This window comes from Ancylobacter oerskovii, assembly GCF_018390555.1.
GTDB lineage: Bacteria > Pseudomonadota > Alphaproteobacteria > Rhizobiales > Xanthobacteraceae > Ancylobacter > Ancylobacter oerskovii.
The window spans coordinates 107,416-219,409 of sequence record NZ_JAHBGB010000044.1 but is presented as its reverse complement, the minus strand read 5'-3'; the positions used below and the strand labels follow the sequence as shown (position 1 = coordinate 219,409).

The following is a 111,994-nucleotide window of genomic DNA, read 5'->3' as shown; positions in this document are numbered from 1 at the left end:
GCGCATGGAGGAACTCGGCGCCCGCCGCGAGCGCATCGTCGCCGCCATCGGCCCGCTGATCCGCCAGCCGAGCTACGAGGTGGGCCCGGACTTCGTCGCCAACGTCACCGCGCTCGACGCCGGCAATGATCGTTTCCTGGCGCCGTCCGAACGGCCGGGCCACGCGATGTTCGACCTGCCCGGCTACATCGCCGCCCGCCTGGCCCGCCTCGGGGTCGGCACCGTCGAGGACCTCGGCCTCGACACCTATGCCGACGAGGCCCGCTTCTATTCCTATCGTCGCGCCACCCATCGCGGCGAGCCCGATTACGGCCGGCTGATCGCCGCCATCACCCTGGTGCCTTGAGCCATGAGCCTGCATTTCACCACCCGGGAATTCGAGCGCCGCAAGAACCGCCTGCTGGCGGAGATGGCGGAGCGCCAACTCGACGGCCTGCTGATGTTCCAGCAGGAATCGATGTACTGGCTCACCGGCTACGACACGTTCGGCTTCTGCTTCTTCCAGTCGCTGTGGCTGGGCGCCGATGGCCGTTTCGCCCTGCTCACCCGTTCGGCGGACCTCAGGCAGGCGCAGCACACCTCGCTGATCGAGGACATCCGCATCTGGCGCGATTCCGCGCATTCCACGCCGCAGCAGCAATTGCGCGACATGGTGGCCGATCTCGGCGGCACCCATGCCCGCATCGGCGTCGAATATGACAGCTACGGCCTCACCGCCGCCAATGGCCGCAAGCTCGACGCCGCTTTCGAGGGCTTCGCCGCCCTCTCCGATGCCTCCGGCCTCGTCGATTATCTCCGGGCGGTGAAGTCGGAGGAGGAAATCTTCTACGTCCGCAAGGCCGGCCAGCTGGCGCTCGACGCCCGGCAGGCGGCCATCGACCTCATCGCCCCCGGCGTCGACGAGGGCGAGGTGCTCGCCGCCATGCAGGGCGCCATCTTCAAGGGCGGCGGCGACTACCCCGGCAACGAGTTCATCATCGGCTCCGCCCGCGACGCCCTGCTCTGCCGCTACAAGTCCGGCCGCCGCCGCCTCGGCGCGCGCGACCAGATCACGCTGGAATGGGCCGGCGCCTATCGCCACTACCATGCGGCGATGATGGAGACCGTCGTCATCGGCGAGCCCTATGATCGCCATACCGACCTGTTCGACGCCGCGAAGCGGGCGCTCGAGGCCTGCGCCCGCCACATCGTCCCCGGCCGCACCGCCGGCGAGGTGTTCGCCGCCCATAGCGAGGTGATGGACGGCCACGGCCTGGCCGATCACCGGCTCGCCGCCTGCGGCTATTCGCTCGGCGCCAAGTTCACCCCGTCCTGGATGGACCCGCCGATGTTCTACGAGGCCAATCCCTGGGTGCTGGAGCCGGGGATGGTGATGTTCGCCCACATGATCCTGATGGACAGCGAGACCGAAACCGCCATGTGCCTCGGCCGGACCTATCTCGTCACCGTTAACGGTAACGAGCCGTTAACGGGTGCCCCTCTGGATTTCATCGTTAATTCCCGTTAACGATTTGCCCCGGATGTGCCGGCGACGGCGCGGCCGCGCCGAATCGCTCCGGCACGGACACGCGCAGCGACCGGCCCGCAAGGGGACGGCGCTTGATGATGGAACAGCTCGACCGGCGACTTCGCCGGTTCGCACCCGCCGCGGCAGCCACCGTCATCGCCCTCGGGCTGGCGGCCTGCCAGACCGGCGGCGCCAACAAGCCGGTGGCCAGTGCCGCGGGGTCGGCCGTGCAGGCTTCCTCCTCTCCCTCGTCCTCCTCCCGCACGCTCGCCTCGCGCTCCGCCGCGCCCCGCGCCCTTGCCTTTGAATCCATCGACGGCCCGCCGGAGCCGGTGTTCGACAAGCTCGTCACCAGCCTGTCCGCCGAGGCCGGCACCCAGCGCATCCCGGTCGCCTCCCGCGACAGCAACGCGCCCTATCGCGTGCGCGGCTATCTCGTCGCCGTCGTCGAGAACGGCAAGGGCAGCGTCGACTGGGCATGGGACGTCTACGACCAGGATCGCGAGCGGGTGCTGCGCGTCTCCGGCGCCGAGCCGGCCGGCACCGGGGCCGATGTCTGGGCCAATGTCGATCAGGCCATGCTCGACCGCATCGCCGCCCAGAGCCTCACGGAAATCTCCACCCGCCTCGCGCAGAACCCGACGGCGCCGCGCAAGCCGGCCAGCACGGACGATCCGGCGCCCGAGCCCGCCGTGGCCGAGGATCCCTACGAGCCGGTGCGCACCGATGACGGCCCGCCGGTCGCCGATGCCGGCGGCGAGGCGCCGGTGGACGGGACCACCTCGACGCTTGCCCTCACCGCAAGTCACTGACCGCAAGTCACTGGCCGCAAGTCACTGGCCGCAAGTCACTGGCCGCAAGTCACTGGCCGCAAGTCACTGGCCACCCGCCCGATCGCGCCGCCTGCCCCGCATCCGCGGCGTTGCCGCCCCGACACCCGGTGTCCGGCTCGCGCAAATCCTGCGTTGGTGTGGCTTTACAGGGCTGGCCGGCCCGCCTATCAGGACCTCGCGACGGTCGTGCGACGGCCGCGAGGAAGGCGCGATGACCTCGCGCAGTGAATCTACGGCTTGGAGCGCGTGCCGGAATGTCCAGCAATAACGGGTCGATCAAACTGGTCGCGGGCAACAGCAACCGCCCCCTCGCCGAGGCGATCGGCGCCTATCTCGCCACGCCGCTGAGCAAGGCGGTGGTGCGGCGCTTCGCCGATATGGAGATCTTCGTCGAGATCCAGGAGAATGTCCGCGGCAAGGATGTCTTCGTCCTGCAGTCGACCTCCTTCCCGACCAACGACCATCTGATGGAGCTGCTCATCATCATCGATGCGCTGCGCCGCTCCTCCGCCCGCCGCATCACCGCCGTGCTGCCCTATTTCGGCTATGCGCGGCAGGACCGCCGCTCCTCCGGCCGCACGCCGATCTCCGCCAAGCTGGTGGCCAACCTGATCACCCATGCCGGCGCCGACCGCGTGCTCACCGTCGACCTGCACGCCGGGCAGATCCAGGGCTTCTTCGACATACCGACCGACAACCTGTTCGCCGCCCCGGTGATGGTGCAGGACGTGAAGTCGCGCTTCGACCTCAACGACATCACCGTGGTGTCGCCGGACGTCGGCGGCGTGGTGCGCGCCCGCGCGCTCGCCAAGCGCATCGACGCCCAGCTCGCCATCGTCGACAAGCGCCGCGAGCGCCCCGGCGAGAGCGAGGTGATGAACGTCATCGGCGACGTGCGCGGCAAGCGCTGCATCCTGGTCGACGACATCATCGATTCCGGCGGCACGCTGGTGAACGCCGCCGACGCGCTGCTGGAGCGCGGCGCCACCGAGGTGCACGCCTATATCAGCCATGGCGTGCTCTCCGGCGGCGCGGTGGCCCGCGTCACCGCCTCCAATCTCAAGGAACTGGTGATCACCGATTCGATCCAGCCCACCGAGGCGGTGCGGGTGGCGCGCAACATCCGCGTCATTTCCATCGCCAGCCTGCTGGCCGAGGCGATCGGGCGCACTGCGCACGAGGAAAGCGTCTCCAGCCTGTTCAACTGAGGCGCTGTTTCGCCGGAACGGCCTTCCCTCACCGCAGCGCACGCGTTTGTGTGCGCTGCGCCATGCTCATTCCACTTTTCGGCCGCATAGACTCGGGCTCGTCGAATCCAACGGGACGACCCGATGCAACGCACCCACTTGCGTGGCCACAGGCCGGTTCGCCTGTCCCTCCTGCTCTGTGCGGCCGGCACGGCGCTGACGCCGGCCATGGCCCTCGCCCAGTCCATGGGCGGGCCGCTGCCCTATGACCCGGTCGATCCATGGGCCGGCGTCACCGTCATCGTCACGCCCGCCGACCCGCGGGAGGCCCCGGAAGCGGCCGCCGCGCCGGCGCTCCCCCCGCCGCGCCCGGCCGACATACCCGAGCCCGCCCCGCCGCGGATCGCCGACACCCCGGTCGAGGAATGGACGCCGCCTTCGCTCTATGAGAGCCTCGATCTCGGCCTCGGCGGCACGCCGGAGCTGGCGAGCGAGAAGCCGGCGCCCAACGCGCAGCTGCCGGAACGCAAGTCCGTCGCGGCGCCGAAGGGGTCCCGGCTGCCCACCAGCGTCCAGTTCGTCGAGCGCGGTCCGGTCAGCGTCGGCGTCTCCACCAGCATGTCGGCCACCGCCCCGGTCTCCTCGCTGCTCAACCGGCAGGCCGGCAGCGGCAATGGCGAGGTGAAGGGCCGCGTCGGCTATTCCATGGACAATCTCTCGCTCTACGGCACCAGCCAGCTGGGCGCCTCGGCCTCCACCGGCACGCCCTCCGTCTATGACGGCTATACCGTCGGCAGCAGCTACAGCGTGCCGCTGGACAGCCTCGGCACGGGCGACAAGCTCGGCGCCACCGTCGAGATGGACAGTTCCTCCACCGTCAACACCGGCGTGGAATGGCGCGCGCCGATGGGCACCTATGAGCGCTTCATCTCGGTCCAGCGTTCGGCGCCGGTGGATTCGAACGCCAGCGGCGTGGTGAAGGCCGGCGTGCTGGGCAAGTTCTAGCCGCCCGGCGGCGCGCGATGGCGGCGGGCGTTGAGGCAAGCATTGCCGCAGAAGGCTTTTGCTGCTATTGAGCCGCTCGCTGCAGCCATTCCGCACCCCTGGAGGCCCGCTGCGGCACCACCAGACCCAGCCTGAAGGGACCGGGCCGCGCGAGCGGCCCTCTCCTTTTGCAAACAAGGAATTCAAGCATGTCCGCCATCAAGGAACTGAAGGCGCAGGCCCGCGCGAAGAGCGGCAAGGGGGCCGCCCGTGCCGAGCGTCGCGCCGGCCGCGTGCCCGCCGTGATCTATGGCGACGGGAAGGCCCCCGTCGGCATCACCCTCGACCATGTCGAGATCAACAAGATCATCTATGCCGGCCACTTCCTGACCACCCTGTTCAACATCGACGTCGACGGCGAGACGCACCGCGTCATCCCGCGCGACTACCAGCTCGATGTGGTGAAGGATTTCCCGCTGCACATCGACTTCCTGCGGGTCGCCATCGGCGCCACCCTGACCGTCGACGTGCCGGTGCATTTCCTCGGTGCCGACACCGGCGCCGCCTTCAAGCAGGGCGCGACGCTCAACATCGTCGCCCATAGCGTGTCGCTGAACGCTCCGGCCGACGCCATTCCCGACGCGATCGAGGTTGACGTCTCCGGCGCCGCCTTCGGCGACTCGGTCCACCTGTCGAAGGTGAAGCTGCCGGCGGGCGTCACCTGGGCCGGCCATGGCGACGATACGCTGGCCACCATCGTGGCGCCGTCGGGCCTCAAGGAAGCCGAGGCCGACGAAGCCGCCGCGGCGGCTGCCGAGGCCGCCAAGGCCTGATCGGCCGACGCGACCCGCTACGTTCCCGCGCGATCAGGGCGCGGCGGATGAAATCTGGAGCCGGAAGCCCGCTTCCGGCTCCTTCTCGTTTCAGGGACCGCTGCGGTCAGCGCCACGGGGCCAGGGATGTTCCTCTTCGCCGGGCTCGGAAATCCCGGGCCGAAATATGCCGGCAACCGGCACAATATCGGCTTCATGGTGGTGGACGCCATCGCCCGCCGCCATCGTTTCTCGCCCTGGCGCCGCCGCTTCCAGGGCGCCGCCTGCGAGGGCGAGATCGCCGGCGAGAAGGTGCTGGCGCTGCTGCCCGAGACCTTCATGAACGAGAGCGGCCGCGCCGTCGCCGAGGCGCAGCGCTTCTACAAGATCGAGCTGAAGCACATCTTCGTCTTCCATGACGAGCTCGATTTGCCGCCCGCCAAGGTGCGGGCCAAGTTCGGCGGCGGCAATGCCGGCCATAACGGCCTGCGCTCCGTCACCGCCCATTGCGGCAATGATTACGGCCGGGTACGGCTCGGCATCGGCCATCCCGGCGACAGGAACCTCGTCATGCCCTTCGTGCTGGGCGATTTCGCCAAGGCCGAGCGCAACTGGGTGGAAGCGGTGGAGGATGGCTGCGCCGATTGTGCCGGGCTGCTGGTCGCCGGCCGGGTCGACGAGTTCCAGAGCCGGCTGCATCTCTTCCTGGAGGCACAGGGCTTCGGCACGGTCAAGCTGGCCGGCGAGGCCGCGAAATAGCCCCGGCGGGGGCCACGGCGCTTGCGCTCCCGCGCGCGCTTGCCTAACCACGTCGGCGACACATCGGACATTTCAAGAGCATCGCACCATGGGCTTCAAATGCGGCATCGTCGGCCTGCCGAACGTCGGCAAGTCGACCCTCTTCAACGCGCTGACGCAGACGGCGGCGGCGCAGGCGGCCAACTATCCGTTCTGCACCATCGAGCCGAATGTCGGCGACGTGGCGGTGCCGGACCCGCGGCTCGACACGCTGGCGGAAATCGCCGGCTCGGGGCAGATCATCCCCACCCGCCTCACCTTCGTCGATATTGCCGGCCTGGTGCGCGGCGCGTCGAAGGGCGAGGGCCTCGGCAACCAGTTCCTCGCCAATATCCGCGAATGCGACGCCATCGCCCATGTGGTGCGCTGCTTCGAGGATGGCGACATCACCCATGTCGACGGCAAGATCGCGCCGCTCAACGACATCGACACCATCGAGACCGAGCTGATGCTGGCCGATCTCGAGAGTCTCGAGAAGCGCGCCCCGGCGCTGGAGAAGAAGGCCAAGGGCGGCGACAAGGAATCCAAGGAACTGTTCGACCTGATCAGCCGCGCCCTCGTCCTGCTGCGCGAGGGCAAGCCGGCCCGCCTGGTCGACGTCAAGCCGGAGGAGCAGAAGGCCTTCCGCATGCTCGGCCTGCTGTCCTCGAAGCCCGTGCTCTATGTCTGCAATGTCGAGGAAGCCTCGGCGAAGGAGGGCAACGCGCTCTCCGCGCAGGTGTTCGAGCAGGCGGCGAAGGAAGGCGCCAAGGCGGTCGTCGTCTCCGCCAAGATCGAGAGCGAGATCGCCGTGCTGCCGCCCGAGGAGCAGAAGGAATATCTCGAGGCCATCGACCTCGACGAGCCCGGCCTCAACCGCGTCATCCGCGCCGGCTACGAGCTGCTGCAGCTCGTCACCTATTTCACCGTCGGTCCGAAGGAAGCGCGCGCCTGGACCATCACCGCCGGCACCAAGGCGCCGGGGGCGGCGGGCGTCATCCATACCGATTTCGAGAAGGGCTTCATCCGCGCCGAGACCATCGCCTATGACGACTACGTCAAGGGCAAGGGCGAGGCCGGCGCCCGCGACGCCGGCCGGCTGCGGCTCGAAGGCAAGGAATATGTCGTCGCCGATGGCGACGTGCTGCATTTCCGCTTCGCCAACTGACCCGGCCAAGGCCGGAACAACGAGCGGCCGTGGCGCCCCGCGCCCGGCCTCCCCGCCTCCAGCGGGGACGCCCAGGGGGCAAGGCCGCTCCCGTCGAGCGCCCCCGTTCCGCCCACTGCTGGTGTGGCCGATGACAACACCGCTCCCTCGGGGCGTCCCGCTCGCCGGCCGCGCCTGTCGCCACCGGGCCCAGCGAGCTGGCGAGGTGCCCCCGGGACCCGCCGGCCACGGAATCGCCGAGACGTGCGCCTCGGCCCTTTCCCCGGCCACCTCGAGTTCAAAACCCCACGCCCGGGCGGCCGAACGCGCCTGCCCGCCTCGTGCCCGCGGTCGACAACCGCCTCGCGAAAGGCCGGAAGCCTGAGGCGGATCGCCGTCGTCGCGGCGAATGGCTTGACCTCGACGCGCCCCTCGCCTGTCATAAAGGCTGGAGTCGGGGACGGAGCGGGGGCGCCTATGCTCTTCTGGGAGGACTTCCACGAGGGCCATGTCGCGGTGAGCGGGCGCTATGTGGTCGGCCGCGAGGAAATCGTCGCCTTCGCGCGCAAATACGATCCCAACCCGCTGCATCTCGATGACGCCGCCGCCGGCGCCAGCGCGGTGGGCGGGCTCTGCGCCTCCGGCTGGCACATCTGCGCCATCGCCATGCGGCTGCTGGTGGACGGGGTGCTCGCCAATGCCGATTGCCTCGGCTCGCCGGGCGTCGACGAGGCGCGCTTCCTGGCCCCGGTGCGGCCCGGCACGGTGCTGAGCCTGCGCCGCCACATATTGGAGACCCGCTCCTCGAAGAGCCGGCCGGACATGGGCATCGTCAAGATGCGGCTCGAATTGCTGGACGCCGGGAACCGGCCGGTGTGCGAGCTCACCGGCGCCTTCATGCTCGGCCGGCGCAATCCCGGCTTCCGGCCGGCCTGAGGAGGGCGTCATGGACTTCTTCGAGGATGTCGTGGTCGGCACCGTCACCCCGCTCGGCTCGCACAGCTTCTTCGCCGAGGAGATCACCGCCTTCGCCCGCAGCTTCGATCCGCAGCCCTTCCATCTCGACGCCGCGGTCGGCGCGCGCATGCATTTCGGCGGGCTCGCCGCCTCCGGCTGGCACACCGCGGCGGTCGCCGCCCGCCTGCGGGCGCAGGCCATCGCCCGCCATCATGCCGAGTTGCACCGGCAGGGCCGCCCGGTGCCGCGCATCGGCCCCTCCCCGGGCTTCAAGAACCTCAAATGGCTGCGCCCGGTGCTGGCCGGCGATACCGTCACCTTCGCCAGCGAGGTGATCGCGAAGAAGCCGAGCGCCAGCCGCCCGGAATGGGGCCTCGTCTTCACCCACGAGACCGGCACCGATCAGTTCGGCCGCCCGGTCTTCGCGCTCGACGACTGCGTCTTCGTCGAGCGGGAGGAAAGCTGAGCGGCGGCGAAAGCCGTCTAGGCGACCTGCGTGGGGATGCCGGCTCTCAGCCGCGCCCGCTCGGCCAGCCGGCGGGCCAGCGCCGGCGGCAGCTGGCGAGACGACTTCACGCGCGGCAGATCGATTTCCCGCATCGCGCCATTCGGTTCCCTCGCCGGCGCCTCCTGCCAATTGTCGAAGCGGCGACGGCTGACATTGTCGACGAAGCTCTCCGCCGGCACGCCCTCGGCGAGGATGAGGGCGTGGTCGTCCAGCTCCACATGGTAGTAGACGAAGCTTTCCGGCACGTCCGCGCGACGGGTGATGGTGACGTCGTTCACCAGCGCCCCGGCCTGCACCAGCAGGCCGTCCAGCCACAGCGCATGGTCGGCGGAAAGATGAAGGTCGCGCGCCGGCACCCCCTCGCCCAGCGCGCCCGCCTCTATGCGCACCGGCAGCACCCGCAGGGGATCGGTGAAGCGCGTGGAGACGGTCTGCCGCCCGAGCCAGCGCACCGGCCGCGCCGCGCCGCCGACGGTCCGCACGAGGTCACCCGCCTTCAGCCTCTCCACCGGCACCGCGCCTTCCGGCGTGGCGATCAGGGTGCCGGCGAGGAAGCAGGCCGGCGAATCCACGGCGCTGAAGGGCGTCTCGTCGCTCGGCTCGTAGGTGCGGTTGGTCACCCAGTAATAGGAACCGTTGCCGTCCTGCACCGCGATGCCGCCGTCGATCGTGCCGAGATAGGTAACGGGCGGGATCATCCCGGCCGGCGCGGGCTCGATGACGAGGGTTTCCGAGACCGAGAAGACACCGTCATCGGTCCCCTCCGTCACCGTGACGTTGCTGCCCAGCTGCGGCAGTCCATCGCCGGGGACGGTGCCGCCGGCGCCACCCGCCTGATAGAGGTAGCTGTAGGTCGCCGTCGCCATGCCCCATCCCCCGCTCGCCCGGCCAGCCGCGATCGTATGGCCATCTCGCGGAACAAGCTACCTGCCGACATGTGACGCCCCGTTGAAGCCCGGCCACCTCCGAAGAGGGCGCCGGAGCGAGGGCTGCCGGCCGGATCGTGGCGGGCATGGCGAAAGCCGGCGGACACCGCTGGCACCAAAAGCAAAGGGCCCCGCGAGGGGCCCTTGCCATAGCCGTCGCGACACCGCCCGGCAGGGCGGCGGCGTCAGTGGTCGTGGACCGCCTTCCACACCTTCTTCTTGGTGAAGTAGAGCAGGCCGGCGAAGACGATCAGGAAGATCATCACCTGGAAGCCCAGCCGCTTGCGGGCCTCCAGATGCGGCTCGGCCACCCACATCATGAAGGCGGTCACGTCGCGCGAATACTGGTCCACCGTCTGCGGCGTGCCGTCGGTATAGGTCACCTGGTCGGCGGAGATCGGCGGCGGCATCTTGATGAAGTGGCCAGGGAAATAGGTGTTGTAATGCCCGCCTTCCGGCACCTGCACGCCTTCCGGCGGATCGACATAGCCGTTCAGCAGCGCGTGGATGTAGTCGGGACCCTGCTCCTGATACTGGGTGAAGATGTCGATCAGGAAGCCGGGGAAGCCCACCTCATAGGTGCGCGCCTTGGCCAGCGTCGAGAAGTCCGGCGGGAAAGCGCCGCCGTTCGAAGCGCGGGCCGCCTGCTCGTTCGGGAAGGGCGAGGGCCAGCGGTCGGACAGCCGTGCCGGGCGCTCGAACATGTCGCCGGCGTCGTTGGGGCCGTCCTGCACCTTGTACTCTTCCGCCACCACCTTGGCCTGCTCTTCGCTGAAGTGCGGGCCGCCCGGCTGGGCGAGGTTGCGGAAGGCGAGCAGATGCGCCGAGTGGCAGGAGGAGCAGACTTCCTTGAACACCTGGAAGCCGCGCTGCAACTGCGCCTGGTCGAACTTGCCGAACGGGCCGGCGAAGCTCCAGTGTTCGCGGTGCGGCTTGGTGCCGCCATGTTCCTGGGCCGTCGCCGGGGCGAGGCCGCCGGCGAGCAGGAGGGCACCGGCCAGGGCGCCGCCGATCAGGCCGCGCCGCAGCGGGAGGGTGGAGAGCGAGGACATCAGCTTGTTCATCGTTCGATTCCCCGCTCAGCCCTTGGTCTGCGGCGCGTTGACGCCGACGGATGCGGGGGCGCCCCCCTTCTTGCCCAGCACCGCCTCGGTGATCGAGGCCGGCACCGCCTTCGGCTTCTCGAACAGGCCGAGCAGCGGCAGGATGATCAGGAAGTGGGCGAAGTACCAGAAGGTCAGGATGCGGCCGGCGACGATGTAGCCGCCCTCGGCCGGCTTGGAGCCCAGCCAGCCGAGCCCGATGCACACCGCCACCCAGATCCAGAAGAACTGCTTGAACAGCGGGCGGTAGACGCCCGAGCGCACCTTCGAGGTGTCCAGCCACGGCACGAAGAACAGCACGATGATGGCGCTGAACATGGTCAGCACGCCGCCGAGCTTCGAGGGGATGGCGCGCAGCATCGCGTAGAACGGCAGGTAGTACCATTCCGGCACGATGTGGGCGGGCGTCACCAGCGGGTTGGCCGGGATGTAGTTGTCGGCGTGGCCGAGATAGTTCGGGATGTAGAACAGGAACCAGGCGAAGAAGATCAGGAAGCACACCATGCCGAACGCGTCCTTGATGGTCGCGTAGGGGGTGAAGGGCACGGTGTCCTTCGGGGTCTTCGGCTCGACGCCGGTCGGGTTGTTCTGGCCGACGACATGCAGCGCCCAGATGTGCAGCACGACGACGCCGGCGATCATGAAGGGCAGCAGGTAGTGCAGCGAGAAGAAGCGGTTGAGCGTCGGGTTGTCGACCGCGAAGCCGCCCCACAGCCACTCGACGATGGTCGGGCCGACCACCGGGAAGGCCGAGAACAGGTTGGTGATGACGGTGGCGCCCCAGAAGCTCATCTGGCCCCACGGCAGCACGTAGCCCATGAAGGCGGTGGCCATCATCAGGAGGTAGATGATGCAGCCGAGGATCCACAGCACCTCGCGCGGCGCCTTGTAGGACCCGTAATACAGGCCGCGGAACATGTGGATGTACACCGCGATGAAGAACATCGAGGCGCCGTTCGCATGGATGTAGCGCAGCAGCCAGCCATAGGAGACGTCGCGCATGATGTGCTCGACCGAATCGAAGGCCAGCGTCACATGCGGCGTGTAGTGCATCACCAGCACCACGCCCGACAGGATCTGGCAGGCCAGCATCAGCGACAGGATGCCGCCGAAGGTCCACCAGTAGTTCAGGTTGCGCGGCGTGGGGTAGGCGACGAAGGAGGAATGGATCAGCCCGACCAGGGGCAGCCGACTCTCGAACCACTTCAGGGCCGGGTTCTTCGGCTCGAACGTTGCGTGTCCGCTCATCTGTCTCTTTCCCGGATGCTCGGCTCAGCCGATGGAGATCTTCGTGTCGGACACGAAATTGTAAGGCGGGATCCAGAGGTTCTCCGGCGCCGGACCGCGGCGGACGCGGCCCGCGCTGTCATATTCCGAGCCGTGGCAGGGGCAGAACCAGCCGTCATACTCGCCCATATGACCGATCGGGACACAGCCGAGATGGGTGCAGATGCCGATGACCACGAGCCACTTCTCGCGCCCCTCGCCCACCGCCGCGCGGTTGGCGTCGGTGGCGGGGGAATCGGGCGTCGCGAGGTTCGGATTGCGGGCGATCGGGTCCAGCAGCGCGGAGACCGGCACCGCCTTGGCTTCCTCGATGTCCTTCGCGGAGCGGTTCCACACGAAGACCGGCTTGCCCCGCCACTTCACGGTGACGATCTGGCCTTCCTGGATCTGGCCGAGGTCGACCTCGGTCGAGGAAAGCGCCAGCACCGAGGCGTCCGGCTGCAATTGCGAGATGAAGGGCCACACCAGGGCGGCGGCCCCGACCGCGCCCATGGCGCCGGTCGCGATATAGAGGAAGTCGCGGCGCGTGGTTTCCGCCGTTCCGGTTGATGCCACGAGTGTTTCCTTTCCCCTCACGCCCATCGAACGATGCACGAGGCGGCTCGCTACCCGAGCGGCGCGCCGCCGAAATGCCTGGCTGCCGACATGTCAACCGGCCACCCGCCCCTCGGCATGACGCAACGCCGATGCGGCCGGCCGCGCGGTCGGCTTACCTTCGACTGCCTCTAATTGCACCCTCCCGGCGCCTTGTCCAGATGACGGCAGTGCGGCAGTCCGCCCCGCCCCCCTGGCTTGCAAGACGCGCCGCCGCCATGATGTCGCCGCAATCCCGCCGTTTCCGGCGACCTTCGGTCAGCCCGACGCCCGGAACCGCCGCCATGCCGATCCGCCTCGCCCTCTACCAGCCGGATATCGCGCCGAATGCCGGCACGCTGGCGCGGCTCTGCGCCTGCCTGGCGCTCGAGCTGCACATCGTCGAGCCGGCCGGCTTTCCGGTGGGCGATGCCGGGTTCCGCCGCGCCGGCATGGATTATCTCGACCGTGCCGCGATCCGCCGGCATGCGAGCTTCGCGGCATTCGAGGCCTGGCGGGCGCAGGAGGGCGCGCGCCTCATCCTCGCCACCACGCGCGCGGCGGCCTCCTATGTCGATTTCCGATTCGCGGCGGGCGACGTGCTGCTGCTGGGGCGCGAGAGCGCCGGCGTGCCGGAGGCGGCGCATGCGGCGGCCGACGCCCGCCTGCTCATCCCGTTGGCCGCGGGCGCGCGCTCGCTCAATGTGGCGCTGGCGGGGGCGATGATCGCCGGCGAAGCGCTGCGCCAGCTCGGGGCGTTCCCGGCGGCCGGCACGGCGGCGTGAGGCTCACTCCGCCGCGATGTCCTTCTGCGGGGCATTTTTCGGCGCCGCGTCTTCCTCGACATCGATGAAGCCGCCGGACTGGCGCTGCCACAGCCGCGCATAGAGCCCGCCGCGCTCGATCAGCTCGGCATGGGTGCCCATCTCGACGATGCGGCCATGGTCCATCACCACCAGCCGGTCCATCCGCGCGATGGTGGAGAGCCGATGGGCGATGGCGATCACCGTCTTGCCCTGCATCAGCGCGTCGAGATTGGTCTGGATCGCCGCCTCGATCTCCGAATCGAGCGCCGAGGTCGCCTCGTCCAGCACCAGGATCGGCGCGTCCTTCAGCAGCACCCGCGCAATGGCGATGCGCTGGCGCTGGCCGCCCGACAGCTTCACCCCGCGCTCGCCGACATGCGCGTCGAGCCCCCGGCGCCCCTGCGGGTCGACGAGGTCCTGGACGAACTCCGCCGCATGCGCCCGCCGCGCCGCCAGCCAGATCGCCTCCTCGTCCGCCTCGGGATGGCCGTAGCGGATGTTGTCGCGCACCGAGCGGTGCATCAGCGAGGTGTCCTGCGTGACCACGCCGACACGGCCGCGCAGGCTCTCCTGCGTCACGCCGGCAATGTCCTGCCCGTCGATCAGGATGCGCCCGCCCTCGAGGTCGTAGAAGCGCAGCAGCAGGTTCATCAGCGTCGACTTGCCCGCCCCCGAGGGGCCGACGAGGCCGATGCGCTCGCCCGGCTTCACCGCCAGGTCAAGCTTCTCGATCACCCCGGAGCCCTTGCCGTAGTGGAAGCTGATGTCGTCGAAGCGGATCTCGCCGCGCGGCACCGCCAGCGCCGGCGCCGCCGGCCTGTCGATCACCGTGTGCGGCCGGGCGATGGTGAGGATCGCCTCCTGCACCGTGCCGACATTCTCGAACACGCCCGTCACCACCCACATGATCCAGCCGGACATGTTGGTGATGCGGATGGCGAGGCCGGTGGAGAGCGCGATGGCGCCGAGATTGATCGCCCCCGTCGACCACAGCCACACGCCGAGCGCGCCGACCGAGCCGAGCATCACGCTGTTCAGCCAGCTGACGCTCATCGCCATGCCGGTGATCTGCCGCTGCTGGGCGAGGAAGGCGTCGTTGTGGAGCTGCGTCGCCTCGCGGACATAGGCGTCCTCGCGGTCGGCATGAGCGAACAGCTTCACCGTCATGATGTTGGTGTAGCTGTCGACGATGCGTCCGGTCAGCGCGGAGTTGGTCTCCGACATCGCCTTGGACAGCGCCCGCACCCGCGGGATAAAGTAGGACAGCGCGAGGACATACAGCGCGATCCAGCCGACGATCGGCACCGCCAGCCGCCAGTCGGCCTCGGCGAACAGGATCACCGCGCTGATGGCGTAGACCGAGACGTACCAGAGCGCATCGATCACCTCGACCACCGAGCCGCGCACCGCCGGCCCGGCCTGCAGCACGCGGGTGGCGATACGGCCGGCGAAGTCGCTCTGGAAATAGGCGAGGCTCTGGCGCACTACCCAGCGATAGGATTGCCAGCGGATCAGGCTGGAGAAATTGGCGTTGATCGACTGCCGCACCAGGAAATCGTGCAGCGCCTGCGTCGCCGGCCGGGCGATCACCACCACGAAGGCCATCCACAGCAGCAGCCCGCCATGGTCGGCGAAGATCGCCCCCGGCGAGGAGGATTGCAGCAGGTCGACGATCTGCCCGACATAGCGGAACAGCGACACCTCGACGATGGCGACGAGGAAGGCCGCCGCCAGCGCGGCGACGAAGATCGGCCCGCCCTGCTGCACGAAATGCCAGTAGAACGCCCACAGCCCCTCGGGAGGGCGGGCCGGCGGCATGGGGCGGAAGGGGTCGAGGCGGTTCTCGAACCAGACAAGCAGACGCGTCAGCATGAGCAGCCTTTTCCGCCTTTCCTGCGGCGGGAGTATGTCGGGGCGGAACGGATGTGAACCAATAGGGAACAGACACGAGTCGCGCCCCCGATGCCAGCATGGATTTCCGCCGGCCCCGGTCTGCGGCCCGGCGACGCGGCCCTCGCCCTTTCGCGCGGGGGCGGAAAGGTTCTAGAAGCGTCGGTGCAGAAAGGAAGCCCGCCGATGTCCGACCAGAATATCGCCGACGCCGCCCGCAACGCGCCCGGCACGCCGCTCGATCCGGCAGGCGTCGAGCCGCTCAAGGCCGCCGCCCGCTCATGGTTCGAGGAACTGCGCGACCGCATCTGCGCCGCCTTCGAGGCCCTGGAGGACGAGGCGCCGGCCGCGCTCTATCCCGGCGCCCCCGGCCGATTCGAGCGCACGCCCTGGAACCGGGCCGACCACACCGGCGCGCCGGGCAGCGGCGGGGTGATGTCGGTGATGCGCGGCCGCCTGTTCGAGAAGGTCGGCGTGCACTGCTCCACCGTGTTCGGCGAGTTCGCCCCGGAATTCCGCAAGCAGATCCCCGGCGCCGAGGCCGATCCGCGCTTCCACGCCACCGGCATCTCGCTGATCGCCCACATGGCAAACCCGCATGTGCCGGCGGTGCACATGAACACCCGCCTCGTCGTCACCTCGCGGGCATGGTTCGGCGGCGGCGCCGACCTCACCCCGGTGCTGGAACGGCGGCGCTCGCAGGAGGATCCCGATGCGATCGCCTTCCACGCGGCGATGCAGGCCGCCTGCGACGCCCATGCGGTGGCCGACCATGGCCGGCTGAAGGCGTGGTGCGACGAGTATTTCTGGCTGCCGCACCGCAAGGAGCCGCGCGGCATCGGCGGCATCTTCTACGACTGGCTGGATACGGGCGATCGCGACGCCGACTTCGCCTTCACCCGCGATGTCGGGCTGGCCTTCCTCGACATCTATCCGAAGCTGGTACGCGCCAACTTCGCCACGCCGTGGAACGAGGCCGAGCGCGAGGAGCAGCTCATCCGCCGCGGCCGCTATGTCGAGTTCAACCTGCTGTATGACCGCGGCACGGTGTTCGGCCTGAAGACCGGCGGCAATGTGGAATCGATCCTCTCCTCCATGCCGCCCGTGGTGAAATGGCCCTAGGGGGCCGGCCGACGGGGGGCGACGCGGCCGGCCGGCGGCGCGCCTTCCTTCGGGCTTGTCAGGGGGTGGCGCCCTCGAATGCCGGCCGCGACGGGCCGATCCTGAACCGGGGTGCCACGGGCGGGTGTACCGCGTCGGCGGCAGCGGGCGGCGCCTCGACCTGAGCCACCGCCTCGGCAGGCGTGACGGCCTCGGCGGGCGCCGCGGCTTCGACAGATGCGACAGCTTCGGCGGGCACAGCGGCTTCGGCCGGGGGCACCGCCTCGGCGGCCGCGGCGGCGGGCGCCACCTGCCGGTACAGTACCCGCATCGAGGCGAGGTTGATGAAGGGGAAATCCTTCTTCAGCTCGATCGACGCCTCCAGCATCGGCAGGTCCACCGGCGGCGGGCCGCGGCGGCGCTTGATGGTGTCGTTGGAGCCGTGGCGCGTCCGCAGCCAGAGCGGCCGCTCGGACGAGATGAGGTGCACCGGGAAGCGCTTGTCCACCGTCATGTGGTTGCCGAGCTGGAAGGCGCTCAGATAGCGCTCCGCCGACGACACCACGCCGAGCCCCAGCGCGAGGAAGGGCAGCTCGCTCTTCTGCAGCTGCACCACCTCCTCCGCCGCCGGCGCAATCGTCCAGCCATTGACCGGGGAGATCACCGTGCCGTCGGGCAGGTTGTCGGCATGGGCGCCGATCATCTCGATATAGGAGGGCGGTAGGGCATCGTCGTCGTCGAAGCGGTAGGAGAACAGCCGCCCCCCGGCCGCCAGCTCGACCGATACCCGCTTGGGTGCCATCTTGAAGCTGTGCCCCTCCTTTATCTGCACGATGCGGATATTGGGATAGGGCGCGATCATCTCCCGCAGCCGCTTCTGGCAGAAGCTCGGCAGGTCGGCATTGATGATGACGAGGGCATGGGAACGGGGATGCCGGGTGAGCGCCGCATAGGTCGGCAACGCATAGCGGCGGAAGATCTCCAGCCGCAGCATCAGCCGGTCCTTGTCGAACACCCGCAGCTTGGCTTCCTCGAGGGTGAGGTGCCGCGTTGATTCGAACCAGGTCAGCGAATCCGGCGTGACCAGGCTGAATCGCGTCAGTCCGACGAATGTGATCGACATTCCCTAGCGACCGCTCCTCGTGCCCGAGGGGAAGCTAGGTCGGGCATCTCCCAAGGTCAAGGAAAGATGCCCATGCGGAAGAGTTCGGCGCGCATCGCCGCCGCCCGGCGGCGCCCGGCGGCGCCCGGATCGGGCGCGGAAGGCCGCCCGCGCGCCCTTCCCCCGGCGGCGCGGGCGCTAGCGGATCTCGAAGCTCACCAGCCGCCCGCCGCCCTCGCGCAGCCCGTCGAACAGCAGTACCGCCCGCAGCGCGCCGCCCTCGTGCTTCAGCGGCAGCAGCGCCTCCGGCTTGGCCTCGCCGCCGAAGGCCGGCAGGTTGGCCACCAGCGCAGCGCCGTCGCCGGGCAGCGTGCGGTAGACCGCATAGTCGCCATAGACCACGCCCCGGCCGGCCGGCGGATCGAGCTGCGGACCGGCGAGAATGAGCAGGCCGGACCCGAAGGCGACGAGATCGCGCACGCCGCGCGGCGCCCCCAGCGTGTCCTTGCCGAGATCGTAGGTGATCAGCTCCGGCTTGCCCGGCGCGCCGCCGAACAGCGAGCCGAGCGGCACCGCCACCACCGCCGCGCGCCCTTCCACCGTCGGGGCCCTGAGCCCGGCCAGCAGCCGGCCCTCGCGCACCGCCACGCCCTCTATGTTCAGCCCGTGCTCGGCCAGCTTGCCGTCGAAGGCGCCGGCCAGCTGCGACACGGCGCGCAGGAAGGCCGGCAGGTCGGTGGAGACCTCGATCGCCGGCCGCGGCCCCCTTATGTCGCCGCTGCGGCTCACCGAGCCCGGCACGAAGCGGATGCGGAACACCCGCCACGTCGCCTTCGCCCGGGCATTGGCCACCGCCGGGTCGCTTTCGCGGCGCGGCCGGCCATGCGAGCCGATCACGTAGAAGGCGCCGTCCGCATAGGCGACGCCCTCGGCGTCGAGCGACAGCGGCTCGCCGGCATGGCGGTCGGAGATCAGCGGGATGAAGGCACCGGCGACGCCCTCATTGCGCCGGGCCATGACGATCTGCACGCCCTGCGCCTCGTCGTCGGCGATCACGCATAATCGCGGCAGGGCGTTGCCGTCCTCGCAGGCGATGCCGCTGATGTCGCGCGCGGTCTTGAAATCGAGCTTCTTGCTGCCGCCGGATTCGAGCTTGCCGAACAGCCGCCCCTCGATGGGCCAGTCCGCCTCGTCGGCCGCCGAGGGTGCGATGCCGGCCACCAGGAGCGGCACCGCCAGCAGACCGAACCGCAAAGCCCGCACCCAAGCGGCAACCATGGCATCACCCGAAACGACGCAAGGGTGTCATTGAACCACCCTTCCCGCGTCGCGGCCAGAGGCGCGCGGGCTCAGGCCGGCGGCATCTCGCTCATGTGAAACACCTCCCAGATGTGACCGTCGGGGTCCTCGAAGCCGTGCGAGTACATGAAGCCCAGATCCTGCGGCGGACGCGGCACCGCGCCGCCGGCGGCGCGCGCCTTGGCCACCAGCGCATCCACCGCCTCCCGGTCGTCCACCGCCAACGCCACCAGCGCCTCGTTGGCCTTGCTGGTGTCGGCGATCTCCTTGTGGGTGAAACTCTTGAAATACGGCTCGACCAGCAGCATGGCGTAGAAATTCTCGCCGATGATCATGCAGGTGGCGTTCTCGTCGGTGAACTGCAGGTTGAAGCTGAAACCGAGCGCGGTGAAGAAATCCACCGAGCGTTTCAGGTCCTTCACCGGCAGGTTGACGAAGATCTGCCGGGCGACATGCAGGCCCTCATCGGCCATGAGCGCTCTCCTTCCCCTGGGTAGGATCGCACTATGGCATGGCCCGTCCTTCAGCGGTCGTCGGCGAGTACCGTCGCGACGAGTTCGTCCAGCACGCCGGGGTCCTGCGGGAAGCCGGCCTCGATCCACGCCTCCTCCGCCCGCTTCATCGCCGCGCCCAGCGCCGGGCCGGGCGTCAGCCCGCGGGCGAGGAAGTCCGCCGCCTTCAGCGGAAAGGCCGGGATCGGCCAGTCCCGCGCAATGTCGATCAGCGCCCGCCAGCCCTCGTCGTCCACCGCGGCGCCGGAACGGGCGAAGGCGATCAGCGCCCGGTCGGTGAAGCGCTCGCGCCCCATGCGGTAGAGAAACGCCTTCTGCCCCTTCTCGCATAGGCCCGGCGTCGGCGCCGGGCCGGCCAGCGCCACGAGCCGCGCCGCCTCGGCACGCGACAGCCGCAGCCGCTCGGCCAGCGCTTCCGCCTCCGCCTCCTCGCGCACGGCGAGCGCGCCGAGCCGGCGCAGCGCGTCCGGGGCGAGCCCGAGCGCCGCCTCGATCGCGGCCAGCCGCGCAAAGGCCGCGACATCGCCCGGCCGCCCGAGCACCGGCTCCAGCAGCCCGGCGGCGTCCATCTCGACGAGGGTGTCCGCCGCGCGGGGCGCCACCAGCAGCTTCAGCACCTCCGCCCGCACCCGCTCGCGCGACAGCCGGGCGAGGCCCTCCCGGCCCCGCACCGCCGCCGCCAGCGCCTCGGCATCGACCGGGCCGTGGCCATAGCCGGCATGGAAGCGGAACAGCCGGAGTATGCGCAGGTAATCCTCGGCGATGCGGGTGTCGGCGTCGCCGATGAAGCGCACCCGCCCGGCGCGGGCATCGGCCTCGCCGCCGGTGAGGTCCACCAGCTCGCCGCCGCGCGTCAGGTAGAGCGCGTTCATGGTGAAGTCGCGCCGCGCGGCGTCGCGCCGCCAGTCGCGGCCGAACGCCACCTGCGCCCGCCGCCCGTCGGTCGCCACGTCCTCGCGCAGCGTCGTCACCTCATAGGGCCGGCCCTCGGCGATCACCGTCACCGTGCCGTGTTCGATGCCGGTCGGCACCGGCTTGAAGCCGGCCGCCTTCGCCCGCCGCGTCACTTCCTGCGGCGGGGCGGTGGTGGCGATGTCGACGTCGCCGCGCGTGCCGCGTCCCACCAGCCAGTCGCGCACCGCGCCGCCGACGATGCGCGCCTCCTCGCCCTCGCCGTCGAGCACGTCGAGCAGGCGGGAAAGGCCGGGATGCCCGGCGATGAGCGGGTGTTCCGCGCGGGTCATTCGATATGGCCGGGCGTCAGCCTGCCGCCGTCCCAGGTCGGGGGCACGTAGCGCCCGGTGGTCGGCCCGCGCGTCCCGGCCTCGAAGACGAACAGGCTCGCCGCCACCAGCGCCACCCCGATGAACAGGCAGGCGGCGAGCGCGCGCGTCGACCAGCCGGACAGCGCCGCATCCACCCGCCGGCCGAAGCGCAGATACAGCGCGAACAGCACGAAGGGCGTGAGGAACAGCAGGATATTGGTGATCGCGATCCGCAGCATCAGCCATACACCCGTTCATAGAGGCTGCGCAGTATGCCCGCCGTGATGCCCCAGATGCGCCGCTTGTCATAGGTCATGGCGTGGAAGGTGCGCATGAACCCCAGCCATTCGCGGCTTTCCTGCTGGTGGTTTCCCGGGCTCATCAGGAAGTCGAGCGGCACCTCGAAGGCCTCGTCGACCTCGCCGGGATTGAGCGTCAGGCCGAAATCCGGCGCCACCAGCGCGACCACCGGCACGATCCGGTAGCCGGTGCGGGCGAGATAGCTGTCGAGATAGCCGAGCGGCGATACCAGCCTGCGGTCGAGCCCCACCTCCTCCTCCGCCTCGCGCAGCGCGGCGTGCAGCGGGTCGGGGTCGGTCGGGTCGACCTTGCCGCCGGGAAAGGCGATCTGGCCGGCATGGCTCGGCAGATGCGAGGAGCGCAGGGTCAGCAGGACCGTCGGGTCGGGGCGCGCCACCACGGGAATCAGCACCGCCGCCGCCCGCACATTCTCCACCAGCTCGCGGAATTCCGGCGTCAGTTCGTGGTCGCCGCGCACCGGCACCCCGTCGAGGTCGGGGGCGCGCAGCAGCCGCGCATTGGCGCGGGCGACGAAGTCCTCCACCCGCGGCGAGGCGGCCAGCAAGGCATCGGAAACGGCAGGCAGCGGCACGGCGGCGGTCATTCTCTCTCTTCCGTCTCTTCGGCGGCGGCGATCGGGAAGAACGCCCCGGAGGAAGCGACGCCGAACAGCCGTCGCCCTTCGGCCTCGCGCACCTCGCCGCGCTCGACGAGCTCGAGGAACACCGGCCGCGTCAGCCGCGCCCACAGGCCGCGTCGCACATATATATAGGGGCGCACCGCGCCGTCCGCCTGTGCGTCGAAGCGCAGCGGATGCGCCGCGTCGCAGATCACCCAGTCGTCGAGATTGGTGCGGAAGGCAAGGCCGGGCTCGCCGCGCGCCGGCCCGTCCGGCATGGCTTCCTCCGCCCGCATCTCCACCGCCAGGAACGGCGCGTCCTCCACCGTGATGCCGAGCTTCTCCACCGGCGTCACCAGCACATGGCGCTCGCCCTCGCGCCGCATCACCGAGGCGAACAGCCTCACCAGCGCCGGCCGGCCGATCGGCCGGCCCTCATGATGCCAGCCGCCCTCGCGGTCGATGCGGATGTCGATGTCGCCACAATCCGGCGGGTCCCAGCGCTCCAGCGGCGGCCCGCCCGCGCCCTTCGCCGCGGCGATCGACCTCATGAAATCGTCAAATCGCCCGGAAGTGTCTGAAGACATTTTTCTTTCTCTGTCACATGGACTTAATCGCGCAGTCGTGATCCCCCGCCCGATAGTCGACGCGATCAGAAGATAGCGTAAGCTTCACCGACAGGAAGCCCGCTCGCCCCCTCGCGCCGGCGCCGGATTATGTGCGTTGCAATATGAAATCTTGCATCGCAACATAGCCGGCAAGGCGTCGCGGGGCCGGCTGCCGGCCCGGGCCGGCAGCACCGGGCGTCCGCCGCAAAGCGGCTCGCGGGCTGGTGTGGTCTCGAGCTTGCAGAGTGTTCGGGGAAGTGCCGATGGAGCCCGGCATGCCGCAAGGCCTGCCGGTCGGAAGCAAGGTTGAAGGAGCACGACATGACGTCCGCGACCGGCGAGAACTTCGAATCCCTCGACGCCATGATCGTCCGCTCGGCGGAGACGACGGCGGCGAATGTGCGTGCCGCCAAGGCCGGCATCGGCCAGGTCATCTTCGGCCAGGAGGCGGTGGTGGAGCGCACGCTCATCACCATCCTGTCCGGCGGCCACGGCCTGCTCGTCGGCGTACCCGGCCTCGCCAAGACCAAGCTGGTGGAGACGCTCGGCACCGTGCTCGGCCTCGACGCGCGGCGCGTGCAGTTCACCCCGGACCTGATGCCCTCCGACATCCTCGGCGCCGAGGTACTGGAGGAAGGCGCCGGCGGCCGGCGTTCCTTCCGCTTCATTCCCGGCCCGGTCTTCGCCCAGCTTTTGATGGCGGACGAGATCAACCGCGCCTCGCCGCGCACCCAGTCGGCGCTGCTGCAGTCGATGCAGGAAGGCCATGTCACCGTCGCCGGCGCCCGGCACGACCTGCCCAAGCCCTTCCACGTATTGGCGACGCAGAACCCGCTGGAGCAGGAAGGCACCTACCCGCTCCCCGAGGCCCAGCTCGACCGCTTCCTGATGGAGATCGACGTCGACTATCCCGACCGCGACGCCGAGCGGAAGATCCTGTTCGACACCACCAGCGCCGAGGAGACCCGGCCGAAGGCGGTGATGACCGCCGACGAGCTCGCCGCCGCCCAGCGCCTCGTCCGCCGGCTGCCGGTCGGCGAATCGGTGGTGGAGGCGATCCTCACCCTCGTGCGCTCCGCCCGTCCGGGCCCGGATGCCGGGGCGTTGTCGAAGTTCATCGCCTGGGGCCCCGGCCCCCGCGCCTCGCAGTCGCTGATGCTGGCGGTGCGGGCCCGCGCCCTTCTGGACGGCCGCTACGCCCCTTCCGTCGACGACGTGGTGGCGCTGGCCGAACCCGTGCTGAAGCACCGCATGGCGCTCACCTTCGCCGCGCGGGCGGATGGCGAGACCGTGCCGGGCCTCGTCGCCAAGCTGGCGGCGAAGATCGGCTGATGCAGGGTGGCGTGGCGTAGGATGGGTTGATGGAATTCGACGCGGACAATGCCGTCAGAAGCGCGGCGCAGGACGCCGCCGGCCTGGTCGCCGCCATGCCGCGTCTGGTGCTGGAGGCGCGCCGGATCGCCGCGAGCGTCTATCACGGCCTGCACGGGCGCCGCCGCGCCGGCTCCGGCGAGAATTTCTGGCAGTACCGCCGCTTCGTCGACGGCGAGCCTTCCGCGCGCGTCGACTGGCGCCGCTCGGCGCGCGACGACCATCTCTATGTGCGTGAGCGCGAATGGGAGGCCGCCCACACGGTGTGGATCTGGCCGGACCTGTCGCAATCCATGGTGTTCGCCTCGCCGCTGGTCTGGGAGACCAAGCGCGACCGCGCCCTCGTCGTCGCCTTCGCCCTCGGCGAGCTGCTGGTGAAGGGCGGCGAGCGGGTCGGCATTCCCGGCGTCATGCGCCCCTCCGCCTCGCGCCGCATCGTCGAGAAGATGGCGGAGTCGCTCATCCACGCCCATACGCTGCCGCAGAGCCTGCCGCCGGCCTTCGCCCCCTCGCCGCTCGCCGAGGTGGTGCTGCTCGGCGATCTGTGGAGCCCGACGCCCGAGGTGGTTGCCAGCCTCGCCGGCCTCGCCGCGTCCGGCGCCCACGGCCATGTGGTGCAGGTCTGCGACCCCGCCGAGGAGACCTTCCCCTATTCCGGCCGCGTCGAGTTCCGCGAGCCGGAAAGCGGCACGCTGCTCACCATCGGCCGCGCCGAGACGGTGCGCGAGGACTATGTCGAGCGCGTCGCCCGCCACCGCGCCATCATCCGCCGCGAGGCCGAGCGCCGCCTGTGGAGCTTCCTCGTCCACCGCACCGACCGGCCGGCGAGCGAGCTGCTGCTCGCCCTGCATGCCCGCATGGCCGGCGGCGCCGGCGCGGTGCCGCCCATGCCGTCCGGCGTGCCGGAATATGAGGGCGAATCCGACGAGCGCGGCGCCCATGCCGGGGAGATCCACGAACCGGCGGGCGCCGCAGGAGGCCATGGCTCATGAACCTGCTCGGCCTTCCCCTCGCCTTCACCACCCCGCTGCTGCTCACCGCGCTCGCCGCGCTGCCGCTGCTGTGGTTCCTGCTGCGCCTGGTGCCGCCGCGCCCGCGCCGCGTCGCCTTCGCGCCGACGCGGCTGCTGCTGGACATTCCGCCCAAGGAGGAGACCCCGGCCCGCACGCCGTGGTGGCTCACCGTGCTGCGGCTGCTGCTGGCCGCCCTCGTCATCTTCGCCGCCGCCGGGCCGATCTGGAATCCGCCGGTGGCCGGCCCCTCGGCATCCGGCCCGGTGGTGCTGTTGATCGATTCCGGCTGGACCGCCGCCTCCACCTGGGAGGCCCGCCGGGTCTCCGCCGAGGGCATCGTGGCGGATGCCGATCTCGCCGGCCGCGGCCTCCTGCTCATCCCCACCGGCGAGCCGCCGCTCGAACCGCGCCTCATGACGCCGAGCGAGGCGCGCGAGCGCCTGCGCACCCTTGAGCCGCAGCCCTTCCTGCCGGACCGCGCCGCCGCCCTCGCCAGCCTGCGCAAGGCGCTCGACGCCGCCCCCGAGGCGGGCATCGTCTATCTCTCCGACGGCGTGCGGCTCGACGGGGCGGACGGCTTCGCCGCCGAGCTGGCGGCCATCGCCGGCCCGCACCCGCTCACCACGCTGGCCGATGGCGTCGAGGAGCCGCTGGCGCTCGCCGCCGCCGACAACGCCGCCGGCGCGCTCACCGTCAAGGTGCTGCGCGCCGACCGCCAGACGCTGCCCCGCGCCGGCACTGTCCGCGCGCTCGACATGCGCGGCCTCACCCTCGGCGAGGCGCCGTTCAGCTTCGAGCCCGGCGCCCGCGAGAGCGAGGCGCGCTTCGACATGCCGGTCGAGATCCGCAACGAAGTGGCCCGGCTCGACATTGCCGGCGTGGAATCCGCCGGCGCCGTCCAGTTGCTCGACAAGCGCTGGCGCCGCCGCACCGTCGGCCTGGTCTCCGGCGTCACCGCCGACCAACGCCAGCCGCTGCTGTCGCCCTCCTATTATCTCACCCGCGCGCTCGGCCCCTTCGCCGATCTGCGCACCGCCGACGGCGCCGCCACGCCGGAAGCCATCGAGCGCTTCATCGACCAGCGCCTGCCGGTCATCGTGCTCTCCGATGTCGGCACCATCCCGCCGGAGGTGCATGCCCGGCTGACGCGCTGGATCGAGGGCGGCGGCGTGCTGATCCGCTTCGCCGGCCCGCGTCTCGCCAACGGCTCGGACGACCTGGTGCCGGTGACGCTGCGCCGCGGCGGCCGCGTGCTCGGCGGCTCGCTGTCCTGGGAGCAGCCGCAATCGCTCGGCGGCTTCAACCCGGAAGGCCCGTTCCGCGACGTGCCGGTGCCGAACGACGTCACCGTCGGCCGGCAGGTGCTGGCCGAGCCGGACGGCCTGCTCGCCACCCGCACCTGGGCGACGCTCTCCGACGGCACGCCGCTGGTCACCGGCGAGAAGCGCGGCGCCGGCATGGTGGTGCTGTTCCACGTCACCGCCGATACCGCCTGGTCGAACCTGCCGCTGTCCGGCGCCTTCGTCGACATGCTCAGGCGGGTGGTGGCGCTCGGCGGCTCCAGCGCCGCCGAGGCCTCGGCCGGCGAAGGCGCCGCCATCGGCGACGCGGCGACCGCCGGCGAGACGGTGCCGCCGAGCCGGCTGCTGGACGGCTTCGGCGCCTTCCGGCCGGTCACGCCCACCGCCCGGGCAATCCCGGTCGGCTATAATGGCCGCGCCAGCGCCGAGCATCCGCCCGGCTTCTACGGCCCGCCCGAGGGCCTCGTGGCAGTCAACGCGCTGCTGCCGGCCGACCGGCTGGCGCCGCTCGACCTCTCGCCGCTCGGCCGTGTCGAGCCCTATCGCGACGCCGCCCCGCGCGACCTGCGCGCGCCGCTGCTGCTCGCCCTGCTCGCCCTCCTGCTGGTGGATGCCATGATCGTGTTCCTGCTCGCCGGCGGGCTGTCCCGCCTCGCGCCGCGTCGCACCTCCACCGCCGCGAGCCTCGTGCTGGCGGTCGCCCTCGCGGGCCTGCTCGGCGCCCTCCTCGCCGCCCCCGCCGTCGCCCAGACCGCACCGGCGGCCCAGCCCCAGCCTCAGGCGCAGGCTCAAGCCCGGCCTCCCGCTGCCCGCACCGACACGCCGATGACGCCGGCGGAGATCGACTTCGCGGTGAAGGCCACCAGCGCCACCCGCCTCGCCTATGTCGTCACCGGCGACGCCGAGACCGACGAGGTGAGCGCTTCCGGCCTCAAGGCGCTCACCGACTTCCTCGGCGAGCGCACGGCGCTGGAGGCCGGCGAGCCGATGGGCGTCGACCTCTCCCGCGACGAGCTGTCCTTCTTCCCGCTGCTCTACTGGCCGGTGCTGTCCAACGCCCAGCGGCCCTCGCCGGAAACGCTCGCCCGCGTCGACGCCTTCATGAAGCAGGGCGGCACCGTGGTCTTCGATACCCGCGACGCCGAGACCACCATCCCCGGCGTCGGCGGCGCCACGCCGACCAATGCCGCGCTGCGCCAGATCCTCGACGGGCTCGACATTCCCGAGCTGGAGCCGGTGCCGCGCGACCACGTTCTCACCAAGGCGTTCTACCTGCTGCGCGATTTCCCCGGCCGCTTCACCGGCGGCGCCACCTGGGTGGAGGCGCTGCCGCCGGCGGAGGAAGGCGAGGAGCGCCCCGCCCGCGCCGGTGACGGCGTCTCGCCGGTGGTGATCACCTCCAACGACCTCGCCGGCGCCTGGGCCACCGCCCCGGATGGCGGCCCGCTGCTGCCGCTGTCGGACGGCGGCGCCCGCCAGCGCGAGCTCGCCTTCCGCGCCGGCGCCAACCTCGTGATGTACGTGCTCACCGGCAACTACAAGGCCGACCAGGTGCATGTCCCGGCGCTGCTGGAAAGGCTGGGACAATGACGATCCCGCATGGTGGCCGCGCCCTTCCCCGGACAAGCCGCACGCAGCGCGGTGCCGCTCAGTGGCTCGATCGTGACCTGCGCTGGCTCCCTCTCCCCACGAGGCTGAAGGATGCGGTTCCACGCGGTGCCGCGGACGGGATGCTCCCCTTGCTCCCTCTCCCCGTCCAGAACTCGGCTGTTGCCGAGTTCTGGATCCGACGAACCCAAGATCGGATCCATCCGATCTTGGGGGAGAGGGGTGGGGTGAGGGGGCGTGCCGACACGGTCGTCCGCCCCGCCCCCTCACCCGCCGCTGCGCGGCGACCTCCCCCCCTCGGGGAGAGGTGGAAGACCGCCGTCCCACGCACCATCATTCCGCGCGCCGTCATCCCGAGCATCGCCATCCCATACGCCGCCGTCCCGTGCCCCGTCATCCCGCGCAGCGCCATCCCGCGCAGCGTCATGGCCGGGCTTGACCCGGCCATCCACGTCTTTGGCCGCGAGACGAGGGGACTGGGCGCAGGCGAAGCGCCGGCGTGGATACCCGGAGCACGTCCGGGGCACGAGGTTCCGCCAGGCACAGGCCTGCTTCCTCTCCCCGATGGGGTGAGGGCGCGCGCCGATATGCCCACCCGCCCCGCCCGCTCTCCCGCCCCTGCGGGCCGACCTCTCCCCCTCGGGGAGAAGGGGAAAGCCGCCCACCCCATGCCTGACGGAGGCCCCGCCAGATGAATCTCGGCCTCGCCTTCGATCCCTTGATCCCGCTGCCCTTCCTGATCGCCTGCGCCGTGGTCGCCGGCGCGGTGGCGCTGCTGCTCATCGTCGCCCGCTCGCGCGGCGCCCTGCTGCGCGGCCTCGCGCTGGCGCTGGCGGTGCTGGCGCTGGCCAACCCCTCGCTGACCCGCGAGGAGCGCGAGCCGCTCTCCACCGTGGTCGCCGTCGTCGTCGACAAGAGCGCCAGCCAGGATTTCGGCGACCGCAACGCCATGACCGAGGCCGCCCGCGCCGAGCTCGACACCCGCCTCGCCCGGCTGAAGGAGCAGGGCGCCGAGATCCGCTTCGTCGATGCCGGCGCCGGCAGCGGCGAGGTCGACGGCACCCGCCTGTTTACCGCGCTTTCCGCCGCGCTGGCCGACGTGCCGCCCGAGCGGGTGGCCGGCGCCATCTTCCTCACCGACGGCCGCGTGCACGACATCCCCGCCAACATGGCGGCGCTCGGCTTCCGCGCCCCGGTGCACGCCATCATCTCCGGCCAGCCGAACGAGCGCGACCGTCGCGTCGCCCTCACCTCGACGCCGCGCTTCGGCATCGTCGGCCAGAACCAGACCATCGGCTACCGCGTGGTGGATGAGGGAGCGCCCGCGGGCGCCCGCGTCGGCGTCACCGTGCGCCGCGACGGCGAGGTGGTGGCCCGGCCCATCGTCACCGCCGGCCAGGAGGCCAGGGTCGATGTCGAGATCACCCATGCCGGCGCCAACATCGTCGAGATCGAGGCCGCCGGCCTCGAGGGCGAGCTCACCCCGGTGAACAACCGCGCCGCCCTCTCCATCGACGGCGTGCGCGACAAGTTGCGGGTGCTGCTCGTCTCCGGCGAGCCGCATGTCGGCGAGCGCACCTGGCGCAACCTCCTGAAGTCCGACGCCAATATCGATCTCGTCCACTTCACCATCCTGCGGCCGCCGGAGAAGCAGGACGGCACGCCGATCAACGAACTCTCGCTGATCGCCTTCCCGACCCGCGAGCTGTTCCAGCAGAAGATCAAGGATTTCGACCTGATCATCTTCGATCGCTACGCCCAGCAGGGCGTGCTGCCGATGATCTATTTCGACAACATCGTGCGCTATGTGGAGGAAGGCGGCGCGCTGCTGGTCGCCGCCGGCACCGACTACATCTCGGACGGCTCGGTGTTCAACACCCCGCTCGAAGCCGTGCTGCCCGCCGCCCCCGCCGGCCACATGACCGAGACGCCGTTCCGCGCCGCGCTCACCGAGCTCGGGCGCCGGCATCCCGTCACCCGCGCCCTGCCGGGCTCGGAAAGCGATCCGCCGGCCTGGGCGCGCTTCTTTCGCATCGTCGACACCCAGGGCGCGCGCGGCACCAGCGTGATGGACGGGCCGGACGGCAAGCCGATCCTCTTGCTCGACCGCGTCGGCGAGGGCCGCGTCGCGCTGCTGCTGTCGGATCATTTCTGGCTGTGGGCGCGCGGCTTCGAGGGCGGCGGCCCCTATATCGACCTGCTCCGCCGCCTCTCCCACTGGCTGATGAAGGAGCCGGACCTCGAGGAGGAGCGCTTGCGCCTTCTCGCCCACGGCCCCGATCTCGTGGTGGAGCGCCAGACCATGGGCGACGCCGCGCCCACCGTCGTCGTCACCAACCCCACCGGGGCGACCCGCACCCTCACTTTGGCGTCCGTCGAGCCCGGCCTGTTCCGCGCCACCTTCCCGGCCGACATGCTCGGCCTGTGGCGGGCGAGCGACGGCACCCACACGGCGCTGGTCAATGTCGGCCCGCTCAACCCGCGCGAATTCGCCGAGGTGACCTCGACCACCGAGACGCTGCGCGCCCCGCTCGCCGCCACCGGCGGTGGCGTCTGGCGCATGGCCGACCTGTCGGGCGGCGTGCCGCGCGTCGTTGCGGTGCGCTCGGGCGAGCGCTTCGCCGGCGAGGACTGGATGGGCCTCGCGCTGCGCGACGTCTCGGTGGTGCGCGGACTTGGCCTGTTCCCGCTCTTCGCCGGCCTGTCCGGCCTGATGATCCTGATGGCCGGCATCGCCGCCGCCTGGGCGCGCGAGGGGCGCTAAGCCCCTCGCCACTCGCGGGAATCTGGGGCGCTAAGCCCCTCGCCACTCGCGGGAATCTGGGGCGCTAAGCCCCTCGCCACCCACGGGGATCTGGGCGCTGCCCCCTCGCCAGCCGGTCTCCCTCGCTCATTGTTGAAGGGCGCCGGGGCTCCCTCGCCGCCTCGTGACTATCTGCCGTAGCGACACCGCTCTAGCCTCCCGCGCGTCCGTGACGGCACGGTGCCGTCGCGGACGACCCATTGCGTGGAGGCTCGACCCGGTGATTTTCGCCCGCTCCAATATTCCCGCCCGCCCTTATGTTCTCGCCCGTTTCTGTCTGTCGATTGCCGCTCTCGCCTGCCCGGCCTTCGCCCCGGCCCTCGCCCAGACGGCCGCACCGCCGGCCGCCGAGGCTCCCGGCGCCAAAACCTATGGCGCCCAGCTCGAAGGCTTCGCCTATCCCCACCCGCTGAAGCGCTTCGACTTCACCTCGCAGGGCCAGCCGGTGTCGATGGCCTATATGGATGTCGGCCCGGTGGCCGATCCCAATGGCCGCACGGTAGTGCTGCTGCACGGCAAGAATTTCTGCGGCGCCACCTGGGAGGACAGCATCGACGTGCTGTCGAAGGCCGGCTACCGCGTCGTCGTGCCCGACCAGATCGGCTTCTGCGCCTCGACCAAGCCGAAGGGCTACCAGTTCAGCTTCCACCAGCTCGCCGACAACACCCACAAGCTGCTCGCCTCGCTCGGCGTCGAGAAGGCGACCGTGATCGGCCATTCCATGGGCGGCATGCTGGCGGCGCGCTATGCGCTGTCCTTCCCGAACGCCACCGACAAGCTCGTCATGGTCAACCCGCTCGGCCTCGAGGACTGGAAGGCCCGGGGCGTGCCCTACGCCACCATCGACCAGCTCTATCAGGGCGAGCTCAAGACCACCGCCGACAGCATCAAGGCCTACCAGCTGAAGTTCTACTATAACGGCCAGTGGAAGCCGGCCTATGACCGCTGGGTGGAGATGGCGGCCGGGCTCTATGCCGGCCCGGGCCGCGAGAGCGTCGCGTATAACCAGGCCCAGACCTCCGACATGGTCTATACCCAGCCGGTGATCTACGAGTTCGGTCAGATCGCGGTGCCGACCGTGCTGATGATCGGCCAGACCGACCGCACCGCTCCCGGCGCCAACCGCGCGCGCCCGGAGGTCGCGGCGACGCTCGGCAACTATGCCGAACTCGGCAAGGCGGCGGCGAAGGCGATTCCGAACGCGACGCTTATCGAGTTCCAAAAGCTCGGCCATTCGCCGCAGGTGGAATCGCCGGAGGCGTTCCACAAGGCGCTGCTCGGCGCGCTCTGAGGCATTGGCGCGACAGGCGCGGCGGGACGATGCATCGCCTCTTCCCGCCGCCTTTCGACCCGACGGACGCGATGGGCGGCCTTGCCGATCGCTGTCATCCTCGGCGGCGCGATTCGAGCGAGGGAGCATCCCATGGCGACCATTCTCGGCTACATGGCCATGAGTCTTGACGGCTACATCGCCGACGCGGAAGGCGGCATCGACTGGCTCAAGCCCTTCGATGCCGTCGACACCGGCTATGCCGCTTTCATCGCCGGTATCGACACGGTGGTGATGGGGCGGCGTACCTATGATCAGGTCCGCTCCTTCGAGGGCGATTGGTTCTACGCCGGCAAAAGGGCTGTCATCGTCACGTCCCGCCCGCTCGACGAGGCGCCGGCCGGCGTCGAGGCCTGGCACGGCGGCATCGGCGATCTCATCGCCGAACTGCGCGCGGGCGAGGGCGTGGTCTGGATGATCGGCGGCGCGCAATTGCAGGCCGCCTTTCTCGCCGCGAACGCCATGGAACGGCTGGACCTGTTCGTCATTCCCGTACTGCTCGGCGACGGGGTGCAGATGGTGCCGGCCGGAGCCATCGGCCCGATGTCGCTGACCCTGACGGACAGCCGCGCCCTGCCGCTCGGCATGGTACGGCTGACCTACGCGCTTCCAGCCCCGCCTTCCGGCGGCTGAGGGCAGGCCTACTCCGCCGCCATGGGGGCGGGAACGCCGTGCCCCTTGCGCACCGGGCCGCGCACCGCTTCCGGCGGCGTGCCGTCGAGCGCACACACCAGCACCCGGGCCGGATCCACTGGGCCGGGCAGGCTCACCTGGCCCGGCGGCACCCGCTTGAAGCCCATGCGGCCGTAATAGGGCTCGTCGCCCACCAGCAGCACCAGCGTCGCGGCGCCCTGGCGGTCCAGCTCCGCCTTCGCCGCCTCCAGGCAGCGCTCCACCAGCCGCCGGCCGATGCCGTGCGAGCGGAAGGGCGGCTCGACGGTGAGCGGGCCGAGCAGCAGCGCCGCATCCTCGCCGATGGCGATCGGCGTCAGCCGCACCGAGCCGACCAGCATGGTGCCGATATAGGCGGTGAAGGAGAGGTCCAGCCGGTGCGGATTGCCCTCGCGCAGCCGGTAGGCGGTGCGGGCATAGCGGCCGGGCCCGAAGGTGCGCGCCACCAGCCGCTCGATGGCGGCGTCGTCGGAGGGCTTCTCGGTAAGGACGGTAATGGAGAGTTCGGTCATGTCGGCGCTCGGAAGGCTCAAGGTCGGCACATCGCCGCGCCGAGCGGCCGTCGGGTCACGGCCGCCGGCACCGGCGAGCGGAATCGTCCGTGCACGGAAAGCTGTCCGTGCCGGTCATCCCGTCTCGTCGTCGCTGCATCGGCCGCGGGGCCATCGCCGTCATTCCCGAAAAAAGGTTCGGCCGGATAGCACAGGCCGGGGCACAGGTCGAGAGGCACGCCGGCGCGGCCCGTCTCGCCCCGCCCCCTTGATCGCCGGACGGTCAATCTCTTATAAGAAACGTATGTCTACTTTAATTGACGACACCGAGATCCGCCTCGCCCGCCGCCTCAAGCTGGAGCGCGAGGCGCGCGGCTGGTCGCTGGCCGATCTCGCCGGTCGCGCCGGCGTCGGCAAGGCGACCATCAGCAAGATCGAGCGCGGCGAGATCAGCCCCACCGCGGTGACGCTGGTGCGTCTCGCCCATGCCTTCGACCTCACCCTCGCCGGCCTGCTCCTGCGCGCCGAGGGCGGCGACCGGCTGGTGCGCGCCGCCGACCAGCCGCTCTGGCGCGATCCCGCGACGGGCTATGTCCGCCGGCAGATCTTCGCCCGGCCGGATCATCCGGTCGAGCTGGTGGAGGTCGAGCTGCCGCCCGGCGCCCGCGTCACCCTTCCCGCCTCCTCCTATGCGCCGATCCGCCAGGTGCTGCAGCTGCGCCAGGGCGCGCTCACCCTGATCGAGGGCGGGGCGCGCCACGAACTGAAGCCCGGTGACGCGCTCGGCTTCGGCCCGCCGGCCGACGTCACCTTCGCCAATGAGAGCGCCGCTCCCTGCCGCTACATCGTCGCCCTCACCCGCCTGTGATCCCGGCCCAGCCCGCCGCTTCTCCGAGCCACGCCATGACCGACGCACCCGCTCTCGCCATCCGTCCCCTCGCCGCCGACGAGCCGACCGTGACGGCCCTCGCCGCCTTGCTGGTCGAGACGGTGGCGGGCGGCGGCTCGGTCAGCTTCATGCATCCGCTGGCCCCGGACAAGGCGGCGGCGTTCTGGCGCGGATCGCTCGCCGCCGCCGCCCGCGGCGAGCGCGTGGTGCTCGGCGCCTTCCTCGGCGAGACGCTGGCCGGCACGGTGACGCTGCAGCTCGCCTTGCCGGAGAACCAGCCGCACCGCGCCGAGATCGCCAAGATGATGACGCTCCCGGCCTGTCGCGGCCGCGGCATCGCCAGCGCCCTGCTACGTGCCGCCGAGGCCATCGCCCGCGCGCGGGGCCGCACGCATCTGGTGCTCGACACCGCCAGCGACGGCGGCGCCGCCGGCCTCTACGAGCGGCACGGCTTCGTCTTCTGCGGCGAGATCCCGGATTTCGCGCTGAAGCCGCTGGGCGGCCTCACCGGCACGCGGCTCTACGTCAAGCGGCTGTAGCCGCGCGGGCATTCCCGCAATCCATCCTTCTCGCGCCTGCCATGCCGGGCGGGGTGCCATGGCGCCGGTTTCGGCCTAGCTTCTCCCCTGGATCCGAGGGAGACACGCGATGGGACTGCTGGTCGACGGCAAATGGGCCGACACCTGGTACGACACCAAGAGCACCGGCGGGCGCTTCGAGCGCACCGTCACCCGCTTCCGCAACTGGATCACCCCGGACGGCGCCCCCGGCCCCACCGGCGAGGGCGGCTTTGCCGCCGAGCCCGGCCGCTACCACCTCTATGTCTCCTATGCCTGCCCCTGGGCGCATCGCACGCTGATCTTCCGCCAGCTGAAGCAGCTGCAGGATCTCGTCGACGTCGATGTGGTCGATCCGCATATGGGCGAGGAAGGCTGGGTGTTCGCCGGCCACGCCCCGCGCCCCACCCTCGGCGCCACCGCCGACACCGTGCTCGGCACGCAGCGGCTCTACGAGGTCTACCTCGCCGCCGATCCGCATTATTCCGGCCGCGTCACCGTGCCGGTGCTGTGGGACAGGAAGCGCGGCACCATCGTCAGCAACGAATCGGCTGAGATCATCCGCATGTTCAATTCGGCCTTCGGCGCCTTCACGCCGGACCGGCACGACTATTACCCCGAGCCGCTGCGCGCCGACATCGATGCCCTCAACGCCCGCATCTACGACGCGGTGAACAACGGCGTCTACAAGGCCGGCTTCGCCACCCGGCAGGAAGCCTATGAGGAGGCGGTGCGCGCTTTGTTCGCCATGCTGGACGAATTGGAGGCCCGCCTCGCCGACGGCCCCTTTCTGTTCGGCGCCACCCAGACCGAGGCCGACTGGCGGCTGTTCACCACGCTGATCCGCTTCGACGCCGTCTATGTCGGCCATTTCAAGTGCAACATCCGCCGCATCGCCGACTACCCGAACCTGTCGCGCTACCTGAAGGCGCTGTACGAGGTGCCCGGCGTCGCCGGCACGGTGAACCTCACCCACATCAAGCGGCACTATTACGAGAGCCACAAGACCATCAATCCCACCGGCATCGTCCCGGTGGGGCCGGAACTCGCCTGGGCCGAGTAGGCGCCGCCGACGGGACGCGCCGCCGCATTGCCCCACGTCCCGGGGAGGCCTAGCCTCCCGCGCCGCGCCCTCCGGGAGCGACGGCGAGAAGCGGCGACAAGGGGGGCGACGATGAACCACGATGCACGGCAGGACGACGGCGACCGGCAGCGCCACGCCCTGGAAATCTCCGGCGAGGCGCTCGCCGGCCTCCTCGACGATGCCGCCCGGCTCGCCGCCGGCTACTGGTCCGGGCTCGAGGCGCGCCCGGCCTATCCCGAGACCAGCGCCACGGAAACCGCACGGCTGTTCGCCCGCCCCTGGGCGGACGAGGGCCGCGGCGCCGCGGTGCTGGAGGATTTCACCGCCATCGCCGCGCATTCCCGGCCGTCCGGCGGCCGGTTCTTCGGCTATGTGTTCGGCTCCGGCGAGCCGGTCGGCGCGCTCGGCGACCTGCTCGCCTCGGTGCTGAACCAGAATGTCGGCGCCTGGCGCTCCGCCCCGGCGGCGGTCGCCGTCGAGCAGGCGGTGATCGGCTGGCTCGCCGACGCCATCGGCTGTCCCGGCTTCACCGGCTCGCTGTGCGGCGGCGGTTCCTCGGCCAATCTGATGGCGCTCGCCATGGCGCGCGAGGCGAAGCTGCCGGCCAATGAGGACGGCGCCCGCCCCGGCATCGTCTACGCGTCCGAGCAGGTGCACATGTCCGTCCCGAAGGCGGTGGCGCTGATCGGCCTCGGCCGGCGCAACCTGCGGCTCATCCCCGTCGATGCGGAGAAGCGGATGCGCCTCGACGCGCTGGAGGCCGCCATCGCGCAGGATCGCGCCGCCGGCCGCACGCCCCTCGCCATCGTCGCCACCGCCGGCACGGTGGCGACCGGCGCCATCGACCCGCTGCCCGCCATCGCCGCCATCGCCCGGCGCGAGGATCTCTGGATGCATGTCGATGGCGCCTTCGGCGTGCTGGCGGCGCTCGCCGCGCCCGCGCTGTTCGAAGGCCTGTCGCAGGCGGATTCGCTGTCGCTCGACGCGCATAAATGGCTGTACCAGCCGGTGGATTGCGGCTGCCTGCTGCACCGGCACGGCGACGTCGCGCGCGAGACCTTCTCGCATAGCGGCGACTATGTACGGGCGCTCAACACCGATCCCGGCGAGGCCTTCGCCTATTTCGAGGAGAGCCTGGAGCTGTCGCGCCGCTTCCGCGCGCTGAAGCTGTGGATGTCGCTGCAATATCACGGGCGCGCCGCCTTCCGCGCCGCCATCGCCCGCGACCTCGCCCATGCACGCCTGCTGGAGCGCGCGGTCGCCGCCCGCCCGGAGCTCGAACTTCTGTCGACCGGGCCGCTGAGCGCCGTCTGCTTCCGTCACCGGGAAAAGGACAACGAGGCGCTGCTGCGCCGGGTGATCGCGCGCCGCCGCGTCTTCCTGTCCAACGCCACGCTCGACGCGCGCTTCGCGCTGCGCGCCTGCTTCGTCAACCACCGCACCACGGAGGAAGACGTGCGGCTGATCGTCGAGGAAGTGATCGCGGCGGCGGGAGAGATCGACGGCTGAAACGGGCCGGCGCGCTCGCTGGCGGTGCTACCCCGCCAGCGCCACCTTGCCGGTCTCCACCCGCGTCGCCTGCTCTTCCGCGCTCAGCTTGCGGAAGCGCACCAGCGTGTACATGCCGAGCCCGACATCCTTGGCGATCGGCAGGTCCACCGTGCCGTTCTGCAGCGCCCAGTTGCGCAGCCGGGCGAACTGGAATTCCGGCCGCCAGCCGAGCTTGCGCGCCTTGCGGGCGAACCAGCGCTCGAACACCGCGCGCGGCCCGTCCTCGGCGCCGAGATGGTTGACCAGGATGATCTCGCCGCCCGGCTTCAGCACGCGGGCCATCTCGTCCAGCGTCTCCTCCGGCTGCGGCACCACGGTGATGACGAACTGGGCGATCACCACGTCGAAGCTGTCGTCGGCGAAGCCGAGATGCGCGCCGTCCATGAGGGCGAGCCCCTCGACATGGCGCAGATGCTCCTTCTTCACCCGCTCGCGGGCCTTGTGGAGCATGGGCTCGGAGATGTCGACGCCGACCATGCGGTTGGAGCGCTTGTAGAGCGGCAGCGCGAGGCCGGTGCCGACGCCGAATTCGAGGATGCGCCCGCCGATCTTCTCCGCCGCCTTGATCGCCGCCTTGCGACCGGCGTCGAACACCGCGCCGAACACCACGTCGTAAACCGGCGCCCAGCGGGCATAGGCTTCCTCAACGGTGGCACGGTCGAGATCGGTCGTCATGCTTCCCCCCAACAACTCCGGCCCGGCCTTGCCGCCGATGCCCGGTGCGAGGCCCGACTCACGCGGTACGGGCGTTCGCCAACATCTCCTGACCGCGTGTCAGCGCTGTGAACGTGCTTGGCACGCGGCGGATCGCCCCGCCGCCGAGCAGCCGCGCGCCCGACGAGGCATCGGCATAGAACACGCAGGCCTGGCCGGGCGCCACCCCTTCCTCCGCGGCGGCGAGCCGCACCACCGGGGCGCCATCCGCCGCGCGGCCGAGCTGGCCGGGCACCGGGGCGCGGGTCGAGCGCACCTTCACATGGATCTCGCGGCCGGCATCGAGCGCGGCGTCGAGGCTCTCGTCGCCGAGCCAGTTCACCTCGTCGACACGCACCTCGGTCACGCCCAGCGCGGCGCGGGGGCCCACCAGCACCCGGCGCTGGCGGGCGTCGATGCCCACCACGTAGAGCGGCTCGGTGGAGGCGATGCCGAGGCCCTTCCTCTGGCCGATCGTGTAGCGCATGACACCGCCGTGCCGCCCCAGCACCCGCCCGTCGAGATGCACGATATCGCCGGGCTCGCCGGCCTCGGGGCGCAGCTTCTCGACGATGGCGGTGTAGTGCCCGTTCGGCACGAAGCAGATGTCCTGGCTGTCCGGCTTGTCGGCCACCTTCAGCCCGAAGCCTTCCGCCAGCGCCCGCACTTCCGGCTTGGTGGTCTCGCCGAGCGGGAAGCGCAGCATGTCGATCTGCGCCTGCGTCGTCGCATAGAGGAAGTAGCTCTGGTCGCGGCTCTCGTCGAGCGGGCGGTACAGCGCCCGCGTGCCGTCCGGCAATCCGCGGCTGGTGACGTAATGGCCGGTGGCGAGGATGTCGGCGCCCAGGTCCCTCGCCGTCTCCATCAGGTCGCGGAACTTGACGGTGCGGTTGCAGTCGACGCAGGGGATCGGCGTCTCGCCCGAGGCATAGGCGTCGGCGAAGCGCTCGATCACCGCGTTGCGGAACCGGCTCTCATAGTCGAGCACGTAATGCGGGATGCCCAGCTTCTCGCACACGGTGCGGGCATCGTAGATGTCCTGCCCGGCGCAGCAGGCGCCGGGGCGGTGGTGCATCGCCTCGCCATGGTCGTAGAGCTGCAGGGTGACGCCCAGCACCTCGTAGCCGGCCTGCGCATAGAGCGCGGCCACCACCGAGGAATCCACCCCGCCCGACATCGCCACCACCACGCGGGTGTCCTTCGGGGAGCGGCCTGTATCGTCGAGGCGGATCATGGCGAGCGGTGGGTCAGAGACATGGAAGGCGACGGCGGCGGAGTCCCTATATAGGGTGTCGGCGGATTTCGTCGAACCCGTTTCTACGCAATCCCGCCCCTCTCGCGCAACCCGCCCGTCCGCCGGCGGCGCGCCTGCCGGGCAGTCGAAGCAGGAGCGGCGAAGATTCCGCAAGGTAAACGAAAAGTTTCGTGGATGTTAAGAACGGCTTAACCTTCCTGAACTCACCAAGCCGTGATTCGTTTAGGAAAATATTTATCGCTGCCAGGATACCATCATCTCATAAGTTCGGGTGTCATGAGTGAGCGTACAATGACCGAGGCCTATCGCCCCAGGGTGAAATACGTGATCGGACCGGACGGCAGTCCGTTGACCATTGCCGATCTTCCTCCGCCCGACACCCGTCGCTGGGTCATTCGCCGCAAGGCCGAGGTGGTCGCCGCCGTGCGTGGCGGGCTCCTGAGCCTTGAGGAGGCGTGCAAGCGCTACACGCTGACCACGGAGGAGTTCCTCTCCTGGCAGGCCTCGATCGACCGCCACGGCCTCGCCGGCCTGCGCACCACCCGCATCCAGCAATATCGCCAGTAGATCGCCAGTCATCATCGAGCGGAATCGCACGGCCGGCCTCGTCCCGGCCGTTTTTCGTTTCGGCGACCGCCCGCCGCCCTTCCCGCGGGGCGCTCATCCTGAGGCCCGTCGGCATCGATCCGACCGATGCCACGCCACCCGTCTCCCGAAAGCCCCCCTCATCCTGAGGTGCGAGCGCAGCGAGCCTCGAAGGATGTTCGTCATGCGCACCCGGACAGGCATCCTTCGAGGCCAGCTGACGCCGGGCGCCTCAGGATGAGGTCGATCGACGACACAGGCACCGACCGGCGCGCCTTCCCTCCACCGCGCCGACGCCGAAGGGCAGTCCTCACCTCACCGCACAGCCGCGCCGCGCCGCGCCACGTTCGGCCGTCATCACATGCCGGCCCTGGACGACGCCCGCTAAACTCCCGTCTCGCGGCGCGAACTCTCCGCCAGCGTCGCGATCAGTTCCGCGGGGATCGGCCGGCTCGCCGGGAAGGCGATCCCGGTCCTGGTCGCCTTGAGCTTCAGGGCGGCGATCTCGTCGGCGTGGGCGGCGATCGCCCGCGGGTCGACATGGAGACCGCATGGCTTGCTGAAGGCGGCATAGCCCGCGATGACCGTGCCTGCGATCTGCAAGCCGGGCATGTCGTATTTGACGATGTCGTCGGCGTCCGGCAGCGCCCGGGACAGCTGCGCGCGCACTTGGCTCAGAACGGCGCGGAACGGCTCCGGCGCGGCGGCGATATAGGCGTCGTGGTCATCCCTCTTCGCCATGCCGACAGCCTCCACGGGCTTCCGGCATCATCGAGGCCCCCGCCCCTGACAGTTCTCCGCCAGCCGCGCGAGGACGTCGGCCAGCCGCGCGCCCCCCGCCTCCGGTACCCCGTCATTGACGATGGTGGCGTCCGGCGGCACCGGCAGCGCCGGCTCGCGCTTCAGCCGCCGCGCCGCGTCCTCGGCCCCCTCGCGGCCGCGCGCGGCGATGCGGGCGGCGAGCAGCTCCGGCGGCGCCGTCACCATGACGATCCGCACCGCGGCGAAGCGCCGGCGCGCCTCCGCCACCGCCCCGCGCGAGCCATTGGCGACCACCATGCGGCCGGCGGCGAGATCCGCGGCCACTTCCGGCCCCAGCGCATAGGCGAGGCCGTTGGCCTGCCAGTGCAGCGGGAACTCCCCCGCCGCGACGCCGCGCGCGAAGGCCGCCGCGTCGAGGCTGACATGGTCCTCGGTGGCGTCGACCGGCCGGGTGATGCGCCGGCGCGCGAAGCGGATATCGTCCCGCCCGGCGAGCCGCCGGCATGCCTCGCGGATCAGCGTGTCCTTGCCGGCGCCGGAAGGGCCGACCACCAGCACCAGCGTGCCGGGCCCCAGCCGGGCCGCGCCTGCCGGCGCCCCCGCTTCCGGCGAAATACCCGCATCGATATCCGCCTCGGTCCTGCCGCTCACGCCTGCAACTCCCGTCTCGTCCCCGTCGCCGTCATAGGTCGCCACGCCGTCCCGCGCCAGATTCGGCCTCACGCCACCCGCGCGCCCTGCCGCCAGACCGTGCGCACCACCGGCGCCGGCCCGGCGAGCGAGACCCGCAGCAGGTCCGCCCGCAGCCCGGCGCGCAGCCGCCCGCGATCGCCCATGCCGGCGGCGTCGGCGGGATTGGCGCTCACCATCGCCACCGCCTGCGGCAAGGTGATGCCCTCCACCAGCGCCGGCAGCGCGAAGGCCGCGAGCAGCAGGCTGCCCGGCACATAGTCCGAGCTCATGATGTCGAGCACGCCGCGCCACGCCAGGTCGCCGGCGGCGACGTTGCCGGTATGCGAGCCGCCGCGCACCACGTTCGGCGCGCCCATCAGCACGCGGATGCCGGCGCCGTGCGAGCCCTGCGCCGCCTCCACCGTGGTGGGGAATTCGGCGATGGCCACCCCGTCGGTCACCGCCTCGGCGACATGGGCGGGCGTGGCGTCGTCATGGCTCGCCAGCACGATGCCGCGCGCCCGCGCGATGGCGACCAGCCGCTCGCGATTGGCGCGGGCGTGGCGCTCATGCGCCTGCAGCCGATCGGCGACGATCACGTCCATCTCGGCATCGCTCATGCCGCTCTTCTTCTTGTAATAGGCGCGGAAATGCTCCTCGGTGAGGAATTGCCGCTGGCCGGGCGTGTGGTCCATCAGCGAGACGAGGCGCACGTCGCAGGCCTCCATCAGCGCCTGCGCGTCCTCCACCACGCCGTCGGCCGCCACCTCGCAGCGCAGATGCACATGGTGCTCGGCCCGCAGCAGCCCCGCCCGCGCCGCCTCGTCGATCGTCGCGGCCAGAAGCGGCGCGTCGCCGTCCATGCCCACCGCCTTCTTGTCCGGCCACACGCGCAGCGAATCGAACACCGTGGTGATGCCGGCCGCCGCGATCTGCGCGTCATAGGCGGTCACGGCGGCAAACGCGTTCCACATCACCCGCGGGCGCGGATAGAGATGCCCCTCCACATGGTCGGTGTGCAGTTCGACGAAGCCCGGCAGCAGGTGGTCGCCGGCAAGATCGATCGCCCCCGCCGGGACGCTCCCCTCGCCGATCTCGGCGATCTTCCCGTCGCGGATCACCAGGTGGCCGCGGCGCACCTCGTCCTCCAGCACCAGCTGGGCATTCGCCAGAATAATCTCGTCCATCTCGTCCTCACGCGGCCATACGCCGCCCCGTCGCCTTGCCCGCCCCGCCGCCGCACTCGCGGCCCAACTCACGCGGCTTTCGCGAATTCCGTCACGTCGATCACCCGGTCGCACACCGCCTCGCGCACCTCGGCATCGTGGAAAATGCCGAGAATGGCGACGCCGGCCCGCTTCTTCTCCTCGATGAGGCCGATCACCACCTGCCGGTTGGCGGCGTCGAGCGAGGCGGTCGGCTCGTCCATCAACAGCAGCGGGCGATGGGCGATCAGCCCGCGCGCGATGTTCACCCGCTGCTGCTCGCCGCCGGAGAAGGTAGCCGGCGGCAGGCCCCACAGCCGCTCCGGCAGGTTCAGCCGGGCGAGCAGCGCGCCGGCCCGCGCCAGCGCCTCCTCGCGCGGCACCCCGTCGCCGGTCAGCGGCTCGGCCGCCACGTCGAGCGCGCCGACGCGCGGGATCACCCGCAGGAACTGGCTGACATAGCCCATGGTGGTCTCGCGCAGCCGCATCAGCCGGCGCGGCGGGGTGGTGGCGACATCCACCACCTCGTCGCCGTCGCGCACCCTTATATGCCCGGCATCGACGCGGTAATTGCCGTAGACCATCTTCAGCAGCGAGCTCTTGCCGGCGCCGGACGGCCCGCCCAGCGCCACGCATTCGCCGGAAAACAGCTCGAAGCCGGCCCCGGACACCACCGGCAGCCTGGCGCCCTCGCGCAGATGCAGGATGAAGGTCTTCTCGACGCCGGAGACCGAAAGGATGGGTTCGCTCATGATGCCGTTCACCTGTTCATTCGCCTACACGGCCCCATCCGAAAGGCCGTCATGCCCGGGCTTGCCCCGGGCATCCACGTCTTCCCGCCGAAACGCCCGGTCCAAGGTGTGGATCCCCGGGTCAAGCCCGGGGATGACGGCGCGCGGGCTGGCGACGTATCGAACGTAAGCCATCGTCATTCCCCTCACGCCGCCAGCACCGAGGAGACCAGCAGCTGGGTATAGGGCTCGCGCGGGTCGTCGAGCACCTGGTCGGTGAGCCCGGTCTCGATCACCCGTCCGTGCCGCATCACCACCATGCGGTGCGACAGCAGCCGCGCCACCGCGAGGTCATGGGTGACGATGATCACCGCCAGCCCCATCTCCGCCACCAGCGAGCGGATCAGGTCCAGCAGCCGTGCCTGCACGGAGACGTCGAGCCCGCCGGTCGGCTCGTCCATGAAGACCAGGCGCGGCTTGGTGACGAGGTTGCGGGCGATCTGCAGCCGCTGGCGCATGCCGCCGGAGAAGGCGCGGGGATCGTCGTCGATGCGGTCGGCCGCGATCTCCACCCGCCCCAGCCAATCGGTCGCCTCCTCGCGGATGTTGCCATAGTGCCGCCAGCCGACCGCCATCAGCCGCTCGCCGACATTGCCGCCGGCCGACACCGCCATGCGCAGCCCGTCGGCCGGGTTCTGCCGCACGAAGCCCCAGTCGGTGCGCATCAACAGCCGCCGCTCGGCCGGGCCGAGGCCGGCGAGGTCGCGCAGCTCACCGTCGCGCATGCGGTAGGAGACGCGCCCGGCGCCGGCCGCCAGCTCGGTGGAGAGCAGGCCGAGCAGCGTCGATTTGCCCGAGCCGCTCTCGCCCACCACCGCCAGCACCTCGCCGGGAAACACCTCCAGCGACACGTCGCGGCAGCCGATGCGGGCGCCGTAATTCTTGCCCAGCCCCTCGGCGACGAGCAGCGGGGCGTCGTCGGTCGCTGTCTGCGTGGTCATGATACGCGCTCCGTCACATCCGTTCCGCCGGACACACCGTCATGGCCGGGTTCGGTCCGGCCATCCACGCCTTGGGCCGGGTACGCCCCCTCACCCGCCCCTGCGGGGCGACCTCTCCCCAAAGGGGCGAGGTGCAGGGTGCCGTCCGTTCCCCCTCCCCAATGGGAAGAGGGCCGGGGCGAGAGGGTGTCCCGCGCGGAAATGTCCGTCTCCCCCAGCTCGGTGGTGAAGCTGAAGCCGTGCCGCCGGAAGCCGAGCCCCTCATAGAAGGCGTGGGCCCGCTCGCGCGACATCCGCGTCGACAGCGCCGCCTTGTAGCAGCCCTTTTCGCGGGCGCGGTCGAGCGCCCAGCCCATCATCGCCCGGCCGATGCCCCGGCCCTGCGCGGCGCCGCTCACCGCCACCGCCTCGATCACCGCCGAGCGCGCGCACCCATGCGCGATGTTCTCCGCCACCAGCAGCGTGAAGGTGCCGAGCACCTCGCCCTCCGCCTCGGCGACATAGAGCCCGTAATCGGGATAGCGCCCCATGCGGTCGAACACGGCACGCGCCTCGGCGAGGTCGCCGGCATCGTCCGGGTCGAGCTCGCGATAGAGCTCCAGCACCGCCGGCAGGTCGGCCGGCTCGGCGGCGCGCACGATGAGGTCGGCGCTCACGGCATCCCTCCCGCGCCACCCACCCGGTCCGAAACTCCGTCATGGCCGGGCTTGTCCCGGCCATCCACGCCTTGGGCCGGGAGCACCGGCGGCACTCCGTGGATGCCCGGGTCGAGCCCGGGCATGACGTCGAGCGCCTGTCCCGCCGCCGGCGCCGCCATCTCGCCGCGATGCCCCTGCGCCTGCCGTCCGGCGCAGTAGTCGGTGTCCGAGCACACGAACATCCGCCCGCCCCTGTCGTCGAGGATCACCTCGTCGAGATAGACGCCCGAAGCCGCGCACAGCGCGCACGGCTTGGCGAAGCGCTGCACCGCGAAGGGGTGGTCCTCGAAATCCAGCGAGCGCACCCTGGTGTGCGGCGGGATGGCATAGATGCGCTTCTCGCGGCCGGCGCCGAACAATTGCAGCGCCGGGCAGTCGTCCATCTTCGGGTTGTCGAATTTCGGGATCGGCGAGGGATCCATCACATAGCGCCCGGCCACCTCCACCGGATAGGCATAGGTGGTGGCGATATGTCCGTGGCGGGCGATGTCCTCGTAGAGCTTCACATGCATGAGCCCGTATTCCTCGAGCGCATGCAGCTGCCGCGTCTCGGTCTCGCGCGGTTCCAGGAACCGCAGCGGCTCGGGGATCGGCACCTGGTAGACCAGGATCTGCTCCTCGCCGAGCGGCGTCTCGGGAATGCGGTGGCGGGTCTGGATGATCGTCGCCTCGGCGGTCGCGGTGGTGGTGGCCACCCCGGCGGTCTTCTCGAAGAAGCCGCGGATCGCCACGGCATTCGTCGTGTCGTCCGCCCCCTGGTCGATCACCTTGAGCACGTCGTGCGGCCCCAGCACCGCCGCCGTCACCTGCACGCCGCCGGTGCCCCAGCCATAGGGCATCGGCATCTCCCGCGCCGCGAACGGCACCTGATAGCCGGGAATGGCGATCGCCTTCAGGATCGCGCGGCGGATCATCCTTTTGGTCTGCTCGTCGAGATAGGCGAAGTTGTAACGGATGGCCGGCATCTCGCCGGTATGATGCGACGTCATTCCGCCGCCTCCTTCATCTCGTCGGCCGGCGTTCTCCCGGAGGCCTCCCGCCGCATGCGCCGCACCAGGTCGAGCTCGGCCTGGAAGTCGACGTAATGCGGCAGCTTCAGATGCTCGACGAAGCCGGTCGCCTGCACGTTGTCGCAATGGGAGAGCACGAATTCCTCGTCCTGCGCCGGGGCGCCGGGCTCCTCGCCGAGCTCGGCCCAGCGCAGCGCCCGCTCCACCAGCGCCATCGACATCGCCTTGCGCTCGCATTGCCCGAAGACGAGGCCGTAGCCGCGGGTGAATTGCGGCGGCTGCTCGGCGGAGCCCTTGAACTGGTTCACCATCTGGCACTCGGTGAGCTGCACCTCGCCGATGGAGACGGGAAAGCCGAGTTCCGGCACGTCGAGGATCACCTCGACATCGCCGAAGCGGATCTCGCCGACGAAGGGATGCGAGCGGGCATAGCCGCGCTGCGTGGAATAGCCGAGCGCCAGCAGGTAGCCCTCGTCGCCGCGCGCCAGCGTCTGCAGCCGGGTGGCGCGGTCGACCGGGAAGCTCACCGGCGCGCGGGTGATGTCGAAAGGCTCCTCGCCGTCATCGGCGGGGGAGGCCTCGATCAGCCCTTCCGCACCGATGAGATCGGTCACGCGCGGCATTTTTTCCGCCGGATCGGCCTCATCGGCCCGCATCGCCGCCGCCCCGGCCTGATCGTCCACCTCACCGGCCTCGTCGGGCACCGCCAGGGAGGTATCCAGCAGCCGGTGCGTATAGTCGAAGGTGGGGCCGAGCAGCTGCCCGCCCGGCAGGTCCTTGAAGGTCGCCGACACCCGCCGGCGCACCAGCATGTCGCCGGTATCCAGCGGCCGGGAATTGCCGAAGCGCGGCAGGGTGGTGCGGAAGGCGCGGATGAGGAAGATCGCCTCGATCAGGTCGCCCCGCGCCTGCTTGATCGCCAGCGCGGCGAGATGGGTGTCGTAGAGCGAGCCTTCCGCCATCACCCGGTCGACCGCCAGCGTCAGCTGGGCGGCGATCTGCTCCAGCGTGACCGAGGGCAGATTCTCGTTTCCGCGCCGACGCTTGGCCAGCAGTTTGTGCGCGTTGCGGATGGCCTTCTCGCCGCCCTTTGCCGCCACATACATCGCTCAGTCCTCCCCGACGATCGTGGAACGCGGCAGCCCGGCAACCTCACCGGCGCCGGCCAGCAGCAGGTCCACCCCGCGCGGGAACAGCGCCCGGTTGGCCGCCATCCGCGCCGCGAAGCCGGCCGGCAGCGGCGCGGCGCCGAAGCCGATCCGTCCCTTGATGCCCGGCCCCTCCAGCGAAAGCCCGCGCCCGGTGAAGCCCGTGATCTGGAGGACCAGCGTCGTCGACGCATCGGGGAATTCGGGAGAGCCCGGCGCGAATGCCGAGAAATCCAGCATTTCCAAGGGGTTGGAGATGAAGGCGAACCGTGCCTCCCCGGGATCGGCGGTGATCGGCGCCCCGGTGTGGAAGGCGAGGAAGTCCCCCACCGCCCGCTCCGCCGCCAGCGTCGCGTCAAGGAAAACCGGCGTCTCATAATCGCAAAGCGCCAGCGCCAGCGCCGCCGCCTCCGGCGTGAGCGGCGCCGGCGGCGCCAGCTCCGTCACCAGCCGCTGCGGCCGGCCGGGGCGGGACAGCGCCCGCATCGCCGCGCGGAACACGTCCTGCGCCTCGAGGACCGGATCGGCGAAGCCGCGCGCAAGTTCCTGCATCTGCACGTCAATCCTCCCCGCGCACCAGGGTGAAGAAATCGACCTTGGTCGCCGCCGTCTCCGCCCGCACCGTGCCGGCCTCGGCAACGAGCCGCGCCCGCACCGGCGCCAGCGCCGCCTCCACCGCCTCGCGCCGCGCCGGGTCCTGCCACAGCGCGTCGATGACGGCGCCGCGGCGGGCGGCGGCGACATCGCGCCCCAGCCGGTAGCCGAAGCCGGTCGCCCCGCCTTCCAGGCGGATGGCGGCACGGCTGACCGTCGCCTCGCCGAGATTGAACGGCGCGCCGTCGCCGCCGGTCCGCCCGCGTAGCATCACCAGGCCGACCTCCGCCGGCCGCAGCTCGCTCGCCGCCGGCAGGGGGGACAGGCGCTCGATCATCGATTCCAGCTCGTCGCGGCGGGCGCGGGCAAGCGTCGCCAGCGCGGCCCGGCGGGCGGCTATCTCGTTATCCTGACTGTGATTTTCGGAAGTCTGCGGCATCGGTTCGGTCCGGGCCCTGCGTTCGGCTGGCGGTTTACAACCACGCCAACTTTGTATAATGATCTATACAAATACGCAATAGCCCCTCGCGACGGGACCCGCCTTTGATGACCGACACCGACGACATGCCGATGACGTCCCCGCCCGGCGAGGCCTCCGCCTCCGATGTGGCCCGCGGCAGCGGCGTCGCGCTCTGGAAGCAGATCGCCGAGCGTATCGAGGCCGATATCGCCGAAGGCCGGCTGAAGCCGGGGGCCCGGCTTCCCACCGAGGCCGAATTCGCCGAGCGCTTCGGCGTCAACCGCCACACCTTGCGGCGGGCGCTCGCGACGCTGACCGAGCAGGGGCTGGTCGAGGCGATGCCCGGCCGGGGCACCTTCGTGAAGGAGCCGCCGCTGCGCTACCCGATCACCCCGCGCACCCGCTTCTCGGAGATCGTCTCCGGCGAAGGCCGCGCGCCGGGCGGGCGGGTGATCGCCTCGCGCATCGTTCCGGCGGCCACCGATATCGCCGCGGCGCTGCGGGTGCCGCCCGGCACCGACGCGCTGCGGCTGGACATGCTGCGCGAGGCCGACGGCGTGCCGCTCACCATCGGCACGCACTGGTATGTCGCCGAGCGCTGCCGCGACCTCGATCTCATCGCCGCCGCCACCGGCTCGGTCACTCGCGCGCTGGAGGCGCTGGGCCTCGGCGACTACCGCCGGCTGGAGACCCGCATCACCGCCCGTCCCGCCGACGAGGAGGAGCGCAGCCTGCTCGCCCTGCCCGCCGGCCGCACGGTCATGGTGGTGGAGAGCATCAATGGCGACGCCCGGCGCCAGCCGATCCAGTTTACCCGTGCCCGCTTCTCGGCGGATCGTGTACAGCTGGTGGTGAAGAACTGATCGAGGAGAGACCGATGGCCCGCATCACCAGCATCGAGGCGCTGCGCGCCATCTATGGCGAGCCGCGCGAGCGCAGCCGCCGCAAGGTGCTGCCGGCACTCGACGCGCATTGCCGCCACCTCGTCTCCCTCTCGCCGCTGGTGATGATGGGCAGCTTCGGCGCCGATGGCCGCGCCGACGTCACCCCGCGCGGCGACGCGCCCGGCTTCATCGTCGTGGAGGATGCCTCGACCCTGCTCATCCCCGACCGCCCCGGCAACAACCGCCTGGACACGCTGACGAACATCCTCGCCAATCCCGCCATCGGCCTCATCTTCCTGGTGCCCGGCGTCGACGAGACCTTGCGGGTGAACGGCCGCGCCGAGATCCACGACGATGCCGAGCTGCGCGCCCGCTTCGAGGTGGATGGCCGCCCGCCGGCCACCGTGCTGCGCGTCGCCGTCGAGGAGGCCTATCTGCATTGCGCCAAGGCGTTCATGCGCTCGCACGCCTGGGACCCCGCGCATTTCGTCGCCCGCGACAGCCTGCCGAGCATGGGCGAGATGCTGCGCGACCAGCTGAACCTCGCCACCGCCGAAACCCAGGCGGAGATGCTGCAGCGCTACCGCGAGACGCTCTACTGATCCGGCCACAGCACCTGCGGGCCGATCTCGGCGAGCCGGCTGCAGCCGGTCATCACCATGGCGATCTCTAGCTCGCAGCGCAGCAAATGCAGCACATGGGCGACGCCGGCCGGCCCGGCCACCGCCAGCCCGTAGAGCACCGGGCGCCCCACCAGCACCGCGCTCGCCCCTAGCGCCAGCGCCTTCAGCACGTCGGTGCCGCGGCGGATGCCGCCGTCCATCAGCACCGGCACCCGCCCGCCGACCGCCTGTGCCACCCCGGGCAAGGCGTCGATGCTGGCCGGCAGCGTGTCGAGCACCCGCCCGCCATGATTGGAGACGATCAGCCCGTCCGCCCCGGCGCCGATGGCCCGCTCGGCATCCTCCGCGCTGAGTATCCCCTTGAGGATGAGCGGCAATCCCGTCGCCGCGCGCAGCCGCTCGATATCCGCCCAGCGCGCCGCGACATCCATGAAGCCGTTGAACATCAGGCTCTCGCCGAGCTCGGCATGGGCAAAATGCGTCGTGTGCAGTCCGGCGAGATTGGCATGCTCGGAGAGCTTGGGCGGCTGGTAGCCGGCGCGCTGCTCGGTATTGCGCAGACCGAACACCGGCGCGTCCACCGTCACCACCAGCGCGCCATAGCCCGCCGCCTCGGCGCGGCGCGCGAGGTCGAGCGTGAAGCCGCGATCGTGCTGGATGTAGAGCTGGAACCACAACGGCGTGCGCGCGGCGGAAGCCAGCTCCTCCAGCGTGACGTCGGCCTCGGTGCTCACCACCATGCCGGCCCTGGCGCCGCCGGCCCCCACCAGCGTGGCGAGCTCCCCCGACGGGTCGGCCAGCCGGTGATGCGCGGTCGGCGCGACGAGGATGGGGTGCGCGAATTCCTGCCCGAACAGCGTCAGCCCGGTCCCCCCGCCGGCGATCTCCGGCAGGATCCGGCTCTTCAGCCGCCGCCGCGCGAAGGCCTCGCGGTTCCAGCGCAGCGTCGTCTCGTCGGCCGCGCCGCCGGAATAATAGGCGAAGGCCTCGCGGCTCAGTCGCGCGCGAGCATGCGGCTCGTAATCCTCCACCGCCACCACGCCCTCGGGAATCTCGAACCGTGCCATCCGCGCTCCGCCGCCGCTCCGCTTCGCCTTAATGCAGGCCATCTATTAACCCAAGAGGAGGATAGTCGGGGCATGCTTGTGGCGGGCGCGACAGGCGCCGGCTAGTCTCGCGGACGAAAAGGGCGGGGGGTTCATGGACGAAGGCGGCCACCAGCGGGGCGACGCGCCCGGCCTGTCGCTGCGCGAGGCGATCCGCGCCGCGCGGGTGGAGGCGGCCGAGCAGGCGGGCGTCATCGTCGAGCTGCGCGATGCCAGCCTCGTGCGCCTGTCCATGCTCAACGAGATCCTCGACCCGATCTTCGCCGACGTGCCGCTGGAGCATGCCGACCTGTTCGACCGCGGCCTGATGCCCGGCGAGACCCCGCGCCTGTTCGTCGACATGGTCGCGCACATCACGCTGGGACGCGACCGGCGGACCTTCCGCTTCCTGCAAGACACGCGTTCCGGCCGCCGGGTGCTCGCCGAGAGCACCAACCCCAACGACATCGCCGACGCGGTGACGCGCTACGTCGCCCGCCGCCTCATCGCCCGCGAGCAGGCCATCGCCACCAGCACGCCGCCGGAGGCCGAATCGCCGCGCCCGCTGCCGCACCACGCGCCGGCGCCGGTCGCCGAACCACCGCCGCGCGGCAAAGGCGGCACCTTCCTGCTCGGCCTCGTCGCCGGCATCGCCGCCAGCCTCGCCGGCTGGCTGCTGCTGCAAGGCCGTTTCTAGGCGATCAGCCGCCTCTCGACGGAGAGCTCAGCACCCGCGTCGTGCGCATCGCCACGCTGGCGTCGCCGCGGGCGAAGCCGCGCGTCTCCAGGGTGCAGCGCCAGGGGAATTCGGCGCCGGGCAGCCGCTCGATCCGGTAGAGATGATAGCCACCGGGCCAGTGGCTGTCCTCGGGGCCGGCGGCGAAGGACGGCGCCTCGACCACCGGCACCAGCCCGCCCGCCGGGCCGGGCAGCATCTCCACCATCGGCCGGTGGTCATGGCCGCAGATCACCAGCTCGGCGCCATGGGCGGCGAGGCAGGCCCGGAAGGCGTCGGCGTCGATGAGCCTCTTGTGCGCGGCGCGGTGGCCGCAGGGCGGGTGATGGATCAGCACCACCCGGAACAGCTTCTGCTCGCCGAGCTCGCGCAGCAGCCGCGCCAGATGCTCGATCTGCCGGCGCCCCACCTTGCCGGTGGCCATGAAGGGCTGGGTGGGGATGGCGGTGGAGACGCCGATCAGCGCCACGTCGCCGCGCCGGCGCACGAAGGGAAAGGGGAACTCGGCGACCACGCCCTCCGCCTCGCCGCCCTCGGCGCCGTCGCCGCGCATGTAGTTGCCCCAGTTGAGCAGCGCGTGATGGGCGGTCGAGCGCACATAGGCGTCGTGATTGCCGGGTACCACCGTCACATAGTGGCCGGGGCCGAGGGTCTGCAGGAAGCCGAGCCCGGTCAGATATTCGGCGGGCAGGCCGACATTCACGAGGTCGCCGGTCACCGCGATGTGGTCGGGCGCCGTCGCCTTGATATCGGCGATCAGGAGATCGATCGTGGCGTCGGAGAATCGCCGCCGTCGGCCGCGCTGCCAGTTGATGAAGCCGAGCGCCCGCTTGCCGGCGAGCTCGAGGAGCCGCGCCCGCGGCAGCGGACCGAGATGGGGATCGGTGAGATGAGCGAGCACAAACACGGGGCTCTCCATAGCAGCGCCCTCCCCCGGAAGGAAAGCGGGCGCGGCGACGCAGCGTTCACGTCCCCACAGGACGCGGCAGCCGCGCCGAGGTTCCGCCTGCCGCGCCTCCTGCATCTCTGGGGACGGCTGACGCGCGGCATGACGCTCGGCGTCCGCGCCGTGGTGCTCGATCCGCAGGGGCGGATCCTGCTGGTGCGCCATACCTATGTCGCGGGCTGGCAATTGCCGGGCGGCGCCGTCGATCCGGGCGAGACCGCCGAGCAGGCGGTGCGCCGCGAGCTGGACGAGGAGGCGGCGATCCGGCTCACCGCGCCGCCGCGGCTGCACGGCCTGTTCCTCAACACCCATCTCGGCTCGCGCGACCATGTCGCCGTCTTCGTCGCGGCCGGCTTCGAATGCGGCCCCCGCCCTATCCCAATCGCGAGATCGCCGAGGCGGGTTTCTTCCCGCCCGATGCCCTGCCCGCCGCGACCACGCCGGCGACGCGGCGGCGCATCGCCGAGATCGTGTACGGCCATCCGCCGGCCGCCCATTGGTAGGGCGAGGCGGCCTTCTGGGGCGCCGCGAACCCCGCTTGCCGATGCGGGACCGCCGCTTGCCTGTGTGAGAAACGCACGGCGGTGCTTGACACCCTTCGGCCGGCTTCCTTATATCCCGCGCACCTCGCGAGACGGCCGCATGCGGTCGCTCCCGATGGCGGAGTAGCTCAGCTGGTTAGAGCACGGGAATCATAATCCTGGGGTCGGGGGTTCAAGTCCCTCCTCCGCTACCAAATTTTCCTAAGTTATTTCAATAACTTAGGATGCAGCACGCGCTAGATCAGACGATTTTTATGTCGCGACATGCCGCAAACCACTTTCCTTAATTTCCAACGGTTTTCAGTATTGTACGGCGGCTCCACGCGACATGAAATGCGACACGTCCGGCCGGCGAGCTAGGGTGTGAAGAGGCGGGACGCTACAGGGGCACGAGGAATCTGCTGCTGCCCTTGCCCGCATGCCGGCAGGCGTGGATCATGCTCGGGAGATGGAGGTGCCAATGACCGCCGGCCCGGACAAGGAAGAATTCGTCAGCTTCGTCTACACGCCGGAGGAGGTCGCCGAACGGTGGAAGTGCTCGCCCTCGTTCGTGCGGCGGATGATAGCAGACGGCAAAATGCCCGGGGCTTTCCGCCTGGGTGGAAAACTGCTGCGAATTCCGATCGAGGCGATCGAGGCGTTGGAGCGACAGAGCACCATCTCGAGTGGAAGGAGCGGGTTGTTGGCGAGCGGGATCAGCGATTCCGAAGCGCGAGAGCCCGACCTGGCCTCCGTCATGCGGCGGCGCAGGTTGATGGCTGGTGTCAAAAATAAGGATTAAATATAAATACCTATTCGGTGAATTGGTGTGGCTAATGATCGCTACCCAAGAAGCCAATATTCAAATGCGTCTTTGTCAAATTTCAGTTCATCGTCGTTTATTGAAACTCCTATACTGTGATCAACTAGAAATACAGCCAATTGCTCTCCGGATCGTGATATTATTCCGGCGGAACTGGAAAGTTCGCGCGCGCCTCGACTTAATGTTCCGGTAGTGAACAATATAGTAACGATCGGTGAAAATGGTCGTATATTTGCGCTTTCCAATCCATCAAAAGATCTGGAAGAGAATGTTTTTGTTCTTGCTAAGCTTACTGCTCCAATTAACTCCCGTACGACGCTGGTGCTAAGTGCGCTATTTGGGTAGTGTTTTGCTTGCCCAAGAAAGGAGAATCTAATGTCGTGCGCCATTTGCATGAATGGCTGAGGTAGTGAATTGAATTGACCAAGCGTCAATGTTCCATGGAAATCTATGCCCTGATCTCCAGAGTGAGGAGTTATTTTGGCCTCAGAGGCGCCCATGAGAATGAGAATGCGTGCGCAGAATCTCTCAAAATGGCTGAATGACAGGGACTGAATTGCTGCGCGCACATCGGCAACGTGGCGCCTCTGTTGCCGTGCAAGGGCGCTTCCTGGACTTTCGGTGGCGAGTGGATGCGAAAAGCCTGCCACATAATCCCGAGAGGACCCGAGTAATTGAAGGTGAAAAAGTACGCCATCTTTTTCAGAAGCGGCGGCTTTCTCAGCGATATATGCAATCGTAGCCTGCTCAAGTCTTTCTGCCAGTTCAGCAGAGGCGATGCGAGTGAGTCCTTTCTTCAGAAAAAGGGCTTCTTCGATCGCCAAAATTACTTTCTTTGGCGATCCATCAATTCCGATTGTCTCTTCTAAAAGCTTAACTATTAATTTGGGTGTCATTTTTCTTGGATATTAGCGGCCGAACCTTGTCCACGAGGCTAACTAAATCCTCCCAAATCTGTACTGCTCGTGTATCCGGGCTGAGCCAGGCATCGATGCTCGGCTGCCGCAGGGCTTGGAGTGCTGTGCCCAATGCGTGCTCGAGGGCGCCGGTTTCGTCAGTTGGAAGCTCGGCCTCCGCTGCGCGTACCGCCTCTGAAAAGCTGCGCTCGGGATCTGAAAGGATCTTGAGGGGGATGGGTTTATCTACGATGTCTTTGAGTTGACGAACCTGCTGATTTGCATTCTGAAGTTTTGGAGCTTGGCGTCCATCCACGGTTTCTCGTGGACTCAGCAATTCGTAGAATACTCGCCTAGCATCCGCATCTTCGGCCATATAGCTTGTGTCTGAAAATTTCAGCCACTCTCTTACTTTAGGCTGTGAAACTGCTTCGTGGAAAAATGAATAGAGTTTGGGGGCGGCATATTCGCCGAACTCGTCATCTTTCTCCATCTGCTGCAAGGCTTTGGATGCTCGATACCGGCGAGCGACCTCCCGAGAAGTAATGCCGATCCGCTGGGCTACTGGACCGAATGCGCCCTCTTCCTGATCATACATCTCCACAACCAACCGGGCTTGTTGGTATGGGCCCCATTCTCGAATCCCGGCAACATGGCGTATTGCCATGAGCGTCTTCTGGTAGCCCTGTCGTTCGGATTCCGATCCAGTAATTTCAATAACAGAAATATTTTCGATCGTGGCGAGCTTTTCCGGACTTAAATCCAAGGTGGATTCATTGTAGTCTTTAAGTATGGTTTTCAATGCCGCTGCGCGTCTGTTTCCTTCAATAACGAGATATTTAAATCCACCTTCGGGAACGTGGTATTTTTCAACAACAATCTGTTCAAATGGGACAAATCCATTTGATATAATTGAATCACGTAGGGCGTTAAGATCGAATGCAGGTGTGTCGCGCAAAAACTGCAGAGCTCTCTCCTGAGCTCCGGGCTCGGCGTAGCGACTTTTACTTACCGCTCGATAACCTTGAATGTCATGGAAGCGATAATTATTTGGATCAAGAAGAAGATCTGAGGGGCTCACCTTAATGGTGTCAATCTGCACATCAAGCTCCCGATACAAAGACCCAGCACCTAATTCCAACGTTATGATACTATGTGATCGCGCTCGACAAGAGCAGCGCGTTCGCTCGGGCCGGGTGCCCGTCGCAATTCTTGAGGATATTTTTTTACGCCTAAGGCGTGACGCACTTAGATGATCGGTGACGCTATTGAAGGCGCTCCAGCCTAAGCACCATTCGACTCAATCCGTCCCGCCGGACCGCAATGACTTGAAACGGGTCCAACTCGCAGTTGTCGGGAAAGACAATCTGGTCGCCCTGCCGCGGCTCGCGCTGTTCCGGCACGACGTGCTCGAAATATCGCCGGTCCACCGACAGCTCGTACGTCCGGCCGGTGGCGAGCGTGCGCATATCATTGCCTGACCGGCTGCGGTCGCCGGCTTCGATGGCGTGATCCGCGGCCCCCTCGGTGAGCACGCCCCGACCGTACACCGTGATGCGGGTGGGATCCGGCTGCGGCCGGCCGTTCGGACTGCTCCGCATGGGATCGAGCCGGAAGGGGATCGCCATCACGTGGTCGACGGATCGGCTTGCCATGGCGTCCAGGCGGTCGAATAGGGACATGGTGCGGTGCTCCACTCAAGGGATGCCCTGCCGGTGACTCAGGGGGCGGCGTATGCGGCGATCTGCTGTCTGCTGCTGGTGAGGTGGCCCGGGCGGCAAGCGGCCGCCCACGAGTCTCTCTGAGCGATTGAGAAGGTGCCTCCCGCGCTCCGTGCGGCTGGCACGGGTCCAAGGAGGCTGCCGTTCGCACGGCGGATGGCAGGGGGACGCCTGCCTGCCCCGCCCAAACCCCTGAAGGACAGAGGCGCGGGTTGCGGGCCGATTCTTATGGTGATCGGCCATCACCCGCCGGGAGAAAGCGCGTGAACCCCCGGCGATCTCAGTGCGTCATGCGCGACCTCGATTCATCCACTTGGATTCGATCACCCGGGATGGGCGCGGCGGTGTCGGCATGCCGCGAAGCTCTTCCTCGCGATTGTCGTAATTGATCGTCACGCCGCGCCGGGCGGAGAAGGCATAGACGAGACAGTCGAGCGCTTCGGCGCGGGCGCCAGTGATGCGCTCGAAGCGGCGGACCGGCTGGCCGGCATGCATCCGGATCACGCGCCGCTCGCTGGCGAGCTGTTCGAAATAACTGGGCTCGAGGTCGGCGGAGAGACGGATGGAGCTCTGCGGCGCCTCATCGCCACCGGTGCGGCGGAGGCGATCCAAGATCGTCGTCTTGATGCCGTCGACGCCGACGATGAACAGCCGGCCGCCCTTCACGGTGGATTTGCTCATCTGCCAGGCCGGGCGGGGGCCGGCCACGCCCTTGCCGGCCCAGATGCGGCGCGGCATGCGCGGGAAGCAGAACGAATACACCTTCTCGGTGATCCCGCCGTCGCCGGAGTCCACGATCGCCGCCTCGACCTTCAGCCGGCCACCATGGGGATGTGGCCAGGTGGTGCGCAGCAGCTCGTCGAGTTCTGCCCAGGTAGAATCGTCCTGCGAGGATCCCCAGACGATCGAGTGTCCGAGCACCAGAGCGTCGTCGGTCCGCGTCCAGCCCACGATGGAACATTCCAAGCGGTCATCCTGCACGTCGACGCCGACGGTGATGACCAGCACCTCGGCGGGAATGGCGTTCAGGCCGAAGGGTTCGATGCGCCCGGCGAGCGCCGACTCGTCGATGATATCCGCCGTCTCGCGCCAGCCCTCGGCGAGGATGGTGTTGACGAAGACGCGCAGCGTGTCGCTGCTGGCTCGGGCCGTGAGGAACTCAGCAGCGAGCTTGCCCCACGAGGCCTTCGCCAGCAGTGAGACAAGGGCATTGAGCCGGAAGCCGGCATGCTCTTTCACCGCCGGCGCGGTGGCGCGCCAGGTGCCCGCAGCGACCATGGCCGGCTTTTCCCGTTCGGCGATGATGCAGCCATTCGCCGGACAAGCGGCATAGGCGTCTTCGGGCTGGTCCTTCGGCCACTGGATATGTGCCCAGAGGAGTTCGAAACGTTCCCCGCAATGCGGACAGGGTACCTCGAATACCCGTCGGTCGCTCGCCGCGTAGGAGCGCAGGACGTTCGACGTCTCCTCATCGGTCGGTGTGGATCCCAGCACAATCTTGCGGTTGGCGAAGGAGAGCGTGCGCTTTTCGGCCAGCGCGATCGGCGCGCCCTCCGGGCCGGGCAGCATGGCGTCGGCTTCGTCGATGAAGAGCAGCCGGGCATTGTGGCGGCGCAGATTGCGCGGCGCCTTGGCGGCGACGACCTTCAGGGAGCCACCGGGGAAGCGACGCGACAGCAGCGTGTTACGGCCGCCCTCCGCCGCATCGGCCGACAACAACCCAGCAAGCACCGGCGAGGCGGCAAAGGTGGGTTCGATGTCCGACACCATGTAGTCGCGGCAGTCGGCCTCCGCCGGCAGCAGTGCCAACACCGGCGCCGGCTCATTGGCGACGAAGGAGGCCAGCGCACCAGTGAGCAGGGTGGTGAAGCCGACGCGCACCGGCTTGACGATGGTCACGCGCTCGATTGCCGGATCCCCGATCGCGTCGGCTATTTCGCGCTGGAACGGCCATAGCCGCACCGCGCCGGGCTGCGCAGAGACATCGTCGGGCAGGATGAGGTGGCGCTCGATCCAGTCGGACAGCGGCAGCCGCGGCGGTGGGATGAGGTTCGCCAGCGCCGTTCGGCGCACGAGCTCAAGCGGATGCGCCGTCATGGCCCAACTCCGTGAGCGCTTCGCGCAGCTCGGCATCGACCTCGGCGACGTCGTGCGGCTTCAGGAACGGGAGCCGCTGGTTCACCCGGGACGGTACGGCGAGGATCCGCGAGCGCAGCCGGCGCAGGATACCGGACCATTCGGCGGCGACGTCCTTCGCCGCCACCATCTCGCCGCGCAGGGTGGCGTTCCTCAGCGCGAGATTGTCAGCTGCCTCCCGCGCCTGGCGTGCCCGCTCATTGGTAAGCCCGGCCTGTGCATCGCCGGCGCGCCCGGCCGCCTGTTCCCTGAGATGGGCGCAGTAGCCGGAAAGCGACGCGGCGACGTCATACCGGCCACGTCCGGCCTTCACCACGAGGCCACGGCCGGCCAACTCCCGCACCGTGCGCGGGGCGATGCCGAGCAGCCCGGCGAGCTCATCGGCCGTCACCGGCTCTCCCAATGGCGGCGGAGGGCCCTTGGAGGAGGTTGCAGCGAGCGAGATCCCGCGATGCTTCGACCTTGCGGTGGGCGTTTCGGGGGAGGACCCAGGCGTCCGATGCCCCCTCTGGTGCCTCGGCATGGCTACCAGCCTCGGTTCTTGGTCACGATGTGAACCTGCACCGCTGGTTGCCCTTGGGCTGCGGCGATGCGGGCTTCAAGGTCACGGATGGCAGCGGCGAGTTCGGCATCGGAGCGGTACTCCACCGTCCGATCCCGGAACTCGACGCGTCGGACGCCGGACGCTCGCGCGGCTTGCAGCTCCTTCTGCTGCATCATCAGCGTGGCAAGGTCGGTCGTCAGCCCCTGGTTCATGTGCACTACGCCTTCAGCGCCGCGATGATGGCATTGAGCGTGGTTGCGCAGTCCTCGGCGGTGGCCGTCGACGGATCGGCTATCGGCACCAGCGCCGCGATTTCCGTCTTGGCTGACACCGCCGCTTCCACGTCGCCATCGAAGTCATCGAAGGCTGGCGCCCAGGTCGGCACGCCGGAGGCGATCTTCAGCACGTCTCCTTCGCCACCTCCACCCGGGAGCTGATCGAGCGTACCAGGGGTGGCGTCGACGCCATTCAGGCGCACGAGCCCGGTGGCGCTCGAGCTCGCGGCCGGGGCGACCGCTAGGCCGATCACCGTGTTGCTGGCCGGCGTGACGGTCGCCACCTTCGCCGCAGCATCCCAATAGATTCGGGCGCCGACGGTCCACGTCTGGCCGGCGGTCTTCTTTAGGTCGAAGACACCCACGCAGGCGAGTTCGACCAGTTCGCCCTCTGCCGCGCTCGCGGCCGCGATACCGAACAGCGAGCCGACAAGCACACCATCGCCGGAGAGCACGCCGCCAGCGGGCGCCGGCACGGGGTTGGAATTGCCGGAGCGGCGGAAGTTCTTCATGTCACAAGCCCTCGTTCTTATAGGCGCCGCGGAAATCGATCGCGCCGACGCCGAAATCCAGCCCGGCGGCGACCTTCACCGCACGGGTGTCGAAGTCGATTTCGGTGCGCACCTGCGGGCCCTCGGCTCCGGAGACGTAGCCGTACACCACGGTCGGAGCGGCCCCCGGCGCGGCGAGGAGGTACCACTCGTTGGCGGGGATGTTCGCGTCCACGATGAGCTCGGCGAAGCCCGCCCAGACGTTCACGTCGGTGGTCTTGCTCGGCGTGATGGCGGCGAGGATCTGGCGGGCCTCCACCTCCTTCGCCCGGCCGACCACGAGGAAGGCCGGCTGAAGGTTCAGCGCGAGCCCGTCGAGGCTGGTTTGGCCACGCAGCGCTGCTACGGCGGCTCCAATCGACGTGGCGGTGATCGCCGCCGGCGTGGCCGCGAGATTGCCATGGTCGGCGTGGAACAGCGCCACGTTGTCCGACAGCACGGCATTGGCGGAGAGAACCGCATAGGCGAGCTGGTTCTTATCGGCCGCGGCGCGCTGGGCGATCATGGATGAAAAGTCGGCCAGCGCCGACAGATCGTCATTGATGAGCAACTGGCGCCCGACGGAGATGCCGGTGCCGTACTCCTTTGCCCGGACCTTCTCGCGGTTCTCTGAGAGGGTGCCGTAGGTCACTTCCCCATTCTCGGCGATCGGCTTGAAGGCCGGGAAATCGCCGACGCGCAGGAAGCTGTGGTCGCGGAAGTCGCCGAACTGCCGGGGCGCCGCCCATTTGCGATAGGTCGGTGCGGCGATCTGGTACTGCGCCAGCAGTGCCTTATTGGTGGCATCCGCCAGCAGCAGTGGGAAATCGCTGGTGGAGTGGGCTCCGACCGCGCGCTCCATGAGCGCATTCTGATCGCGCAGGTTGATGCGCTCGCCGCGCGCATGGGCGAGGTCGCCGACCATATGGAGCAGCCGCACCCCGCGGAATTCGGCGGCGCGGCCTTCCAGCTTCACTGCGCCGGGCGCCAGGCGGTGTGCAAGTGCGTCGGCCATGGCGGAGCGGATCGCCAGCGGGTCGGCATGGTCGGTGCCGATGCTGGCCCGCGCGGTGACGATCGGCGCCGGCGCGCGGGAGCGGAGGGCTTCGAACGCGGCGGCACGGGCAGCATCCGCCGTGGCGCCCGTGTCGATCTGTCCGTCGATCCACGCCTGATCGAGGCCGACAAGGCCGGCGATGGCACGGATTTCCTGATTTTCCGCCGCGCGGGTCGCAACGGGCGCCAGCGCGGTGGTCTGCTGCGGATTCGGGGTCGTGATGTTTTCGGGCATGGGATTCTCACTGCGAATGGTGGCGCCGGGATCGGCGGCAACGGGAACGATGGAGAGTTCTGCCGGCGTCCATCGCGTCGCCGTCTTGGTGCGCTTGCCGCCCTCGGCGCCTTCCCGCCATTCCGCGACGGCATAGCCGACGGAGACACCACGCAGGTGCCCGTCGCGCACGTCCTGCACGACGGTTTCGACGTCGGGCCGGCGGGAGAGCTTAATGATGGCGCGGGCCTCGGAGGCGCTCACGGTCCACGCCTTCACGACATGACCGAGCACGTCGGTGACGTCGCCACGCTTGTGCGCGTTCAGCACCGGAGCGCCGATGAAGGCGGACCAGTCCTGATCGAGGTCCAGCCGCTCGAGGAAGGTGCCGCGCGCGTCCATGCGCTCGACACCGGCGCCGGTGGAGAAGATCACCTCGAGGGTGCGCTCGTCCGGGTTCCAGCTGGACGCCGTGAGCGGCGCGCGTCGGATGAGCAGTTCATCAGGCATCGGATTCCTCCGGAGTCGTGGTCGGAGCCGCGCGTGGCACGAAGCGGTCGGCGGCGATTTCGGCGTCGAGCTCGGCGAGGTCGCGACCGCGCTTTGCCACCAGTTCGGCGCGAGAGGTCAGGCCGGCATCCAGGGCAAGGATGTCGGCGGCGGTCTCTTTCTGCGGATCGATCGGCAGCCAGGCCGGCCAGCTGATTAGCGGCTCGAGCTCGGCGGCGACGCTTGCGGAAATGCGTCCGTGCATCGCCTCGAAGGCCAGCCATTTGCGCCACAGCGGCCGGATCAGCTGCGCCTCGATCATGGTTCGCCGCAGCACGTCGACGCGCTTGCGGAACTCGCCGAAGCCGGCGCGCATGCTGGAATAGTTCACCTGGCTCAGGTCGCCGGTGACGAGCTCGAACGGCAGTCCGACGCCAGCGGCGACGGAGCGCAGCATCTCGCGGCGCGTGGCGTCGGCGCCGGTGAGGGCGGGAGGCGAAGAGAACTTGATGTCCATTCCCGCCGGCAGCTCGACAAGCGCCCCGGGCATCAGCCCCGCCGCAGGCGCTACGCCATCGGTTGGCTGGCCGCTGATGTTGGTCAGCACGCCGCCGAACAGCGCGGCGGTGTTCGCGGTCGCCAGCACGGAGTCCTGCAACTCGCCGATCTGCGACAGCAGCGTGGCGATCGGGGCAAGCCAGGACAGGCCGCGCACTTGGCCGGGATGGTCGCGACGGAATACGTGCAGCACGTCGCCGGCATCTACCGGTCGGGCGGTGAGCATATAGGCCAGCAGCGCATCGGTGGCCGGGCGAACCCAGTAGGCAGTCGGCCGGCCCCGCCGATCCATCTCGACGCCGGCGATGATGTTGCCGCCGGTGCCGGCCGGTCGGGTGAGGCTGGCGTCGACCTGTTCCGGCGCCAGGCTGCGCAGCACAAGCTCGCCGGCGTCGTCGACCTCCACAGCGAGGAAGGCCTCGCCGCTGGCGACAATGCCACGCGCGGCGCGGGACAGGATGCCGCCGAAGTCGTCGCGGCCTTCCGCGTCAGCCCGATCCCACCAGCGCGCCCAGGAGTCGGTCACGCTCCGGCGCAGGGCATCGTCATTCGTGCGGGGCACGATGCTCGGACCGTCGCTGACGAGGTTGCTCGCCCAGCGGTCGATGATTGACGCTGCAGTGGCATCGTTCATCGCCAGCCACGCGGCACGATCGGCCGCGAGCTGCCGCCGCCGTGTGGCTTCCTGGGCCGGTGCACGGAGGACCTTGCCGTGTGCCCAGCGCGGGCCGTGGCTACCCGCCTCGACGGGAGCAGCACGCTTGAAGATGGATTGAAGGGCGCGAACGATATTCATGCCCATGCCCACGTCTTGCGTGTCTTCAGGGCGTCGAGTTGCTCGATAGCCTCGGAAACGGGTTCGTGCAGGCCGATCGTCCGCGCAAGCGGGTGCCTGCTGATGACGTTCGCGAGGTGCGAGGGGCTGATCGCCATGACCGTGAAAGGGTTCACGGTGGCGTTGACGAAGACGACCCACAGCCGGCGTTCATCAATGTTCGAGGCGAGGCCGCGGATCTCGGACGAGAACCGGCAGACCAGTCGAATGGACTGAGGCCACGAGATGCCGCGCTCGCGCAGTGCACCGGCTACCAACAGCTCGAACGCCAGATCCTCGCTCATCAGCCCCATGGGACGGCCTAGCCGCGTCGCGGCACGGCTGACGCTCATTGCGCTCATGTCGAGCGCATAGGCGAGGTCGCGTTGGGTGAGGCGCATCGTCGGGCGGTCCTTAACTGAATTCGAGTTCAGGCTAACATTCTTTCGCCCTCCGTGATAGTTTTTCTGAATGCTAGAAATCTTAATTCAGATTTTCTGAAAACCTCTCACGACTGAAGGACGCCCCCATGACCACGATCACCCTGAAGCGACCCGTTGAGCACGAGGGAAAGACCTACGCGACCATCGAGGTGGACGAGCCGACCGTCGGTGCCATCGAGGCGATGGAGCGCGCCCAGGCGGCCGGGGCGACCGGCACGGGTGCCACCATCGCCATGCTGGCGGCGGACACCGGCTGGCCGGCGGAAGCCCTGCGGAAGCTGCGGACCAGCGATTTCGAGGCGATCGGTGCCGCGCTCGCCCCTTTCGCGCTCGAGCCGGAGAATGGAAGCGCCGGCGGATGATGCTCGCTGAAATTGGCGCCATCCTTCATCAGCCCTTCAGCGAGATGGAGCGGCGGCGCTGGTCGGACTTCCAGGCCTTCCATGACGAGGCGCGGCGGATCGCGGGTGGCGTCGTTGCCTTCGAGTCCGAGCCAGACGCCCTGCCGCTGCCCGAGCCCCCGCCGGTCGCCAATCCCGACGGTCTCAAGTTCGGCGATATCGACCCGGTCAGTGGCTTGAAGATTGGGCGAGTCGTCACGGTGGATACATAGGGGATGGCAATGGCCGGCACGAAGGAGGCGGCTCTCCGCCTGCAACTCATCGATGGTGTTTCGGCTCCCGCGAAGGCGGTCTCCGGGGTGCTCGGCAGGCTGGATAAAACGCTGAAGGGCTTCGCGGCTCGCCGGGATGCGGTAAATCAGCGGGTCGATCAGATGCGCGGGCGTATGATCGACGCCACCGCCAGTGCATGGGCGCTGCAACGTGCCCTGTCCGCGCCGATCCAATCCGCTATGGCCTTCGAGAGCGCCATGGCGGACGTCACCAAGGTCGTCGACTTTGGCGGCAACGCCGGCATTGCGGCCTTCAAGAAGGATCTTCTGGACCTCTCCGCCCGGCTTCCGGTGGCGGTGACCGGCCTCGCCCAGATCGCGGCGGCCGCCGGCCAGGCGGGCATCGCCGGTGAGGAACTCGCCAAGTTCACCGAGGGCGCCGCCAAGATCGGCGTGGCCTTCGATATCTCCGCCGGCGCGGCGGGCGATGCCATGGCGAAGCTGCGCACCGGGCTCGGCTACAGCACCGATCAGGTGTTCCGCCTTGCCGACGCGATGAACGAACTCAGCAACCGGCAGGCGTCGAGCGCGAGCGACATCCTCGATTTCGAGACCCGCGTCGGTGCTCAGGCCAAGATGTTCGGGTTCGCTGCGGAACAAGCTGCCGCCTTCGGTTCGGCGATGATCAGCGCTGGCGCAGCGCCGGAGGTGGCGGCCACCAGCTTCAACAATATGGGCCGGGCGCTCACCAAGGGCGCGGCGGCGACCAAGTCGCAGCGGGAAGCCTACAAGGCGTTGGGGCTCGAGGCGAAGGCCGTCGCCAAGGCGATGCAGAAGGATGCCGTCGGCACCACGCTCAACGTCATGGAGCGCATCGCCAAGCTGCCGGCGGAGCGACGGGCGTCGCTCGTCTCGCAGCTGTTCGGCGACGAAGCGCGGGCGCTGGGCCCGCTGCTGACGAACCTGAACCTGATCCGCGAGTCTCTCGGCATCGTCGGCGATGAAGCGACCTATGCCGGCTCGGCGACGCGGGAATATGAGAACCGCAGCAAGACGACCGCGAATGCGGTGCAGCTGTTCCAGAACCGCGTCGAGCGCCTGTCGATCAGCCTGGGCAATGCGCTGCTCCCGGCGATGACCTCCATCATGGACACGCTAGCGCCGATGCTGGATCGGCTGACGGAACTCACCAGCCAATATCCGAAGGTGACGACCGCCATCGTCGCCACCACCGCCGGTCTGGTGGCCTTCCGCATCGCCGCCATCGGAGCTGCCTTCGCCACCGGCATGCTACGTGCCGGCGCGCTCACCGCGGCGATTGTCGGCATGCGCGGTTTGTCCGCAGCGGCGGCGGTCACGGTGGCAGCTCTGGCTCCCTTCCGGGCCGCGCTGATGGCCACTAGCCGTGCCTGGGCTGCCTTCTCGATCGCCGCGCGCATCGGCGGCATCGGCACGGCACTGGCTGCCGTCGGCACGTCGGCGCTGGCGCTGCTCAATCCGCTGAAACTGGCGGCCGGTGCGGTGCGCGTGCTCGGCACGGCGCTGCGCGTCGCCTTCATCGGCTCGGGTGTCGGCGCCATCATCGCCGGCATCGGTGCCGCCGGCGTCCTCATCCACCAGAACTGGGCCGGCATCAGCGAGATGTTCAGCTCGTTCGGCAAATCCTTCATGGCGGCGCTCGGACCGGCGAAGCCGATCGTCGAAGGCTTCGCGACCGCCGTCGCGACGATATGGGAGAAGATCACCGGCATCCTCGGACCGATCGATGAGAGCGGCGCGAAATGGCGGTCGTGGGGCGAGACGCTCGGCGCGCTCGCCGGCGGTGGCGTCGCCTCGCTGATTGCCGGGCTCGAGAAGGTGGCCGGCTGGCTTCGCTCTCTAATGGAACTGGCCGGCACCGCGGCGAAGGCGATCAGCAACGTCTTCTCATCCGGCGGCAGCCCCAACAGCGGCTTCTCGCCGCCGGCGGGCGGCTACAAGCCCGATCCCGGTTGGAATGGGCAGCCGGGCTTGGGAGCAGCGCCGAAGGTCGATGGCACCCGAGCCGACGGCGGTCCAGTAGAGGCCGGAAAGTCCTATCTCGTGGGCGAGCGGGGCCGGGAGATATTCCGGCCGCGCACGGACGGCGACATCATCCCGAACCATCGCCTGAGCGGGAATGCTGGATCACCGGGGCGCCCGGGTGCGGACGGCCGCGATGGCGCGCCGGGACGCGACGGCCAGGACCGCCGGGGTCATGGCGGCGGCCCAATGATCAACATGCCCGTCACCATCAACCTGAAGGGCGGCGCGACCAACTCCGACGCCCAAATGCTGGCTGACGCCCTCGAACGAAGGCTCAATCGCGCCGTCCAGATCGCTTTCGGAGGCGCGAACTACGGAGACAAATGATGCTCATGGGTTAAGCTCAAAGGCCGCTCGAATAGGAAGTGCGCCGATCGATACTCATTTGTATCGTGTATTCTCTTTGAATACGCATCGTGGGGGGGATGACATGTCAGATTCCGCGCAAGATGAAATTGAGCGGCTGGATACATGCCTATACAGAATACATGCAAACATAAATGCAGCGATTGTCGCTCACCACGCGATGGCCGAAGCAAATAAATTGATAATGAGTGGTCATGCAAAGAATGCGGGATTTGTGAAAATCTATAATATAATTCACAGATCTTTGATAATAGACATTATTTTTTGCCTGTCTCGCCTTTTTGAGAAGCCCAATCGTGGCAATTCAGAAAGTTCTGACCATCGAAGCTTCGCTGTTGCGGTCTACCTTCTGAAGAAAGAACGGGTCCAAGAGGTTCTCATCGGTCGAGCCCAATCGGAGACATGGGAGGAGCGGCTGAGGTCCCCGGACGAGGTAAGAGCAGCAATATCCGCAGCCATCGAAACGTATGAGCAGTTTTCAGCATCGTCTGATGGGCAGCAGGCGCTGAGCCGCCTGTCAGCTACCCGCAGTAAGGAACTTGCTCACGACATCAATGAGGTCCCCGACAAACCAGAGTACAAGGAGGTCGATGCTCTCCTCGCTGTTGCGATAAAAATCGGAACGCACATGGTCCTGGCGGTCGAAGGAGCTCGGGCCAACTATGCATGGGAAGGCATCTCGGCAGAGGCACGGCTGTTCTGGACAGGCACCTTTGACTTCATGAGCGGCCGATTAGTTCGACCGCAATAGATCTGCGGTTCAGGTCGTGGGCAGGGGCGGCCACTGCGGCCTATCCTCTGGCGCGGTCGTTTCTATGGTGACGTCGATCAGTTCGCACCCGAACTGGCGAGCGAAGCGCTCGCCGAGCGTGAGGCCTGCCTCGAATTCGCTGGTAAAGCCGATCAGCTGACCGTCCCGCCACAGCATGAAGAGATTGGGGGCCGGCTCGTAGCTGCCGCCACGGACCTGGCCCATCGCTGTCCAGCGGAGCTCGAGCAACTCGCCACGGGACAGGAGGATGGGGCGGTCGTTCATTGCACCGTCGCCCCCGCCTGGCGCTCAGCCTCCGCGAGGCGCAGCAGCATGTCGGCCAGTGCGTCCTTCGCCTCCCGCTCATCTGGGTACATGGCGATGATCTCCACGTCTCCGCCGGGCTGATGGGCGAGGATGGCATGCCGGTGGCGCGGCTCGGCGAGTTCGACCGCGATCATTGCGCCGCCGGGCAGGCTGATGCCTTCGACGGTGACGGCGACAGGGGCGACGATGAATTGTGTTGTCGCGGTCATGCCGTGGCTCCCTGCACCATGGCCGCGCCGACGGCGCGGCGGAAGTCCTCTACCTCGCGGGCGATGATCTCGGGTTCGAGGCCAGCCTTCTCCATCGACCGCCGCATGTCGTTGACGGTGCGCCGCCAATAGGCTTCAACGCCGCGCTTCGTGTGCTGGCTGCTCAGGATCTCCGCCACCCGCTGGATCCGGCCGGTGCGCTTAGCGGCAGGGAACGGGATGATGATGGCGCTACGCTGCGTCATGACGGCCCTCGCGCGCGTGGGGTTCGGAGCAACAGTCACAGTTCTGAATCGCTCCTTCATCGAAACGAGGGACGGTTCCATTAAATGGGACAGTTCCAGAACTGTTACTGTCCATCTGTGTGAAAGAATCCTGCGAAGCAGGTTCGGGTTCATCCTGGTGGTTATAGAGGGCGGATTCCGCCCTGTTGTCAGAGGGCGGATTTAGCCCTGTGACAGCAATCGCGGTCCAATCAGCGGGCGGTACCAAAACATAGGCTCCGCCACGGTAGCTGCGCCCACTTCCGCCGTCCCTTACGCCCCCTAGGGCAATGCTCGCCAGTTCCTGCGGCAGGTCGATCGCCCGCACGCGGCGGATGACGCCAAGGCCGGCGAGCTCCTTCAGCACGCGGCGGACAGTCCTTTCGTCCAGACTGGTGGCGCGCGCGAGGGACGCCTGGCTGGGCCAGCAATAGCCCGTAGGCCCCGCATGACCGAATAGAGCCCCGGCGACGCGGAGACCGCGCTCGGCTATCCGGCGGTCGCGTATGACCGCCGCATGCCATTTGAAGCGATCCGACGATGCCTTCGGCCTGGTATCGCGTAGAACGGCGAGGAATTGTTCGCCGTTCAGGCGATGCCGGGCGGAGAAACGCTCCGCGTCGCCATATGTATGGAAGTCGCTCTCATCGAAGCCGGGCTGCTGGCGGATGACCTCGAGCTCGGCGCGGGCAACAGCAAGAGCGGCGCTCATGCCTCTTCTCCCGCGGCGAGTACCAGCCGTTCGGCCTGCGCGATCATACCGGTGTCGTATCCGAGCCGCCGTAGCTGGGTTGCCCACGGCAGTCGCACCTCTCCGAGGTAAACGGAGACGGTCAGCTGCCCGCGGCCGTCGGGGCGCCGGAGCACCAACTCGGCGGACTCGACCGAGGAGAGCCCGGCGTCGCCGCCGAGAGAAATTGACCGGGTGATTTCCAGACGTGGAAGGCGAGCGCTCATTCGTCGCCCACCGCCATCTCGGGAGCAGTCAACGCCTGGGCTGCGTCGTGAGCCTTCGACAGCAGCCAGAGAACCCGGTCGACCTCATGATCGGCCAACATGCGCCCTCCCTGCCGGAGGTCCGCGCCCTCAAGAATATCCTCAGCGAGCTCGATCGCGATTTTCGCATCGTAACCATGCCCATAAGTGGCATCGGCGAGCTTCGCGAAGCGAGCTTCGGCCGCCTGAGCCTTGTTGCGCCCGACTTCGACAGCAAATTCGACGTCTCGTTCAAGCTGGCTGGTCATCGGGCGGCCTCCCCACGAAAAAAGTTCAGCAGTTGGCTGCGCTCGGCGACCCATCGCCCTCCGATTTGCCTCGCCGGGATCTTGCCCGTCGAGGCCATGTAGTGCGTTTGCCGAAGGCTTCTCCCGATTAGCTTTCCGATCGCTCCGAGACCCCACACCAAATCGAGCTGCTCATCCTTCATGTCCGAACTCATGGAAAATCTCCGTTAACCACGGTGATCACCTAACCACCGTGGTGCATTGCGGTCAAGACCACCGTGGTCCTATGATTGTGCTTTCGTGACACGGGGACCCCGCATGGGAAGAGAAGACCCGCAGCTGAAGTTACGCCTCACCGAAGGTATGAAGGATCGAATCACCGCAGCTGCTCGACAGAACAATCGATCAGTAAATGCCGAGATCGTTGCGCGGCTGGAGGGAAGCTTCTCTTCCTCAATAAGCGGTTTGCCTGCAGACATGCTTCTCCTGCGGGACGCGTTGAGCGCAGAACGGGCGAAGTCCACCGTTTTACGCGAAAACTTCAAGATTTTGGCCAGCCAACTCGCCGGCCCAGCAGGAGAGAACAGTGACGTAGTGGTGAGCGTGATGACCGCCTTGCGGATCCTTGGCTCAAAGGTGCCGGAGTGAGCGTCCGCAAGCGCACTTGGAAAACTGGCAAGGGCGAGGAAAAAACCGCCTGGGTTGTCGATTACGTCGACATGACAGGCGCCCGCCGACTGAAGACCTTCGCCAAGAAGAAGGAGGCGGACGCCTTCTCCGCGACAGCGAGCGTCGAAGTTCGTGCCGGCACTCACGTCGCCGATTCCGCCAGCATCACGGTTGAGAAGGCCGGCGCATTCTGGATCGCCACCGGCGAGGCGGACGGCCTCGAGCGCTCGACGATCGCGCAACGCAAGAACCACTTGGCGAAGTACGTCGTCCCTCTGCTCGGCAAGACGCTGGTCAGCAAGCTGACAGTCCCCCTCGTGCGCAAGTTCGAAGATGACCTACGCGAGCAGGGCACTTCCGCTGCGATGATCAAGAAGGTCGTTGTCAGCCTTGGATCCATCATCGCCGACGCTCAGGAACGCGGCCTTGCCACCAAAAACCCCGTTCGCGACATGCGAGCCAAACGGGGCGGCAGCAAGCGTCGCGTAGAGGCGCGCCAGAAGCGCAAGCTCGTGGTCGGCGTGGATATCCCTACGCCGGCTGAGGTGCGGGCTCTGCTCAACGCCGTCGCGGGCCGGTGGCGCCCCTTGCTGATCACAGCCGTCTTCACCGGCATGCGGGCATCGGAACTGCGCGGCTTGCGATGGCAGGACGTAGATCTTGAGAAGCGAGTCGTCCGCGTGCGGCAGCGCGCGGACGAGTTCGGGCAGATCGGAGCGCCGAAGTCCGAAGCTGGCGAGCGCGACATCCCGCTCCCGCCGATCGTGGTCAATACGCTGAAGGAGTGGCGCCTTGCATGCCCTCGTCGCCAGACCGGCAGGACCGACGACGCTGGCCAGCCGGTGACGGAGCTCTACCTCGTGTTTCCCAATGGTGCGGGGAACGTCGAGAACCACAAGAATATTCTTCGACGCGGCCTCGAGCCGGCGCTGGTCAAGGCCGGCGTGTCGGTTCCTAGTGGCGAAACCGACAAGGACGGTCAGCCGATCATGGCCGCGAAGTACGGCGGGCTACATGCCCTCCGGCACTTCCATGCGTCCTGGCTGATCAATCGGCCACGTGACGGCGGGCTCGGATTGCCCCTCAAGGTCGTGCAGGAGCGGATGGGGCACGCCTCGATCACCATGACGGCAGACGTCTACGGCCACCTCTTTCCGAGGGCGGACGACGCCGACGAATTGGCTGCTGCCGAGAGTGCACTGCTCGGATCGAGCGCGACATAGACGCGACACGATCCAAAAAACTCGTTATAGATCAGTAATCCACTCAGGCATCATAATCCTGGGGTCGGGGGTTCAAGTCCCTCCTCCGCTACCACCCTCCTCCCGGTGGGTTCGTTGCCCGCATCCCCGACAATCGCAGCCTCTCGGACGGCGGGCAGGAGCCGTGGCGGCGATCAGTCCGCGTGCCGGCCTTGCCGAACGGTGCGACGCCCGGCCCATCATGCCGCGCCGCCCGCCGCCGCGACGCCGATGCCCCTCGCGATGCATCGGCGTCACGTCCTGCCTCTCTTTGCCCTGCCGGCGACCGGCCGGCGCCTTCAGGGCACCGGCAGATAGAGCTGGCCGGCCTCGCGATATTTCTCCGCCATTGCCGCCATGCCCTCCTTCTGCGCTTCCGCCCGGATATCGTGGGAAATGCGCATGGAGCAGAATTTCGGCCCGCACATCGAGCAGAAATGCGCGACCTTGTGCGCCTCCTTCGGCAGCGTCTCGTCATGGAAGGCGCGGGCGGTCTCCGGGTCCAGCGCCAGGTTGAACTGGTCCTCCCAGCGGAACTCGAAGCGCGCACGCGACAGGGCGTCGTCGCGCAGCCGCGCCGCCGGGTGCCCCTTGGCGAGATCGGCGGCGTGGGCGGCGATCTTGTAGGTGATCACCCCGGTCTTCACGTCGTCGCGGTCCGGCAAGCCGAGATGCTCCTTCGGCGTCACGTAGCAGAGCATCGCGGTGCCGAACCAGCCGATCATCGCCGCGCCGATGCCGGAGGTGATGTGGTCGTAGCCCGGCGCGATGTCGGTGGTCAGCGGCCCGAGCGTATAGAACGGCGCCTCGCCGCAGACGGCGAGCTGCTTGTCCATATTGGCCTTGATCTTGTGCATCGGCACATGGCCGGGGCCTTCGATCATCACCTGGCAATCCCTCGCCCAGGCGATTTTCGTCAGCTCGCCCAGCGTCTCCAGCTCGGCGAACTGCGCCGCGTCGTTGGCGTCGGCGATCGAGCCCGGCCGCAGCCCGTCGCCCAGCGAGAAGGCGACGTCATAGGCGCGGCAGATGTCGCAGATCTCCTCGAAATGCTCGTAGAGGAAGCTCTCCCGGTGATGGGCGAGACACCACTTGGCCATGATCGAGCCGCCGCGCGAGACGATGCCGGTCACCCGGCCGGCGGTGAGCGGCACATAGGGCAGCCGCACCCCGGCGTGGATGGTGAAATAGTCCACCCCCTGCTCGGCCTGCTCGATCAGCGTGTCGCGGAACACCTCCCACGAAAGCTCCTCGGCGATGCCACCGACCTTCTCCAGCGCCTGGTAGAGCGGCACGGTGCCGATCGGCACCGGCGCGTTGCGCAGGATCCAGTCGCGGATGTTGTGGATGTTGCGGCCGGTGGAAAGGTCCATCACCGTGTCGGCGCCCCAGCGTATCGCCCACACCATCTTCTCCACCTCTTCCGCCATGGAGGAGGTGACGGCGGAATTGCCGATATTGGCGTTGATCTTGACGAGGAAGTTGCGGCCGATCGCCATCGGCTCGCTCTCGGGATGGTTGATGTTGGCGGGGATGATCGCCCGCCCGCGCGCCACTTCCTCGCGCACGAATTCCGGCGTGACGGCATCGGGGATCGCCGCGCCGAAGCTCTCGCCGTCGCGTTCGCATGCCGCGCGCATGGCGTCGCGGCCGAGATTCTCGCGGATGGCGACGAATTCCATCTCCGGGGTCACGATGCCGGCACGCGCATAGGCGAGCTGCGTCACCGCCCGTCCGCCGGTCGCCTTCAGCGGCCGGTGCCGCACCGGAAAGGGCGGGGTGAGCCGCTCCTCGCTGACGAAGCCGTTATCCTCCGGCCGGACCGCCCGCCCCTCATAGGCGGCGACGTCGCCGCGGGCCGTGATCCACCCGGCGCGCAGGCGCAGCAGCCCTTCGTCGATGGCGATCCGCGCGGCGGGATCGGTATAGGGACCGGAGGCGTCGTAGACCGTCACCGGCGGCTCGCCGGCGCTGGGATGCAGGGCGATCTCGCGCATCGGCACCCGCAGGGACGGATGCAGCGCGCCCGGCTTGAACACCTTCGTCGATGCCGGCAGCGGGCCGGTGGTGACGAGGGGGGAGGCGATGGTCGGCGTCTTGGTGTCGTTGAAGGTCGTCATCGGTCGAGGCTCCTCGCGAAACGCATGGAGACCCAGCTCTGACAGGAAGGATGAAGGAGGACTCCCCGCGCAAAGGGGAGACCGGCCGCGCTCGCCGCGACGCATCCGCACCGTCCCTACGCCAGTATGAACTGGATCAGGTTCAACGGGTCACTGCGCCGCGACGCCCGCGATGGAGCGCAACCAGCAGTATCTCAGCCCCTTGCCGGGACCCCCCTGGTGAATGCGGCGAGCCTGCGCACTGGCGAGGCCCCTGTCAAGCCGGCGCCCCCCGCCCGCGGCGGCGACGGCAGGCGTGCCGCGTGCCCTTCGCCGCGCGACACCTGCGGCCGGAGCTCTGCTACAGTCGCCGGCGAACGCGGCCACCGGCGAGCGGACGGAAGGCTCCCGCCGGCAACAGCTTGAGTAAGACGACCAATGGATACGCGGCATCTCGAAGCCTTCCGCGCCGTCTACGAGAACGGCTCGATGAGCGCGGCGGCGGCGGTGCTGCGCAAGTCGCAGCCGGCGATCAGCAACCTCATCGCCCGGCTGGAGGACGAGATCGGCCTCCAGCTGTTCCACCGTGCCCATGGGCGGCTGGAGGCGACGCCGGAGGCCGAGACCTTCTTCGCCGCCATCGTGCGCACGCTCGATTCGATGGACCGCACGCTGGCGATCTCGCGCAACCTCAAGGGCTTGTCCTCGGCGACGCTGCTCATCGCCTCGCCGCCCGGCCTTGCCACCTATCTGCTGCCGCCGATCATCGCCGACGTGCTGAAGGAGAATGCCGGCGCCACCGCGCGCTTCATCACCCGCCCCTCCTATGCGGTGAGGGACCTCGGCACCATCGGCGCCTTCGACGTCGGCTTTGCCGAGCTGCCCATCGACATCCACGTCGCCTCGCTGGAGCTGTTCGAGGTCGGCTGCATGTGCGTGATGCGCGCCGACCATCCGCTGGCGGGGGAAAAGGTGGTCGGGCCGGCCCAGCTCGATTCCATGCCCTTCGTCACCCTGTTTCCCGAGCACATCACCCACATCGCCGCCGCCGAGGCGTTCTTCGAGGCGCAGGCGCACTGGAACGTGGTGGCGGAAGTGGAATTCTTCGGCTCCGCCTGCGTGCTGGTGCGCGAGCTCGGCGCCGCCACGCTGGTGGATCCCGCCACCGCCCGCTTCTTCCAGACCACGGGGCTCGTCGCCGTCCCGTTCCGCCCTTTTCTGCCCTATCGCTTCGGCATGTTCCGCCCCAGCACCCGCCCGCCCTCGCGCATCTCGGTGGCCTTCATGGACCGCTTCCGCCGCGCCATCGCGCCCGATCTGCTGCCCGCGCGCTGACATCGCGCGCAGTTGCCACCGGCGACGCCCAAAGTTGGGGCATCCGCATGCCGGCTCGCCCACCCTCCGCACGACGGCGCGCGATCGGCCTGCCGCCGCCCCGGCCGCGCCGCGCGGAAACCGCGCGCGCTTCCGAGGCTATAACTTTGCTTTATGGACAATCGTATATTTTACATTTGACGCAACAACGAATTCGAAGGGAGATCGAGCGCACGAGCTGTTGGCGTGAACGAGGTGCAGCAATGAGCGTGTCGGCGATGCAGCGGGTGGCGGAGCTCGGTCTCGTCATCCCTTCGGCCGGGGGCGGGACGGATTATTACGGCCAGCTCTACGGCAAGATGAAGCCGCATTATCTGAGCGACAGGCTGCTCTTCCTCTCCGGCCAGACCGCCGGCGTGGATGCCTCCGGCAAGGTGCTGTATCCCGGCCGCCTCGGCCGCGACCTCACCGTGGAGGAAGGCTACCAGGCCGCCCGTCTCACCGCGCTGAACTGCCTCGGCTGCATCCTCGATGCGGTCGGCGACCTCGGCCGCGTCAAGGGCCTGGTGCGCTCGCTCAACTTCGTTGCCTGCGACCCGTCCTTCACCCAGCCGCACCGGGTGGCGAGCGGCTTGTCGGACCTGTTCGAGCAGGTGTTCGGCCCCGAGATCGGCGTCGGCGGGCGCGCCTCCATCGGCGTGATGTCGCTGGCCGACGACTATTGCTTCGAAACCTGGATGACGGTCGAGCTTCACTGATCATCCGGCCGCCGGACCCACGACCCAGAACAAGGCAGCGTGCGGCAAACGCACGATCTTCCCCCAGAGGAGAACACGCATGACGGTCAAACGCATCGCCGCTGCCCTTGTCGGCATCGGCCTCCTGGCCTCGCCCGGCCATGCCCGGGCGGAGGAGATCACCATCGGCTTCACCGCCGCGCTGTCCGGCGACTTCGCCGCCTTCGGCCTCAACATGCGCAAGGGCCTCGACCTTGCGGTGGCCGAGCTCAACAAGAAGGGCGGCGCCACCTACAGGATCGACGCGGTGGACGACCGCGGCGAGGCGCGCGAGGGCGTGCTGATCGCCCAGCGCTTCTGCTCCGACAAGAATGTCGACGTGGTGATGGGCTATTCCTTCTCCTCCATCGCGCTGGCCGCCATGCCGGTGTTCACCGAGTGCAAGCTGCCGGTGCTCGCCTCGGCGGTCACCAGCCCGGCGCTGTCGAATGTCAGCCCGTATTTCCGCCGCAACGTGCTCACCGATGCGGTGCAGGGCGCCATGGCCGGCGCCTATGCGGCCAGGACGCTGGGGCTCAAGTCGATCTACGTGCTCAACCAGCAGGACGATTACGGCATCGGCATCGCCAAGTCGTTCTCCGAGGCGGCCGAGAAGGGCGGCGCCAAGGTCGTCGGCAGCGAATCCTACCTTCTCGGCGCCAAGGACTTCCGCACCCTGCTCACCAAGGTGCGCGCGGCCAGGCCGGAGGCGATCTTCATCGGCGGCTTCTACACCGAGGCGGCGAAGATCGCCGAGCAGGCCCGCGCGCTTGGCATCAAGGCGCAGATCCTGTCGACGGACGGCGCGCTCAATGTCGATCTGGTGAAGCTCGGCCGCGATGCCGTCGAGGGCATGATCGTCTACGGCATGTTCGATCCGGCGGTCGCCACCCCGGCGACGGAGGCGTTCCTCTCGGCCTACAAGGCCGCCTACAAGGAGGACCCGAGCGCCTGGGCGGCGCTGGGCTACGATGCCGGCATGACGCTCGGCGCCGCCGCCGATCTCGCCGCCAAGGACGGCCCGGTGACGCGCGAGAGCCTCAACGCCGCCTTCGGCAAGCTGAAGGACGTGCCCGGCGTCACCGGCCCGACGAGCTTCGCCCCCAGCGGCGACCGCGCCGGCGCGCTGTATTTCCTCGCCGTGAAGGACGGCAAGTTCGGCCTGGCGCCGAAGCAGCCCTGAGGACGTGACGGCCGGGCGGCAGGCGGAGGTCTCCACCGCCGCCTCCCGGACAACGGTGGAGGCAGGAGATGCTCCCTCTCCCCGCCGGGGAGAGGGGTGGGGTGAGGGGCCTTCCTGGCTTCCCAGTGTCGTCCCCCCTCACCGACCCGCTACGCGGGCCACCTCTCCCCGACGGGGAGAGGAAAAAAGTGAGGAGCCTTCTCCTGTAAGCCCCCTCATCATCGACGCCCCCGCCGGACCACACGAAGAGGCATGATGGACTATTTCGGGCAGCTATTGGCGAACGGTCTGGTGCTCGGGGCGATCTACGCCCTCACCGCGGTGGCGTTCACGCTGGTCTATGGCGTGGTGCGGCTGGTGAACTTCGCTTTCGGCGAATTGTTCATGCTCGGCGCCTTCCTCACCACCTCGCTGATGCTGCCGGAGGTGCGGCTGCTCGGCACGGTGGTGCCGATGCCCGGCTTCCCGCTGCCCATCGCCGCGCTCGGCGCCATCGTCGTCACCGGGATCATCGGCGTCGTCGTCGACCGCATCGCCTACCGGCCGCTGCGCAACGCCCCGCGCCTTGCCCCGCTCATCACCTCCATCGCCGTGTCGGTGGTGCTGCAGAGCCTCGCCCAGACCATCTGGGGCGCCGAAGAGCTGCGCTTCCCGCAATTCTACCTCGCCACCCTCGAGCCGGTGGTGCTGTTCGATTCCATCTATCTATCGGTGATGGACCTGGTGGTGATGGCCACGGCCATCGTCGCCATGCTCGGCCTGTCGCTGTTCATCGCCCGCTCCTCGCTCGGCCGCGCCATGCGCGCCAGCGCCGAGGACCAGACGGCGGCGATGCTGGTCGGCATCCCCGTCAACCGGGTGGTGGCGGCCGCCTTCGCCATCGGCTCCGGCTTCGCGGCGCTGGCCGGCCTGCTCTATGCGCAGACCTACGGCTTCGCCCATTCCAGCATGGGCTTCCTGCCCGGGCTGAAAGCGCTCACCGCCGCCGTGCTCGGCGGCATCGGCTCGGTGCCCGGCGCGGCGCTGGGCGGGCTGATCCTCGGCCTCGTCGAGGCGCTGGGCGCCGGCTACCTGCCGAACGGCACCGCCTGGAAGGACGCCATCAGCTTCGTGCTGCTGGTCGGCCTGCTCTATCTGCGCCCGCAGGGCCTGCTCGGCCGGCCGGAGCTCAATTCCGCCGGACGCGGCAGCCTGCTCGGCGGCGCCTCGTCGGCTGGCGTCGGCTGGCTGCAGGCCGTCTTCGCCCGTTTCGATGCGCTGCTGACCCGCGGCGCGGCCGCCGGCACCCCGGCGGCGTTCGGCCTGCTGGCGGTCGCGGTCGTCGTCGGGCTCATGGTGCCGTCCGACTACTGGCTGCGCATCCTCACCATGGTGGTGATCTACGGCATGCTGGCGAGCGGGCTCAACGTCATCGTCGGCTTCGCCGGGCTGCTCGATCTCGGCTTCGTCGCCTTCTGGGCGGTCGGCTCCTACCTCACCTCGATCCTGTTCGTGCTGGTGCTGAAGGACGGCTACGGCATCGCCCCGCAGGAGGTGTGGTGGCTGCTCTATCTCAACCTGCCGCTCGCCGGCCTGCTGGCCGCCGGCTTCGCGGTGCTCTTGGGCACGCCGACGCTGAAGCTGCGCGGCGACTACCTCGCCATCATGACGCTGGGCTTCGGCGAGATCGTCCGCGTGGTCGCCATCAACTGGATGGACCTGACCAACGGCCCGATGGGCATTCGCGGCATCCCGGCGCCCAACCTGTTCGGCATCTCGCTCGGCTCGCCACGCGCGCAGTTCTTCTTCGCCCTCGCGCTCGCGGTCGTCGTGGTGTTCGCGGTCGCCCGGCTGGTGCGCTCCTATGTCGGCCGTGCCTGGGTGGCGATCCGCGAGGACGAGGAGGCGGCCGAGGCGATGGGCGTGCCCACCGCCCGCTACAAGCTCTATGCCTATGCCGCGAGCGGCTTCGTCGGTGGCTTCGTCGGCGTGTTCTACGCCCACTCGCAGCAATATATCAGCCCGCTGAACTTCAGCCTGTTCGAGAACATCCTCCTGCTGATGCTGGTGGTGCTGGGCGGGCTCGGCACCTTCATCGGGCCGTTCGTCGGCGCGCTGATCTGGATCGCGTTCCTGCAGCTCGCCCTCGACCTGCCCTTCGTGCAGGCCTATCCCGAGACCCGCTTCGCGCTGCTCGGCGTGGTGCTCATCGTGCTGATGGTGTTCCGCCCGCAGGGCCTCGCCGCCAGCGCCCGCGTCGGCCTCACCATGCCCGGCGCGCGGGCGAAGGAGGCAGCATGACGGCTCTCCTCGAAGCCCGGCAGGTGGTCGTCCGCTTCGGCGGGCTGGAGGCGGTCGGCGGCCTCGACATGGCGGTCGCGCGCGGCGCCATCCACGGCCTCATCGGCCCGAACGGCGCCGGCAAGACCACGGTGCTGAACGTGCTCACCGGCTTCATCCGCCCGACCGCCGGGCGCCTCGTCTTCGACGGCGAGGAAATCGGCGGGTTGAACGTCAACGGCTTCGCCCGGCGCGGCCTCGCCCGCACCTTCCAGAACATCCGCCTGTTCGGCGCCATGACGGTGCTGGAGAGCGTGCTGGTGGGCGCGCATCAGCGGTTTTCCTCTTCGGCGCCGGCGCTGATTTTCGGCGGCCGCGCCGCGCGCGCCGCCGAGCGGGCGATGATCGCCCGCGCCCATGAGCTGCTCACCTTCGTCGGGCTGGGGCGCGAGGTGGTCGACCGCGTCGCCACCACCCTCTCCTATGGCCACCAGCGCCGGGTGGAGATCGCCCGCGCGCTGATGTCCTCGCCCAAGCTGCTGCTGCTCGACGAGCCGCTCGCCGGCATGAACGCGCTGGAGAAGCAGGAGATCGCCGATCTGGTCCGGCAGGTACGGGCGCAGGGCATCGCCGTGCTGCTGATCGAGCACGACATGCAGATCGTCCGCAGCCTCTGCGATCACCTGACGGTGCTGGAATACGGAAAACGGCTCGCCGATGGCGCGCCGGAGAAGGTGCTGTCCGATCCGGCGGTGCAGGCCGCCTATCTCGGCCGGACGAGGTGAGCCCGATGACGCAAACTGGCCCCATCGTCCACCCCACGCTACACGCCGAGCGGCCGGTCGAGCCGCTGCTGAAGGTCTCCGGCCTGTCGGTCGCCTATGGCCGGATCCGCGCCGTCGACGGGGTCGACCTCGCCGTGGAGCCGGGCCGCATCGTCTCGCTGGTAGGCTCCAACGGCGCCGGCAAGACCACCACGCTGATGGCCCTCTCGGGGCTACTGCCGCTGGCGGCCGGCAAGGTCGAGTTCGCCGGCGAGGACATCACCGGGCTGGCGCCGGAGCTGCGCGTCGGGCGCGGCATCGCCCATGTGCCTGAACGGCGTAGGGTTTTCGCCGGCATGAGCGTGCGGGAGAACCTGGTGCTCGGCGCCTATTCGCGCGGCGACGCCATCGAGATCGCCGGCGACATCGAGCGGCTCACCGCGCTGTTCCCCATTCTCGGCAAGCGGATGCACCAGGCGGCGGGCACGCTGTCCGGCGGCGAGCAGCAGATGCTCGCCATCGCCCGCGGGCTGATGTCGCGCCCGCAATTGCTGATCATGGACGAGCCCACCATGGGCCTCGCCCCGCAGATGATCGACCTGATCCTCGACACCGTGCTGGAGATCCGCAAGCTCGGCACCACCGTGCTGCTGGTCGAGCAGAACGCCGTCGAGGCCATCCGCCTCTCCGACCACGTCTACATCATGCGCCTCGGCCGCATCGTCCACGAGGATGGCGGCGCCAATATCGACCCCGAGCGCGTGAAAGCCTTCTATATGGGAGTCGACGCATGACGGAATTCGCTGGCGCATCAACGCCTAAGATGCGCCTCGGCACCTTTCTCGGCGTTTCGCCGGCCACGACGGCCAGTGCCGGGCAGATCGCCGTCATCGGCCTTCCCTTCGATTGCGGCACCCACGCCACCCGCATCGGCTCGCGTCAGGGGCCGGCTGCCTTCCGCGCCATGTCGAGCGAAGTGCGCCCCTATTATCCGCCGCTCGCCGACGTCGACCCGCGTACCGACGGCAAGGTCGTCGATCTCGGCGACGTCGACGTGATCGCCTCCAATCTGGAGCCCTCGCTGGCGGCGATGGAGGCCGTCATTCATGATGTGGTGGCAGCCGATGCGGTGCCGCTCTGCGTCGGCGGCGACGGCACGGTGACGCTGCCGGTGCTGCGCGCCCTCGCCCGCCGCTATCCCGAGCTGGTGCTGGTGCATATCGACGCCCATACCGACGCCTATCCCGGCGAGGACATCAACACCGGCACCACCTTCACCCGCGCCGCCGAGGAAGGACTGATCGACACAAGGCGCTCCTTCCACATAGGCGCGCGGGGCACCATGCCGGTGCCCGGCGCCTATGATCACACGCGGGCGCTCGGCTTCCGGCTCATCTCCGGCGAGGAGGTGCGCCAGCGCGGCGCCGCCGCCATCGCCGCCGAAGTGCGCGAGGTGGTCGGCACCCGCCCGGTCCACCTGTCTTTCGACATGGATTACTTCGACCCCTCCGCCGCCCCCGGCGTCGCGACGCCCACCTGGGGCGGCCCGCCGGTGGCGGAGGTGTTCGATCTGCTGCACGGGCTCAAGGGACTCGACCTCGTCGGGGTCGACATCAATACGCTGAGCCCACCGCACGACGTGCAGGGCATGGCGGCCATGCTGGCCGGCCATGTGGCGGTCATCGCCCTTCATCTCATCCAGCTCGGCCAGGCGGAGCACCGCCTGAACGCCGGGCATCGCTGAACGGAGGCACACGGTCATGAGCATCGAGACCACTCTGGTTCCCGAACCCTATGTCTGGACCGAGCCGCCGCTCGGCGACGCCAAGAGCGCGCCGACGCGCTTCTATACCGATCCCGCGGTGTTCAAGGCCGAGGTGGAACACATCCACCTCAAGAAATGGTTCTTCGCCGGACGCCTCGAGGAAGTGCCGAACCCCGGTGACTACAAGGCGCTCGACAGCGTCGGCGGCCCGGTGCTGCTGGTGCGCGGCGAGGACGAGGTGTTGCGCGCCTTCGCCAATGTCTGCCGGCACCGCGCCTCCATCCTTCTCGAAGGCTGCGGGCACGCCAAGAACATCATCTGCCCGTACCACGCCTGGAACTACCGGCTCGACGGCACGCTGGCCGGGGCGCCCGGCATGCGCGAGGTGCCGAAATTCGAGAAGCCGCCGCATGGCCTGATCCCGATCCGCATGGAAGTGTGGGAAGGCTCAATCTTCCTCAATTACGACGACGACGCCCCGAGCCTGATGACCCATCTCGGCAACATGCCCGAGCTGATCGGCAGCCACCGGCTGGGCGACATGGTAAAGACCTGGCACATCGAGATCGAGACCAGGTGCAACTGGAAGCTGCTGCTCGAAAACGCCATGGAGACCTACCACACCGGCATCGTGCATGCCGCGACGGTGGGCGCCCAGCGCTCGGTGAGCTTCCCGACGCAGGGCGAATGGCACGTCATCCAGGTGCAGGCGAACCGCTCCATCGCCGTGCTCGGCCAGGAGCCGCCCTTCCCGGTCATCGAGGGCCTGTCGGAACAATCGCGCAAGGGCACCTATTTCACCGTCATCGAGCCGACCGTGCAATTCGCCTGCGCGCAGGATTGCATGTGGTGGCTGGCGGTGCGGCCGATCGCGGTGGATCGCTCGGTGCTCTCGGTCGGCGGCTGCTTCCCCAAGGCCTATACCGAGCTGCCCGACTTCGAGGAGCGCGCCGCACCCTATTACAAGCGCTGGGAAGCGGTGGCGCTGGAAGATGTCGGCATTCTCGAGAAGCAGCAGATCGGCCTGTCCTCCTGCCTCGCGCGGCCCGGCCCGCTCTCTTGGCGCGACGACATGGTGCTGGCGATGAACCGCTGGATCATGGCGCAGCTGCCGGCCCACATCGTCGACGGGATGGCCGGCTGAGATGCGTGTCCTGCTGACCCACAACCGCGACCTGCTCAAGCATTTCTATGGCTTCCGGGCGGTGGAGGCGCTGAAGGCGCTGCCGATCGAGCTCGTCATGAACGACAGCGACACGCCGCTTTCCGGCGAGGCGCTGGTGAAGGCGGCGGAGGGCTGCGCGGTGGTGATCTCCGACCGCCTCGCCGCCGGGCCGCGCGAGGTGCTGGAGCGGCTGAAGGACGTGAAGCTGTTCACCCGCTGCGCGGTGGACATGCGCAACATCGATGTCGACGCCGCCTCCGACGCCGGCATCCTCATCTGCAACTGCTCGTCGGGATATGCCGACGCGGTCGCCGAGCACGCGCTCGCGCTCATGCTCGACCTCGCCCGCAACATCACCCACGACGCCGCGCGTTACCATGCCGGCGACGCCGGCCATCCGATGGTGTTCGGCCGGCAGATGGCCGGCGCCCATGTCGGCGTCATCGGCTACGGATCGATCGGCCGGCGCATCGTCGAGCTGGCGCTCGCCTTCAAGATGAAGGTGTCGGTCTACGACCCCTATGCGCGGATGGACAATGGCGCGGTGAACGCGGTCGGCCTCGACGAGGTGCTGTCGCAGCCGGATTTCGTGGTCTGCGCCGCCTATGCGACGCCGGAGACCGAGCGCATGATGAACGCCTCGGCCTTCGCGAAGATGCGCCGCGACGCCTTCTTCATCAACATCTCGCGCGGCATCCTGGTCGACGAGGCGGCGCTGGAGGCCGCCCTCGTCTCCGGCACCATTGCCGGTGCCGGGCTCGATGTCGGCGACGGCCGGGACCAGCAGCCCTCGCTCGCCCTTGCCCGCCTGCCGAATGTCGTTGCCACCCCGCATTCGGCGGCACTGATGATCGAGCCCTCGGAGTTCCAGGCCATGGAGACCGTCGAGCAGGTCAAGGCGGTGCTGGCCGGACGCCTGCCGATCCATGCGAAGAATCCCGACCGCGTGCCCGGCTGGCTGACCAAATGAGCCCGCTCATCCCCGCACAGCCGCCGTCGTTCCGCCCGCCGCCGGGGGCCTGCGACTGCCACATGCACATTTACGGCCCGGCGGACCTCTATCCGCCGGCGCCAAGCTCGCCCTTCCCCCCGGTCGCCGGCGGCGACATCGCCGCCTATCTCAAGACGAGGGAAGTGCTCGGCCTCACCCGGGCGGTGGTGGTGCAGCCCTCGGTCTATGGTTTCGACAACCGGGCGACGCTCGACGCCATGGCCGTCATCGGCGCCGAGGCCCGCGGCGTCGCCGTCGTGCCGCCCGATGTGGGTGACGCCGAGCTCGACCGGCTCACCCGGCTCGGCATACGCGGCATCCGCTTCTTCATGATCGGCGGCGGCCTGCTCGGCTGGGACGATCTTGAGCGGCTGGCGGCGAAGACCGCCGCCTTCGGCTGGCATGTGCAGATGCAGATGGACGGCAGGTTGCTGCACGAGGCCGAGGCGCGCCTCGCCCGGCTGCCAGGCCGGCTGGTCATCGACCATAACGGCAAGTTCCTGGAACCGGTCGGCCTCGATCATCCCGGTTTTTCCGCGCTCCGCCGCCTTCTCGACAACGGCCGCAGCTGGGTGAAGACCTCCGGTGTCTACGAGACCTCGCGCATCGGCGCGCCGGACTACCCGGATGTCGCTCTCCTTGCCCGCACGTTGATCGCCGAGGTGCCGGAACGCTGCCTGTTCGCCACCAACTGGCCGCACCCTTCCAAGCCGGGCAACCCGCCGGACGATTCGCGGCTCGTCGACCTGTTCCGCGACTGGTGCGGCAGCGATGCCGTCGCCGGCCGGATCATGGTCGACAACGCCGCGGAACTGTACGACTTTCCGTCTCCCACCTGAACAGGGCGTTCGACACGTGATCTCGACCCGCCGCGCCGATTTCTTCGGCCCCTCCCGCCCCACCGTCTTCGCCCGCGATGCCGCCATCGCCACCTCGCATCCGCTGGCCACCGCGGCGGGGCTGGAGATTCTCCAGGCCGGCGGCAACGCCATGGATGCGGCGCTGGCCGCGGTGGCGGCGCAATGCGTGGTCGAACCGGCGATGACCGGCATCGGCGGCGATTGCTTCGTGCTCTACGCGCCGAAGGGCCGGCCGACCGTGGCGATGAACGGCAGCGGCCGCGCCCCGGCGGCAGCGAGCATCGCGGCGCTGAAGGCGGCCGGCCTGACGGACGAGATCCCCCGCACCAGCGCCCATGCCGTCACGGTTCCCGGCGCGATCTCGGCCTGGACGCGGCTGCATGCCGACCATGGCAGCCTGCCGCTCGACCGGCTGTTCGCCCGCGCCATCGACTATGCGGAGAACGGCTATCCCATCGCCCAGCGTGTCGCCTTCGACTGGGCGGACGAGGCGCCGCTGCTGGCGCAGGACAAGGATGCGGCCGCCTTCTTCCTGCCCGGCGGCGTGGCGCTGCAAGCCGGCCAGCGCCACGCCCAGCCGCTGCTCGGCCAGCGCCTGCGCGAGATCGCCGACAAGGGAGCCGCCGGCTTCTACGAGGGCGCGACCGCCGCCTCGCTGGTGGCCTATCTCAACGGGCTCGGCGGGCTGCACACGCTGGACGATTTCGCGGCGATGAAGGACGGCGCCTTCTACACCACGCCGATCGCCACCGATTATCGTGGCTACACCGTCGAGGAATGCCCGCCCAACGGCCAGGGCCTCGCGGCGCTGATGCTGATGAACATCCTCGGCGAATTCGATCTCGGCGAGGGGCTGTCGCTCGCCGACCGGGTGCATCTCCACGCCGAGGCGACCAAGCTCGTCTATCACAACCGCGACGCGCTGCTGGCCGATCCCTCGGCCATGACCGTCCCGGTCGAGACGCTGCTGGCGCGCGAAACCGCCCGCCGCCTCGCCGCACGCATCGACATGACCCGCGCGCGGCCGCCGGTGCTCTGGAACGAGCCGGAGCATGTCGATACCGTCTATATCTGCGCCGTCGACCGCGACGGCAACATGGTATCCTTCATCAACTCGATCTTCCACGCCTTCGGCTCGACCCGCATCGATCCGGCGACCGGCGTGCTGCTGCATTCGCGCGGCAGTTCCTTCCGGCTGATCGAGGGGCATCCCAACGCCATCGCGCCCGGCAAGCGGCCGCTCCACACCATCATTCCCGGCCTCCTCCGCCGCGACGGCGAGGCGGTGGGCGTGTTCGGGGTCATGGGCGGGCATTATCAGGCCTCCGGCCAGGCGGCGCTCGTCTCCGGCCTCCTCGACCGCGGCCTCGACCCCCAGACCGCCATCGACGCCCCGCGCTACTTCGCCTTCGACGGCGTGCTGGAGATCGAGCCGACCTATCCCGAGGCCGTGCTGGCGGATCTGGCCGCGCGCGGGCACAAGCTGAAGGTCGCCGTCGAGCCGATGGGCGGCGCCCAGCTGATCCTGCGCGACGAGACCAACGGCTTCCTGCTCGCCGCCTCCGATCCCCGGAAGGATGGCTGCGCGATGGGGATCTGATCCCGTCCCACCCGAGCCGGCGATCGCGGATGGCCGTCGCGGCTGTGCTATCTGTCCGGCCGAGCGGCCGGGAACAGCAGCGAGGGAACATGAAGACAGGGGTGATCGCAGCCTGGGTGATCGCGGCATGTCTGGCCTCGGCCATCGGCGCGCTGCTTGCCGGGCCGATGCCGGCGCGCGCCAATGACGACGTGCTGGAACGGACCGCCGATCCCGCCGGGCAGGTGCTCCAGACGCTCGACTACGCCAATACGCGCTTTTCCCGGCTCGACCAGATCAATGCCGGCAATGTCGGCGGCATGCAGGTGGCATGGACCTTCTCCACCGGCGTGCTGAGGGGGCACGAGGGCAGCCCGCTGGTCGTCGACGGCGTCATGTATGTCCACACTCCCTTCCCGAACATCGTCTACGCCCTCGATCTCGACCATGACGGGCGCATCCTGTGGAAATACGAGCCGCAGCAGGAACGCGACGTGGCGGCGATCATGTGCTGCGATCTCGTCCATCGCGGCCTCGCCTATGCCGAGGGCATGGTCTTCCTCAACCAGGCCGACACCACCATCGTGGCCCTCGACGCCCGCAGCGGCGCGGTGCGCTGGAAGGTGGCCAACGGCGATCCGAAGAAAGGCGAATCCAACACCGCCACGGTGATGCCGGTGAAGGACAAGCTGATCGTCGGCATCGCCGGCGCCGAATTCGGCGCCCGCGGGCACATCAGCGCCTACAACCTCAAGGACGGCACGCTGGCCTGGCGCGCCTATTCGACCGGCCCCGACGCCGAGATGCGCCTCGACCCGGAGAAGACCACCGAGCTCGGCCGGCCGGTCGGCAATGACTCCTCGCTCCGCAGCTGGGAGGGCGAGCAATGGCGGATCGGCGGTGGCGCCCCCTGGGGCTGGTTCGCCTACGACCCCAAGCTGAACCTTGTCTATTACGGCAGCGCCAATCCCGGCACGTGGAACCCCTCGCAGCGTCCCGGCGACAATAAATGGACCGACGCCATCTTCGCCCGCGACGCCGACACCGGTATCGCGCGCTGGGTCTATCAGATGACCCCGCACGACCAGTGGGACTATGACGGCGTCAACGAGATGATCCTCACCGATCAACTCATCGACGGGCGAACACGACCGCTGCTCACCCATTTCGACCGCAACGGCTTCGCCTACACGCTCGACCGCCAGACCGGCGACGTGCTGGTCGCCGGGAAATTCGACCCGAGCGTGAACTGGGCCGCCGGCATCGACCTCGACAAGGCGAGCCCCGGCTATGGCCGGCCGCAGCTCGACCCGAAATACGGCACCGAAGCCGAGGGCGAGGATGTCACCTATTCCGGCATCTGCCCGGCGGCGATCGGCGCCAAGAACCAGCAGCCGGCCGCCTTTTCGCCGGCAACCGGCCTGTTCTACGTGCCCGCCAGCCGTCTGTGCATGGACTACGAGCCGTTCCATATCGACTACGCCGCCGGCCAGCCCTATGTCGGCGCCACGCTTTCCATGTATCCCGCGCCGGGCAGCGACCAGCACACCGGCGCCTTCCTCGCCTGGGACAACCTGAAGGGACGTGCCGTCTGGTCGATCCCCGAACGCTTCTCGGTATGGTCCGGCGCGCTCGCCACCGCCGGCGGCGTGGTGTTCTACGGCACGCTGGAAGGCTGGCTGAAGGCCGTGGACGCGGCGACCGGCAAGGAGCTGTACCGCTTCAAGACCCCGTCCGGCATCGTCGGCAACGTCATGACCTACCTGCATCGCGGCCGGCAATATGTCGCCGTCCTGTCGGGTGTCGGCGGCTGGGCCGGCATCGGCCTCGCCGCCGGCCTCGCCGACCCCAATGCCGGATCGGGCGCGAAGGACGCCTATGCCGCCCTCTCGAGCTATACAGCGCTCGGCGGCCAGCTGACGGTCTTCGCCCTGCCTGACCGCCCCTAGAGCAATTCCCGCAAGAACGCGCGGCGGTCTTGCGACAGGAATGGCGTAGAAACAAAGAGCTGGGAGCCCCGGACGACGCTGCGGACGGCAGGCCGGGCCTGCGCCTAACCCGCCGTCTGCTCCGGCTCCCGCACCTCCCCGCTCTCCACCAGCCCGCCGGACTGGTGCTCGAACAGACGCCGGTAGCGCCCGCCCGGCTTCGCCAGCAGCGCCTCGTGGCGGCCGTCCTCGACGATGCGGCCATGCTCGAAGACCAGGATGCGGTCCATCGCCCGCACCGTCGAAAGCCGATGCGCGATCACGATCGCCGTGCGCCCTTCCATCAGCCGCTCCATCGCCTGCTGGATCGCCACCTCCGATTCCGAATCGAGGCTCGACGTCGCCTCGTCGAGGATGAGCACCGGCGCATCCGCGAGAAAGGCGCGGGCGATGGCCACGCGCTGGCGCTCGCCGCCGGAAAGCTTCACGCCGCGCTCGCCGACCAGCGTGCGATAGCCCTTCGGCAGGCGCAGGATGAAATCATGCGCGTTGGCGAGCCGCGCCGCCCGTTCGATCGCCTCAGGGGTGGCATCGGGACGCGAATAGGCGATGTTCTCCGCCAGCGTGCGGTGGAACAGGATAGGCTCCTGCTGCACGATGGCGATCTGCTGGCGCAGCGAAGCCTGCGCCACCTCCCGCACATCATGCCCGTCGACCGTCACCTGGCCGGCGCTGACGTCGTGAAGCCGCTGCAGCAGCTTCACGAAGGTGGTCTTGCCGGAACCGGAAGGACCGACCAGACCGACGCGCTGGCCGGCCGGTATCACCACGTCGAGATCGCGGAACAGCGGCGCGGCGTGCCGGCCATAGTGGAACGTCACCCGCTCGAAGCGCACCTCGCCGCCGCGCACCGCCAGCGGACCCGCCTCCTGCCGGTCCGCCACGCCGGCCACCAGCCCGTGCAGCTCGACCATCTCCTCCATGTCGTTCACCGCGCGCTGGAGGTTGTGGACGTGCTGGCCGATCTCGCGGAGATAGCCGTGCACGACGAAATAGGTCGTCAGCACATAGGCGACGTCGCCGGGGGTCGCACGCCCCTGCCACCAGAGCCAGAGCGCGGTACCGGTAACGGCGGTGCGCACCACCCAGAGCAGAGCGAACTCCCCGCTGGCGCTCCAGGTCGCCAGCATCCAGGTGCGCCGCACGCGGCGGCGCCAGCGCGCGACCACGATGGCAAGCCGCGCATCCTCCCGCGCCTCGGCACCGAATGCCTTCACGACCTGATTGGCGCCGAGCGTATCGGCGAGCAGCCCGCCGATGCGTGTATCCCACGCATTGGACAGCCGCGCCGCCGGCGCCACCACACGGGTAGCCAGCGAGATCGTCAGCGCGCCATAGACCAGCGCGCCGCACGCCATGACGAGCCCCATCACCGGCCAATGCAGCATGAGCAGCAGCACCGTGCCGGCCAGCACCACCACCGAAGGCAGCAGCGACAGCAGCAGCACGTCGTTGATGACGTCGAGCGCCCACATGCCGCGGGTGATCTTGCGGACGGTGGAGCCGGCGAAGCTGTTGGCGTGCCAGTCCGAGGAAAAGCGCTGCACACGGTGGAACGCCTCGCGCACGACGTCCGACATGATGTTCAGCGTCAGAGGCACGGTGCCCCACCAGGCCAGGTGGCGCAGCACCACCATGACGAGGCCGAGCCCTGCCATGACGAGGAACGCTTCCAACGCGGCAGGGGCCTGCTGCCGTCCGGCGGTCAGCGCATCGACGAGCCGGCCGGCGAACAACGGAACGAACACCTCCGTTATCGTCGCCAGGGTCACGGCGAGGGCCGTCCCGGCCGCCAGAGGCCAGCGGCGCCTCCAGTGACGGAAGGTGAAGACGAGGACATGGCGCAGCGCGTCGGCGCCGCGGGCGGACAGGGTCGACATGATAGCTGCAGGCGCGACGGGCGCGCCTCTCCTGCGAGGGGAAAAAGCTCAGCGTGGAGATCGGGAGCTCAGGCGGGCCTCGAATTCGAGGGCGGCCGAACTAACGGCGGGATATCCCGGCCGGGACGGGTAAACGGAACAAAATGGTCATCGCGCCCCTCCCGGTTCGCAGCTTCGATGAAGGGGTTCATACCACAGGCATGGCCTGTGGACAATCCACCGCGGGAACCGGGGTGCCCGCACCGCTCGCGAGCCCGCTCGGGAACCATGTTAACCGGCTATTAACCAAGATTTAACTTAGACAATAATGATATCAGTGACTTAACACCTGAGAACATGAGACTTCGACCCCATTTCACCGGATTTGTCTCATGTTCTCCCGTGATCTGCGCAGCAGCGGCGCGGCAAATTACACCGAGCGCGTCAAGCTCTTCCGGCGTTCCGATCACAGAATTATGCCCGCGCGTGACGATCAAGCGGCGGGCCGGCCGGTCGAAGGTCACGAGATCCGCGCCAGCGATATCGAGCTTGCGCCACTGGCGTTCACTGTTTGAGGACATGCGCCTTGAAGCCGGCCCAGATCACCAACGCCATGCCGGCGACGAAGATGCCCAGCACCGAATAGCCAATCTTGGCCGCGGCGCCATCCATGGCCCGGCGCCAGCGGCGCAGGAACCAGAAATCCTTTCGGGCTTCCTCGCGATCCTCCTTGTCCTCGAGATACAGCCCGGCATCGGCCAGCCCGCGCCGCACCGACTTCTCGATCAGCTCGCCGAGCTCGGTGGGCGACATCGAGATCACGACGCTTTCGGACGGCTCGTTCTTCATCGCGGCGGGGCTCTCTGCCAGATACGTGGCTCAACGCCCGGCGCAGGCGTCGAGTTTCCGGTAGTGTCGGTCGAGATCGACCACCCATGCATCGACGTAACCATCGTCCGCGGCCCGTAGGGCGGCCAGAGCGGCTTTGGGCGGCGGGGAGAGCGTCGGGCAGCTACCGACGACCTTTGCCGTCTGACAGCCGGCCAAGGCGATCGTAAGCGCCATCAACGTCACCAGGCGAGCGGTCGATTTCGTCATAGGCGTCCCTCAGCTTCTCGCGCGCCTGCGACTGCTCGAGGCGCACCGCGTTCTTCCCGTCCTCGCGGGCACGCCACCAGGCGGCCGCCACGGTGCCGGCGGCCGCCACGGCCGCCAGCAGGTAGAGCTTCGTCTTGTCGAAGAGGGCGAAGAGCCAGGTCATCGCGTCGCCTTCCGCACGACCAGGAAGCCGATCACGACGGCCGCGGCGACCAGGCACACGGCGACGGCGATCTGCACCGGCCCGTTGCCGCTGGCGAGGCTGGCCGCACCGCCCAGCAGGCCGCCGGCCGCGGTGATGCGCTCCGGCGTCAGCAGCTCGCGCACCGGGTTGCCCGGCGCCGCCGGCACGGTGTTCGAGGCGACGAAGGAGGTGCGCACCCAGAGGCCGGCCTCCGCGGCCCGACGGTTCACCAGGCCCTTCATCACCTTGCCGTCATTTTTGTTCCACCGCGCGAGCTCGCCCGGCACGGCGTCGTAATTGCCCGCATTGAGCTTCCGCAGCAGGGTTGAGCCGCTGAATTGCCCCTCGCCGATGTTCAGCACGAAGCTCGCCAGCGCGCCGCGCTGCCAGTCGTTCAGCGGCACCTTCACCAGCCTATCGACGATATCGGCGGCCTCGCCGAGATCGTGCTCGAGCGCGGCATCGGCCTGCGCCTGGGAGATCGTCATTCCCCGGCGCACGGCCATGAATTTGTCGGAGGTGTGGCCATAGCCGATGGTCCACGGCTCGCCGTTTTTCGAGCCGGGATCCGGGTAGGCCGTCAGTCGGCACCCCTCGAAGCGCTTCACATGATCGACGATTTCGGGCAGCAGTCGTCGCGCCATTGTACCCTCACGCCGAGTACATAGACAAAAGTCCGCTCTCAAGCTGCGCGAGGCGCGCGGCCTGAGAGGTGCGCGTCAGATCGCCCTTTAGCAAACCGACGAGGCCGTACCGAATATTGCCGGCGGTGTTGCCCTGCAGCATGTTGCCCATCTGGACGATATTCGCCGGGATCGTGGGAGCCGTCTCTGCCGGGAGGTTCCCGCGCTGGACCGCGTTTTGGCGGATGGTCAGGCCCCGCTCAGCCGAGTAGCTCATCAGGAGCAGCGTCGGAACGTTGAGCGAGACGATGGCGCCTTCCAGCAGCAGGGTCGTGGCCCCGGCCGAGCGGTTGTAGACCGCGAAATTGTTGGCGGTGTTGATCGTCGGGGCAAAGCCCTTCTGACCGGCCGTGGCATCCTCGAAGGGGCGCCATAGGATGGCCGGCTGGGCCAGCGCGGCCGTGCGCTGGACCACGGCGAAGAACGTGAAATTCGTCCGGTCGACCACCTCGTCGACATAGGCCGCCAGATTAAGCGGGATGCCGAGGTTGCTACCGGGCGAGACTTCAATGGCCGGCTTGCCGTTCGCGAAAGTCAGGCCGGTCGTGATGGTGGCCGGCGAGCTGCGCCCGACAACCCTGTTGATGCTCTTGGAGGTCTCACTGTACTGGGCGTCGAACACCGCAATCCAGCCGGGGATGGCGCCGATCGCACGGCCGAGTGCAGAGCGGAAGCGGCGAGGGCCCGGCCAGGCGGGGAGCGGAGCCCCAAGGTTCGAGAGGGAAAACATGGTCGATCCTCAAGTGATGGGGAAAATTTGGGGGACCGCCCAGTTGTGGAGGGGCGAGCCGTCGTAGGTACTGACGAAGGGAGCGCTGTCGCGAATGTTCGATCGCGGCACCGTCGCAGCGGTACGGGGATTGAGGTTGATGTCTCCTCCGGGGTGGTTCGACCGTGCAACGCGAGCCTCGAGGCCGGTGCCGGTCGGAGCGGCCGCCAGCGTGAGCGTCATCCGCCCGATGCCATCGGTGGACCCGTCGTCGGTGATGGACCCGGATGCCACCGCGTAGTCGCCGGCGCTGTCCCGGATGACGATGCCCCGCCAGTCCCTCTCGCTGATGGTCGTGGTGTCGAACACGAGCGGCGGGTACGGCGTGGAGAACTGCAACTCGACGTCGAGGCCGGTGATTGTGGCGCCGACCATCTGGACGATCTGGCCTTTGCCGAAACGAGATCCGAAGACGGCCCGCTCCGCCAGATACACGTACTCGCCGGCGAAGTGAGTGCCGGGGCCGGTCAGATGGAGAAATTGGTTAGTCGGCGCCGCATCGACGTAGTATTCGTCGAGATAAGGATAATCAGCACCCGAGACGTGGAAGTACGGGCTCTCATTGTGCAGATCCAGCATTGCCTTGGTGGCGTAGTGGCCCGCGTCTCCATTTCGGTCGGACGACGGCATCTGCATGATGAAATGGACGGGAGCCGTCTGGCCGGTGATCGCCCGGATATCAGCGTCATAGTCGGCGCGCCACTCGATCAGATTATCCTTGTAGCTGACGTTGCCGGCGTCAGCTTCACCGTGTTTGACGCTGATGTATTCGACGAGGACGGACGTGTAGCCGTAGAGCGGCGCAAGCAGCTTGGCGCGCGTGACCGCCGTGAGCATGTTGTTGTAGACAGCCGTTCCCTTCTTCAGGCCGGTGTAGGCCGTGCCGCCCTGCGCGCTGACGATGTACAGGCCCCCGTACTCACGGTCTGGGAAGGCCTCGGTGAATTCGTCGCTGAGACGGAATGCCAAGCTCTCCATCATCGTCTCGACATGGATCGACGAGCCGGATGCCGCCTTGGGCGTCAGGGGCTCGAACCCCACCAAGTACGATTCGGTGAATTCCGTGACGGCGTTTGGGGCCCGCCCCATTCGCACGTCGGAATAACCCGTCGTCGTGAACATCCAGGCGCCCGGCCGGGTCTGACCGGTCAGCGTGGGGTTGATCGAACTGTGCTGTGCGACCTTCAGGGATTGGCCGGTCCCTACCTTAAGGCGCAGAACCTTGTCGTCGCCGGGCCACCACCAGCGCTCCCCCGGCTTCGCCAGGATCAACGTCCCCGGGCCGATGGATGGGCGGTCGATGACGGCGGCAACATAATCCGGCGACACAGCATGCGTCGCCAGCACCTCGATATCGCCCATGTCGAAGAGCAGGTAATCACTGCCGCCGCCGATAGCCCGGAGCTGTGTGCCGGACACATAGGGCTGGAGGTTGCCGATCCCAGACGCCGGGGCGTCATCTCCGGGCCATTCGCGTAGTACGGCACCATCCGAGGACGTGAGCACCGTGTGCGGGCCACCTTCCTCGGTGTAGAAGTCGAGTTCGGTGTTGACCGAGCCGACCAGCTTCCCGTCTTCGTCCCACTTGAGGAGTTCTGCACCGTCAGAGGACACCATGACGGCGGACACGCCGTCGCTTTCTTCGGTGTAGAAGTCAGTCAGCTCAGGGGTCAGGATGTTGCCCTCCTGGTCGAACTTGAGGAGTTCCGCGCCATCAGAGGACACCAGGGCGGATCGCGCATCGCCCTCCTCGGTGTAGAAATCCACCTCGCCCGACGTGGCCCCGATCAGCCGCCCATCCGAATCCCATCCGAGGAGCATTGCCCCATCCGAGGAGATAAGGGCGGTGGCCGTGCCATCGCTTTCTTCGGTGTAGAAATCCGTCTGGTCGGGGGTCGACATGACCCCGTCGCGGTCGAAATCGATCAGCGGCACGCCGTCCAAGCTGGCGATGGTGCTGACGGCCGTCTGACCTTCCTCGGTGTAGAAGTCAGGGCCGAACCGATCATCGATGGCGATCTTGGCGGTAGCAGGAGTGACCGCCACATCGTCGAGCTCTCCCGCGAGCGCGGCCGCCGGAGACGCCTTCGGCACGTCGATCACGATGGGGGCGGCAAGCGTTGCAGTGACACGGGCCAGCCCCGTGCCGGTGACCGGCGTCGATTTCTCCGCCTTCGTGGCATCGAGATCATCGACGGCCACCTGCAAGGCGGCATCCGCCGCGATCCGCGCCGCCTGCTCGGCCTCCAGCGCGGCGCTGCTGGACACCTCGAGCGCGTCGATGTTGGCCTGCAGCACCGCGTCGGCCGCCGCACGCGTGCCCGCCTCGCCATCAATGTTCGCCTGCAGGACGATATCGGCAGCCTCAAGCGCCTCGTCCGCCGCGATGCGCTCGGCCCGCTCAGTGTCAATGCGCTCGCCAAGAGCGGCGTCCGCCGCGATCCGCTCGCTACGCTCGAGCGTCAGGTCGCGCCGCAGCTCCATGTCGCGGATGGCGTTGCGATCGAATTCCTCCTCCATGGCGGCCGGGTTGAAGCGGCCAGCCCGGGTGATGTTCGTCGTGCGGGTCGCTGGTGCCAGGCCGGTGATCCAGACGAAGGTGCCGCTGGGCGGCGCCACCGCGAGATGCACTGCGCCACCCGCCGGGGATCCGGCGCCAGTGACGGTATAGTCGAGGTCGAGGGTCAGCTCTACGGGCACCTCTCCGACCGCAGCGACCCGGGACACCCGAAGGTCGCCCGGCAGCTGGAACGGAAAGTCCACGCCAAAAACCGTCTGGCCCGGAGTTACCTCGGTCCAGCTGTCGCGATCGTTTTCGGTAATCGGAAAGCTCTGGCTCATGAGAGCCAGAGTGAGGGGCGCCGAGGCCGGTCAACCGTCAGCGCCGGCCGGGCACCGCCGGCTTTTCCCGCTTGACGGCCTTCTCGCCGTCGAGCTCGACGCCGGCGGCCTTCGCTTCGCCCTCGAGGTCGCTCACATCGGCATCGGTGCCGTCCTCGAGGAGACGTTTCCGCAGAACCGGCCACATGCGTTCGACGAGCTCGCGCGGCCAGACCTTCGCCTTCTGGTAGCGGGAGGCCAGCACATCGCGCAGCGCCGGCGCCACCGCCTCGAGCTCGCGGATATAGCCGGCCGTGTCCATCGGCCGGACGTTCTGCCAGCCCCTCTCGCCGACCGACACCAAGGCATTACGCTGCTCGACCATGGCGAGATCCGCGAGAATGTCATCGGCCGCGCCGCGATCGGCCGAGGAGATCTCCACGCGGTTGCCATCGACACCAAGCACCTGGTTAGACGCCAGCGCCCGACGCAGGAACCCGATCGCCTGCACGGCACCGCGTGCCCGCACCAGCGGGTGCAGCCTCTGCACGCCGATCGGCATCATCTCGGCAGTGACATAGACCCGCTGGTCCGCCGTCAGCGTGGCGAGGAAATCCGCCGCGCCGACGGCATCGCCGGCATCCGACAGGGAGCGATAGGTCTTCGCCTTGCCCTCGAGCTCGCCGGTGCGTTCGGAAACCAAATCCCAGAACTGCCGCGACGACGTCGAACCCCTCGAGGCCATCTTCACGAAGCGGCGGGTGATGAACACCTCGTCCCAGCCCTGCGAGGGCTTGTCGCCGCTCGCCATGTCCGAGAGCGCCATCGCCGAGCGGCCGAGGGTGCCGAACTGCGAGGTAATGAACTGGTCGACCATCACCGGCGCGACGCCGATCGCCGAGCCGATGAGCCGGCCTATCTGCGACGTGGCGGCCGTGTACTGCAACCAGGTCTCCATGCCCTGCAGCTCGTCCGGCACGATGGCGCGGCCGGTGAACATGTCGGTGTTGGTCTTCGCCTCGTAATAAAATTTCAGGCCCGGCAGGCCCTCGAACAGGTTCGGCGGGGCGATCACGTTGAACAGGCCGTCGACATAGCGCGAGGCGGCGAGCGGATCCTTTTCCGCGAAGGCATCCCAGATCGCTTCCGCCGCGTTCAGCATCACCGCCATTTCGAAAGGCTTGGGGATCGCCGTCCAGTAATCGCCCGTCTTCACCATCCAGTGCGTCGCCCGGGTGGTGTCGCTCACCTCTCGATAATCGTCGTACCGGCTCATCAGCGCGTGCACGCCGAGGCCGGCGACGGTGAGCGCCGACAGGCGCGCCCAGGCCTTCACCGCCTGGCCTTTCGCCGCCGCCTCGCCGGCGGTGACGGCCTGGCCGAAGAACGGCGCGATCATCTCGCGCGTCACCTTGTCGAAGCCCTGCAGGCTGGCATTGAGGAACGGCACCAGCCGGCTCATCGCCGCCATCTGCGAACCGCGGCGGCCGAAATCCATGTGATCGCGCGCGCGCCAGGCCGCCTCCATCATGGCTTCCCAGTCGGCCAGGCCGCGCTTGGTGGCCTCCTCATAGAATGCCTTGTAGAGGCCGAGGCGCATGCCGGTTTCCGAGATCTCGGTCACCTCGGCGATGCCCTTGAGCAACTTTACGGGGTCGGAATGCTTGAGGCGCTGTGCCAGCCACCCCTTGTTGCGCAGCGCCGACAGATCGCGCTCGACGGCGGCATCGCGCAGCGCCGCCACCTCCTGCCCGCCCATGATGCCGCCGGCGGCGTTGTAGCGCTGCGCCGCCTCGCGGCCGAGGATCTCATCCGCGATGCCCGCCGCGGTGCCGGCGAGCCGCTTGAATGGCCCTCCGTAGAACACCGTCGCCATGACCTGGTCGCGGATCAGGTTCGCGATGATGAAAGAGATATCGGAGGTGATGCCGGCGCGCAGCGTCGACGACGAAACCGACGCAAGATCTAACCAGAGATTTTTCTCCGGCGGGCTCATGGTCGTGAGGGCCTTGTAGATGTCGAGCCCGAAATCACGATCGGCCAGGCGCAACGCCTGCAGTTGGCCGCCGTCGCGGAAGAACACGATGGTCTCGCCCTTGGTGTTGATCACCGCCGGGCGGAAGATCCGCGCCTTCTCGTCGCCGAGCAGGCTCTCGACCATATCGCGAATGGCGATGACGTCCGGCGCGGCCATGCCGCCCTGCTTGCCGGCCGCCTCGATCGCCTCGAGCGGGTCGACCAGGAGCATGCGCATTTCCCGGGCGGGGATCCGCTCGGCGATCGCCGCGGCGCCGTGGCCCGCCCGCTTCGCCAGGCGGTCGAGCGCCTTCATCACATCGTTGTGCGCGATCGCCGACGCCGTCTCATAGGCATCGGTCATCAGGCTCTCGAGCGGATTGATGACGTCGCGGCTCGATCCCTGGAAGCGCTTGACGAAACCCGAGCGGGCATCGCCGGCGCGGCCGCCGGCGCCGACCGCATCGCCGTCATAGTCGAAGGCGCGCAAACCCGGCACATAGTCGCGGATCGCCAGCCCCTGGGCGTGTTGTTCCGGCGTGATCAGCCCGGCGGCCAGCTTCTTTTCCCAGAGGGCGAGCGCCCAATCATGCACCTTCGCCGCGGCGGTGACGAACTGCGGGTTCGCCGCCTCGGCCTCCTGGACGTTGACCAGGTGATCGCCCTTGCTCAGCTTGTCCGGCGCGTTCGGAATGTCGCCACGCTCGAAACGCTCCCACTCGCCGAGCGCTCGGCGCGACCAGAGATAGGCGCCGAACTCGGCCGCCTTCTCATCGTCCCAGCGGCCGAGCGCGTTCGGCGCTGCCATGGCCTCGACAATGGCATCACGAAGCGACGGCGAGGCTGGATTGGTGCCGCGATAGGGCACCACGCCGTGCATGATGTCCATGTGACCGGCGCCATGGGCGTTCCGCGACAGGCGCGCCAGCTTGTAGGGATCATCCACGGCCTTGAGGTCGATCGGCTTGCCGGCCTGTTCCGAGGCGATCTTCGCCAGCGCCCGCACCGAGCGCTGCAGCGGGTTGAGGTTGTCGATGAAGGCGGTATAGGCCCGGCCGACCTCATCGGCGATCGTGGCCCCCAAGCCATAGCGCCGCACGCTGTCGGCGCGACGGCGCCACCAGCCCGGCCGGCGCGAGCTCACAATGGTGGAGCGCACCGCGCGGCCGGAGGGTTGCGTGGTCCAATCACGATAGGCGGCGCGGATCTCCCCGAGCATCGCCGGCAGCTCTGGCGCCTGCCGGGCGAGGAAGTCGCCGAACTCGGCGGTGAAGCGCGGCGCCCGGGCGGCCGCCTGGGCGGGATTGGTGAGGTTCAGCCGGAACCATTCGGCGAACCCTTCCTCGAGGAGATGTTTCGGGTTGGCGCCGGCATAGGCCATCGGCTCGAGCTCGCCGGAGAAGCGCTTGAGCAGCGGCGTAAGATCGCCGGCGCCGGCGCCATCGATGCCGCCGAAGCGGGCATGAATGGCGTGGCCGACCTCATGCGAGAAGGTTTCGAAATCGTCCTGGCGGCGGACGCGCAGCGCACCATTGTTGAAGTCATAGGTGCCGGCGGCGCCCTTGATGCGCATGCGCCCCTGCCGAACGGCGGGGACGTCGATCGCGTCGCGCAGACGGTTCGCGATATCGCGCAGGCGGGTGAAGCTGGGCGGATCGGCCTGGCCGGCTACGCCGCCGGCGGGACGCTGGCCGGCTGGGCCGCTTCGGGCGAGGCTGGCGCGGCCGCCGTCCTCTCCCTCAGCTGGGCTACGTGGCGGAAGCCCGCCACCGTCTTCAGCTGCACCGCCCGGCGGTTCGGATCCTGTTCCGTCTCCGCTTCCTTCTCGATCCGGTCCGCCTCGGCGCGCAGCTGCGGCGGTGTCAGGATCCAGCGCTTCGGGTCCGAAGGGTATTTCGTCGAGAGGGACATCGTCGCGCCTCACAGGGTTCGAGGTGCCGGCATAGTAATCCTCCATGAGCACTCGTTCCAGCGCATCATCGAAGGACATGCGCTCATCGAACATGATCTCAGCCACCCGACGCTTGGTCGCCGCGTCATGGCCGCCGGCCGAGATATCGGGATCGGCGTCGAGATCACGCACCAGGCCGTTGATCTCTGCCCGCCGCTCTTTCGCTCCCCGGGCTTTCTCCCAGGCCTCGAGCGCCGGCGCATCGGCCTCGCGATAGCCGCGCTTGAACCGCACGTCCTCGTCGATCAGGTCGAGCAGATCGCGCACCGTGGTGCGCGCAACCGCTTCCTCCGGCGTGCCGAAGGCCGGCGAGAAATAGCCGGCCTCGGCGGCAGCGGCCCGGGCCGCGTCGAGATCCATGCCCCGCGAACGCACGAGCGGGCCGAGGCGGGGAATGAACACACTGCCGGCGTTGATGGCGCCGAGCTCGCCGGCCTCCTCGCGAATACCGCCGCGCTCCGACAGGAACTCCACCAGGCGACGCGGCCGCTGCGGGCCGCGGGGACCGGCGGGCGAACGGATCGTCGGATCCCGCGGCGCGGCGGCGGCGATGTTGGCGATGTCCTGCGGCGGCACGCCCTGGGCGCGCGCCTCGGCCGCCTGCTGCAGCTGCTCGCCGAGCGTCGGCGGCTCGGAGGGCACCGCCTCCGCCGGTGCGGAGACGTCACCAGCCGCCGGCGCCTCGGTGGCGATCGGCTCCACGGCCGCCGGCGCCGGCTCATCGGGCGCCCGCTGCACCGTGATGCGCAGCGGGCTTTCCCCGGGCACCACCTCACCGATCGCCGGCTCGGTGGCGATTGCATCCGGCACCGGTTCCACCGGCGCGGCGGTGTCGCGGGGCGCCGGCGCGGATCCGGCCATGTCGGATGGAGAGAGCGGATCGACCCGCAATTCCGGCGAAGGCTCGGCCGCCGGCAACGCGTCCGCCACCTCTCCCACCGGCCGGCGCCGGGCGAGCATCTCGGCCGCGCCACCGAAGGCGCCGCCGGCGGCCGCGCCCAGTCCGGCGGAAATCGCCAGCTGCGAAGCGCTGAAGGCATCGCGGCGATCGCTGGCGATTTCGATCCCCTGAATGCCGCTGTCGATCGCCACATTGGTAATCGCCGCGTCCGTGGCGCCGGCGAAGATCCGCGCGAACAGGCCGGTGCCGCTGCGGCCCATCGCCTGCAGCAGCCGGGCGCCGGCGCCGATCGGCACGTAGTTCTCGAGGCCGGTGGCCGAGCCGGCGAATTGGCCGGCGAGCGCCGTCAGACCTTCATCCCAGCTCTGCCAGCCCGGCAGGCTCTCATAATAGGCGTCGAAGGCCTCGCGACCGGTTTCCGCCTCCGGGTGGATCGCGTCGCGGGTGGCGCCGAGCAGCGTGCCATAGCGTGAGGCCGCCTCGAAATTCGCTTCGAAGCGCTCGACGAGCGACGGCCGAGGCCCCGGCGCCAGCGTATCCGGCGCCGTCTGCGCCGCGTCGAAGACGCTGGTGTCCATGGCGGCGCTGCTGTCCTGGTCGCTCACGGCGTCGGGCTCCCGCTGTCATCCGCCGCCTGCGCACGCTCTCGCTCGAGCGCGCGCGCCTGGTCGGCTTTCTGGGTGTCGAAGTAGAATTGCGCCCAGCCGGCGCCGAACCGGGCGTCGAATTGTGGCGCCAGCGCCGGGGTGTCCAGCAGCAGCCGGATCGATTGATAGGTCGGCACTTCCTTGAAGGCCGCCGGCCGCTTCACCTGCCCCGTCGCCGCTGCCTCGGCTCGCCCCACGTCGCCGGCGACGTCGCTGGTGCGCACCGGCTGCGCCACACCGATCCGGCGCAGCAGCGCGGCCGCATCGCCGGCGGCATCCTTCTCCGCGCCGGCGGAGCGGAGCACCTGCGTCAGCACCTCGTCGGCCTGGTCGCCATAGCGCTGCGACACCTGCGAGGCGATCTCGCGCGAGGCCTGCGCCGGGTTGGTGGCGCGCGTGATCCCGACGGCGATCGCCTGCGCCTCGCTCTTCGTGAGCGGCTGGCGGGCGAGCTCGGGAATGCCAAGTTCCGCCTGGGCGTCCATGCGCAGGGCGGCGAGGTTGCGATAGGTCGCGGGATCCTCCGGCTTCAATGCCGCCTTGGCCGCCTTCACGTTGTCGAAGGCGGCATCGACCGCGGCGGCCGGATCCGTGCGACGCTGATCGATGATGGCTTTGGCACGCTTGGCGGCCGCGTCGCGCAACCGGGCGTCATCCTCGAAATCGACCTCACCGGCCACGGGGGCGAGCCCCTCGAGGCGCGTCACAATCTCAGCCTCCGGCAGCAGCGGAAAATCTGAGGTGGCGTCATAGAGCCGCTTGGCTTGCTGGCGGTCATCCGCCCATTTCAGGGCTGCCTGCGGGCCGAGGACAGCCTCGACGTCGGCCGGATCGAGCTCCTTCCCGCCCATCAGGACCGGCATGCCGGTCTCGCGAAGGCTGGCGATGTCATCCTTGACGGTCGCCGCCAGCTGCATGCGCCCCTCGACCGAGGACTTGCGCAGCTGGTTGCGCTCGGCATTGGCAAGGCCGATCAGCTGGTTTTGCAGCCCATAGACTGCGTTGTAATCCAGCTCCGAGATCGGCCCTTCCTTCCGAGACCAGGCGTCGGTGAGGCCGGCGGCGAATTTCTGCTTTGCCGCGAGATCCGGCAGCGTCTCGAATGTGCCGCGCACCCGGGAAGCCGCTGCCGTCACCGTCAGTTCGCGCCGGCGTCGCGAAGCCTCCGCCGGCGTGATGCTGCCGGAAGCTTCCTGGCTGTCGAGGATGCGGTTGAGCCGCGTCATCTCGCGCGCGAGCTCGGCATCCCCCTCGGGTGTGGCGGCGAGCACGAAGGCGCGCTTCTCGAGATCGCCGCGCGCGGCGAGGAACTGTTCATCCGCGGCGGCCGAGGCATCCGCCCGCTCACGCGCGACGGCCCGACGCTCGACCGCCCGGCTATAGGTCAGCGCCCGTTCGGTGAACTGGCGCTGCGCCGCCTCGCGCAGCTGCGGATCCTGCAGATTGGGATCCTCGAGGAGGCGCTGGCGGGTCGCCTGCAGCGCGCCGTTGAACGCCGCCGGATCGTCCTGGTACTGTTCATAGGCGTTGGCAAGGTCGTTATCGACGCCCGCGGCGAAGCGCCAGCCGTAGGCTCGCTGCGCCGACGCATCATAGGCATCGCCCCGGATGGTGTTGTCGCGGCGCAGCGCCAGGCGCACCGGCGCGGCGGGCGCACCCGGCTCGCCGAACATCCGGCGCAGCGCCGGCTGCGCCCAGGCCGGCGCCCGGTCGACGCCATGGCCGGCATAGGCGTTCGGCAGGGCGCCCCACACCGCCGGGTTCTCGCGCGCGTCGATATGCAGGCTGTTCCCGCTCCTGTAGATGCCGATGCCGCGCGCCCCGCTGGCGACGGCGGCGGATAGCAGGGCAGCCTTCTGCTCGTCGCTATAGCCGCTGATGTCGATGTCGAGCGCATTGCCGTGCAGGTGCTGCGAGCCCTTGGCGCCGCCGGCGGCGGCATTGCGCGACGCGCTGCGATAGCCCGACGTTACCCGAAGCTCCGGCACCGCTCCCGATCGCGTGATGCCGGCGAGCAACGCCTTTGCGCCGCCAGAGAGATGATCGAGATCCGCCGCCGACCCGGCGACGCGCGCCGGCGTCGCCGCGGCAGCCGGCGCGGCCGGGGACGCCGGCGGCATCTGGACATCGGCTGGCAGGCTCGGCTCACCGGCAGCCGCGCCGGCGGCGAGCCCCTCGAGCTCGCCCTGTTGTGCAGCCGCCCGATCCGCCATCCGGCCCAGCTGCGCCCCGAGGCCACCGAACACATTCGCGACGGCCTGGCCGGCGGCGCCGGTGTCCGGCACGACGCCGGAGATCGCCGCGGAGACCTGCCCGCGCGCGCGGACGGTTTCGAACCCGCCCGGCGAAGAGGATCGGCGGTTCGCCATCGTCAGCCCCGATTGTACATGGTGATGCCGGACTGCAGGATGCCGCCGGCGGCGGTGAGCGCGCCAGCCTTCCGCACCGCCGTGGCCTGGGAGCGGAGGTTCGCTGCCCGGGCGCGCAGCTGGGCGGCGCGATAGTTCTGGTCGGCACGATCGACAGAGAGTTCCGTCGCCGCGGCCGTCTCTGCGCTCTCGTTCATGTCCTGGGCGATGCCCGAGGAGATGTCGATGCCGGCGGCGGCGGCGTTGACGTCGTTCTGGCCCAGCACCGTGAGCAATTCGCGCTTCATGGCGGTACGGCGCTGCAAGCCCAGATTGTCTTCGCGCTTGGCGTCGAGCTCGACCTGTGCCGCCTGTTCGCGCATGCTGTCCGCCTGGGCGTTGGCACTCGCCAAGCTGCCGAGCACGCCGATGACCGACGCCGCCCCCGACAGAATCGACAGGGCAGAAACGCCCGTGGTCGCCGCACCGGCAACGGCACCGGCAGCGGGCGCGGCCGCCGATCCGAAGGCGAAAAGCGGAGCGATGAAGCTCATAGCGCGGCCTCGACAACGATGGATTTGAGGGTGAGCCGCCCGGGCCGCACTTGCGTGATGGTCACATAGGGGTCATCGCGGAAGCCGCGCAGGTTGCGGATCGAGCGGCGCCCGGTGAAGCCCAGGGAGAGCTCGGGCGTGCCGGCCTCGATACTGTCTATCGGGAACAGCGGGATATCCCGCGCCGGCCCGCCATTGACGGCGATCGCCACGGACGTGGTGTCCTCGAGGTTGAGATGCACCGAATGGATCCGTCCCTTGCCGACAACGACGATTTTCGGCCCGACCTCGCGCGCCAGCGGCAGCGTGGAGATCCGCGGCGGCGTCCAGCGGCCGACCGTCACCGAGCTCGCCACCTTGCCGATCGTGATGCTGCCGCCGGCGACAGTGAACGGGCCGAGCACGTCGCCATCCGCGATCGCCCACACCTCGGCGCCTTCGAACAGCGTCAGGCCGCCGACAACGGTGCCGGGCGGGTCGAGCGTCACCGTGGTCGCCTGGTCGAGCAGCTGCCCCTCTTCGAACACCTCGAGGCTGCCGAGGGCTCCCGCGCCGGCCGAACGCTGCGCAAGCACCATGAGATCGTTGCGGCCATTGCAGGAGACGGCGAGGAACTGGCCGTCGCTGGCAACCTGGCTGAAGGCCGTCACCTCCTGGTCGCGCAGCAGGGTGCCGAGCACCAGGCTGCTATCCTCGCGCACCAGGCCGATCCGGTTGCCCTGCTGCGAACCGGTCTTTCCGCGCACCGCGAGATCCACCACGTCGCGCACCAGGTGCGGCGCCAGGAGGCCGAGATCCCCGGTCACATAATTGCCGGACACATCCGTCCAGCGGAGCTCACCGATCCCGCCACCTTCGGAGAAGGCGAACAGCACCGCCCCCTCGTTTTCCGCGATGGCGCGGCCGCGCGCGCCGTTGCGGCTGGCCTCGACATGCACCGGCGGCGACGTCTTGCTCAGCTCGCGATCGGAGATCGAATATTCCGCCTCGCTGGTGAGGATCAGCAGATCCCGGCCGGCGACGATCCGCTCGATCACCTCGCCGCCCGACGTGTCCATCGGCACCATGAAGGCGCCGGCGGCGGTGTCGAGACGCTGATCGAGGTTGAAATAGTCACCGATACGGGAGACCAGGTAGGCATTCGGGATGCCGGCCAAGCCGCCCAGCAGCAGGCGCTGCTGATAGAAGGCGGCGCAGCGCGGCCAGCCCCGCACGTCCGAGATCACATCCTCGCCGGCGGTGACGCCGACCGTGCGCTTGGAGCACACCACGGCGGCATCGGCCTTGTTCACCACGCGGCCGGACACCGCCCAGTTGTCGCCGGTGTTCTCCGCCCCGGTAAAGATCACCCGGAACCGGTCCTCGCTCGCGGACAGCACCAGGACCTGGATGCCGGGCCCGACATTGGGAAGGTCGAGCAGCGCCGCGAGAATGGTGGCGGCCGTCTGGTCAGCGTCCTCCACGGTGGTGGAGGTGATGCTCGCTCGCAGCGCCGTCGTCTCGGCGTTGTTGACCGTCAGCGTCCAGATGACGTCCGCATTGTTCGGCGGATCGCCCTCTCGGAACCCGATCAATTCGATGTCCCACTCGGCGGCGACACCGTTGGTGTAGGCCCCGCCATAGTCGTAGAGCGGAATGCCCGCCAGCGGCGCCGCCTCGAGCACCCAGCTGGTCGGCCCGAAATGCGCCAGCCGCATGGTACGCTTCGCGGCATGTGTGAGAATGGCCGTGTCGAGCTGCTGCGCCACGACCAGGTCGGCCAGCTGGCCGACCGTGTAGTCATGCACGGCGCTCGCCTGCAGGATACCGCCCTGGTAGATATCGAAGGCGCCGGCCCGGGCCACGATGTCATAGACCGCGCCATTCGAGGCGGTGAAGCCGAACAGCCGGCAGGCCGACATCGGAAGCTGCGCCCGGTGACGCAGGCCGGGACGCACCTTGAGGCCGCCCTGTGGCGTGATGTCGACATTGACGGCCTCGCGCAGGCCGACCCAGAAATATTTGAAGTCGTCGCGCTCCCACACCGATCCGGCGAGCTCGCCGGCGGTGAAGGCGGATTGCTTGCGGCCGCTGCGCTTCATCCGCGCCACGCCGCGCTGAACGGGTTGTGCGCCACCGGCAAGGCCTTCGCCGGGGTGCGGAACGCCTGGTTGCGGATGGCAACGCCGATCGCCCCGCCGCGGAAATTCTCGGAAGGATTGCCATAGGCGTTGACGCGGAGCTGCGCCCGGAGATCGTCATTCGACGCCATCGACATGGCGAGCTCGGCGGCGATCGCCAGGATGACGGCCTCGCGAAAGGCCCCCGGCCAGCGCAGCGGGTGCGGCCGCACATGGAAATTGGCATAGAGCGGCTCGACGGACGCGAGTAGTGCCGGCCCCTGCATCGCCCAGTGCGTGAAGGCCTCATTGCGGCGGGAGAGATCCGCGTGCACCGATAGCGGATCGCCGACCACATCGGTCGGGAGTTCGTAGATGTGCGTAAAGCCAAGGATCGGCGAGGTGACGCCGGCGCGCTTGGAAAGCTGGCGGAGCTCGATGTTGAAGCCCCACGGATGGAGATCGAGGCAGAAATCGACAACGGCGTTGTAGACGAGCTCGACGCTGTCATCGCCCATGATCTCGTCGAGCGACTGCGGCGCCTCTTCGCCGATGCGAACCGCCGCCATCTGGACGATTTTCAATGGATCGAACATGGAGCACCGCGCCGCTGAAAGAGGTTGGCGGCCGGGGGTCCGCCTCCCCGGCCGCCCTCAACCGTGCCTGTCGTCGGATCAGGCGACGGTTTGAGCTGCGATCGTCACCACGGTGCCGGTATTGCTGGTGACGACATAGGTTTTCGCTTTGGTCGCGGTGCCGACCTCGAGCGAGGCGAAGATCTTGGAGCCGATCGAGAGCAGGCCCGCCGCGGCATTGAAGTAGCCGCCGGCCTCCACGGCCGCGGCCGCGTCCGTCGTCTGGTAGTCGAACAGCCCTTTGACGGATCCCGCGCCGGTGCCGATGACGCCGCCGTCCGCGAAACGCTTGAGCCCCTGCATATTGAAGGCCATGGTGCCTCTCCGAATGAGTACGTGAAGGAGGAACCGCCCGGCGAGCCGGGCGGCGCGAGGCCTCAGTTGAGGGTGATGGCGGTATTGGACGGCGCGCGCAGGCGCACGATGCCCTCCTGCTGCAGCAGGACGTTCGCCCCCTTGGACAGCATGTTCACCTCCCAGCAGGTGAACTTGTTCAGCCAGGTCCAATAGGTCTTCAGCTCGGTGTGGGGCGCATGGCCGACCGCTTCCTTGTGGTACAGGAAGACGTCGAACTTGTTGGCCGCCGGCACCGGGAAGAAGCTGTCCGACAGCAGGAACCAGTTGACGCCGTTCCAGAAGCGGGTGTCGGTGCTCTTCACGAAGGGCAGGTCCTGCCCGACGTGATCCGACGAGTTGACCACCTTCGCGCTCAGAAGCTGGTTCCAGAGCAGCGACGGCAGCGGGCAATACACCTGCCCTTCCCACGGCACGTCAGCCGCCTGCAGGCGCTGGCACATGGTCATCGCGGCGGCCGCGTCGAACGCCGTGGTGCCGAGATCGATGAAGTTGTTGCCGGCCGTGGCCGCGCCGGTGTTCAGCACGTTCATGATCTCGCGGTCGGCCGAGCGGCCGAGCGCCATGCCGCCCTGCTCGAAGATTTTCTCCTTCTCCTGGGCGCCATTCGGGTCGGCCGCGCGATCGCTGTCGTAATCGTGCACCTCGTCGAAGAACTGGAAGGTCTTCAGCGGAGCGCCGACGATGCCGCGGCCGGTGTTCGCCGGGGTCGCGGCCTGGCCGCGCTGGAATTCCTTCGCTTCGCCCTTACCGACCAGGCGCCACTTGGCTTCGTTGGCCTCGATACGGTCGGCACCGGCGACCGTGCCCTTCAGGCGGTTGCCCTTGGCCTGGTAGATGTGCTGCGCCCGCTTGTTGAACTGGGTCACAAACCAGTTCGGCATTTCCGTCGTCGCCATGGATGGCCCCTCGCGATGTATGAGGAGCCGGTGGCGGCGCCGGTCCCCTGATGAGGACCGACGCTAAGGCGCGCGCGCGGGCGTCAACCGTAGTGCTTGCGATAGCCCTCGTCGTACCGCTTGCGCACCGCCGGGTCGTATTTGCTCGAGCTCGGGTCGACCCGGGGATCGCTGTCGAGCGCGTGGAGCTCATCCTTGGACATGCCGGCACCGGAGGGGCGGCTCTCCGGGGTGATCTTGATGCCGTCCGCCGTCAGCATCCCCTGCAGCTTGTCGATCAGGCCGAGCCCGTCGGCACTGTCGGTGAGCACGTCGAGGGCGACTTGCTCGCTCTCAGAGAGGCCGAGTTGCTTGCCGAGCCCCGTCGCCCAGGCCTGGCGCTGCGAGAGCTCGCGCGTGAGCGCCGCCTTGTCGGTGACGCCAATCGACTGGCCCCACGTCTCGAGCTCCTTCGCCGGGTTGAAGGGCGCCGGGATCACGCCGTTGGCCAGCGCCGGCCCGAACACGTCGGTCATGAGCCCCGAGAACGCCTTGGGCGGGATACCGTGCTTGATGGCCGCCTCACGCGCCGCCGCATAGAGCGGATCGTCGGCATTGGGGAACGCCGCTGTCAGCGCATCCTTATGCTCACCGTCCCAGGCGATGACATACTCGGCTGCCTCGCCCGGCGTGGTGGCGGTTTTCAGCGCGCCGTGCAGCTTGTCGATGGTCTCACGATCATTGGCGCCAGCGAGCTCGTCGGAGAGCCCCTCCGGCCGATAGGCCGCCCCCGCGTCGCCACCACCGGCAGCCGCGGCCGCGGCGGCCGCGGCAGCGGCAGCGTCGCCACCACCGGCGCCGGCTTCCGCACTGGCGGCCGCCGCCGCGTCGGCACCGCCCCCGCCGCCGTCATCGGCACCGAACGCGACATGTAGAAAGGCGGCACGGCCGAGAAGATGAGATATGCGCATGGCGGATCCTCATGAGGGTCAGGTGCGTGGAGGGAGCGTCTCGCCGTGGCCCTCAGCGACGAGACGCAGAATTTCGAAGGCGAGCTCGTTCATGCCCTCGCGCTTGGCGCCCATCAGGGCGACCTGGCCGGGGGACATGCCGGGCTGCACGAAGAAGGTGACGCGCCGCAGCGTGCGCGCGACGATCCAGTTGAGCGCGGCGCGCCCGTCGTCGGTGGCGGCCAGACGTGAGAAGCAGGCGGCGACGCGCTCGCGTTCCTGACGCTCTTCCTTCCGGGCTTTCTTGGACTTCTCGACCTGCTCGGCCGTCATCTGGTCGAACTGGCGGAAATCCCCCGCCATGACGGCGGCCACCATATCCTCGAGCGATTGGTTCATACGGCGGTCTCCGGCGGCGGGGCGGTGGCGGCATCGGCAGGCCCGGCCAGTGCGGCGCCGGCCTGGACGAGAGGAGCGATCTGGCCGCCGAGCTGGGCGGCATTGGCGATGGCCGCCGCCTGGGCGTCGGCCTGGCGCATCCGCTCACGCTCCTCGGGCGTGACGATGAACTGTTGCGGCACGTCCATGACGCGGCCGACCTCGAGGAGCGCCTCTTCGTCTTTCACCACCAGCTTCGACCGCTCCTGCAGGAGCATTTTCGTCATCTCGACCCACTGGATGATCTTCTGCGCCCGGCTGGTTTCACGGGCGATCGCCAGCGGCGACGAGACGCTGACGCGCACCAGCAGCTGGTCGATCGGGGTTTCGTACTGGATGAGGCGCCGGGCGTAGGCGATCTCGATCAGCCGCTTCACCAGCGGCACGATGATCTCCGCGACCAGGCGGCCGAAGGCGCCGAAATGGTCATTGGCGAGCCGCTTCACCCGCTCGAGGATCTCGGTGGCGGAGCGCACCGCCGCCCCGTCCGGCGGCAGCGACTGGTCCATCATCGCCGCCTGGACGCCGAGCTTCATGTCGTTCAGCACCAGGTTGGACAGGTCGATGCGCGGCTCGGGGAATTTCTGCACCGAAGGGCCGAGCGTGCCGCCATTGCGGGCGACCTTCCAGAACATGCCCGGCGCGATCGGCGAGTGGTCGGGGTTGAATACGCCGTCGTCGATCGCCGTGTAGATGCCGATCATGGCGATGGCGGCCGCCTGCAGCGTATAGCGCTGGGCGGTGTTGAGAGTGCGGATCGTCGGCATGGCGAGCATGACGGGTCCACGCCCGTACACCTCGCCCGACACCTTGAAATAGCGCGGCGTGAGCCACGGACAGGTGCGATAGGGCTTGACGCTAAGGGGCGTGTCGTTCTGCTCGCACCAGACGGTATGCACCCAGCGCTTCTTTTTCGGATCCCACACGGTATCCTGGAAGAGCTCGACCTCGGTTTCCGGCTTCTTTTCGAAGGTTTCCGACAGCCAGGTGCCGAACTTCGCCCGCGGCCAGGTCTCGCGGATCGACCGCACAGACCATTTCCGCTTCCAGAATATGGCGCTGATGTCGCCATAGCCGCCAGCCTCGAGGAGGATTTCCGAGATCGGCGCCGTCATGAAGCGGGCGAGCTTCTCGCCCTCCCCCTCGAGGATCAGCATCGCCCCGGTACCGGCCGACAGGTCGAGCGCCATTTCGGCGAAAGCATTGTCCCATTCGCCATCCAGCAGCGCCGCGGCGATGACGTTGCGGACCCCGTCGAGCTCGCGCGCGAGGTCGTCGCGCAACTTCTCATCCGTCACGAGCGGTCCGGGCTCGAGCTTGAAGAAGGTATCTCCCGGCGGCACCAGGTCCGATTGCAGCTTCCCGCCGAAGCGGAACGCCGAGACGATGGCCGTGTGGTCGTAGACTTCGCTGACGCGCTCGGCCCCCGGGCCATCGTCGCGCGTATCCTTCCGGTAGGGGATGGCGTATTTGAAGGCGTCATCCAGCAAGGGCTGAAACTGGTCGCGGATCGTCTGGGCGTTGCCGCGCCGCGCTTTCAGCGCCTTGATTTCACTGGACTGCCCGCCGGCGGCCTCCTCCGCCATCAGGAAGCCCCGCCGAACGTGCTCGAGCCGGTGCCGCTGTCACCGAGCGCCGGCGGCTGCAGGAAGGTGAGGAGGCGCCGCCCACGCTGGCCGCTCCCGCTCGATTTAGCCTGATCGACCTCGGCCTGCGAGCGCGCGAGCTCGGCGAGCTGCCGCCGCTGCGCCGCCGCCGCCTGCTGACGTGACAACTCCGCCGCCCGGTTGCTGGCGCCGTCATCCCCACCACCGAAAAGACTGCCCATGGCGCACCTCCTGATGAGGCGACGCTACGGCCCGGGCGGCAAGGTCAACCGTGGCGAACCCAGACGGCACCGGCCTCCGGCACGAAGCCCGCCAGGCGCGCGATCCGCTCCCCCGCCGGCGTGCGGATCTCGACGCGGATGGGCATCGGCTGGCCGTCGAGCGTCGAGCGGATCGCCCGCAGGATTGCCACCAGGTGACGCGCCGCCGCCGGCGTGGCGACGAACCAGGCACCGCCACCCGGCAGGATGCCGCCGGCCGCGAAGGCCTCCCCCTCGTCGCTCCGCAGCGACCACGACGCCCCGCGATCGCGCTGCGAGCGCAGCGCCGCCCATTTGAAGGCAGAGCAGGAGCCCGCACAGATGGCGAGATCGATGAGCGAGGCCGGGGACACCAGCCGGCTCACCACCGGCTTCTCCCGCTGCCGATGCCGATGCGGTGCGGGTCGAACGACCCCGCCGGCAGACGCGACCCGCTATTGTGCCCTATGCGGCTATCCGGCTGCTGGCGGCCGCCGGCGCCCGCCTCACGCACCACGCCGGCACGGCCGCGATAGCCGAGCACCAGGTATTGCAGCCCATCCATGGGGTGGGACGCGGCGTTCTTCTCCGGCGTGGCGTCGAACTGCCCGTCGATCCGCTTTTTGTAGCGGTAGGCCGACGACATCGCACGGATCGTGATCTTGCAGTGAGGCGACACCAGGAACCGAGGGGATCCATCGTCGAGCATGTGCCGGAGCTCCTGCGAGACGGCGCCGATGCGCAGCGACAGCTCATTCGAGATCGGGATTTGCACCGCGATGCCGAGCACCGCGCTGATCGCCTCAAACCAGGCAAGCTCACCACCTTCCCGATCGGCGCCATATTGCGACGCCGGATCCGCCCAGGCGCGATAGTTTCGGCCGGAGCGCACCGGGTAGCGCCGGCGGTCGAACAGGTCGAGCAGCGCCTCGCCGAAGCGATCGGCACCATAGCCATGGCCGAGATACAGCTCATCGATCACGCGGATCTGCCCGCGCGGCGTTGGCTGCCCTATGACGGCCGCCGGGTGCAATCCGGCGTCGAGACCGATCAGCACGTCGAGATTGGGATCCGGGTCGAGCTGGCGCGCCGCAACGTGACTGGCGCGATTGAACGCCGGAAACACCGGCTTTCCCTCGCGCGAATAACCGAACTGATTGTCGACGAAGCGCCGCACAAACCAGTCCTCTTGCGTCTCGATCATGTTTTCATAGTAGCCCGGTTCAAGATTGCCGAGATTTTCAGCGTCAGCATGCCGGCCGGACGGCTGCGCATACAGGATCCGGTTCGGCTTGCCGTTCTCCATGAAGGTCGAATACACCCAGTTGTCTTCGTCGGGCGCATTCAGATCGCCAATAACCTGCCGATGGCGCGGCTGCGAGGCGTCAGCGAGATCGACGCGGGCGGGATAGCGCCCGACGCGCTGCTCGACGGCGGACAAGGCATCCTCGCCGAGAGTGTCCGCCTCGTTCAGCCAGGCGCCGGATATTTCGAAGCCGCGCAGCACCTCGGTGATCCGATGCTCGCCCAGGCCGATGAATATCGTCTCGGCTTCTGCCGTGGTGCCGTCGAGCAGCCGCCAGCGCAGCACATGCGTGACCGGTCGGTCATTGC

108 protein-coding genes, 1 tRNA gene, 2 pseudogenes and 1 riboswitch (2 of these 112 running past the window's edge) are annotated in these 111,994 nt (G+C 68.8%); of the genes and pseudogenes, 48 read left to right on the top strand and 63 right to left on the bottom strand.

Translation table 11 applies throughout. The features are described 5' to 3' along the window. The 10 genes from pgeF to KHC19_RS22025 all read left to right on the top strand — a co-directional run. Positions 1 to 346, top strand: the final stretch of a protein-coding gene (gene pgeF, locus KHC19_RS22070) for a peptidoglycan editing factor PgeF (RefSeq protein ID WP_213355572.1). Its footprint begins 419 nt before the window's first position; only the last 346 of its 765 coding nucleotides appear in the window; the start codon falls outside the window, past its left edge; its stop codon occupies positions 344 to 346. A gap of 3 nt (positions 347 to 349) precedes the next feature. Continuing rightward, on the top strand, positions 350 to 1,507 hold the full coding sequence (locus tag KHC19_RS22065) for a M24 family metallopeptidase (RefSeq protein WP_213355571.1): 1,158 nt from the start codon (positions 350 to 352) through the stop codon (positions 1,505 to 1,507). A gap of 95 nt (positions 1,508 to 1,602) precedes the next feature. After that, positions 1,603 to 2,319, top strand: coding sequence for a hypothetical protein (locus KHC19_RS22060; RefSeq protein WP_213355570.1), 717 nt, complete (start codon positions 1,603 to 1,605; stop codon positions 2,317 to 2,319). 275 nt (positions 2,320 to 2,594) lie between these two features. Next, entirely contained in the window at positions 2,595 to 3,548 is a 954-nt protein-coding gene (locus KHC19_RS22055) for a ribose-phosphate pyrophosphokinase (protein WP_213355569.1), read from the top strand. A 123-nt stretch (positions 3,549 to 3,671) separates the two neighbouring features. After that, positions 3,672 to 4,532, top strand: coding sequence for a hypothetical protein (locus KHC19_RS22050; protein WP_213355568.1), 861 nt, complete (start codon positions 3,672 to 3,674; stop codon positions 4,530 to 4,532). Between the two features lie 188 nt (positions 4,533 to 4,720). Then, complete coding sequence (locus KHC19_RS22045; protein WP_213355567.1) at positions 4,721 to 5,344, top strand: 50S ribosomal protein L25/general stress protein Ctc; 624 nt, start codon at positions 4,721 to 4,723, stop codon at positions 5,342 to 5,344. 126 nt (positions 5,345 to 5,470) lie between these two features. Continuing rightward, positions 5,471 to 6,082 carry an aminoacyl-tRNA hydrolase gene (gene pth, locus KHC19_RS22040; protein ID WP_213355565.1) on the top strand — a complete coding sequence of 204 codons (612 nt, stop codon included), beginning with the start codon at positions 5,471 to 5,473 and terminating at the stop codon, positions 6,080 to 6,082. Between the two features lie 88 nt (positions 6,083 to 6,170). After that, positions 6,171 to 7,268, top strand: a complete 1,098-nt coding sequence (gene ychF, locus KHC19_RS22035; RefSeq protein ID WP_213355563.1) for a redox-regulated ATPase YchF — start codon at positions 6,171 to 6,173, stop codon at positions 7,266 to 7,268. 456 nt (positions 7,269 to 7,724) lie between these two features. Further along, positions 7,725 to 8,183, top strand: a complete 459-nt coding sequence (locus KHC19_RS22030; protein WP_213355562.1) for a MaoC/PaaZ C-terminal domain-containing protein — start codon at positions 7,725 to 7,727, stop codon at positions 8,181 to 8,183. A 10-nt stretch (positions 8,184 to 8,193) separates the two neighbouring features. Then, positions 8,194 to 8,670, top strand: coding sequence for a MaoC/PaaZ C-terminal domain-containing protein (locus KHC19_RS22025; RefSeq protein ID WP_213355561.1), 477 nt, complete (start codon positions 8,194 to 8,196; stop codon positions 8,668 to 8,670). A 17-nt stretch (positions 8,671 to 8,687) separates the two neighbouring features. Here the strand turns inward: KHC19_RS22025 and KHC19_RS22020 are convergent, their stop codons facing one another. The 4 genes from KHC19_RS22020 to petA form a co-directional block, all read right to left on the bottom strand. Then, complete coding sequence (locus KHC19_RS22020; protein WP_213355560.1) at positions 8,688 to 9,578, bottom strand: Hint domain-containing protein; 891 nt, start codon at positions 9,576 to 9,578, stop codon at positions 8,688 to 8,690. A gap of 245 nt (positions 9,579 to 9,823) precedes the next feature. Then, positions 9,824 to 10,702 (bottom strand): cytochrome c1, encoded by an 879-nt coding sequence (locus KHC19_RS26390; protein ID WP_246549345.1) that lies wholly within the window; start codon positions 10,700 to 10,702, stop codon positions 9,824 to 9,826. 15 nt (positions 10,703 to 10,717) lie between these two features. Further along, positions 10,718 to 11,989 carry a cytochrome b gene (locus KHC19_RS26385; RefSeq protein ID WP_213355559.1) on the bottom strand — a complete coding sequence of 424 codons (1,272 nt, stop codon included), beginning with the start codon at positions 11,987 to 11,989 and terminating at the stop codon, positions 10,718 to 10,720. Positions 11,990 to 12,013: 24 nt separating this feature from the next. Further along, a complete protein-coding gene (petA, locus tag KHC19_RS22005) occupies positions 12,014 to 12,583 on the bottom strand; it encodes a ubiquinol-cytochrome c reductase iron-sulfur subunit (RefSeq protein ID WP_213355558.1) in 570 nt (189 codons plus the stop codon). Positions 12,584 to 12,906: 323 nt separating this feature from the next. On the opposite strand from petA, the gene KHC19_RS22000 reads away from it, so the two are divergent. Beyond that, the gene (locus tag KHC19_RS22000) at positions 12,907 to 13,386 is read left to right on the top strand and encodes a tRNA (cytidine(34)-2'-O)-methyltransferase (RefSeq protein ID WP_213355556.1); all 480 of its coding nucleotides are present in this window, start codon (positions 12,907 to 12,909) and stop codon (positions 13,384 to 13,386) included. Between the two features lie 3 nt (positions 13,387 to 13,389). On the opposite strand, the gene KHC19_RS21995 is transcribed toward KHC19_RS22000, so the two are convergent. After that, positions 13,390 to 15,279 (bottom strand): ABC transporter ATP-binding protein, encoded by a 1,890-nt coding sequence (locus KHC19_RS21995; RefSeq protein WP_213355555.1) that lies wholly within the window; start codon positions 15,277 to 15,279, stop codon positions 13,390 to 13,392. Positions 15,280 to 15,483: 204 nt separating this feature from the next. Here KHC19_RS21995 and hemF point away from each other — a divergent pair, with 204 nt between their 5' ends. Next, complete coding sequence (gene hemF / locus KHC19_RS21990) at positions 15,484 to 16,419, top strand: oxygen-dependent coproporphyrinogen oxidase (RefSeq protein WP_213355554.1); 936 nt, start codon at positions 15,484 to 15,486, stop codon at positions 16,417 to 16,419. A 58-nt stretch (positions 16,420 to 16,477) separates the two neighbouring features. Here the strand turns inward: hemF and KHC19_RS21985 are convergent, their stop codons facing one another. From KHC19_RS21985 to KHC19_RS21955, 7 genes are all read right to left on the bottom strand, one after another. Then, on the bottom strand, positions 16,478 to 17,521 hold the full coding sequence (locus tag KHC19_RS21985; protein WP_213355553.1) for a glycosyltransferase: 1,044 nt from the start codon (positions 17,519 to 17,521) through the stop codon (positions 16,478 to 16,480). 177 nt (positions 17,522 to 17,698) lie between these two features. After that, entirely contained in the window at positions 17,699 to 18,778 is a 1,080-nt protein-coding gene (locus KHC19_RS21980) for a DUF3616 domain-containing protein (RefSeq protein WP_213355552.1), read from the bottom strand. Between the two features lie 71 nt (positions 18,779 to 18,849). Then, positions 18,850 to 19,272, bottom strand: coding sequence for a VOC family protein (locus KHC19_RS21975; protein ID WP_213355551.1), 423 nt, complete (start codon positions 19,270 to 19,272; stop codon positions 18,850 to 18,852). Between the two features lie 50 nt (positions 19,273 to 19,322). Further along, positions 19,323 to 20,555, bottom strand: coding sequence for a CCA tRNA nucleotidyltransferase (locus KHC19_RS21970; RefSeq protein WP_213355550.1), 1,233 nt, complete (start codon positions 20,553 to 20,555; stop codon positions 19,323 to 19,325). Further along, on the bottom strand, positions 20,552 to 20,815 hold the full coding sequence (locus KHC19_RS21965; RefSeq protein ID WP_213355548.1) for a DUF6111 family protein: 264 nt from the start codon (positions 20,813 to 20,815) through the stop codon (positions 20,552 to 20,554). Before KHC19_RS21965 ends, KHC19_RS21970 begins: the two co-directional genes overlap by 4 nt. Continuing rightward, positions 20,815 to 21,480, bottom strand: coding sequence for a CoA pyrophosphatase (locus tag KHC19_RS21960; RefSeq protein ID WP_213355546.1), 666 nt, complete (start codon positions 21,478 to 21,480; stop codon positions 20,815 to 20,817). Before KHC19_RS21960 ends, KHC19_RS21965 begins: the two co-directional genes overlap by 1 nt. Continuing rightward, complete coding sequence (locus KHC19_RS21955; protein ID WP_246549343.1) at positions 21,477 to 22,046, bottom strand: DUF1285 domain-containing protein; 570 nt, start codon at positions 22,044 to 22,046, stop codon at positions 21,477 to 21,479. Before KHC19_RS21955 ends, KHC19_RS21960 begins: the two co-directional genes overlap by 4 nt. Positions 22,047 to 22,424: 378 nt before the next feature. Here KHC19_RS21955 and KHC19_RS21950 point away from each other — a divergent pair, with 378 nt between their 5' ends. From KHC19_RS21950 to KHC19_RS21925, 6 genes are all read left to right on the top strand, one after another. Further along, on the top strand, positions 22,425 to 23,435 hold the full coding sequence (locus tag KHC19_RS21950) for an AAA family ATPase (RefSeq protein ID WP_213355544.1): 1,011 nt from the start codon (positions 22,425 to 22,427) through the stop codon (positions 23,433 to 23,435). Positions 23,436 to 23,464: 29 nt separating this feature from the next. Then, on the top strand, positions 23,465 to 24,466 hold the full coding sequence (locus KHC19_RS21945) for a DUF58 domain-containing protein (RefSeq protein WP_246549341.1): 1,002 nt from the start codon (positions 23,465 to 23,467) through the stop codon (positions 24,464 to 24,466). Between the two features lie 2 nt (positions 24,467 to 24,468). After that, positions 24,469 to 27,378 (top strand): DUF4159 domain-containing protein, encoded by a 2,910-nt coding sequence (locus tag KHC19_RS21940; RefSeq protein ID WP_213356349.1) that lies wholly within the window; start codon positions 24,469 to 24,471, stop codon positions 27,376 to 27,378. Positions 27,379 to 28,087: 709 nt separating this feature from the next. After that, the gene (locus KHC19_RS21935; protein WP_213355543.1) at positions 28,088 to 30,160 is read left to right on the top strand and encodes a hypothetical protein; all 2,073 of its coding nucleotides are present in this window, start codon (positions 28,088 to 28,090) and stop codon (positions 30,158 to 30,160) included. A gap of 322 nt (positions 30,161 to 30,482) precedes the next feature. Beyond that, a complete protein-coding gene (locus tag KHC19_RS21930; RefSeq protein ID WP_213356347.1) occupies positions 30,483 to 31,490 on the top strand; it encodes an alpha/beta fold hydrolase in 1,008 nt (335 codons plus the stop codon). Positions 31,491 to 31,622: 132 nt separating this feature from the next. Then, a complete protein-coding gene (locus KHC19_RS21925) occupies positions 31,623 to 32,162 on the top strand; it encodes a dihydrofolate reductase family protein (RefSeq protein WP_213355542.1) in 540 nt (179 codons plus the stop codon). Between the two features lie 8 nt (positions 32,163 to 32,170). Here KHC19_RS21925 and KHC19_RS21920 read toward each other — a convergent pair whose 3' ends face one another. Continuing rightward, a complete protein-coding gene (locus tag KHC19_RS21920) occupies positions 32,171 to 32,713 on the bottom strand; it encodes a GNAT family N-acetyltransferase (RefSeq protein ID WP_213355541.1) in 543 nt (180 codons plus the stop codon). Between the two features lie 283 nt (positions 32,714 to 32,996). Between KHC19_RS21920 and KHC19_RS21915 the strand changes: the two genes are divergently transcribed. The 4 genes from KHC19_RS21915 (at position 32,997) to KHC19_RS21900 (ending at position 36,731) form a co-directional block, all read left to right on the top strand. Beyond that, on the top strand, positions 32,997 to 33,560 hold the full coding sequence (locus KHC19_RS21915) for a helix-turn-helix domain-containing protein (RefSeq protein WP_213355540.1): 564 nt from the start codon (positions 32,997 to 32,999) through the stop codon (positions 33,558 to 33,560). 35 nt (positions 33,561 to 33,595) lie between these two features. After that, positions 33,596 to 34,120 carry a GNAT family N-acetyltransferase gene (locus tag KHC19_RS21910; RefSeq protein ID WP_213355539.1) on the top strand — a complete coding sequence of 175 codons (525 nt, stop codon included), beginning with the start codon at positions 33,596 to 33,598 and terminating at the stop codon, positions 34,118 to 34,120. Positions 34,121 to 34,229: 109 nt separating this feature from the next. Beyond that, a complete protein-coding gene (locus KHC19_RS21905; RefSeq protein WP_213355538.1) occupies positions 34,230 to 35,201 on the top strand; it encodes a glutathione S-transferase family protein in 972 nt (323 codons plus the stop codon). A gap of 111 nt (positions 35,202 to 35,312) precedes the next feature. Next, positions 35,313 to 36,731, top strand: coding sequence for a pyridoxal phosphate-dependent decarboxylase family protein (locus tag KHC19_RS21900; RefSeq protein ID WP_213355537.1), 1,419 nt, complete (start codon positions 35,313 to 35,315; stop codon positions 36,729 to 36,731). A 27-nt stretch (positions 36,732 to 36,758) separates the two neighbouring features. Here KHC19_RS21900 and KHC19_RS21895 read toward each other — a convergent pair whose 3' ends face one another. After that, positions 36,759 to 37,448 carry a class I SAM-dependent methyltransferase gene (locus KHC19_RS21895; RefSeq protein WP_213355536.1) on the bottom strand — a complete coding sequence of 230 codons (690 nt, stop codon included), beginning with the start codon at positions 37,446 to 37,448 and terminating at the stop codon, positions 36,759 to 36,761. A 58-nt stretch (positions 37,449 to 37,506) separates the two neighbouring features. Then, positions 37,507 to 38,700 (bottom strand): tRNA 2-thiouridine(34) synthase MnmA, encoded by a 1,194-nt coding sequence (mnmA, locus tag KHC19_RS21890; RefSeq protein ID WP_213355535.1) that lies wholly within the window; start codon positions 38,698 to 38,700, stop codon positions 37,507 to 37,509. Between the two features lie 312 nt (positions 38,701 to 39,012). On the opposite strand from mnmA, the gene sciP reads away from it, so the two are divergent. Beyond that, the gene (gene sciP / locus KHC19_RS21885) at positions 39,013 to 39,288 is read left to right on the top strand and encodes a CtrA inhibitor SciP (protein WP_213356345.1); all 276 of its coding nucleotides are present in this window, start codon (positions 39,013 to 39,015) and stop codon (positions 39,286 to 39,288) included. Between the two features lie 402 nt (positions 39,289 to 39,690). Here the strand turns inward: sciP and KHC19_RS21880 are convergent, their stop codons facing one another. The 10 genes and pseudogenes from KHC19_RS21880 to phnG form a co-directional block, all read right to left on the bottom strand. Continuing rightward, positions 39,691 to 40,047: an iron chaperone gene (locus KHC19_RS21880; RefSeq protein WP_213355533.1), complete on the bottom strand. Its 357-nt coding sequence runs from the start codon at positions 40,045 to 40,047 to the stop codon at positions 39,691 to 39,693. A 27-nt stretch (positions 40,048 to 40,074) separates the two neighbouring features. Beyond that, positions 40,075 to 40,719, bottom strand: coding sequence for a phosphonate metabolism protein/1,5-bisphosphokinase (PRPP-forming) PhnN (gene phnN / locus KHC19_RS21875; protein WP_343207773.1), 645 nt, complete (start codon positions 40,717 to 40,719; stop codon positions 40,075 to 40,077). A 68-nt stretch (positions 40,720 to 40,787) separates the two neighbouring features. Beyond that, positions 40,788 to 41,927, bottom strand: a complete 1,140-nt coding sequence (locus tag KHC19_RS21870; protein WP_213355531.1) for an alpha-D-ribose 1-methylphosphonate 5-triphosphate diphosphatase — start codon at positions 41,925 to 41,927, stop codon at positions 40,788 to 40,790. A gap of 68 nt (positions 41,928 to 41,995) precedes the next feature. Continuing rightward, positions 41,996 to 42,697, bottom strand: coding sequence for a phosphonate C-P lyase system protein PhnL (gene phnL / locus KHC19_RS21865; RefSeq protein ID WP_213355529.1), 702 nt, complete (start codon positions 42,695 to 42,697; stop codon positions 41,996 to 41,998). Between the two features lie 185 nt (positions 42,698 to 42,882). After that, positions 42,883 to 43,677, bottom strand: a complete 795-nt coding sequence (gene phnK, locus KHC19_RS21860) for a phosphonate C-P lyase system protein PhnK (protein ID WP_213355527.1) — start codon at positions 43,675 to 43,677, stop codon at positions 42,883 to 42,885. Further along, positions 43,674 to 44,333, bottom strand: a complete 660-nt coding sequence (locus tag KHC19_RS21855; RefSeq protein WP_213355525.1) for a GNAT family N-acetyltransferase — start codon at positions 44,331 to 44,333, stop codon at positions 43,674 to 43,676. Before KHC19_RS21855 ends, phnK begins: the two co-directional genes overlap by 4 nt. Before the next feature lie 161 nt (positions 44,334 to 44,494). Beyond that, a pseudogene (locus KHC19_RS21850) lies at positions 44,495 to 45,340 on the bottom strand (alpha-D-ribose 1-methylphosphonate 5-phosphate C-P-lyase PhnJ); the annotation flags it as partial. Between the two features lie 20 nt (positions 45,341 to 45,360). Further along, positions 45,361 to 46,491, bottom strand: coding sequence for a carbon-phosphorus lyase complex subunit (locus tag KHC19_RS21845; RefSeq protein WP_213355521.1), 1,131 nt, complete (start codon positions 46,489 to 46,491; stop codon positions 45,361 to 45,363). Between the two features lie 3 nt (positions 46,492 to 46,494). Then, the gene (phnH, locus tag KHC19_RS21840) at positions 46,495 to 47,085 is read right to left on the bottom strand and encodes a phosphonate C-P lyase system protein PhnH (protein ID WP_213356341.1); all 591 of its coding nucleotides are present in this window, start codon (positions 47,083 to 47,085) and stop codon (positions 46,495 to 46,497) included. A 7-nt stretch (positions 47,086 to 47,092) separates the two neighbouring features. After that, positions 47,093 to 47,566, bottom strand: coding sequence for a phosphonate C-P lyase system protein PhnG (gene phnG, locus KHC19_RS21835; RefSeq protein WP_213355520.1), 474 nt, complete (start codon positions 47,564 to 47,566; stop codon positions 47,093 to 47,095). 107 nt (positions 47,567 to 47,673) lie between these two features. Here phnG and phnF point away from each other — a divergent pair, with 107 nt between their 5' ends. Together phnF and KHC19_RS21825 are read left to right on the top strand one after the other, a co-directional pair. Beyond that, complete coding sequence (phnF, locus tag KHC19_RS21830) at positions 47,674 to 48,450, top strand: phosphonate metabolism transcriptional regulator PhnF (RefSeq protein WP_213355519.1); 777 nt, start codon at positions 47,674 to 47,676, stop codon at positions 48,448 to 48,450. A 14-nt stretch (positions 48,451 to 48,464) separates the two neighbouring features. Then, positions 48,465 to 49,073, top strand: coding sequence for a pyridoxamine 5'-phosphate oxidase family protein (locus KHC19_RS21825; protein WP_213355518.1), 609 nt, complete (start codon positions 48,465 to 48,467; stop codon positions 49,071 to 49,073). Here KHC19_RS21825 and KHC19_RS21820 read toward each other — a convergent pair. Then, positions 49,067 to 50,161, bottom strand: a complete 1,095-nt coding sequence (locus KHC19_RS21820) for an alpha-hydroxy acid oxidase (protein WP_213355517.1) — start codon at positions 50,159 to 50,161, stop codon at positions 49,067 to 49,069. The genes KHC19_RS21825 and KHC19_RS21820 overlap by 7 nt on opposite strands. A 133-nt stretch (positions 50,162 to 50,294) precedes the next feature. On the opposite strand from KHC19_RS21820, the gene KHC19_RS21815 reads away from it, so the two are divergent. Continuing rightward, the gene (locus KHC19_RS21815) at positions 50,295 to 50,876 is read left to right on the top strand and encodes a hypothetical protein (protein ID WP_213355516.1); all 582 of its coding nucleotides are present in this window, start codon (positions 50,295 to 50,297) and stop codon (positions 50,874 to 50,876) included. 4 nt (positions 50,877 to 50,880) lie between these two features. Here KHC19_RS21815 and KHC19_RS21810 read toward each other — a convergent pair whose 3' ends face one another. After that, on the bottom strand, positions 50,881 to 51,822 hold the full coding sequence (locus KHC19_RS21810; protein WP_213355514.1) for a metallophosphoesterase family protein: 942 nt from the start codon (positions 51,820 to 51,822) through the stop codon (positions 50,881 to 50,883). Positions 51,823 to 51,963: 141 nt separating this feature from the next. On the opposite strand from KHC19_RS21810, the pseudogene KHC19_RS21805 reads away from it, so the two are divergent. The 3 genes and pseudogenes from KHC19_RS21805 to KHC19_RS21795 all read left to right on the top strand — a co-directional run bounded on the left by KHC19_RS21805 (position 51,964) and on the right by KHC19_RS21795 (position 53,184). Continuing rightward, positions 51,964 to 52,364 (top strand): annotated as a pseudogene (locus KHC19_RS21805) (NUDIX domain-containing protein). Positions 52,365 to 52,520: 156 nt separating this feature from the next. Beyond that, positions 52,521 to 52,597 (top strand) — tRNA-Met (locus tag KHC19_RS21800). Between the two features lie 266 nt (positions 52,598 to 52,863). Beyond that, on the top strand, positions 52,864 to 53,184 hold the full coding sequence (locus KHC19_RS21795) for a helix-turn-helix transcriptional regulator (RefSeq protein WP_213355512.1): 321 nt from the start codon (positions 52,864 to 52,866) through the stop codon (positions 53,182 to 53,184). Positions 53,185 to 53,225: 41 nt separating this feature from the next. Here the strand turns inward: KHC19_RS21795 and KHC19_RS21790 are convergent, their stop codons facing one another. The 10 genes from KHC19_RS21790 to KHC19_RS21745 all read right to left on the bottom strand — a co-directional run bounded on the left by KHC19_RS21790 (position 53,226) and on the right by KHC19_RS21745 (position 62,839). Continuing rightward, positions 53,226 to 54,029, bottom strand: coding sequence for a restriction endonuclease (locus tag KHC19_RS21790; protein WP_213355510.1), 804 nt, complete (start codon positions 54,027 to 54,029; stop codon positions 53,226 to 53,228). Positions 54,030 to 54,078: 49 nt separating this feature from the next. After that, a complete protein-coding gene (locus tag KHC19_RS21785; RefSeq protein WP_213355509.1) occupies positions 54,079 to 55,203 on the bottom strand; it encodes a hypothetical protein in 1,125 nt (374 codons plus the stop codon). Positions 55,204 to 55,366: 163 nt separating this feature from the next. Then, positions 55,367 to 55,783, bottom strand: coding sequence for a hypothetical protein (locus tag KHC19_RS21780; RefSeq protein ID WP_213355508.1), 417 nt, complete (start codon positions 55,781 to 55,783; stop codon positions 55,367 to 55,369). A gap of 327 nt (positions 55,784 to 56,110) precedes the next feature. Beyond that, entirely contained in the window at positions 56,111 to 57,919 is a 1,809-nt protein-coding gene (locus tag KHC19_RS21775; RefSeq protein ID WP_213355507.1) for a phage terminase large subunit family protein, read from the bottom strand. Beyond that, positions 57,900 to 58,349, bottom strand: a complete 450-nt coding sequence (locus KHC19_RS21770; protein ID WP_343207772.1) for a hypothetical protein — start codon at positions 58,347 to 58,349, stop codon at positions 57,900 to 57,902. The genes KHC19_RS21775 and KHC19_RS21770 overlap by 20 nt, the downstream gene beginning before the upstream one ends. A gap of 134 nt (positions 58,350 to 58,483) precedes the next feature. Next, entirely contained in the window at positions 58,484 to 58,714 is a 231-nt protein-coding gene (locus KHC19_RS21765) for a phage head-tail joining protein (RefSeq protein ID WP_246549339.1), read from the bottom strand. A gap of 5 nt (positions 58,715 to 58,719) precedes the next feature. Then, positions 58,720 to 59,289, bottom strand: a complete 570-nt coding sequence (locus KHC19_RS21760) for a DUF2190 family protein (RefSeq protein WP_213355505.1) — start codon at positions 59,287 to 59,289, stop codon at positions 58,720 to 58,722. Position 59,290: 1 nt separating this feature from the next. Then, positions 59,291 to 61,087, bottom strand: a complete 1,797-nt coding sequence (locus KHC19_RS21755; RefSeq protein ID WP_213355504.1) for a prohead protease/major capsid protein fusion protein — start codon at positions 61,085 to 61,087, stop codon at positions 59,291 to 59,293. After that, entirely contained in the window at positions 61,080 to 62,426 is a 1,347-nt protein-coding gene (locus KHC19_RS21750; protein ID WP_213355503.1) for a phage portal protein, read from the bottom strand. Before KHC19_RS21750 ends, KHC19_RS21755 begins: the two co-directional genes overlap by 8 nt. Beyond that, positions 62,417 to 62,839, bottom strand: coding sequence for a hypothetical protein (locus tag KHC19_RS21745; RefSeq protein ID WP_213355502.1), 423 nt, complete (start codon positions 62,837 to 62,839; stop codon positions 62,417 to 62,419). Before KHC19_RS21745 ends, KHC19_RS21750 begins: the two co-directional genes overlap by 10 nt. 128 nt (positions 62,840 to 62,967) lie before the next feature. Here KHC19_RS21745 and KHC19_RS21740 point away from each other — a divergent pair, with 128 nt between their 5' ends. The 4 genes from KHC19_RS21740 to KHC19_RS21725 all read left to right on the top strand — a co-directional run bounded on the left by KHC19_RS21740 (position 62,968) and on the right by KHC19_RS21725 (position 66,675). Continuing rightward, positions 62,968 to 63,243 (top strand): phage tail assembly protein, encoded by a 276-nt coding sequence (locus KHC19_RS21740; protein WP_213355501.1) that lies wholly within the window; start codon positions 62,968 to 62,970, stop codon positions 63,241 to 63,243. Beyond that, complete coding sequence (locus KHC19_RS21735; protein ID WP_213355500.1) at positions 63,240 to 63,494, top strand: hypothetical protein; 255 nt, start codon at positions 63,240 to 63,242, stop codon at positions 63,492 to 63,494. The genes KHC19_RS21740 and KHC19_RS21735 overlap by 4 nt, the downstream gene beginning before the upstream one ends. A 9-nt stretch (positions 63,495 to 63,503) precedes the next feature. Further along, the gene (locus KHC19_RS21730) at positions 63,504 to 65,885 is read left to right on the top strand and encodes a phage tail tape measure protein (RefSeq protein ID WP_213355499.1); all 2,382 of its coding nucleotides are present in this window, start codon (positions 63,504 to 63,506) and stop codon (positions 65,883 to 65,885) included. A gap of 103 nt (positions 65,886 to 65,988) precedes the next feature. Further along, positions 65,989 to 66,675, top strand: a complete 687-nt coding sequence (locus KHC19_RS21725; protein ID WP_213355497.1) for an AbiU2 domain-containing protein — start codon at positions 65,989 to 65,991, stop codon at positions 66,673 to 66,675. Positions 66,676 to 66,684: 9 nt separating this feature from the next. Here KHC19_RS21725 and KHC19_RS21720 read toward each other — a convergent pair whose 3' ends face one another. From KHC19_RS21720 to KHC19_RS21695, 6 genes are read right to left on the bottom strand one after another with little or no spacing between them, the layout of a single operon-like run. Continuing rightward, positions 66,685 to 66,960, bottom strand: a complete 276-nt coding sequence (locus KHC19_RS21720; protein WP_213355496.1) for a hypothetical protein — start codon at positions 66,958 to 66,960, stop codon at positions 66,685 to 66,687. Next, positions 66,957 to 67,211: a hypothetical protein gene (locus KHC19_RS21715; RefSeq protein ID WP_213355495.1), complete on the bottom strand. Its 255-nt coding sequence runs from the start codon at positions 67,209 to 67,211 to the stop codon at positions 66,957 to 66,959. Before KHC19_RS21715 ends, KHC19_RS21720 begins: the two co-directional genes overlap by 4 nt. Further along, positions 67,208 to 67,456, bottom strand: a complete 249-nt coding sequence (locus KHC19_RS21710) for a DUF6074 family protein (protein WP_213355494.1) — start codon at positions 67,454 to 67,456, stop codon at positions 67,208 to 67,210. Before KHC19_RS21710 ends, KHC19_RS21715 begins: the two co-directional genes overlap by 4 nt. Continuing rightward, positions 67,443 to 68,186, bottom strand: coding sequence for a helix-turn-helix domain-containing protein (locus KHC19_RS21705; RefSeq protein WP_213355493.1), 744 nt, complete (start codon positions 68,184 to 68,186; stop codon positions 67,443 to 67,445). The genes KHC19_RS21710 and KHC19_RS21705 overlap by 14 nt, the downstream gene beginning before the upstream one ends. Beyond that, positions 68,183 to 68,431: a hypothetical protein gene (locus KHC19_RS21700; protein ID WP_213355492.1), complete on the bottom strand. Its 249-nt coding sequence runs from the start codon at positions 68,429 to 68,431 to the stop codon at positions 68,183 to 68,185. The genes KHC19_RS21705 and KHC19_RS21700 overlap by 4 nt, the downstream gene beginning before the upstream one ends. Then, positions 68,428 to 68,718 carry a hypothetical protein gene (locus KHC19_RS21695; RefSeq protein ID WP_213355491.1) on the bottom strand — a complete coding sequence of 97 codons (291 nt, stop codon included), beginning with the start codon at positions 68,716 to 68,718 and terminating at the stop codon, positions 68,428 to 68,430. The genes KHC19_RS21700 and KHC19_RS21695 overlap by 4 nt, the downstream gene beginning before the upstream one ends. Before the next feature lie 297 nt (positions 68,719 to 69,015). Between KHC19_RS21695 and KHC19_RS21690 the strand changes: the two genes are divergently transcribed. After that, entirely contained in the window at positions 69,016 to 69,345 is a 330-nt protein-coding gene (locus KHC19_RS21690) for an Arc family DNA-binding protein (RefSeq protein ID WP_213355489.1), read from the top strand. Further along, positions 69,342 to 70,589 (top strand): tyrosine-type recombinase/integrase, encoded by a 1,248-nt coding sequence (locus KHC19_RS21685; RefSeq protein ID WP_213355487.1) that lies wholly within the window; start codon positions 69,342 to 69,344, stop codon positions 70,587 to 70,589. Before KHC19_RS21690 ends, KHC19_RS21685 begins: the two co-directional genes overlap by 4 nt. 317 nt (positions 70,590 to 70,906) lie before the next feature. Here KHC19_RS21685 and thiC read toward each other — a convergent pair whose 3' ends face one another. Continuing rightward, positions 70,907 to 72,727, bottom strand: coding sequence for a phosphomethylpyrimidine synthase ThiC (gene thiC / locus KHC19_RS21680; protein ID WP_213355486.1), 1,821 nt, complete (start codon positions 72,725 to 72,727; stop codon positions 70,907 to 70,909). Between the two features lie 95 nt (positions 72,728 to 72,822). Then, positions 72,823 to 72,955, bottom strand: a riboswitch (TPP riboswitch). A 189-nt stretch (positions 72,956 to 73,144) separates the two neighbouring features. On the opposite strand from thiC, the gene KHC19_RS21675 reads away from it, so the two are divergent. The 12 genes from KHC19_RS21675 to KHC19_RS21620 all read left to right on the top strand — a co-directional run bounded on the left by KHC19_RS21675 (position 73,145) and on the right by KHC19_RS21620 (position 87,311). Continuing rightward, on the top strand, positions 73,145 to 74,041 hold the full coding sequence (locus KHC19_RS21675; RefSeq protein WP_213355485.1) for a LysR family transcriptional regulator: 897 nt from the start codon (positions 73,145 to 73,147) through the stop codon (positions 74,039 to 74,041). Between the two features lie 242 nt (positions 74,042 to 74,283). Then, positions 74,284 to 74,778, top strand: coding sequence for a RidA family protein (locus KHC19_RS21670; RefSeq protein WP_213355484.1), 495 nt, complete (start codon positions 74,284 to 74,286; stop codon positions 74,776 to 74,778). Positions 74,779 to 74,857: 79 nt separating this feature from the next. Next, positions 74,858 to 75,979 (top strand): ABC transporter substrate-binding protein, encoded by a 1,122-nt coding sequence (locus tag KHC19_RS21665; RefSeq protein ID WP_213355483.1) that lies wholly within the window; start codon positions 74,858 to 74,860, stop codon positions 75,977 to 75,979. 252 nt (positions 75,980 to 76,231) lie between these two features. Continuing rightward, the gene (locus tag KHC19_RS21660) at positions 76,232 to 78,259 is read left to right on the top strand and encodes an ABC transporter permease (protein ID WP_246549337.1); all 2,028 of its coding nucleotides are present in this window, start codon (positions 76,232 to 76,234) and stop codon (positions 78,257 to 78,259) included. Next, positions 78,256 to 79,023, top strand: a complete 768-nt coding sequence (locus tag KHC19_RS21655) for an ABC transporter ATP-binding protein (RefSeq protein ID WP_213355482.1) — start codon at positions 78,256 to 78,258, stop codon at positions 79,021 to 79,023. The genes KHC19_RS21660 and KHC19_RS21655 overlap by 4 nt, the downstream gene beginning before the upstream one ends. A 65-nt stretch (positions 79,024 to 79,088) precedes the next feature. Continuing rightward, positions 79,089 to 79,796: an ABC transporter ATP-binding protein gene (locus KHC19_RS21650; protein WP_425514539.1), complete on the top strand. Its 708-nt coding sequence runs from the start codon at positions 79,089 to 79,091 to the stop codon at positions 79,794 to 79,796. Continuing rightward, positions 79,793 to 80,746, top strand: coding sequence for an arginase family protein (locus KHC19_RS21645; protein WP_246549335.1), 954 nt, complete (start codon positions 79,793 to 79,795; stop codon positions 80,744 to 80,746). The genes KHC19_RS21650 and KHC19_RS21645 overlap by 4 nt, the downstream gene beginning before the upstream one ends. 16 nt (positions 80,747 to 80,762) lie before the next feature. Beyond that, positions 80,763 to 81,911: an aromatic ring-hydroxylating oxygenase subunit alpha gene (locus KHC19_RS21640; protein ID WP_213355478.1), complete on the top strand. Its 1,149-nt coding sequence runs from the start codon at positions 80,763 to 80,765 to the stop codon at positions 81,909 to 81,911. A gap of 1 nt (position 81,912) precedes the next feature. After that, complete coding sequence (locus tag KHC19_RS21635; protein ID WP_213355477.1) at positions 81,913 to 82,902, top strand: NAD(P)-dependent oxidoreductase; 990 nt, start codon at positions 81,913 to 81,915, stop codon at positions 82,900 to 82,902. Beyond that, positions 82,899 to 83,762 carry an amidohydrolase family protein gene (locus tag KHC19_RS21630; RefSeq protein WP_213355476.1) on the top strand — a complete coding sequence of 288 codons (864 nt, stop codon included), beginning with the start codon at positions 82,899 to 82,901 and terminating at the stop codon, positions 83,760 to 83,762. The genes KHC19_RS21635 and KHC19_RS21630 overlap by 4 nt, the downstream gene beginning before the upstream one ends. Positions 83,763 to 83,778: 16 nt before the next feature. Beyond that, positions 83,779 to 85,383, top strand: a complete 1,605-nt coding sequence (locus KHC19_RS21625; protein WP_343207771.1) for a gamma-glutamyltransferase family protein — start codon at positions 83,779 to 83,781, stop codon at positions 85,381 to 85,383. Between the two features lie 89 nt (positions 85,384 to 85,472). Beyond that, the gene (locus KHC19_RS21620) at positions 85,473 to 87,311 is read left to right on the top strand and encodes a methanol/ethanol family PQQ-dependent dehydrogenase (RefSeq protein WP_213355474.1); all 1,839 of its coding nucleotides are present in this window, start codon (positions 85,473 to 85,475) and stop codon (positions 87,309 to 87,311) included. Positions 87,312 to 87,415: 104 nt separating this feature from the next. Here KHC19_RS21620 and KHC19_RS21615 read toward each other — a convergent pair whose 3' ends face one another. Further along, positions 87,416 to 89,230: an ABC transporter ATP-binding protein gene (locus KHC19_RS21615; protein WP_213355473.1), complete on the bottom strand. Its 1,815-nt coding sequence runs from the start codon at positions 89,228 to 89,230 to the stop codon at positions 87,416 to 87,418. Positions 89,231 to 89,601: 371 nt separating this feature from the next. Between KHC19_RS21615 and KHC19_RS21610 the strand changes: the two genes are divergently transcribed. Next, the gene (locus KHC19_RS21610) at positions 89,602 to 89,784 is read left to right on the top strand and encodes a hypothetical protein (RefSeq protein WP_213355471.1); all 183 of its coding nucleotides are present in this window, start codon (positions 89,602 to 89,604) and stop codon (positions 89,782 to 89,784) included. On the opposite strand, the gene KHC19_RS21605 is transcribed toward KHC19_RS21610, so the two are convergent. The 18 genes from KHC19_RS21605 to KHC19_RS21520 all read right to left on the bottom strand — a co-directional run. After that, positions 89,774 to 90,058: a hypothetical protein gene (locus tag KHC19_RS21605; protein WP_213355469.1), complete on the bottom strand. Its 285-nt coding sequence runs from the start codon at positions 90,056 to 90,058 to the stop codon at positions 89,774 to 89,776. The genes KHC19_RS21610 and KHC19_RS21605 overlap by 11 nt on opposite strands. 163 nt (positions 90,059 to 90,221) lie before the next feature. Then, entirely contained in the window at positions 90,222 to 90,470 is a 249-nt protein-coding gene (locus tag KHC19_RS21600; protein WP_213355468.1) for a hypothetical protein, read from the bottom strand. After that, positions 90,467 to 91,135 (bottom strand): lysozyme, encoded by a 669-nt coding sequence (locus KHC19_RS21595; protein WP_213355467.1) that lies wholly within the window; start codon positions 91,133 to 91,135, stop codon positions 90,467 to 90,469. Before KHC19_RS21595 ends, KHC19_RS21600 begins: the two co-directional genes overlap by 4 nt. Positions 91,136 to 91,142: 7 nt before the next feature. Further along, entirely contained in the window at positions 91,143 to 91,904 is a 762-nt protein-coding gene (locus KHC19_RS21590; RefSeq protein WP_213355466.1) for a hypothetical protein, read from the bottom strand. A gap of 9 nt (positions 91,905 to 91,913) precedes the next feature. Then, complete coding sequence (locus KHC19_RS21585; RefSeq protein WP_213355465.1) at positions 91,914 to 94,784, bottom strand: hypothetical protein; 2,871 nt, start codon at positions 94,782 to 94,784, stop codon at positions 91,914 to 91,916. 37 nt (positions 94,785 to 94,821) lie between these two features. Then, positions 94,822 to 100,236, bottom strand: a complete 5,415-nt coding sequence (locus KHC19_RS26380) for an LPD38 domain-containing protein (RefSeq protein ID WP_213355464.1) — start codon at positions 100,234 to 100,236, stop codon at positions 94,822 to 94,824. Next, a complete protein-coding gene (locus KHC19_RS21575) occupies positions 100,233 to 102,647 on the bottom strand; it encodes a D-Ala-D-Ala carboxypeptidase family metallohydrolase (RefSeq protein ID WP_213355462.1) in 2,415 nt (804 codons plus the stop codon). Before KHC19_RS21575 ends, KHC19_RS26380 begins: the two co-directional genes overlap by 4 nt. 2 nt (positions 102,648 to 102,649) lie before the next feature. Beyond that, positions 102,650 to 103,180 carry a hypothetical protein gene (locus KHC19_RS21570; protein WP_213355461.1) on the bottom strand — a complete coding sequence of 177 codons (531 nt, stop codon included), beginning with the start codon at positions 103,178 to 103,180 and terminating at the stop codon, positions 102,650 to 102,652. After that, the gene (locus KHC19_RS21565) at positions 103,177 to 105,261 is read right to left on the bottom strand and encodes a phage tail protein (protein WP_213355460.1); all 2,085 of its coding nucleotides are present in this window, start codon (positions 105,259 to 105,261) and stop codon (positions 103,177 to 103,179) included. The genes KHC19_RS21570 and KHC19_RS21565 overlap by 4 nt, the downstream gene beginning before the upstream one ends. Further along, positions 105,258 to 105,875 carry a phage connector family protein gene (locus KHC19_RS21560; RefSeq protein WP_213355459.1) on the bottom strand — a complete coding sequence of 206 codons (618 nt, stop codon included), beginning with the start codon at positions 105,873 to 105,875 and terminating at the stop codon, positions 105,258 to 105,260. Before KHC19_RS21560 ends, KHC19_RS21565 begins: the two co-directional genes overlap by 4 nt. A gap of 78 nt (positions 105,876 to 105,953) precedes the next feature. Beyond that, the gene (locus KHC19_RS21555) at positions 105,954 to 106,229 is read right to left on the bottom strand and encodes a hypothetical protein (protein WP_213355458.1); all 276 of its coding nucleotides are present in this window, start codon (positions 106,227 to 106,229) and stop codon (positions 105,954 to 105,956) included. Positions 106,230 to 106,291: 62 nt separating this feature from the next. Continuing rightward, entirely contained in the window at positions 106,292 to 107,167 is an 876-nt protein-coding gene (locus KHC19_RS21550) for a phage capsid protein (protein ID WP_213355457.1), read from the bottom strand. An 83-nt stretch (positions 107,168 to 107,250) separates the two neighbouring features. Next, entirely contained in the window at positions 107,251 to 108,117 is an 867-nt protein-coding gene (locus KHC19_RS21545) for a hypothetical protein (protein ID WP_213355456.1), read from the bottom strand. Between the two features lie 18 nt (positions 108,118 to 108,135). Next, positions 108,136 to 108,495 carry a hypothetical protein gene (locus KHC19_RS21540; RefSeq protein ID WP_213355454.1) on the bottom strand — a complete coding sequence of 120 codons (360 nt, stop codon included), beginning with the start codon at positions 108,493 to 108,495 and terminating at the stop codon, positions 108,136 to 108,138. Next, positions 108,492 to 110,120: a portal protein gene (locus KHC19_RS21535; RefSeq protein WP_213355452.1), complete on the bottom strand. Its 1,629-nt coding sequence runs from the start codon at positions 110,118 to 110,120 to the stop codon at positions 108,492 to 108,494. The genes KHC19_RS21540 and KHC19_RS21535 overlap by 4 nt, the downstream gene beginning before the upstream one ends. Beyond that, positions 110,120 to 110,362 (bottom strand): hypothetical protein, encoded by a 243-nt coding sequence (locus tag KHC19_RS21530; protein WP_213355450.1) that lies wholly within the window; start codon positions 110,360 to 110,362, stop codon positions 110,120 to 110,122. The genes KHC19_RS21535 and KHC19_RS21530 overlap by 1 nt, the downstream gene beginning before the upstream one ends. Before the next feature lie 44 nt (positions 110,363 to 110,406). After that, positions 110,407 to 110,766 (bottom strand): hypothetical protein, encoded by a 360-nt coding sequence (locus KHC19_RS21525; protein ID WP_213355448.1) that lies wholly within the window; start codon positions 110,764 to 110,766, stop codon positions 110,407 to 110,409. Further along, positions 110,763 to 111,994, bottom strand: the 3' portion of a protein-coding gene (locus KHC19_RS21520) for a hypothetical protein (protein WP_213355446.1). It continues 349 nt past the right edge of the window; 1,232 of the gene's 1,581 nt are visible here — the last part of the coding sequence; its start codon lies beyond the right edge, outside the window — the gene reads right to left on this strand; it ends in the stop codon at positions 110,763 to 110,765. Before KHC19_RS21520 ends, KHC19_RS21525 begins: the two co-directional genes overlap by 4 nt.

Coding starts and splice junctions, on each gene's coding strand:
- KHC19_RS22065 (WP_213355571.1), top strand. CDS start 350: ATGAGCCTGCATTTCACCACCCGGGAATTCGAGCGCCGCAAGAACCGC.
- KHC19_RS22060 (WP_213355570.1), top strand. CDS start 1,603: ATGATGGAACAGCTCGACCGGCGACTTCGCCGGTTCGCACCCGCCGCG.
- KHC19_RS22055 (WP_213355569.1), top strand. CDS start 2,595: ATGTCCAGCAATAACGGGTCGATCAAACTGGTCGCGGGCAACAGCAAC.
- KHC19_RS22050 (WP_213355568.1), top strand. CDS start 3,672: ATGCAACGCACCCACTTGCGTGGCCACAGGCCGGTTCGCCTGTCCCTC.
- KHC19_RS22045 (WP_213355567.1), top strand. CDS start 4,721: ATGTCCGCCATCAAGGAACTGAAGGCGCAGGCCCGCGCGAAGAGCGGC.
- pth (WP_213355565.1), top strand. CDS start 5,471: ATGTTCCTCTTCGCCGGGCTCGGAAATCCCGGGCCGAAATATGCCGGC.
- ychF (WP_213355563.1), top strand. CDS start 6,171: ATGGGCTTCAAATGCGGCATCGTCGGCCTGCCGAACGTCGGCAAGTCG.
- KHC19_RS22030 (WP_213355562.1), top strand. CDS start 7,725: ATGCTCTTCTGGGAGGACTTCCACGAGGGCCATGTCGCGGTGAGCGGG.
- KHC19_RS22025 (WP_213355561.1), top strand. CDS start 8,194: ATGGACTTCTTCGAGGATGTCGTGGTCGGCACCGTCACCCCGCTCGGC.
- KHC19_RS22020 (WP_213355560.1), bottom strand. CDS start 9,578: ATGGCGACGGCGACCTACAGCTACCTCTATCAGGCGGGTGGCGCCGGC.
- KHC19_RS26390 (WP_246549345.1), bottom strand. CDS start 10,702: ATGAACAAGCTGATGTCCTCGCTCTCCACCCTCCCGCTGCGGCGCGGC.
- KHC19_RS26385 (WP_213355559.1), bottom strand. CDS start 11,989: ATGAGCGGACACGCAACGTTCGAGCCGAAGAACCCGGCCCTGAAGTGG.
- KHC19_RS22000 (WP_213355556.1), top strand. CDS start 12,907: ATGCCGATCCGCCTCGCCCTCTACCAGCCGGATATCGCGCCGAATGCC.
- KHC19_RS21995 (WP_213355555.1), bottom strand. CDS start 15,279: ATGCTGACGCGTCTGCTTGTCTGGTTCGAGAACCGCCTCGACCCCTTC.
- hemF (WP_213355554.1), top strand. CDS start 15,484: ATGTCCGACCAGAATATCGCCGACGCCGCCCGCAACGCGCCCGGCACG.
- KHC19_RS21985 (WP_213355553.1), bottom strand. CDS start 17,521: ATGTCGATCACATTCGTCGGACTGACGCGATTCAGCCTGGTCACGCCG.
- KHC19_RS21980 (WP_213355552.1), bottom strand. CDS start 18,778: ATGGTTGCCGCTTGGGTGCGGGCTTTGCGGTTCGGTCTGCTGGCGGTG.
- KHC19_RS21975 (WP_213355551.1), bottom strand. CDS start 19,272: ATGGCCGATGAGGGCCTGCATGTCGCCCGGCAGATCTTCGTCAACCTG.
- KHC19_RS21970 (WP_213355550.1), bottom strand. CDS start 20,555: ATGACCCGCGCGGAACACCCGCTCATCGCCGGGCATCCCGGCCTTTCC.
- KHC19_RS21965 (WP_213355548.1), bottom strand. CDS start 20,815: ATGCTGCGGATCGCGATCACCAATATCCTGCTGTTCCTCACGCCCTTC.
- KHC19_RS21960 (WP_213355546.1), bottom strand. CDS start 21,480: ATGACCGCCGCCGTGCCGCTGCCTGCCGTTTCCGATGCCTTGCTGGCC.
- KHC19_RS21955 (WP_246549343.1), bottom strand. CDS start 22,046: ATGAGGTCGATCGCCGCGGCGAAGGGCGCGGGCGGGCCGCCGCTGGAG.
- KHC19_RS21950 (WP_213355544.1), top strand. CDS start 22,425: ATGACGTCCGCGACCGGCGAGAACTTCGAATCCCTCGACGCCATGATC.
- KHC19_RS21945 (WP_246549341.1), top strand. CDS start 23,465: ATGGAATTCGACGCGGACAATGCCGTCAGAAGCGCGGCGCAGGACGCC.
- KHC19_RS21935 (WP_213355543.1), top strand. CDS start 28,088: ATGAATCTCGGCCTCGCCTTCGATCCCTTGATCCCGCTGCCCTTCCTG.
- KHC19_RS21925 (WP_213355542.1), top strand. CDS start 31,623: ATGGCGACCATTCTCGGCTACATGGCCATGAGTCTTGACGGCTACATC.
- KHC19_RS21920 (WP_213355541.1), bottom strand. CDS start 32,713: ATGACCGAACTCTCCATTACCGTCCTTACCGAGAAGCCCTCCGACGAC.
- KHC19_RS21915 (WP_213355540.1), top strand. CDS start 32,997: ATGTCTACTTTAATTGACGACACCGAGATCCGCCTCGCCCGCCGCCTC.
- KHC19_RS21910 (WP_213355539.1), top strand. CDS start 33,596: ATGACCGACGCACCCGCTCTCGCCATCCGTCCCCTCGCCGCCGACGAG.
- KHC19_RS21905 (WP_213355538.1), top strand. CDS start 34,230: ATGGGACTGCTGGTCGACGGCAAATGGGCCGACACCTGGTACGACACC.
- KHC19_RS21900 (WP_213355537.1), top strand. CDS start 35,313: ATGAACCACGATGCACGGCAGGACGACGGCGACCGGCAGCGCCACGCC.
- KHC19_RS21895 (WP_213355536.1), bottom strand. CDS start 37,448: ATGACGACCGATCTCGACCGTGCCACCGTTGAGGAAGCCTATGCCCGC.
- mnmA (WP_213355535.1), bottom strand. CDS start 38,700: ATGATCCGCCTCGACGATACAGGCCGCTCCCCGAAGGACACCCGCGTG.
- sciP (WP_213356345.1), top strand. CDS start 39,013: ATGACCGAGGCCTATCGCCCCAGGGTGAAATACGTGATCGGACCGGAC.
- KHC19_RS21880 (WP_213355533.1), bottom strand. CDS start 40,047: ATGGCGAAGAGGGATGACCACGACGCCTATATCGCCGCCGCGCCGGAG.
- KHC19_RS21870 (WP_213355531.1), bottom strand. CDS start 41,927: ATGGACGAGATTATTCTGGCGAATGCCCAGCTGGTGCTGGAGGACGAG.
- phnL (WP_213355529.1), bottom strand. CDS start 42,697: ATGAGCGAACCCATCCTTTCGGTCTCCGGCGTCGAGAAGACCTTCATC.
- phnK (WP_213355527.1), bottom strand. CDS start 43,677: ATGACCACGCAGACAGCGACCGACGACGCCCCGCTGCTCGTCGCCGAG.
- KHC19_RS21845 (WP_213355521.1), bottom strand. CDS start 46,491: ATGTATGTGGCGGCAAAGGGCGGCGAGAAGGCCATCCGCAACGCGCAC.
- phnH (WP_213356341.1), bottom strand. CDS start 47,085: ATGCAGGAACTTGCGCGCGGCTTCGCCGATCCGGTCCTCGAGGCGCAG.
- phnG (WP_213355520.1), bottom strand. CDS start 47,566: ATGCCGCAGACTTCCGAAAATCACAGTCAGGATAACGAGATAGCCGCC.
- phnF (WP_213355519.1), top strand. CDS start 47,674: ATGACCGACACCGACGACATGCCGATGACGTCCCCGCCCGGCGAGGCC.
- KHC19_RS21825 (WP_213355518.1), top strand. CDS start 48,465: ATGGCCCGCATCACCAGCATCGAGGCGCTGCGCGCCATCTATGGCGAG.
- KHC19_RS21820 (WP_213355517.1), bottom strand. CDS start 50,161: ATGGCACGGTTCGAGATTCCCGAGGGCGTGGTGGCGGTGGAGGATTAC.
- KHC19_RS21815 (WP_213355516.1), top strand. CDS start 50,295: ATGGACGAAGGCGGCCACCAGCGGGGCGACGCGCCCGGCCTGTCGCTG.
- KHC19_RS21795 (WP_213355512.1), top strand. CDS start 52,864: ATGACCGCCGGCCCGGACAAGGAAGAATTCGTCAGCTTCGTCTACACG.
- KHC19_RS21780 (WP_213355508.1), bottom strand. CDS start 55,783: ATGTCCCTATTCGACCGCCTGGACGCCATGGCAAGCCGATCCGTCGAC.
- KHC19_RS21775 (WP_213355507.1), bottom strand. CDS start 57,919: ATGACGGCGCATCCGCTTGAGCTCGTGCGCCGAACGGCGCTGGCGAAC.
- KHC19_RS21765 (WP_246549339.1), bottom strand. CDS start 58,714: ATGAACCAGGGGCTGACGACCGACCTTGCCACGCTGATGATGCAGCAG.
- KHC19_RS21760 (WP_213355505.1), bottom strand. CDS start 59,289: ATGAAGAACTTCCGCCGCTCCGGCAATTCCAACCCCGTGCCGGCGCCC.
- KHC19_RS21755 (WP_213355504.1), bottom strand. CDS start 61,087: ATGCCTGATGAACTGCTCATCCGACGCGCGCCGCTCACGGCGTCCAGC.
- KHC19_RS21750 (WP_213355503.1), bottom strand. CDS start 62,426: ATGGGCATGAATATCGTTCGCGCCCTTCAATCCATCTTCAAGCGTGCT.
- KHC19_RS21745 (WP_213355502.1), bottom strand. CDS start 62,839: ATGCGCCTCACCCAACGCGACCTCGCCTATGCGCTCGACATGAGCGCA.
- KHC19_RS21740 (WP_213355501.1), top strand. CDS start 62,968: ATGACCACGATCACCCTGAAGCGACCCGTTGAGCACGAGGGAAAGACC.
- KHC19_RS21735 (WP_213355500.1), top strand. CDS start 63,240: ATGATGCTCGCTGAAATTGGCGCCATCCTTCATCAGCCCTTCAGCGAG.
- KHC19_RS21730 (WP_213355499.1), top strand. CDS start 63,504: ATGGCCGGCACGAAGGAGGCGGCTCTCCGCCTGCAACTCATCGATGGT.
- KHC19_RS21725 (WP_213355497.1), top strand. CDS start 65,989: ATGTCAGATTCCGCGCAAGATGAAATTGAGCGGCTGGATACATGCCTA.
- KHC19_RS21720 (WP_213355496.1), bottom strand. CDS start 66,960: ATGAACGACCGCCCCATCCTCCTGTCCCGTGGCGAGTTGCTCGAGCTC.
- KHC19_RS21715 (WP_213355495.1), bottom strand. CDS start 67,211: ATGACCGCGACAACACAATTCATCGTCGCCCCTGTCGCCGTCACCGTC.
- KHC19_RS21710 (WP_213355494.1), bottom strand. CDS start 67,456: ATGACGCAGCGTAGCGCCATCATCATCCCGTTCCCTGCCGCTAAGCGC.
- KHC19_RS21705 (WP_213355493.1), bottom strand. CDS start 68,186: ATGAGCGCCGCTCTTGCTGTTGCCCGCGCCGAGCTCGAGGTCATCCGC.
- KHC19_RS21700 (WP_213355492.1), bottom strand. CDS start 68,431: ATGAGCGCTCGCCTTCCACGTCTGGAAATCACCCGGTCAATTTCTCTC.
- KHC19_RS21695 (WP_213355491.1), bottom strand. CDS start 68,718: ATGACCAGCCAGCTTGAACGAGACGTCGAATTTGCTGTCGAAGTCGGG.
- KHC19_RS21690 (WP_213355489.1), top strand. CDS start 69,016: ATGGGAAGAGAAGACCCGCAGCTGAAGTTACGCCTCACCGAAGGTATG.
- thiC (WP_213355486.1), bottom strand. CDS start 72,727: ATGACGACCTTCAACGACACCAAGACGCCGACCATCGCCTCCCCCCTC.
- KHC19_RS21675 (WP_213355485.1), top strand. CDS start 73,145: ATGGATACGCGGCATCTCGAAGCCTTCCGCGCCGTCTACGAGAACGGC.
- KHC19_RS21670 (WP_213355484.1), top strand. CDS start 74,284: ATGAGCGTGTCGGCGATGCAGCGGGTGGCGGAGCTCGGTCTCGTCATC.
- KHC19_RS21665 (WP_213355483.1), top strand. CDS start 74,858: ATGACGGTCAAACGCATCGCCGCTGCCCTTGTCGGCATCGGCCTCCTG.
- KHC19_RS21660 (WP_246549337.1), top strand. CDS start 76,232: ATGATGGACTATTTCGGGCAGCTATTGGCGAACGGTCTGGTGCTCGGG.
- KHC19_RS21655 (WP_213355482.1), top strand. CDS start 78,256: ATGACGGCTCTCCTCGAAGCCCGGCAGGTGGTCGTCCGCTTCGGCGGG.
- KHC19_RS21645 (WP_246549335.1), top strand. CDS start 79,793: ATGACGGAATTCGCTGGCGCATCAACGCCTAAGATGCGCCTCGGCACC.
- KHC19_RS21640 (WP_213355478.1), top strand. CDS start 80,763: ATGAGCATCGAGACCACTCTGGTTCCCGAACCCTATGTCTGGACCGAG.
- KHC19_RS21635 (WP_213355477.1), top strand. CDS start 81,913: ATGCGTGTCCTGCTGACCCACAACCGCGACCTGCTCAAGCATTTCTAT.
- KHC19_RS21630 (WP_213355476.1), top strand. CDS start 82,899: ATGAGCCCGCTCATCCCCGCACAGCCGCCGTCGTTCCGCCCGCCGCCG.
- KHC19_RS21620 (WP_213355474.1), top strand. CDS start 85,473: ATGAAGACAGGGGTGATCGCAGCCTGGGTGATCGCGGCATGTCTGGCC.
- KHC19_RS21615 (WP_213355473.1), bottom strand. CDS start 89,230: ATGTCGACCCTGTCCGCCCGCGGCGCCGACGCGCTGCGCCATGTCCTC.
- KHC19_RS21610 (WP_213355471.1), top strand. CDS start 89,602: ATGTTCTCCCGTGATCTGCGCAGCAGCGGCGCGGCAAATTACACCGAG.
- KHC19_RS21605 (WP_213355469.1), bottom strand. CDS start 90,058: ATGAAGAACGAGCCGTCCGAAAGCGTCGTGATCTCGATGTCGCCCACC.
- KHC19_RS21600 (WP_213355468.1), bottom strand. CDS start 90,470: ATGACCTGGCTCTTCGCCCTCTTCGACAAGACGAAGCTCTACCTGCTG.
- KHC19_RS21595 (WP_213355467.1), bottom strand. CDS start 91,135: ATGGCGCGACGACTGCTGCCCGAAATCGTCGATCATGTGAAGCGCTTC.
- KHC19_RS21590 (WP_213355466.1), bottom strand. CDS start 91,904: ATGTTTTCCCTCTCGAACCTTGGGGCTCCGCTCCCCGCCTGGCCGGGC.
- KHC19_RS21585 (WP_213355465.1), bottom strand. CDS start 94,784: ATGAGCCAGAGCTTTCCGATTACCGAAAACGATCGCGACAGCTGGACC.
- KHC19_RS21575 (WP_213355462.1), bottom strand. CDS start 102,647: ATGGCGAACCGCCGATCCTCTTCGCCGGGCGGGTTCGAAACCGTCCGC.
- KHC19_RS21570 (WP_213355461.1), bottom strand. CDS start 103,180: ATGAGCTTCATCGCTCCGCTTTTCGCCTTCGGATCGGCGGCCGCGCCC.
- KHC19_RS21565 (WP_213355460.1), bottom strand. CDS start 105,261: ATGAAGCGCAGCGGCCGCAAGCAATCCGCCTTCACCGCCGGCGAGCTC.
- KHC19_RS21560 (WP_213355459.1), bottom strand. CDS start 105,875: ATGTTCGATCCATTGAAAATCGTCCAGATGGCGGCGGTTCGCATCGGC.
- KHC19_RS21555 (WP_213355458.1), bottom strand. CDS start 106,229: ATGGCCTTCAATATGCAGGGGCTCAAGCGTTTCGCGGACGGCGGCGTC.
- KHC19_RS21550 (WP_213355457.1), bottom strand. CDS start 107,167: ATGGCGACGACGGAAATGCCGAACTGGTTTGTGACCCAGTTCAACAAG.
- KHC19_RS21545 (WP_213355456.1), bottom strand. CDS start 108,117: ATGCGCATATCTCATCTTCTCGGCCGTGCCGCCTTTCTACATGTCGCG.
- KHC19_RS21540 (WP_213355454.1), bottom strand. CDS start 108,495: ATGAACCAATCGCTCGAGGATATGGTGGCCGCCGTCATGGCGGGGGAT.
- KHC19_RS21535 (WP_213355452.1), bottom strand. CDS start 110,120: ATGGCGGAGGAGGCCGCCGGCGGGCAGTCCAGTGAAATCAAGGCGCTG.
- KHC19_RS21530 (WP_213355450.1), bottom strand. CDS start 110,362: ATGGGCAGTCTTTTCGGTGGTGGGGATGACGGCGCCAGCAACCGGGCG.